The following is an 83,781-nucleotide window of genomic DNA, read 5'->3' as shown; positions in this document are numbered from 1 at the left end:
CTGTCCGGCCTAAAGCACCAGGTCAGGAAGTGTCGACCCCGCACCCGCGGGGATGGCCCGAGCAGCACCGGCCGGAGGGACACAAGGGCCGCAGTCGACCCCGCACCCGCGGGGATGGCCCGCTGCACGTCGAACGGCATTTCAGACCCTCGATGTCGACCCCGCACCCGCGGGGATGGCCCCTCTCGTCGACGACTTCTACGACACGCGCAATGGTCGACCCCGCACCCGCGGGGATGGCCCCGGCCCGGTGCCCCTGCTGCACCCGCGGATGCCGTCGGCCCCGCACCCGCGGGGATGGCCCGCCATCGCTACTCACATGACGGCCGTCACGGTCGTCGGCCCCGCACCCGCGGGGATGGCCCCCCTTGGACCAGGCCGTCTTCGGAAATGGCGCCGTCGGCCCCGCACCCGCGGGGATGGCCCGCGCGGGGCGAAGCGCCCCTTCAGCTTCCTCTCGTCGGCCCCGCACCCGCGGGGATGGCCCGAGCTGGCGGCGTACCAGGAGATGGCCCAGGACGTCGGCCCCGCACCCGCGGGGATGGCCCGCCGGGCACCCCCAACCGGGGGCCGCGCCGCCAGTCGGCCCCGCACCCGCGGGGATGGCCCCTCGGTGCCGCGGCGGCCGACCACACCCACACAGTCGGCCCCGCACCCGCGGGGATGGCCCGTCGGCCGCCTCGCCCGGCACATCGGCGACGAGGTCGGCCCCGCACCCGCGGGGATGGCCCGCTTGTGCTCGATGCGACCGACGGCCTGCGCCAGTCGGCCCCGCACCCGCGGGGATGGCCCTCTGCATCAGGGCCGGGTGCTCGCTCATGAAGCGTCGGCCCCGCACCCGCGGGGATGGCCCTGGCGTACACATGCGTGATAGCCAGGTCAGGGTGTTGGCGGCGTGAGGTCGGCGAAGGTCAGCTTGCCGTGGGCGTCGGTCTTGCCGGTACCTGCTTCCTGGCCCGTGGTGTCGAGCAGGAGGAATGTGGCTCTGTGCAGGACGTCCCCGGCCGGATCCTTCTTGGTGATGGCGACGCTGCCGACGTCGGGCGCGGGGCCCTTGGTGGGGGCGCTGGAGGCGGAGGGCGTCGGCTCGGCTGGCAGGGCGGACGCGGCTGGTGCCCAGGCGAGTGTGCCGGTCACTGCTGCGGCGATGGCGGTCGACCGGACGATGCGGGCGTGCACGAGGGAAGAGGCTCCTTGATCGATGGAGTGAGAGGGGTCAGCGGGTGCGGCTCGTAGCCCGAGCACGGCGGTGGCGCAGAGCTCAGATGTGAGCGGGGAGCAGGGCGCAGCGACAGGGCAAGGCGGATCAGCGTGATCGGCCGCCTCGGGGGCCCGGCGGAGACGGGACCTGGCGAGCAGTTCGGGCTGCTGTTCGCACCGGCGTGGACCGTGGCCAGTAGCCGGGGAACCAGACGGAGACATACTGGTCGATGGCATCGCGCAGCCCGTTGGTGTGCGCACCTTCCCACGGCACCCAGTCAGGGCGGTCGCCGAACTCCTGGAACGTGCCGTACCCCGCATGCAGGGGTGTGCGGCCCTGGGCCGCGTCGCGGTGGTCGAAGGTCTTGTGATCCTCGAACCGCAGGACGGCGGCGTCGAGTTCACCTCGGTCTTGGTAGGTGGCGACTCGCAGGCCGTCGTACTCATCGGCGCGGACGGTCCTGCAGAAATCGATCCGCAGCCGCAGCGGGCCACCAGGCGCGGGAGAGGCATAGTAGGTGGTGCCGACCACCGCGCAGTCGGCGAAAGGGAGACCCAGAGCGGCGAAGAACTCCCGAGCGTACATCGACATGTGGATCTCCTGGTACAGGTCAGCAGCGTGGGCCGGGCAGGACCGGGCGGCCGGTGGTACTCCAGCGCGGGACGCTGGCAGCGGGGAGCGCGGCCGGTCGCCGGGAAGCAGCCCGCTGGACGTCGAGCGGGGTCGAGGTCGGCAGACGTGGCGGGAGGATGGGGCTGAGCTGGGCCATGCCCTCGACGTAGCTCTGGGTGTCCTGGCGCCAGCGGGCAGCGGAGCTGGATCCGAGACACACTCGGTGACGGCCCTAAGTAGGGCGACGGGGGTGTTGGTGCTGGCGGTGGCGTACCAGGCGGGACGCTCGATGGAGGTACCGGCCCATAGCTGCCAGCGGGCGTCTCGGATGGCCAGCTCGGCTTCCGGGTCAAGGCGCCCTGGGGTGAAGTCCAGCCCGTCGAGCCCGTCGGGTGACTGGACGTCATCCCCGCGTGCGCGGGGAGCAGGTCCTGGCGGAAGACCCTGATGCGGGGATCACCGCGGGTCATCCCCGCATGCGCGGGGAGCAGCCCGTGGCGGCCGATCTCGACGCCACCGGCGCGGGGTCATCCCCGTGTGCGCGGGGAGCAGCTGAATGACCTGCGGGTTTACCCAGGGGGCCGCGGGTTTCGACCGGTTTCAAAGAATCCGACATAACTACCATACGGCAGATACCTTCTCTTGATTTCACCCTCCGGGCGCCGAGAGCATCTTATGAGTTGACGAACCGAAGGCTGCCGCCCGCCTCGCAAGGGAGAGAGTCGCCCTGGCCGGAGGTGCGCGCCGCCCGGGGGCGGGTCGACGGTGGGTGCGCGCCCGCCGCGAGCTGCGGAGTGCGGTGGTGGTCGGCGTCGCCGGGGCCTGGTCAGCGTAGGCCGCCGCCCTGGTGGGGACCTCCTTGCCGGTCCTGCCGCGCAAGGCTTCGTCCTGGTGGCCGAGCCTCTGCCCGGGTGGTGCGGGCCGCGCGGAAGCAGGGCGGGGCCGGGCGGGCCCTCCGTCGCTGCGGCTGGGGCGCCCGCTGACCCGCCGGACCGGCGAGTGCCGACCGGCAGGCCGGCAGGGCCCAGGGGGCGCCCCTGGGGCGGACGTTGGCCCTCGTCGGCGTGGGGTCGGAGGTCGGGGGCTTCCTCGGCCCACCGCTCGCCGCGGCGGACGCGGGGGTGGCGGTCGCTACGCGGGGGCCGTCCCGGGCTGCTGACGGCCGAGCAGGTCGGCGACCTTCCACTGGCGGTCCGCCGGGACGAGGCCGAGTAGCAGCGTCTCCCACATCTCGTCGACCCGGCGGTCCAGGTCCCGGCGGTCGGACAGCACCGAGGAGACCATCTGGATGCCGGCGAGGCCCGAGATCACCAGGTACGCCAGCGCCTGCGGGGAGACGGTCGGCACCAGGTCGCCGTCCTCGACGGCCTCGCGGACGAGCTCCTCGCACGCCTCGATCCACACCTGGTATGCCAAGGGCAGCTCGCCCGTGTAGGTCAGTTCCATCAGCAGCCGGGTGCCGGCGCGCACGACGGCGTCCTGGTCGATCTGTCGCGCCGTCGTCTTGGAGATCACCACCATCTGTTCGAGCGCGTCGGCGTCGCCGCGCCTGACGCGCTCCACGACGGCGGTCATCCGGGCGTTGTGCTCGTCGATGACCGCCGCGGCGAGGGCGTTCTTGGTCGGGAAGTGGAAGTGCAGCGCGCCTCTGGTCGTCCCGGCCCGTTCGATGATCCGTCCGAGGCTCGCGCCGCCGAACCCGTCGCGGTCGAACACGGCCGCGGCGCTGGCGACGATGTGCTGCCGGGTCGCGATCGCCCGTTCCTGCCGTACCTCTCTCATCCGGTGAGGCCTCCCCACCGGGCACCTGTTCTCGTCACCACTCAACCAATCCGGGCGCAACGAACCGACTCGGGACACGGGTGCGTCCCCGGTCTCCCCCGCCGGTGGGGGCCGCGCCCGCTGCCTGAACCGTACGTCGTCCGTCCCCGGCCGTTCTCCCGCGGGCCGCTGGGACGGACGACGACGCCCCGGGCCGTGCGCGGCGGTCGGCGCGGGGCCCGCCCGGTCAGCGCACCGCGGCCGGCTCGGTCAGCCGCCAGCCCCGGGCCCGGCGGCGTTCCCGCCAGGTGCGGGCGTACCGGCCGTCGCGGGCGAGCAGCTCGTCGTGCGTGCCCTCCTCCACGACGCGCCCCTCGTCGAGCACCACGATGTGGTCCGCCGCCAGCAGCGTGTGCGGCCGGTGCGCGATCACCAGGACGGTGCGGTCCCGCGCCAGGGCCGCCATCGCCTGCTGTGTGGCGTGCTCGTTCTCGGCGTCCAGCGCCGCGGTCGCCTCGTCGAAGAGCACGATCGGCGTGTTCTTCAGCAGGGCCCGCGCGATGGAGACGCGTTGTCGTTCGCCGCCGGAGAGACGGTTGCCGCCCTCCCCGACCGGCGCGTCCCAGCCGCCCGGCAGGCGGTCGGCGATGTCGTCGACCCGGGCCGCCCGGGCCGCCGCGCGGACCTCCTCGCCGGTGGCGTCGGGGCGACCGACACGCACGTTGTCCAGGATGGTGCCGTCGAAGAGGTAGACGTCCTGGAAGACCGCCGAGATGACCGACGTCAGATCCTCGGTCCGCAGGTCGCGGACGTCCACACCGCCGACCCGGACCGTGCCGGCGTCGGGGTCGAAGAAACGCGCGATCAGCTTCACCACGGTGGTCTTGCCGGCCCCGGACGGGCCGACCAGCGCGGTCATCCGGCCCTGCGGCACGCGCATCGAGAACCCGTCCAGCACGACGGACCCGTGGTAGCCGAAGCGCACGTCCTCGAGTTCGACGTCGGTGCCCTCCGCCCGTCGCGGCTCGTCCGGTTCGGGCAGCGTCTCGGTGGCGATCAGCTCGTTGACCTCGGTCAGCGCGTTCTCGGCGACCCGGATGGCGCCGCCGAGCTCGGAGGTGAGCATGACCGGATCGACGAAACGGGCCGCCAGCACCAGCAGCGCGATCAGTTCCGCCGGGGCCAGCGCTCCGTCGAGCGCACGGTACGTCCCCAGGGCCAGCAGCACGACGAACGACGCCTGCGCGATGAAGGCGAGCCACACCAGGCCGGGCAGGGCGGCCCGCAGCATCCGGCGACCGGACGCGTGCTGCGCGGTGAGCGCGTCGTCGAGCGCGGTGTGCCCCTGCGCCGTGCGGCCGAAGGCCCGCAGCACCGGCTGGGCGCGCGCGAACTCCACGATGCGCCCGGCGGCTTCGGCGTGGACCCGGTCCGCCTCCTTGTCGGCGGCCGCCATGCCACGGCCGGCCACGCGGTACACCAGCGCCACCGCGGCCGCGGCGACGGCCAGCGAGAGGGCCAGGCGCCAGTCGAAGAGGAACATGGCCAGCACCACGACGAGCGGCGTGACGAAGGTGTCGACCAACTGCCGCAGCAGGTGGGCCGGCACTCCCATGATGTCGACCACGCGCTGCGAGGCCAGGCGCCCGAGTCCGCCGACGCGATCGGGGGTGAACCAGGCCAGCGGAAGCTGCGCGACCTTGTCGCCGATCCGGTGGTGCAGGTCGCGGCTCATGGCCGCCCCGGTCCGGTAGCCGGCCAGCGTCGCCGGGTAGCTGACCGCCGCGTAGCCCAGCCACAGCGCCGCCAGCGCGCCCACCCACGGCCAGGCGCGGGCCGGTTCGTCACCGAGCAGCGCGCGCAGGGCGGGGACGAGCATGACGAACGCAGCGCCCTGCAACACCGCCGCGAGGGTGAACCAGCCGAGGAGCCCGCGCAGTGCGCGGTCGTGTTCGGGACCAAGCGCGGTGAACAGTCGGCGCATCATCGTGCCTCCCCCTTCGCCGCGCCGGCCGCGGCGTGGGCGTGGTGTCCGTCGGTGTCCCGGAGCCCGGCGTGCTCCTGCAGCTCCCACATCCGCGCGTACCTGCCACCGGTGGCGAGCAGTTCCTCGTGGGTGCCCTGCTCGACGATCCGTCCCCGGTCGAGCACCACGATGTCGTCGGCGCCGACCACCGAGGCCAGCCGGTGCGCGACGACGAGCACGGTCCGCCCGGCGGCCAGCTCCGACAGCGCCTCCTGGACCAGCGCCTCGGCCTCGGGGTCGGCGTGGGCCGTCGCCTCGTCGAGCACCACGACGGGGGTGTCCGCGAGGATCGCCCGGGCGATGGACACCCGCTGTGCCTCGCCGCCGGAGAAGCGCACGTCGGTGCCGACCATCGTGTCGTAGCCGTGGGGCAGCGCCTCGACGCGGGCGTCGATGGCCGCCGCCCGGGCCGCCCGGCGCACCGTTTCCTCGTCCGCGTCGGGGCGGGCGAGACGGATGTTGTCCCGCACGCTGGCATCCAGGAGCCGCACGTCCTGGAGGACGAACGACACCAGCCGGTAGAGCTGGTCCTGCGCGATGTCGCGCAGGTCGACGCCGCCGATCGTGACGGAGCCGGCGGTCGGGTCGAAGAAGCGCGGCAGCAGCTTCGCCAGTGTCGTCTTGCCCGATCCCGACGTGCCCACCAGGGCCGTCACGCTTCCCGGCTCCAGCGCCAGGTCGATGCCGCTCAGCACCGGCCGGTCCGCGTCGTAGGCGAACCCCACACCGGACAGCTCCACCCGCGCGCCGCCCGCGAGTTCCGGCCGCCGGGGTGCGGCGGGGACCGCCAGTTCCGGCGCCGCCAGCAGCGCGCCCACCCGCTTGGCCGCCGCGCCGGCCAGCTCCATGTCGTGGCCGTGGAAGTCCAGCGCCTGCAGGGGCGCGGCCACGCTCAGGCCGAGGATCGCGAACGGCAGCACGTCGAGTGGGTCCAGGGCGCCGGAGGAGACCAGTGCCGTGCCGCCGACGAGGACGGTGAGCAAAATGGTGGCCGGTCCGAGCACCAGCGCGGAGGCCGCGGTCGCCCGGTAGCCCCGGGAGATCCAGGCGATGAAGAACGTGGTGAAGTCGTCGGCGGCCTGCGCGTACTGCCGGTGGGCGCGCCGGGCCTGACCGAACATCTTGACGACGGCGATGCCCTCCACGAACTCCAGGACCCGGGCGACGATGCGCTCCTGGGCCTCTTCGTAGGCGGCGGTCTGCGCGTCCAGGCGCACCATCATCCAGACGAACAGGCCGACGCCGATCGCCAGCGGGACCATCAGGACCAGCGCCATCCGCCAGTCCACCACGAACAGGTAGACCAGCGTCGCCAGCGGGGTGACCACGCTCGCGGTGAGGTTCAGCAGCGAGTGCGCGACCAGGTGGTGCATGGTGTCGACGTCGTGCTGGACCGCCTTGCCGATCCCGCCCGCGCCCCGGTCGGTGAACCAGCCCAGCGGCACCCGGCCGAGCCGGTCGACCAGGCGGCGCCGCACCGACAACTGGAAGTCCAGGTCCGCCGCGTGGGCGAGCGCTCCCGCCAGCGTGCTGAGCGCCAGCCACAGCACGAGCGCCCCCGCCGCGACCCCCGCCACCGCCCACGCCCGGCCCTGGTCGGCCGGGCCGCTCGCCAGCAGCACCCCGGCCAGTTCGGCCACCGCGGCGAACGGCACCACGGCGACGACGGCCGCCACGGCCTGCAGGCCGATCGCCGCGCCCAGCCGCGTCCGGACGGGGCGCAGTAATCCGCCGAGGCCCACGGCTTCCCCCGGCCGTGCCTGTTCCGCTGTCATCGCGTCCCCGCCACCTTCCGTCACTCCCCCCTCGCCTCGGCCCCGCCGGAGCGGGGAGCACGAGACCTGGACCGGCGACCCTCATGTGCCGCCGGGGCGCCGCCAGCGTACCAGTAAACAGGTCAATTGACCCGTTAGCGCGTTTGAGCTGCACGTCTTTTCCTTCGGTCGGGTCTGGCCTCTGGGGCGGCCACGGCCGAGCGAGCGCGGTCCGGCGGCGCGGTGACGGCCGCCTCGCGTCCCCCGTCGGCGGAGCGGGCACGCCCGCGCTCGGCCTCGCCACCGTGACCACGGGTGCGACGGCGTCCGGGCGCGCCGGTGGACCGGGCGCACGGAGCGGAGCGCGGAGCGCCCGGGCGGCAGGGCCGCACGGAAGCGGGCCGGTGAAGGGTGGCGACGGTGCGGGAACGGGCCGATGAGGGGCGGCGGCGCACGGAACGGAGCCGCGCCGTGCGGCGGGAACTACGCGGTGGTCACCGCCTTGACGCGGGCGGGCGCCGGGGCGGGGGGTTGCAGGAGCGCGGGGGCGGGGCCTCCGGAGGGCCGGGGGACGCCCTGCAGCGAGGGCAGGGTCAGGTGCCACCAGTCGGTGAGGCGGTCGGTGATGGTGTGCGGGCCTTCGAGCGCCTCGGTCAGCGAGCACAGGCCGAAGAAGGCGCGGACGAGGGTGCGGGCCGTGACGGCGGGGCGGATGTGCGGGGCCAGGTGGCCGGTGGCCTGCGCTTGGGCGAGGAGCCGCGTGGTGGCGGCGGTCCACAGCCCGAAGGGGTCGGAGAGCGGGGCGTTGATGGTGTCGCGCTCGGCCCACAGGCGTGCGCCCGCCCGGGTGACGGGGTCCTCGGCGAGCGCGCGGGCGATGTCGTAGCTGAGGGCGACCAGGCGCTCCAGGGGCGGCACCATCTGGTCGGCATAGCGTGCGGTGAGGTCGGACCAGGTGGCGAAGCGGTCCTGGACCACCGCGAGGGCGAGGCCCTCCTTGCTGGCGTAGTGGAAGTAGACGGAACCGCTCGTCCGGCCGGACTTGGCGCTTATGTCGTTGACGCTGGTGCCCGCGTATCCCCGTTCGGCGAAGAGGCAGGCGGCCGCTTCCAGGAGTGATCTGCGCGTTGCCCTGGCCCGTTCCTGCAACGTTTCGTCCACCTTCGCTCAACTCTGCTGTGACAACGGAGAATGTAGTGCGCTCGCGCGCGCCAAAAGCAATCCGCAACCCTCTCGCGCGCGGTGATTGCGCATTTCTTTCGAGGATGAACGCGGGCGAGTGGAAAGTGGCCTGTCCGGCACCGTTCCGCGCCCGGGACCGACGCCCGCCGCCCCCGGCGCCGGCCGCGCGGAGCGCCGGGCTCTGTCGCCGCAACTGGGCCTCGGCGCCCCGGGGTTGACGATGCGCGCGGGCGGAGAGGACTCCGGGTGCCGCGGGGCCCCATACACCCGCCCCCCGCCACAGTCGATCACTCCATGTAGTTATTGCGTGACGCTCCAGCGCGAAAATAACGTAGCCGCTGCGATGTTTTCCGTTTGCCGGGAGATGCCGGGAGTGTGCGCATTTCCCTGGGACGGGTCCCGCCGAGCGGGCTGACGGTCCCGGCACGTCCGGCACGGGGCGCCGCACCACCCGACCGCACGGCGGTCACGTCACCCACGCGACCGCCCACCCCTCCCAGGAGGCCACTGTGACCCCCACGGCCCATCCCCTGCTCACCTGGTCCCCCACGGCCGTCGTCTTCGACTGCGACGGCACCCTGGTGGACAGCGAACGCCACTGGCAGGACGCCCGCAACCGGGTCTTCCGGGACTTCGGGCTGCGGCCTCCCCCGGGCTTCGCCGAGCAGGCCAAAGGCGTCCACTACGCCGAGTGCGGGCGGCTGATGGCGGAGGCGGTGCGCAAGCCGGAGCTGACCGCCGACCTGACCGAAGCCCTCCTCGGCCACTTCCTGGCGCTCGTGGCCGACGACCCGGTGACGATGCCGGGCGCCGCCGAGCTGGTGCGCTCGCTCTCCGGCCGGCTGCCGCTCGCGGTGGCCAGCAACTGCCCGTTGCAGGTGGTGGAGGAGAGCCTGGGCCGGGCCGGGTTGCGCAAACACTTCCGGCACGTCGTCGTCCCGTCGGACCCGCCGCGGGCGCCCGGGGACGCCGCCGCCCCGGCGGACGGGGACGGCACCGGGGCGGTGCGGCCGAAGCCCTGGCCGGACGTGTACGCCACGGCGGCACGGCTGTGCGGGGCCCGTCCGGACCAGGCGCTGGCCGTGGAGGACTCCCTGACGGGCGTGGAGTCGGCGCGCCGGGCCGGGCTGCGGGTGCTCGGCGTCGGGCCCCGGCCGAGCGAGGAGGACGCGGGGCGGGCCGACCTGTGGCTGGAGAGCCTGCAGACCCCCGCGCTGTTGACGTGGGCCCGGGAACGGGTGGCGCCCGCGTCGCCCCCGGCGCCGGGGACGGACGGCGAGCCGGGTTAGGCGGGGCCCCCGCCGTCCAGGAACGGCGTCAGATCCCGCACGGGGCCCTCCGCGCAGGCGAAGAGCAGGGCGACGCCGACCGCGCCGGGGTCCGGGACGCCCTCCGCCCGTTCCCCGAGGTAGCTGGAACGGCCCATGCTGGCCCGCAGCCGGGCGGTCTCCCGCACCCCCCGCCAGGCGGCGTCGGCGGCGGCGGCCAGCGCCTGGGCCGGTGGAGTGACGGCGGGCGCCGAGCGCAGCGCGTCGGCGGCGGGCGTGAGGGCGTCGACGAGGGTCTTGTCGCCGGGGGCGGCTTCGCCCACCCGGCGGATGGCGGCGAGACCGTCGGCGACGCCCGCGGCCAGCGTGGCGGCGGTCGCCCCGGAGGACGGCACCGAGGCGGCCAGCGACTGGAGCAGCAGGCCGAAGAGGGGGCCGCTGGTGCCGCCCACGTCGTCGAGGAAGGCGGTGGCCGCGGCGTCCAGGGCGGCGGCGTCGTCGGGGGCGCTCACGGCGTCGAGGCGGGCGAGGGCGGCGTCGGTGCCCAGCGTGAGGTTGATGCCGAAGTCGCCGTCGCCGACCTGCTGGTCCAGGGCGGTGAGCTGGGGCTCGGTGGCGCGGGCGGAGTCGGCGAACCGTCGCATCCAGGCGGCGCCGGAGAAGGCGCCGGAAACCGGGGTGGTCATGGCGGGGCTCCCCAAGGTCGGTGGCCGGTGGTGCGCCGGTCCTGCGGGCGCGTCACCAGCGCAGGGCGGCGGTGTGGACGGGTGCGTCGTAGCGGGCCAGGTCCTCGGGCTCGGCGGCGAGCAGGGTGAGCGAGAAGCCGCGCATGTCCAGCGCGGTCACGTAGTCGCCGACGAGGGCGCGCGCCGGGGCCAGGCCGTGCTGCCCCAGGACGCGCACCAGCTCCCCGTGGACCGCGTACAGCTCCAGCGGGGTGACGGCGCCGAGGCCGTTGACCAGGGTGAGGAGGGGGCGGTCCGGCTCCGGGGCCAGGGCGGCGAGCAGCTCGCCGGTCATGCGTTCGACGAGCGGTCCCAGGCGGCCCTGGCGGGCGGTGGTGCGGGCCCGCTCGCCGTGGATGCCGACGCCGTACTCCAGCTCGTCGGGGCCGAGGCGGAAGGCGGGCTCGCCCAGGGTGGGGGCGGTGTGGGCGGCGGAGGCGACGGCCAGTGTGCGGCAGCGGGCGGCGAGGCGGTCACCGAGCCGCTGGAGCTCGTCCAGGCCCCACCCGGCGTCGGCCGCGGCGCCCAGGAGCTTCTCGATGAGGACGGTGCCGCCCGTGCCCCGGCGCCCGGCGGCGATCTCGTCCGAGTCGGAGGCGAGGTCGTCGTCGACCAGGACGCGGGCGCAGGGGATGTCGCGGCGGGCCAGGCGCTCGGCGGCGATGCCGAAGTTGATGCGGTCGCCGGTGTAGTTCTTGACGATGTGCAGCACGCCTTCGGGCCGGGCCGCGGCGCAGGACCCCTCGTAGACCTGGCGGTTGTGCGGGGAGGCGAACACCCGGCCCGGGCAGGCCGCGTCGAGCATGCCGCGCCCGACGTATCCGGCGTGCAGGGGCTCGTGGCCGGCCCCGCCGCCGGAGAGCAGGGCGACGCGCCGGGAGGGGGCGGTGTCGCGGGCCAGGAGGAAGCCGTGGTCGGGGTCGAGGGTGAGCAGGTCGGCGTGGGCCAGGGCGAAACCCCGCAGGGCGTCGGACACCAGGGTCTCGCCGCTGTTCTCGAAGTACCGCGCCATTCGGGTCCTCCGTCGTCGAGGGCCGCGAGCGGGTGAGCCGACCACGGCCGGCCGCACCCGCCGGAATGATGCTCATACTGCGATCCCCGCCGGGCCGTGGCAAGTCACACCTCACGGAAAAATCGGGACCCGTGCGCTGTCAACCCTCCCCGGGGCGGTCACTTCCCACGGACGTCCGGGGCGGCGGCCCGCCCCCGCCCGCGCGGGAGCGACGCCGGGTGACCGGGCGTCACGCTGCGTGCGGTGGCCCGCTCACACCCAGCGGAGCGACCCCCGCGCGCCGTGCGGACGTCGTCCGCGCGGCCCCGCCACGCCGGGCGGACCGGGCGCACGGGCGGCGGCGGACGGCGCACGACGCGGGCGACGCCGCCCGGGCCCGCGGTGTCGCGGGGCCGGGCGGCGCGGTGGGGGGTGGGAGAAGGCTTCAGCACTCGCCGCGCCACTCGACCCTCAGCGCGGCCGGCGAGCGGTAGGCGGTCCACTTGTACGTGCCCGGTCCGGGGTTGTAGTGGTAGCAGGTCGTCGCCGTCCCCTCGTACCAGTACGTGAAGTCGACGTGGTCGGCGCCGGGGTAGGCGCAGCCGTCGTTGAACACCGAACGGAACGCCACGCCGCCGCTCCAGTCGCCCGCCGTCTTCAGCACCAGGCCGCCCGTCTGGTCGGGGCCGCTCCACGCGCAGAAGTACCCCTTGGGGCAGCCGACCGGGCTCGGCTCGGCGGAGGCGGCGGGGGCCGTGGCGATGGCGCCGAACAGGGCGGCGGAGAGGGTGAGGCGGCGGCGGTCCTCGTTCGCATGGGACGGTACCTCTCGGTCGGGGCCGGCCGCGTCGGGCCGGAGGGCGCGCGTCGACGGCGAGCGCGCCGCGGACCGGCCCGCGCCGGACGGGGCTTCGGTGGCACCGGGGTGCGGCCGCGGCCCCAGCCTTCGCCCGCGAGTACGTACGGGGCAAGGGTTTTCGAACACGGTCGAAGGCGGCCCGGTGGGGCGCCGCCCGGCGCGTGGGCCCGAGCGGCGGCGCGTCAGCAGGAGCGGGGCCGGGGCCGGGGGCGCGGCAGGCGTTGACGGCGACGGCGGCGAGGACGCGGGCGGCAGACGCAAAGCGGCGGGCCGCAGCGGTGCGCCTCCACCAGCAGGCGCTCGGCGGCGCTCCGGAGCGGCGGCCCCGGAGCGGCGGCCCGCCGGGCGGCCGGACGCCGAGCGGCGGGCCGCGGCGGCGGGAGGTCCCCAGCGGCCGGCCGCGGCGGGAGACTCCGCGCGCCGGCGGCTCACCGCGGAGTCGGCTGGGCCGGGGACGGGCGGCGGATGGACCAGGCCAGGGCCGCCGCGAGCGCGCACAGGCCGGCGGAGAGGAGCCAGGCGGTGTCGTAGGAGCCCGCCGCGTCGCGGAGGAGGCCGGTGAAGAACGCCATGGCGCCGGCACCGACCTGGTGGAACGTCAGGGTCCAGCCGAAGACGAGGGCGCTGTCCCGCTCGCCGTAGGTCTCGCGCAGGGTGGCCAGCGCGATCGTCGGCGGCACGGTGGCCACGTCCAGCAGGCCGAAGAAGACGACGAAGACCACCAGCGGCCAGGTGGTCTGCGGCCCGAGCAGGCTGGGCAGGCAGGCCAGGGCCACCGCGCGCAGCAGGTAGTAGACGGTGAGCAGCAGCCGCGCGTCGAAGCGGTCGGTGAGCCAGCCGGAGAACACCGTGCCCGCCACGTTGAAGACGCCGATGAGCGACAGGAGCGAGGCGGCGGCGGTGGGCGGCATGCCGTGGTCGTGGGCGGCGGGGACGAAGTGGGTCCACATGATGCCGTTCGTCGAGGCCCCGCAGATCGCGAAGGTGGCCGCCAGCAGCCAGAACGTCCGGGTGCGCGCGGCGCGGCGCAGCACGCGCAGGGCGTGCCGGAAGGCGCCGGGCACGGGCGTGGGCCGGGGCACGAACGCGGTGGCGCCGTAGGGGCGCAGGCCGACGTCGGCCGGGTGGTCGCGCAGCAGCCACCACGCCAGCGGCGCGAGTGCCAGGGCGACGAGCGCGACGGTGATCGTGGTCGGACGCCACGCGTACCGTTCGACGCCCCAGGACAGGACGGGCAGGAAGACGAACTGGCCGAAGACGCCGGCGGCGGTCAGGACACCGGTGACCAGGCCGCGCCGGGCGCGGAACCACCGTCCCGCGACGACGGCGGCGAAGCCCATGGCGACGGCCCCGCACCCGATGCCCACCAGCAGGCCCCAGTAGAGGGTGAGTTGCCAGGGGCTCGTCATCACGGTGGTCAGCACCGCGCCGGTGCCGACGGCGGTGAGCGCGAGGGCGGCGACGCGGCGCAGTCCGAAGCGGTCCATGAGCGCGGTGGCGAACGGTGCGGCGAGCCCGCCCAGCGCCATGTTGACCCAGACGGCGAAGCCGATCGTGCCGTGCGACCAGGCGAACTCCCGGTGCAGCGGGTCGACGAGGAGCCCGGGGAGGGTGGCGAAGGCGCCCGCACCGGCGATCGCCAGGGCCGCGACGGCGGCGACCCACCAGGCGCGGTGCACCCGGCCGCGTCGAAGGACCGGTGGCGGGGCGGCGGGGCGGGCGGTGGAGCGGGTGGTCGGTGTCATGTCCCCATGCTCGGAAGCGGCGGCACCGCGCTCCAGTGGCCAGATAGACAGGATGTGCAAGAATCTGGCCATGACGCTGACGAGTGACGCCCCGCCCACCGGTCGGCACCGGGTCGCGGTGTTCGTGCGCCACGGCCTGATGCCGATGGAACTGGGGCTGGTGCACCAGTTGTTCGGCGCGGCCAGGTCCGCCGGCGGCGAGCGGCTGTACGAGGTGGTCACCTGCGCGCCGGAGCCGGGGCCGGTCCGCACCGACGCGGACTTCCCCGTGCACGTCGCGCACGGGTCCGAGGCGCTGGCCACGGCGGACACCGTCGTCGTCCCGGCCACGCACGAGGACGACGAGACCGTCACCGAGGGGCGGCTGCCGGAGCACCTGGCCGCCGCGTTCGCCCGCGTCCGGCCGGGCACCCGGATCGCCTCGGTGTGCACCGGCGCCTTCACGCTCGCGGCCGCCGGGCTGCTGGACGGGCGGCGGGCGACCACCCACTGGAAGTCGTGCGCGGACTTCCGGCGCCTCTACCCGGCCGTCCACCTCGATCCGGACGTGCTCTACACCGACGAGGGCGAGGTGCTCACCTCGGCCGGCGAGGCCGCCGGAATCGATCTGTGCCTGCACATGATCCGCACCGACCACGGCGCGGCGGTCGCCGCCGAGGTGGCGCGCACCACCGTCGTGCCGCCGCACCGGGACGGCGGGCAGGCGCAGTTCATCCGGCGCCCGGTGGTCGAACCCGCGCGCTCCTCCACCGCGCGGGCCCGCGCCTGGGCGCTGGACCGCCTGCACCGGCCGCTGACCCTGCGCGAGCTGGCGGCGCGCGAGTCGATGAGCGTGCGGACGTTCACCCGGCGCTTCCGGGAGGAGGCCGGCGTCACGGCGGTGCAGTGGCTCACCCGGCAACGCCTGGAGCGGGCACGGGAGTTGCTGGAGCAGACGGACCTGTCCATCGACCGCGTGGCCGCGGACACCGGCTTCGGCACGGCGGCCTCCCTGCGGCAGCACCTGCACGCCGCGCTCGGCGTCTCCCCCAGCGCCTACCGCACCACCTTCCGCGGGTTCGCACCCACCGCGCCCCGCACGCGGGACGACACCGCGCGCCCGAGCTGAGTGCGGCGGGCCGGGGCCCGGGGGCCGCCGTCGACGGGGTGGCGCGCCACCGTCGGCCCGGCAGCGTGACGCGGGTGCCGGGCCGACGTGGGCAGGGTCCACACCCCCCCGGTGGACCCTGGCATGATCCTGACGAACCCGGCCGACTATGTCAACTGCGCTTGCCTGGCATCGAAAATGGGCTTTCACACCGCGCGCTACGTCGGCCGTCCCGTCGGGTCGGTGAGGTGCCCCGGCCCCTCGGTGGGCTCCCCGGGCGGACCCGGCTCCCCGGCGGGAACCGCCGGGCGCCCCGGCGGGCCTGCGGGGGCGGGGTGCGCCGAATCCTCGGCGGAGGCGGCGGGGTCCGGTGGCGCGGGGCGGGGCGGCTCGGCGGGTGCCGGGGTGGTGGGGGCCGGGGTGGTGGGGGCCGGGACGGGAGGCGGGTCGGCGGCCGCCTCCAGCGCGTCCTGGCGCGCGCGTTCGGCCTCGAACAAGCGCAACAGCTCCTGGGCGTCGGGGTCGGGTTCGCGTACCGCGTGCTCCGCGGCACCCTCGCCGTCCTCGTCGTCCTCGTCCGCCAGCAGGCCCCGCTCGCGCAGTTGCCGGGTGTGGACGTTCACCGGCGGCTGCGGGTCGTGGTCGGAGGGCCGCGGACCCTCGGGGCCGTCGGCGCCGAGGCGCACGAGCCGCTCCACCCGGACCAGGCGCAGGTGACGGCCGCCCACGTCCAGCACCACGTCCTGGTCCGCGTCCCACCGGTCCGCCGCCCTGGCGTACTCCGCGCGCTCGGCGGCGTCCAGTCTGCGCATCACCGGGGCCATCACCCGCAGGTCCATCGACAGGCTTTCCCGGGCCTCCTGCGGCGTCGCGCGGGCGCTGGACTCCGCCGCCCAGCGCCCGTCGATCCGCTCGGCGATCATGAACGCCGGGGGCAGCAGGACGCCGCCGGGGTGGGTCTGGGCGGCGGACAGCGAGTCCCCGCGGACGTCGGGCGGGACGGTGCCGGGACCGTGCACCAGGGAGAGCAGCTCCATCTTCAGCAGGCCCTCGGACATGCCGGTGACGGTGTCGGCGTCGATGACGAACCAGTCCACCGGGTCGGGGGTGCGCCGCGCCCGGCGCCGGGACGGCGGCCGCGGGTCCGGGGCGGGGTCGGAACGGCGCGGCGGCTCCGGGCCGTCGGGCCCCATGCGGATGAACTGCTCGGCGCGCGCGACGCGGTAGCGGGTGCCGTGGACGGTCAACGCGTCCAGGGGCTCCCAGTCCAGCCGCTCGGCGGCCGCCAGGTACGCCGCGCGCGCGGCCGCCTCCCCCGCCTCCGCCAGCTCCTGGGCGGTCGTGCGGAAGTGCACGGCCATGCTGTCGCGCGCGTCCTGCGGGGTGTGCGAGCCGAAGTACGGCAGGACCTCCCAGCCACCCTGCTCGCGTTCGCGGACCACCCCGAAGATCGGGCCGCCGGCGCCGAGGATCTCCGGATACGCCTCTCTGGCCCGCCACGCCTCCTTGTCGGCCAGCGCGGCCTCGGGACCGGCGGGCACGGTGACGCGCACCTTGCGGTACCCCGGCACGTTCTCTCCGTGTTCAGGCATGCACACAGAATGACGCCCGCGCCGGGCCGGGCGCAGGCGAACCGGAGATTCCGGCCGCCACCGCCCCGCCGCCCGGCCGCCACCCCGCGCACGCGCGGCGTACGGCACGCGCCCCGCCCCGCGCCGTGCGCCACGCCGCGCACCCCGCGACGCGCCCCGCGACGCCGACGCGACGTTGACTTGTTCATTTCAGGTTCCTCGGCGGCCGGATCGGCGTCACGTGGTGCGGGGAGGCTGGCCGCATGACCGACAACGGGTGGCAGGGGGCGGAGCGGGCGCTGCGGAACGGCGTCACCGGACCCGCCGCGACGCGGGCGCTGCGCGAACTGGCCCGCAGCACGCAGCCGCGCCGGGCCGTGCCGTGGTGCCGGCGGCTGCGCCAGGAGGCGGAGCGGCTCGGGGACCTGCGGTGGGCCGCGTCGATCTCGCTGGCGCACGCCGAGGCGCTGCTGCGCCTGGGCGACCTGGAGGGCGCCGAACGGCACGGGTGCGCCGCCCGGCACGGCGCGGCCGACGGACCGCTGGAACCCGCCGTGACGGCCGTGCTCGCCGAGGCGCGCACCGCCATGGGCCGGTACGGGGCCGCCGCCCACCTGCTGGAGCGGCCCGTCCGCCCGCACCTGCTGCTCGGCGCCGACGGGCTGACCTACCGCCGCGCGCGCGGCCGGCACGCGCTGGCCACCCGGCGCCCGCACGCCGCGCTGGCCGACTTCCTGGAGGCCGGCCGGCTCGCCCGCGAGCTGCGCGCGGACCATCCGGCCGCGCTGCCGTGGCGCTCGGACGCGGCGCTGGCGCTGGCGCGCATCGGCGAGCCCGGCCAGGCGGAGCGGCTGGCCGGGGCACAGCTCGCGGGGCCGGGCGGCGAGCTGCCCTGGGTCCGGGGACTGGCGCTGCGGGCCCGGGCCGCCGCCGCGCCCACCGCACGGGCCCGCACCGGCCTGCTGGAGCAGGCCGCCGAGGCCATGCGGCAGGCGGACGACCGCGTGGAGCAGGCGCACGCGCTGGCCGACCTCGGCCGCGCGCTGCGGGAACAGGGGCTGGCGGAACGGGCGCGGACGACGCTGCGGCGCGCCTGGAGCCTGGCGCACGCCTGCGGGGCCGAGGCCCTGTGCGAAGAGGTCCTCCCGGGGCTGGCGGTCCGGCGGCAGCCCTCCCCCGCGCCGCCGGACGCGGCCGGGGAGCCCGCGCGCGGCGCGGCGCGGCTCAGCGCGTCCGAGCAGCGGGTGGCGGCGCTGGCGGCCCACGGCTACACCAACCGGGAGATCGCGCGCCGCCTGTACGTCACCGTCAGCACCGTGGAGCAGCACCTGACCCGCGTCTACCGCAAGCTCGCCATCACCCGCCGCCAGGAGCTGCCCGTCGACTGGGCGCCGCAGCCGGCCGACGTGGCCTGAGCCGCCCGCGCCCCGGCCCGGGGCTCAGCCGTGCGGGCGCGGGAGGATCTGCCGGGGCACCGTCCTCGGGTGGCCCGGCCGCTTCCACTCGCGCGGGTAGCCCACGGAGACCTCTTCGAACGGCACGCCGTCGTAGACCGTGCTGCGCGGGATGTGCAGGTGGCCGTAGACCATCACCGCCGTGCGGTAGCGCACGTGCCAGTCGGCGGTCAGCTCGGTGCCGCACCACTGGGCGAACTGCGGGTAGTGCAGGATGCGCGTCGGCTCCCGCACGAGCGGGTAGTGGTTGGCGAGCACGAGCGGCACGTCCGGGTCGCAGGCGCGCAGCCGCTCCTCGGTGGCCGCCACCCGGGCGCGGCACCACGCCTCCCGCGTCGGGTAGGGGTCGGGGTGGAGCATGAACTCGTCGCTGCACACCACGCCGGTGTCGTAGGCGTGCCGCAGCGCGGCCTCCTGGCTGCGGTCCCCGTCGCGCCAACTGTAGTCGTACAGCAGGAACAGCGGTGCGACGCGGGCCGGGCCGCCGGCGCCCTCCCACACCGGGTAGGGGTCCTCCGGGGTGAGGACGCCGAGCGCGCGGCAGCGCTCGACCAGGCGCGCGTAGCGGGCGGCTCCGCGCGACTGGTCCGGGTCGTCCTTCGGCGTCCACAGCTCGTGGTTGCCCGGGACCCAGATCACTTTGGCGTAGCGGCTCGCGAGCAGGCCGAGCGCCCACGCGACGTCCTCCGACATCTCGCCCACGTCCCCCGCGACGATGAGCCAGTCGTCGTCCGACGCCGGGTGCAGGCCCTCGACGATCTTCCGGTTCTCCTCGTAGGCGACGTGCAGGTCGCTGATGGCCCACAGCTTTGCTTCCGGCATGGCACCGAACCTACGTGCTGGGGGCCGCTTCCGTCACGTGCGGGCCCGGGGCGAACCTCACACGCCCAGCACGGCCTTGGCGGTGAGGAAGTAGATGACGAGCCCGGTGGCGTCCACGAGCGTGGTGACCATCGGGGCGGAGACCACCGCCGGGTCGATGCGCAACCGCTTGGCGAGCAGCGGCATGGTGCCGCCGATCGTCGCCGCCCAGGCGCAGATGACCACGAGCGTGATGCCGACGACGACGGCGATCCTGCCGCCCACGAAGGCGGCGGCGACCCCGACGCCGAGCACCGCCAGCAGGGCGCCGAGCACCACGCCGACGCGGCACTCGCGCCCTATCACCTTCAGCAGATCCGACCCGCGCACCTCGCCGACGGCCAGCGCGCGCACGCAGGCCGTCGCCGCCTGGGCGCCCGCGTTGCCGCCCGCGCCGATGAGCATGGGGATGAACATCGCCAGGGCCGCGACCTCCTCCAGCGTGCCCTCGAACGCGCGGGTCACGCTGACCGTCAGCGTCGCGGCCACCAGCAGCAGCGACAGCCACAGCGCGCGGTAGCGGGCGAGCTGCCAGACGCCGGCGGCCATGTAGTGGCCGCTCCAGGGCGCGGCGCCGGACTGCCGGGCCATGTCCTCGGTGTCGGCGGCCTCGATCACCTCGTCGGCGTCGTCGAAGGTCAGCAGGCCGACGAGGCGGTCCTCGCTGTCCACGACCGGCAGGTTGAGGTCGTTGGTCTCGCGCATGAGCCGGGCCGCCTGCTCGGCGGAGTCCGCGGCGCGCGCGAAGGTGGGCTCGGTGACGACGAGTTCGGAGACCATCCGGTCCGTCGGGCTGAGCACCAGCTCGCGCAGCTCCACGATCCCGGTGAGCCGCCGGCTGCCGTCGACGACGGGGAGGGTGTAGACCGTCTCGGCGTGGGCGCCCTTCTCGCGCACCGTGCGCAGCGCCTGGGAGACGGTGAGGTCCTGGGAGAGCGCGACGACCTCGGGGGTCATGTACCGACCCACCGAGCCCTCCGGGTACCCGAGCAGCGCCGCCGTCATGCGCCGCTCGTGCACGCTGAGCCCGGCCAGGACCCGCTTGGCCACCTTCGCCGGGGCCTCGCGCAGCATGCGCGCGCGGTCGTCCGGGTCCATGCCCTCGACGAGCTCGCGGAAGGTGTGGTCGCGCAGGCCCTCCAGGATCTCCTGCTGGTCGACCGGCTCCAGCTCCTCGAAGACCGTCAGCGCGCGGTCCTTGTCCAGCAGGCGGAAGGCGACCCCGGCCGTGACGTTGTCCATGCGGGCCAGCTCGTCCGCGATCACGTGCGGCGGGTGCGTCTCCAGCCACTCCAGCGCCGCGTGCAGGTGCTTGTCCCGCACTATGTCCTCAAGCGACTCGGGCAGTTCGGGGTGGAGCTCGTCGGCGACGGGGCTCTGCGGCATGGGTCGTCCTCAGCACGGCGGCGTGGTCTTCGGGCACCGGGGCTTACCGCGGGCACCGCCACTGTCGCACCGTTCACCGGGCGGGGGGACGACGCCGCGCGGTGACCGACTGGGAGGTTCGCCGCACTTCCGCATGGCCACGGCGTCCACCTCCTCCACCCGGGTTCCGCACGCCCCAGCAGAATACAACGGTGCCCGCACGCCCCGGCTCGGCGCCCGCGCGCGGACAGCGTCACGTCCCGCGCCGGCCGGGCACCCCGCGCCAGCCCGCGAGCCGGCGCCCGGCAGACACGGCGCGGGGCCGCGGACGGGTCGGCTTCAGGGGCGAAAGTTTCCGGGGTGGTGAGGCGTCGCCACAGCTCACGCCCGCGGCCAGTGGTCTAGACCGCAGGCCACGCGCGTAGACCCTTTACGCCTTCCGTACCGCGTGCGTTACTCATGACGTGTCCATGCCGTAAGGCACGCGTGAGACGTTCTCCGCGCGAAGACCGGTCCACCCCACACCCGTGTCCCGGAGGAAGCCATGCCCGCGTACAGACCGCCCGCCCGTCGTCTCCGCCGCAGAGCCGCCGTCCTGAGCGGCGTCCTCGGCTCCGTCGTCGCCCTCCTGCTCACCACGGCAGCCCCGGCCGCCGCCGCATCGGCCGGCGCACCACCGCGCCCGGGCGAACCGGTGCGGCCCGGCGAGGCCTGGATGGGCTCGGGAACCCGCGTCGAGCAGCCCGTCGGCACCAGGGAGGACGGGCTGGTCGGCCCCCTGGACACCAGCGGCGTCCAGGGCATCGACGTCTCCCACTGGCAGGGGGCGATCAACTGGAGCGCGGTGAAGAGCGCCGGAATCGACTTCGCCTACATCAAGGCCACCGAGGGCACCAGCTTCACCGACCCGCGCTTCGACACCAACTACCCGGCCGCCCACCGCGCGGGGCTGGTGCGCGGCGCCTACCACTTCGCCCGGCCCAACTACTCCGGCGGCGCGGCGCAGGCGCACTTCTTCGCCAGCAACGGCGGCGCCTGGTCGCGGGACAACCAGACGCTGCCCGGCGTGCTGGACATCGAGCACAACCCCTCCGGGGCCATGTGCTACGGCCTGTCCACCACCCAGATGCGCACCTGGGTCCACGACTTCTACACCGCCTACAAGGCCCGCACGGGCCGCGACATGGTCATCTACACGACCGCGAGCTGGTGGAACACCTGCACCGGCAACTGGACGGGCATGCGCGACAAGGCACCGCTGTGGGTCGCCCACTGGCACGTCGCCGCGCCCCGCATCCCCAGCGGCTTCCCGACGTGGACGTTCTGGCAGTACACCGCGAGCGGCCGGGTCGCCGGCATCGCGGGCGACGTGGACCGGAACAAGTTCAACGGGTCGATGTCGCGACTGCTCGCGCTGGCCAACAACACGGCGTAGTCCGCGCGGCACGTCGGCGAACGGCGTTCGCGCCGGGTGCGGCGTCCGGTGCCCCGCGACCGGGCCGCACCCGGCACACCCCGGCACACCCCGGCACACCGAAGGAGTCGACCATGGGGAGCGCGAAGCCGAGCAGGCGCGGCCTGCTCCTGGCCGGGGCGGGCGGTCTCGCCGTCGCCGCCACGGCACCGTACCGGGCCACCGCGGCCACCGCGGCCACCGCGCGAGCGGCGCGCGCGGCCGGGCCCGTCGAGCCGGACATCGACGGCACCGGCGTGTGGCGGGCCCGCCCGCCGCGCCGACCGGTCAGCGTCCTGGACCGGCGCCCGGACCGCATCGTCGTGCACCACACCGTGAGCGCCAACAGCCCCGACACCTCCCGCGCCCAGGCGCACCGGCACGCGCACTGGGTGCAGGACCTGCACATGGACGACAACGGGTGGCTGGACACCGGCTACCACTTCCTCAACAGCCGGGGCGGCTGGATCACCGAGGGGCGCCACCGCAGCCTGGAGACCCTGCGCCGGGGGAACGGCCTCGTGCTGGGCAGCCACACGCGCGGCCAGAACGAGCGGGCCGTCGGCATCGCCAACGAGGGCGCGTACCACGCGGGGGCGTGGCCCCCGCGGGCGCAGTGGGAGGTGCTGGTGGTGCTGTGCGCCTACGTCTGCCACCAGTACGGCGTCGCGCCGCAGCAGATCTACGGGCACAAGGACTTCGGCGACACCCTCTGCCCCGGCGTGCTGCACGACCTGCTCCCCCGGCTGCGCACCGAGGTGGCGGCGCGGCTGCGCTGAGCACCCGCCGGGGACGCGCCCCGCTCCCCCTTCCCGGCGCACCGGACCGCCCCCGCGCACCGCGCGCACCGGCCCGCCGCCGCACGCGAGCGGGGTGCCGCCCGCCCCGGGCGGCCCGTCCGGCCCGGTCGGCGCCGCGTGCCGGGTGGGCCGGTTCACCCGCCGGCGCCCGCCCCGGCCCCGCCGCCCGCCGCGCGGCCGCCGTAGCGGGCCTTGAGCTCGGCCCAGCGGCGCTCCTGCCCCGGCGTCAGCCGGCCGCGCAGCTCGGCGAGCTTGAGCAGGTTCGCCTCGGCGCCCGTGGTGAGCGTCTGCGCCTCGGCCTGGTAGTGGTCGTCGAGCAGGGCTTCGAGTTCGGCGTCGTTCATCACCGGCACGATGCGCTCGACGAGCTGGTTGGTGTTGCGGTAAGAGCCCTGGAGGCGGAACGGCGGCTCCGTGCGGGTGGCGTCGTCCTGCCCGGCGGAGGCGATGTAGGCGGCGTTGACGGCCAGCACCGTGCGCCGCACGTGCAGCAGCCTGCGCAGGACGGCGGTGATCTGCTCGACCTCGGTGGGCGGGTAGGGGTGGGCCAGCCGGTCCGGGGTGGCGATGGCGTCCCCGGCGGCGAGGCGCACCAGCAACTCCACGTCGCCGCGGTCGCGCGCGGCGAGCGGGGCGAGCACCGGGTGGGAGGTGAGCGCGTTCTCCACGTGGCTGAGCGCGAAGAGGTCCTCGCGGCCGCTGAGCACGTCGCCCAGGTTCCACACGTCGGCGCGGTTGGCCAGCATGTCGGGCACCGTGAAGCGGGCGCCGGACTCGGTGAAGGGGTTGCCGGACATGACGACGGCGAACCGCTTGCCGCGCAGGTCGTGGCTGCGCGGGCGGCCGTCGGCCGTCGAGACGCCCTCGATGCGGCGCTGGGCGTCGCACAGCGGGATGAACTTCTGCAGCAGCTCGGCCGACAGGTGCTGGATGTCGTCCAGGTACAGGCAGACGTTGCCGCCCATCTCCAGCGCGAAGTTGACCTTCTCCACCTCGCGGCGGGCGGCGGCGTCCGGCGCCGCGGCCGGGTCCAGCGAGGTGGTGTGGTGGCCCAGCGCCGGACCGTTCACGGTGACCAGGACCAGACCGAGCCGGGCGGCGACGTACTCCACCAGCGTCGTCTTGCCGTAGCCGGGCGGGGAGAGCAGGAGCAGCAGGCCCTGGCTGTCGGTGCGGCGCTCCTCGCCCGCGGTGCCGAGCTGCTTGGCCAGGTTGTCGCCGACCAGGGGCAGGTACACCTCGTCGATGAGGCGGTTGCGGACGAAGGCGGACATCACCCGCGGGCGGAAGTCGTCCAGCCGGAGCCGCTCGCGCTCGGCGGCGAGCAGGGCGTTGCGGCGCCGGGTGTAGGCGCGGTGCGCGGGCACGCGGTGGGTGCGGAAGCCGGCGGTACGGGCGAGGAACTCGTCCAGGCGCAGCGGAAGGGCGCCGCCGCGCAGCCGCGGGTGGGTGCCCAGCAGGCCGGGCACGGTGGCGGTGAGCGGCGCCGCGACCTCGCGCCGGTCCAGCGCGTCCCCGCACAGCTCGACGGCGACGGCCTCGGGCAGATCCCGCGGCTCGGGCGGCTCGGCCGACGCGGACGAGGCGGACGAGGCGGACGAGGCGGACGGCCCCGACGCCCCGGAGGCCCCCACCGGCCCCGGCGGCGCCGGCTTCCCGGCCGGCTCGGGCGCCCCGGCCGTCCCAGGTGACGCAGAGGTCCCGGCGGTCCCGGCGGCCCCGGCGGCCCCGCCCGGCGGGGGCGGCTCGGCCGTCCCGCCGGGGCCGGGTTCCCCGGCGCGCTCCCGCCGCGCGGTGACGTAGGCGTGCAGCCAGGCGTGGGTGAGCTGGTGGCGGGCGGCCAGGTCGTCGCCGAGGGCGTGGAGGTCCTCCGCGAACTCCTTCGCCGCCGCGGAGTGCGGCCCGCCCAGCGCCCGCCGGAACCCGTCGAGCAGCGCGCGGGCACCGGCTCCGGTGGCGAACCGGGGCCCGCCCAGCGCCAGTTCTTCGGCCAGGTAGGTGCCGGTGGCCTCGTCCACGAACAGCGGCAGCGCGGTGTCGGCGACGAACCTCCGCGCCGCGTCGGTGAGTTCGGTGGCCAGCTCGGCGAGCGTGGCCGTCGTGCCGAAGGCCGCGCGGGCGCGGGCCAGGGACTGGGCCCGCACGGTCCAGGCGGCACGGGCCGGACCGTCCGTGCCGTGGGCCCACAGGAGTTGGGCGGCCGCGCGGGCGGCGGGCGGGAAGCGCAGCAGACCGGCGTCCGCGCGGAGGCGGAGGACGGCGGCCAGGACGGCGGCGGCGTCCTGGTCGTGCACGCCGCGGTCGTACCCCTCGTCGTACGCCGACTCGGCGGCGGCCCGGACGAGCGCGAGCAGCCCGCCGTCGGTCCGCTCCGCCCGCCGCAGCGCGGTCGGCGCGGTCTCCGCGAGGACCCGCGCGGCCAGGTGCTCGGCGCGGTAGACCTCCGGGGACTCCGAGGGCAGCGGCTGGTCCCAGAAAACACGGGTGCGGGCGAACTCGGCGTCGTGCACGGGCGCCCGGTAGTCGGTGCCGGTGACGGCGTAGACGAGCGCGCCGTCCTGGGGCACCAGGGTGAGGTCGACGGGCTGGGTGGTGACGGCGAACCGGTGCCGCCCGAGCCGGACGGTGCCCTCGCCGTCGTAGAGGTCGGCGCGGTCGCGCAGCGCGCGGGCGGCCTCCTGCCGGGCGGCCGTGAGCCGGCCCTCCAGGGTGTCGGCGCGGACGGTGTCCTCCAGCGCGCGCAGCTCCGCGGCGCTCGCGCGGACCCGGGCGACCAGCGGGTCGGTGGTGAAGAAGGCGCCGACGTCCTCGGGCGAGCCGAGGGTGCCGGCCCGCCGGACGACGGTGTCCAGGACGCGGGCGGCGGACTCGGCCAGCCGCTCCGCGTGCCGGGCCCGCTCGTCGAGCTGGGCCTGCTTGCGGGCGGAGAACGTCTCGTAGATCTCCTCGCGCCGCTCGGCGAGCTGGGCCAGGGCGTCGTCGAACAGGGCGAAGCGCGCTTCGAGGTTCTCCAGGCGCAGCAGCAGCGCGGCCAGTTGCCCGTCGCACTGCGCGGGGGTGCCCGCGGCGGCCAGGGCGCCGGCGACGGCCTGGCCGAGCAGGGCGAACTCGGCGGTGAACTCGGCGCGTCCCTCGTGTTCGCGCAGTTCCCGGCGGCGCCCGTCGAGCACGGCACGGGCCCGGTTGACGGCGGCCATGACCTCACCGACGCGCTCCAGCAGCCCGGTGCGGACGGTGACGTCCGGGATCTCCAGGCCCGCGGCCACGTCCGAGACCGTCTGGAGGCGCTCGCCCTCCTCGGCGACGCGCTCCTCCAGCGGCGCGGCCTCGGCGGCGGTGCCGATCGAGGCGGCCCGCTCGGTGAGGTCGGCGAGGGCGGCGGCGGTGGCGTCGAAGGCGTGCGGCCGGGCGAGGAAGTCCACCGCGCGGCGCCCGGTGGCCTCCAGCGTGTCGGTCAGCTCGGCGGCCAGCTCGGTGACGCGGGCGGTGTCGGCGTGGCGCAGGTCGTGCAGGAGGGCCACGGCGCCCTGGGCCCGGCGCAGGTCGGTCAGCAGCGTCACCCAGTCGGCCGGGTCCCGCGGGGCCTCGCCGCGGGCGCGGCGGACCAGCGCCGTGACGTCCTCGGCGGCGCGGGCGACCCGGGCGGCGGCGTGGGCGCGCAGCTCCTCCACGCGCTCGAACTCCTCGATGACCCGCGCGGCGGTCGCGCCCAGCTCGGCGAGGGGCTCGTGCAGGTCCTCCAGCCCCTCCTCGACCAGCCAGGGGTGGCTGTCGGACAGGCGGGCGCAGGCGGCGGCGATGTCGGTGAACACCGCGCTGCCCGGGGCCATCTCGTCGGCCATCCGGGCGATGGACAGGGCGTCGGAGACCGCGCGCACCAGTTCCTGGTTCCCCACGCGGCCGAGCGGCCCCTCCACCGGCGGCCGGGCGGCGTCGTGCGCCTCGGAGGCGAAGGGCGTGCGCCAGCGCTGCACCGGGTGGAGGCGGGCGGGCTCGCCGTCGCGCGGGCGCAGCACGGCCAGGGTGCCGTCGTCCAGCAGGGCGTGGCCGCGCGCGGTGATCGGCGCGGCGACCTCCTTGCGGATCAGGTTGTAGGGCAGCAGCAGCGTGCGGCCCTCGGCGCGGGCGTGGAAGACGTAGAGCACGTCCTCGCCGCCCGGCGCGGGCACGGCGGCCTCGAAGGCGAGCCCGCCGGTGTCGGTGTCGAAGGTGCGCACGGCGGCCCCGGCCGGTGCGGTGGCCAGGTAGCAGCCGCCGGGGAAGATGACGCCCTCGTCCTCGGGGAGCCGGCGGCAGGACAGCCCGATGCCGTCCAGCCGGACGATCTCGCCGGTGCGCTCGTTGAAGACCAGGTAGCGGTCGGTGCTCTCCTTGTAGGGGCGCACCCGCAGCAGCACCAGCGGGCCCACGCGGGCGTGGGCCACGTCGGCGTCGGCCAGGGACTGCAGGGGCTCGGCCACCGGCTCGGAGTGGATGCCCTCGGGCGTCTCGGTGTCGTCGGTGAGCTTGACGGTGAGCCGGCCGCCGACGGTGGAGACGAACAGGGTGCCGTCCGCGACGGACAGGTGCGGGTGGCGGCCGCGCACGTGGTCCTGCCGGGTGGCGGGCACCCAGGTGACGTCGTGGGGCGGCGGCGGGGTGTGGTCGCGCTCGCCCTGGTCGTCGAGGTAGTGCGGGGTGTCGTCGGGCGCGTCCAGGCGCCAGCGCAGGACCCGCAGGTCGTCCGCGCGCTCGCCGGTCTGGAAGACGGCCAGCAGCAGGGTGCCGGTGCGGCGGAGCTGGAGCAGCCGGGCCTGGCGGTAGTAGCGGTGCAGCTCGGCGAAGTCGCGCTGGAACGCCGGGTCGTCCAGGAGGCCGGGGACGGCGTCGGGCGCGGCGGGGCGGGTGTCGGGCCGGTGCAGCCGGAAGACCCGGGAGACCCGGGAGACCCGGGAGACATCGTCCGGCGCCGTGGGCCCGGCGCCGGCGGCCGGAGCGGCCTGGTACCCGGCGAGCAGGTGCCCGGCGACGTGGACGAGGGCGCGCGCGGTGGCGGGTCGCTCGGTGCGCAGGGCGGCGTTGTCCAGCAGGTGCAGCCCGGTGCCGCCGAAGGCGTCCAGACGGCGGTCGTTGAGCCGCTGGGCCCGGGCGGCCAGGGTGTGGGCGGCGCCGGTGAGGCGCGTGTGCAGGACGTCGTACGTGGCGCCGTCCAGTGCGGGGGCGTCGGCGCTGGGCGTGGCTGCGTCCGTGGTCACGTGCGACTCCTCGGTGATGTGCGGTGCTCGGGGCCCGGCCCCGCCCCCGGTGCCGCGACGCCGCGGCACCGGGGGGCGGGAGGGTGCGGGCCGGTTACTGCTTCGCCAGCTTGGTCATCAGGTTGGTGGCCGCCAGGTCGCGCAGGCCACCCGTGCCGAGGGCGGACAGCGCCGCGGTGGCGTCGTCGGTGAAGGTGGAGTCCTCCTTGTCGAGCCACTTGGCCGCCATGCTGCGCACGGCCTCGCTGCTGCCGACGAAGGCGTCCACCCCCTTGCCCGTGGAGATCGCGCCCACCAGGCGGTCGAAGAAGACCGAGTCGCCGCCGACGATGTCGATGTTGGCCTTCTCCAGCCCGGCGCCGACCAGGGTGGCCTGGGCCTCGGCGATGTGGCGGTGGACGGTGATGTCCGCGAGGCGGATCTCCTTCTCCGCCTCCAGGCGCAGGCGGTACTCCTCGTGCTCGCGTCCGGCCTCGTCCAGCGCGGCCATGGCCGCCGCCTTCTCGGTCAGGCCCTCGGCCTCGGCGCGCAGCTTCTCGCGCAGCGCCTCCGCCTCGGCCAGTCCGCTGGCGGCCTCGTCGGCGCGCTTGCCCTCGGCCCGGCGCTGCGCGGCCTCGGCGTCCAGGTCGGCGGCCTTGCGGCGGGCTTCGGCGAGGGTGACCTCCTCGGCGGCCCGGTGCCGGGCGGCCTGCTCGGCGGCCTCGGCGGCCTTGATGTCCTTCACCAGCCGCTCCTGGGCCTGGGCCTCGGCGACGATGATGAGCGCCTGCCGCTCGCGCTCGGCCTCCTCGACCGTGCGCAGCTTCTTGATCTCCTCCTCCTGCTGCGCGACGGTCTTCTCCACCGCGATCCGCTCGCGGACGACGTCGGCGATGTCGCGGCGCTCGGCCTCGACCTCCTTCTCGGCGGCGATGCGGTGCAGTTCGGTCTCCCGGTCGCGGGCGATGACCTCCAGGAGCCGGTCCTTCTCGATGCGCTCCCGCTCGATGGCCTCCACCCGCTCGCGGTTGAGCTTGGCGACGGCGACCTCGCGCTCGCGGTTCTCGTTCTGGACGCCGAGCGCCTCCTCGGTCTTCAGGTGCGCGGTGTGCGCGCGCAGCCGCTCCTCGGCCTGCACGCGGGCGGTCTCCGCCTCCTCCCTGGCGCGGACGGTGTCGATCTCGCGCTGCTGGCGGATCTCGGCGTCGGCCTGGCGGCGCTGGAGCTCCAGCACGGCCTCGCGGGCGTCGACGTTCTGCCGGGTGATCTCCTTCTCCTCGGTGCGCTTGAACTCGTTGGTGCGCACGTTCTCGGTGGTGGTCAGCTCGGTGATGCGGCGGATGCCCTGGGCGTCGAGGATGTTGTCGCTGTCCAGCGCGGACAGCGGGGTCTGCTCCAGGTGGTCGATGGCCGCGTCCTCCAGGCTGTAACCGTAGAGGTCGGTGCCGATGAGGGCGATGACGCGGTCGCGGAACTCGTCGCGCATGGTGTAGAGGTCGGCGAAGTCCAACTGCTTGCCGACGGTCTTGAGCGCCTCGGAGAACTTGGCGATGAACAGGGCCTGGAGGGTGGCGCGGTCGCTGGCCCGCTCGGTGCCGATGGACTGGGCGACCTTGATGACGTCCTCGCGGGTCTTGTTGACCCGCACGAAGAACGACACCCGGATGTCGGCGCGGATGTTGTCCTTGCAGATCAGTCCCTCGTTGCCGGTGCGGCCGATCTCGATCGTCTTCACCGAGATGTCCATCACCTCGGCCTTGTGCAGCACCGGCAGCACCACCGTGCCGGTGAAGGTGACGTCGACCTTGCGCATCTTGGAGACGATGAGCGCCTTGCCCTGCGGCACCTTGCGGAACAGCCGGCCGACGAGCAGGAGCAGGCCGAGGCCCATGAGCAGGACCACGGCGAGCAGCACGCCGAGGCCGGTGGAGATGGCATCCATGGCGGAAGTCCCTTACGTGTGACGTGCGGGTGGAGCGGAAGCGGGGGCGGGGCGGCGCGGGCGCGCCGGGCCCACCGGCGACCGGTGCGCCCGCCGGGGCGGGCCGTCCGGGGCCGGGTCGTGCGGGCCGGGTCGGGTCGTGCGGGCCGGGTCGTGCGGACCCGGGTCGTCAGGGGCCCGCGTCGGGGGCGGCGAGGCGGAAGGGCGCGACGCGGAAGAACTCGCCCTCGGCGTCGTAGTCGTAGAGCAGCCCGGTGCTGCCCGACCTCAGCCGGGCGGCGTCGGTGCCCTCGGCCCGCACCTGGACGACGGCGGTGGAGCCGTCGTCGGCGGCCACCTCGGCCTGCCCGAAGCCGGTGTCGACGCGGCCGGTGCGGATGGTGCACACCCGGCCCACGAAGTCGGCGCGCGAGATGCCCGGTTCGCCGGGCGCGAGGCGGCGCAGCGGGGCGACGAGCAGGCGGGTGCCGAGCCAGGCGGCCACCAGCGCGGCGGGCAGCGTGAGGACGCGGAGCCACAGCGCGTCGAAGAGCGCGGCGCCACTCAGTGACGTGAACCAGGCAATCGCCACCAGGAGCGAGCCGGTGACGGTGACCGGCACGCCACCGAGTCCGAGCGCCGCCAGGCCCCCCCTGAGCCCGGCGGCGCCCCCCGTTTCCCCCGTGCCCCCCGTGCCGCCGGACTCACCGGAGCCGACGCCCTCCCCGCCGTGCGGGGCGTCGGTCCCGGGGAGCCCGACGCCCCCCAGCAGCACCGCGAGCCAGTATCCGGCCACGACGACGAGCGCGAAGCCGAACAGGACGGCGGGGAACGCCGTAGCGGCCTCCCAGAACCCGGTGAATCCGGCCATCGCCCTGTCCCCCTCTACCGGTTGCGGTGTGCGTCCATCGTGACGCGTGACGTGACCGCGCCGCATTGCCCGAACCCGGCAATGTTTACGCGCCACTTATGCCACGAGCTGGTGCAACCGCGCACGTCCGGCGGCCCCGGCTCCGCGTCGGTTCGTGCACGGGCCCCACCGCGCCGGTCCCGCCACCCCGGCGGCCGCCTCGGTCACCGCACGAGGGCGGACGCGCGGGGACGACCGCACGGGGTCGCTGCCCGGGATGGCCGCCCGGCGTCGCGCACGGTCGCCGGGGCACTCGGGCCGCCCGCGGGCCGCCGTCGCGCGGAGGTCACGGGCGCGCGGAAGACCGCCGCCGCACGGCAGGGCGGCGCCCGGAAGCGGGCGCCGGAGGGACTACAGCTCGTGCTCGGGCCAGCCGAGCAGGCGGGCGCCCATCGCGGCCGTCTCCAGGGTGTAGCGCTGGAGCGGGTCGCCGGGGTCGTAGCCGGTCAGGTCGCGGATGCGGGCCAGCCGGTAGGTGAGGGTGCGCACCCCGACGCCGAGGCGGCGGGCGGCCTCGGCGTTGACGTGGTTGGCCTGGGCGCAGGCCATCAGCGTGCGCACCAGCGGTTCCGCCCCGCCCCGGGCCTCGGCGAGCGGGCCGAGCACGATGCGCACCAGGTCGGCCATCGCACTGCGGTCCCGCAGGAGCACGGGGAAGACGAGCAGTTCGGCGGCGGCGAGCTGGACGGGGACGAGGCCGAGCCGGTCGGCGACGTGCAGGGCGTCCACCGCCTCCTCGTAGGAGAGCACCACGCCACCCGGCCCGGGGTGGTCGCGGCCGAGCATGACCCGGCGGGCGGCGACGTAGCCGGGGCCCGGCCGGGCGGCCAGGCGGGCGAAGGCGTTGAGCACGGCGCGGTCCTCGCCGCTGTTGGCCACGCACACCAGGCGGCCGTCCTTGGTCGTCAGCAGCGCGTCGCGCTCGCCGAACCGGGCCAGCAGCTCCCGCTCGATGCGCCGCACGGTGGGGTGGACGTCGTCGTAGGCCTCGCCGGCCGGGCCCTCGGCGACGGCGACGGCGAGCGTGGCGGCCAGCCGCAGGCCGAAGCGCTGGGCCCGCTCGGCCAGGCGGCCCAGGTCGCTGCGGCCGTGCAGCAGGTCGTCGACGAACTCCCGGCGTTCGGCCTCCTCCTGCCGTACGGCGAGCCGCCGCGCGGTCTCGTGGCCGTCGCCCAGGGCGCCGACCGCGGCCTCCAGCGCGGCCAGGATGGCGTCTCCGGTGCGGGCCCGCTCGGGCGCGGCGGCCGCGCGCATGACGCCGGGCAGCGTGCCCCACAGGGCGCGGGTCTCGCCGAGGTAGAGACCGACCACTTCGCGCAGGTTGTGCCCGGCCTCGGCGGCCCGCTCCCCCAGCTCCCGGAAGGACTCCAGTTCGGCGCGGCGGGGCAGCCGCCCGGTGTCGGAGACCTCCGCGAGCAGCCGCGGGTAGTCCCCGAGGAAGCTGGTCGGTATCCCGGAACGTCGCACGCCTTCTCCTCACCGCAGACGACGCGGCACGACCCGGCCCCGCGCCCGGCCGCCGGCCCAGGGTAGAGCAGCCCAGGGGCGGTGCCCGGGGCACCGCGGAGCCCGGCCCCCGCCACCCGCTTCGGGGTCACGCCGGGACTCGGCGACCTGGCCGGGCGGCTTCCTGCGTCCCGGCGCGAAGGCCGGGACGGCCGCTGCGGCTCGCGGGGCCGTGGGCTTCCGGCCACCGACGCGGGGCCCGGCACGAACCGGCCGGAGCGTCGCGGTCCTCGCTCGCGTCCGACCGGACACCCGTGGACGCCGTGCCGGCACGGCCGGGCGGCCCGGGGGCCCGACGGCGCGGTGGCGCGGTGGCCGGGAACCGGTGCCACCCGACCCGGGAACCGGTCCCACCCGACCCGGGGAACGGTCCGCACGCCCGGCGGAGCGGGCTGCCGGGGGCGGGGAAGGCGGGGTGGAGGGTTGCGCGTGTACCGGTCGGTAGAGCGGCATAGCTCACAGTGACCCTTGCGGTAAAGCCGTGACGTGCGGGTACGGTGATATGGAACGCGTCAACGCGATCATGGTGTGCCGGGAAGTCTGGTCGGCAGCACGAGACTCGTGCTTTTACGGTTCGTATGTCCGTCCCGCTTGCCCCCAGGAGGCCGCCCCATGACGTCCACACCACCCCCGCCGACCCAGGGTAACCGGGTGTTCGCCCGGCCCGGCCTGAAGGAACGGCGGCTGCTGGCGGACGCCCTGCGCACCGAGACGGTCGGTGGCCTCCTCCTGCTCGGCGCGGCGATCGTGGCGCTGGTCCTGGCGAACACGCCGCTGTCCGACCTGTACGAGAAGGTCAGCGACCTCCACTTCGGGCTGCCCGCGTTCGGCCTCGACCTGTCCGTCGCCCACTGGGCCTCGGACGGGCTGCTGACGATCTTCTTCTTCGTCGCCGGCATCGAGCTCAAGCGGGAGCTGGTCGTCGGCGAGCTGCGCCGCCCGGCCGCCGCCGCGCTGCCCGTGGTGGCGGCGGTGTGCGGCATGGTGGTGCCCGCGCTGTTCTACGTGGCCGTCAACGCGGGCGGCGGCGGCAGCTACAGCGGCTGGGCCATCCCGATGGCCACCGACATCGCCTTCGCGCTCGGTGTGCTGGCGGTGATCGGCACCAACCTGCCCTCCGGCATCCGGGCCTTCCTGCTGACCCTCGCCATCGTGGACGACCTCGGCGCGATCATGGTGATCGCCCTGTTCTACAGCTCCAAGCTGGACCTGTGGGCGCTGGCGGGCGCGGTCGCGGGGCTCGCGGTGTTCTGGCTGCTGCACCACAAGCTGAACGTGCGCGGCTGGTACCTCTACGTGCCGCTGGCCCTGGTGATCTGGGCGCTGATGTACAACAGCGGCATCCACGCGACGATCGCCGGTGTGGCCATGGGCATGCTGCTGCGCGTCAAGGAGCGCCCGGGCGAGGCACAGTCCCCGGCCGAGCACATCGAGCACCAGGTGCGGCCGCTGTCGGCCGGGCTCGCGGTGCCGGTGTTCGCCCTGTTCGCGGCGGGCGTGGGCGTCTCCGGCGCGGCGCTCGCCGAGGCGGCGGGCGAGCCGGAGGCGATCGGCGTCGCGCTCGGCCTCGTCATCGGCAAGATCGTCGGTGTGCTGGGCGGCACGTGGCTCGCCGCCCGCTTCACCAAGGCCGAGCTGAGCGACGACCTGTCCTGGTCGGACGTGGCGGGCGTGTCCATGCTCGCCGGTATCGGCTTCACCGTCTCGCTCCTGGTCACCGAGCTGGCCTTCGACGACGCCGAGACGGTCGAGCACGTCAAGGCCGCCGTGCTGATCGCCTCCTTCCTCTCCGCGCTGGTCGCCGCGGTCCTGCTGAAGTCCCGGGACCGGCACTACCGCCGGATCTGGGAGGAGGAGACGCGGGACGACGACCACGACGGCATCCCCGACCTCGACCAGCGCGAGGAGGCGGAGCTGGCCGCCCAGGCCGCCGCGCGGTCGGCCGCCCAGGCCGCGGCCCGCGAGTCCGCCGCGAGGCGCGCCGCCGAGCTGCGCGCCGAGGACGGCGACGCCGACGGGCTCAGCGGCCCTTCGCGCTGAGGTCCAGCCGGACGAACCGGGGCCGGTAGAGCTCCACGTCGCGCTGCACGGCGGCGGTGGACCCGACCACGTTCACGTCGTAGCCGAGCACGAGCCCGCCCCCGCCCGGGGCGGGCTCCGTGCCGTGCTCCCGCCCGGGGCCGAGCGCGGGGTGGAGCTGCGGGTTGTAGGCGACGGCCCCGGCCTGCTCGCCGCCCTCGGGCAGCGGAGGCTCGAGCACGTCGGACGGGCCGTGCCAGGGCCCCTGCGGTGCGCACGCCCAGTAGGAGGTGACGGTCGTCAGGCCGCGCCCGTCCGGACCACCGGCGTCGGTGGTGAGCAGCAGCCAGGTTCCCCCGTGCCGGGCGACGGTGTAGGTGTTGGACGCCCCGCGGCGCGGCTCGTGGGCGGGTCGCGCGCCCACCGGCAGCGGGGCGGCCCGGGCGGGGTCGGCCTGCCAGGCGTGGCCGTCCCAGTAGCGCCAGGCCGCGCGGTCGGCGAGCCGGCCGAGGGGGACGCGGGCCACGTGGGCGCGGGCGGCCCGCCCGTGCGCGGTGCGTTCGTCGGCGCCGAAGACGTAGGTCCACGCCCCCGCGCGCACGGCCGAGGTGCCGTACAGCACCCGCTCGGCCGGGTCCGCGGACGGCGGCACGTCGATCGACCGGATCGACTCCACGGTGAGTTCCGGCAGGCGGAGGGTGGCCACCTCCGTGGCGCGCGGGACGCCGAAGACCCACGGGCCGGTGCCGGTCCCGCGCTGCCACAGCAGCACGCGGACGACGCGCTCGGCCGCGCCGGGCTCGCGCGGTTCGACCACGCCCTGCACCGGCCAGCGCCACACCTCGCCGCCGTCGGGGTCGGCCAGCCCCGGGAACAGGGCGCCGGGCCCGGGCCCCAGCAGGGTGCGCTCCAGCGTGCCGTCGGGCGACATCACCAGCCCCGCGTTGCGCACCCACACCGGGGAGGGGTCCCGGGAGGGTCCGCCGAACGCGGCCTCGGGGTGCACCCGGTCCAGGAAGGTGTCCGCCGACAGCCACAGGGTGCGCCCGTCCGGCAGCGGCACCGACCGGCTGCCGTCCCCGCCGGTCCAGTCGTCCAGCCGTGTGTTGTCGTCGCCGTACCGGGCGAACTCCGCGGTCAGCTCCGGCGCCGGGCGCCAGCCGGTGACGCTCAGCGGCTCGCAGGCGGCCCGGGCCGGCGGCGCGTCCGGCCCGTCGTCACCGGGCACGGTGAGCACCAGGAGCACCGCGCACACCAGCACCACGACGCCGCCCAGCAGCAGCGGGGTCCTGGTGGCCGAGCGCCGGCGGAGTGCGTCCATGGCCCGCCCCACCCTAGGCGGCCCCCCGCCGCCCCGGCTACGCGCCCGGACGCCCCGCCCCGTCCCGCCGACGCCCACCGCGGCGACCGGCGCGCACCGGCCGGGGACCGCGGGCCGGGCCACGGCGGCCGGGGCCGCGCGGTCACGCCCGCGGGTTCCGGCCCGCCGTGCCGGTGCGGGGGTCGGCCGGGGGGCCGGCGACCGCGTCGGCCAGCTCCTCCAGCGCGTCCGCGACCAGCTCCGCCGCGCGCAGGGCGACGCCGTCCGGGTGGGCGGCGTGGCGCTGCCAGTCCACGAGCGCCTCGCGCACCGGCGCCCAGTCCGGCCGGGCCCCTCGCCGCACGGCGTCGTCGGCCCGCCCCAGCGCGTCCCGCAGGGCGTCGGCGAACGCGGCGGCCCCCGCGTCGCCGGGGGCGCGCGCGGCGGGCAGGTGGGCCTCGGCGAGCATGGCGGAGCGTCCGACCGTGGTGAGCGCGGCCTGGGCGTCGCCCGCCCGGCGCCGGGGCAGGCCGCGGTGGCGTACCGGCTCCGCGCCCGCCCGCGCGGTGGCCTGGTCCCACTCCCACAGCGCGGCGCGGTTGTCGAGCAGCGCCTCGCGCACCGCCCGGTGCGTGCCGTCCCCGGGGCGGCCGAAGCCCTCCAGCACGGCCACGGCGTAGCCGCCCGCCGCCGTGAGCCAGTCGGCCAGCCGCTCGCGGAGCCGGGGCGTCTCCCAGGCGGGGAACAGCGCGTAGGAGGCGAGGGCCAGCGCGCCGCCCAGCAGGGTCAGCACGATGCGCTCGGGCACGGTCTGCGCCCAGTCGGCGCCCGCGATGCCGAGCAGGAAGACGACGTAGGCGCCGGTGCACGCGGAGATCACCATGAACCCGGTGCGCATCAGCGCGTACAGGAGGAGGACGCTGCCGACGGCGAGGGCGGCGGCCGGGTACGGGCCGGGGTGGGCCAGCGCGAGGACGACGCCGCCGAGCGCGACACCGGCGACCGTGCCCACCAGCCGGGCCGCGCCCCGCTCCACGGTGGCGGAGAAATCCGGGCGCAGCACCATCACGACCGTCAGCCCGATCCAGTAGCCGTGCCCGGTGGGCAGGGCCTGGCCCAGCAGGTACCCGGTGCTCACCACGGCCGCCAGGCGCAGCGCGTGCCGGAACACCGGGGACGGGGCGCGCAGCTCCCGGCGCAGCGTGCGCAGGACGACCGGTACCTGACCGGGCCCGGTGGGCCTGCGCAGGTGCGCGCGGCGGCCCGGCGAGGTCACCTCCACCGGCTCCTGGGCGGCCTCCACCGTCTCCTCGGTCAGCGCGATCAGCCGCAGCGCCGCCTTGCGCGCGGGCACCGGGGGCAGGGCGGGGCCGTCCGCCGGGACCCGCAGCACGGCCAGCGCCTCGTCGGGCAGCCGGACGCGCTCCCCGCGCCGGACGGCGCGCGCGGTGGCGTCCAGCACGGTGGCGGCGGCGGACAGCAGCGCGCGCACCCGCTCCCGGGGCGCCCCGCCGTCGTCGGGCACGCCGCCGACGACGGGGTCGGCGAGCGAGGCGAGCACGGGCCGGTAGCGCTCGGCCAGTTGCCGGTAGCCGTGCAGTTGGCGCGGGCGGCGCCGGGCCTGCCTCGGGGTGACGGCCGCGGCGCTGCGGGCCTCCATCAGCGGCTCGGGGTCGAACGGCGCGCTGGGGTGCTCGCGCAGGCGGCGGGCGTAGTCGGCCACGCCCGCCAGCGCGTCGGCCAGCGCCTCCCGGCGGGTCGCCCAGCGGCGGATGGGGAAGACGGCGATGAGCAGCGCCTGCACGACCCCGCCGACGGCGATGATGCCCGCGTGGAGCGCCGCGTTCCACACGGACGAGGGCAGCGTGACCACGACGAGCATCATGGCGACGGTGAACGCGGACACCACACCGGGGACGGGCCCGGCCGCCCAGGCCATGCCCGCCCCGAACGCCCACAGCAGCAGCATCGCGGTGAAGGCCCACGGGTGGCCGGCCAGCACGTAGCCGAGGAAGGCGCTGACGGACAGCCCGGCGGCCGCGGCCAGCGCGAGCACCGCGCGCGGCCGGTAGCTGCGCTGGAAGGTGGCGATCCCGGACGCGAAGGCGCCGAACGCCGAGGAGACCGCGAGCGTGGGCGACCCCAGCCACAGCGTGAACCCGATGACGACCGCCACCCCGCAGGTGCCGCGCAGCGCGAGCAGCGGCGTCAGCGCGCCCCGCTCGACCCGCACCCCGGCCCGGGCCGCGTCCCTGAGGGCCGAGGCCCACCTCGCTGTCGTCCCGGACATGATCACGAGGATAGGACGCCGCCGGGCCGGGCACCCGGTGGGCGTGCCCGCACCGAAGAGCTACCGCGTGGCCGCCTCCGGCCAGTGGTTCGACGAAGAGGACAACGTCCGCCTGCCCGCCGGCGAGGCGCACGCCTGGGAGCCGGGGCTGAACCAGACCGTGTGCGGTCTGGCCCTCAGCCGCTCCCAGCTCGTGCGCTTCCCGCACGTGGCGTGGGCGGACGCGCTGCCGGAGTCGGGCGGCGCCGCCGACCGGGTGCGGCGGCTGTGCCCGCGCTGTGCCTCCGCCGCGGGCCGCGGCGGCGACGCGCGCCCCCGGTGGCGCAGGACGAACCCCCGGCCCTGACGCCCCACCCGGGCGGCCTGGCCCGGACGGCTCACGCGTCCGGCAGGCTCTCCCGGCAGAAGTCGGCGTAGCCGGCCGGCGTCAGCAGCCCGTCGAGCTGCGCGGGCTTGTCCACGGTCAGCTCCAGGAGCCAGCCGTCGCCGTACGGGTCGGCGTCCAGCGTGCCCGGGGCGCCGTCGAGCGCCGGGTTGACCTCGGCCACCGTGCCGCTCATCGGCGCGCGGACCTCGGTGACTGCCTCCGCCGAGACCACCGTGGCGCACACGTCGGACGCCTCGAAGCGCTCGCCCGGCCGCGGCAGCTCCAGGGAGACCGCGGGGCCGAGCCGACGCCGCGCGACGTCGGTGAGCCCGGTGCGCACCCGGCCGGCCGCGGCGATCCGCACCCACGCGTGGTCGCGGGTGTACTTCCGGTCCTCCGGCGTGTTCGCCATGCGCTCCTCCAGTGCTCCGCGCCGGCCCCGGCACCCGGTCGGCGCTCACGCCCCATCCTGCTCGGCCGGGCGGTCGGCAAACCCGCGCCGGCGGCTCCGGCGGGTTCCGCGCCGGCCGACGCGCGGGCGGGAGGTCGTGGTCCGGTAACAGGTGTCACCGTTTCGCGTGTTCGCCGTCACGGCTGGGCCACGGACGACGGGTGCCGTCACGTTCCGTCGTCGCGCTGGGCACAGGCTGAAGTCGCATCACTCCGACAGCGAAGTGGAGGTGCCGCTACATGGCCGACCGCCGTCTGTGGTCCTACAAGGAGATCGCCGCACACATCCGGGTGCAGCCGGACACGGTGCGCTCGTACCGCAAGCACGGGCTGCTGCCCGCGCCGGACGTGGTGGAGGGCGGCCGGCCCTTCTGGTACGCCGACACCATCCGCGAGTGGGTCACGCGCCGCCCCGGCCACGGCAGACGCGGCCGGTAGGCGGCCCCGGGCGTCCCGCCCCACTCCACCCCCGCCCCCGGCCCCGGCCCCGGGCGCGCGCAGCCACCGCAGCGGCCCGCCCGGCCGCACGTCCGGCATACACCCCGCGGGTATAGGGTTTCGCGGGAGCACAGCACCACGCGTTCCCGGAGGTACCCATGGCCGACGTCACCACCGCCTACCAGGTCAGCGGCATGAGCTGCGGGCACTGCGAGAAGGCCGTCGGCCAGGAGGTCGGCGGGCTCGCGGGCGTCACGGAGGTCACGGTCGACGCGGGCAGCGGCCGGGTGGTCGTCAGCTCGGCCGGCCCCCTCGACGACGAGGCCGTGCGCGCCGCGGTGGACGAGGCGGGCTACGAGCTCGTCGGCCGCGCGTAGCACCCGCCCCGCGCGACCCGCGCTCCCGCCCCACGGCGCCGCACCGCACCACAGAGGTCCGGCGCGCGCGTACCGGCCCGGCCGGCCCGGACCCGACCGGGTGGACGCACGGCCCGCACGCAGGAAAACGCCCCCTCGCGAGTCCCCCCACGGGCTCGCGATCGGGGCGTTTCCCATTTCCCGGCTCCTGATTCCCCCCACGGGATCACGGCCGGGTGCTCGGCTGGGCTGGGCGTGCGCGGTGGCCGCTCAAGCGCCCGCGGACGTCAGCCCGTGACGGCGGCTCCGCCGGGTGTCGCCGTCACCAGGTTCGACCCGGGAGGGGTGGAAAGGGTTGCACCCCCGCCGATGTGAACTGGATCACAGCGACGGGGGCGCGGAGGAGCGGGGTCAGCGCTGCTCGACCGGGACGTAGTCGCGCTCGACGACGCCGGTGTAGATCTGGCGCGGGCGCCCGATGCGGGAGCCCGGCTCCTTGATCATCTCGTGCCACTGGGCGATCCAGCCGGGCAGCCGGCCCAGCGCGAACAGCACGGTGAACATGCTGGTCGGGAAGCCCATCGCGCGGTAGATCAGGCCGGTGTAGAAGTCGACGTTCGGGTAGAGGTTGCGCGAGACGAAGTAGTCGTCGCTGAGCGCGTGCTCCTCCAGCTTGAGCGCGATGTCCAGCAGCTCGTCGGACTTGCCGAGCGCGGAGAGCACGTCGTGCGCGGCGGCCTTGATGATCTTCGCGCGCGGGTCGAAGCTCTTGTAGACCCGGTGGCCGAAGCCCATCAGGCGGACGCCGTCCTCCTTGTTCTTCACCTTGCGGATGAAGGAGTCGACGTCGCCGCCCTCGCGCTGGATGCGCTCCAGCATCTCCAGCACCGACTGGTTGGCGCCGCCGTGCAGCGGGCCCCACAGGGCGCTGATGCCCGCCGAGATGGAGGCGAACATGTTGGCCTGCGAGGAGCCGACCAGGCGCACGGTGGAGGTGGAGCAGTTCTGCTCGTGGTCGGCGTGCAGGATGAGCAGCTTGTCCAGCGCGCTGACCACGACCGGGTCGAGGTCGTACTCCTCGGCCGGCACGGAGAACGTCATACGCAGGAAGTTCTCGACGTAGCCGAGGTCGTTGCGCGGGTAGACCACCGGGTGGCCCACGGCCTTCTTGTAGGCGTAGGCGGCGATCGTGGGGAGCTTGGCGAGCAGCCGGATGGTGGAGATGTGGCGCTGCTGCTCGTCGAAGGGGTTGTGGCTGTCCTGGTAGAAGGTGGACAGCGCGCTGACGACCGACGACAGCATCGCCATCGGGTGGGCGTCGCGCGGGAAGCCGTCGTAGAACCGTTTGACGTCCTCGTGCAGCAGCGTGTGCTGGGTGATCTCGCCGCGGAAGGCGGCCAGTTCGTCCACCGTGGGCAGCTCGCCGTGGATGAGCAGGTAGGCCGTCTCCAGGAACGTGCCGCGCTCGGCGAGCTGCTCGATGGGATAGCCGCGGTAGCGCAGGATGCCCTGCTCGCCGTCGAGGAAGGTGACCGCCGACTTGACCCCCGCGGTGTTGCCGTAGCCGGAGTCCAGGGTCACCAGACCCGTCTGGGCGCGCAGCTTGCCGATGTCGAAGCCGTTGTCCCCGGCCGTGCTCTCCACCAGCGGGTAGCTGTACTCGCCGTCTCCGTGCCGCAGGACTACTGCCTTGCCGCTGTTGTCGCTCGTGCGACCCGTTTCGCTCACGTCATCCCTCACCGACGTCGTGCCTCTTCTTCGAGGTGCAGAAGTTGAATCGAGCTGCCCTGACCCGTGTCCTTTTTCCCACTCTCCCCCACTTGCGCCCGGATGGTGCACTCGGGGTCGGCCAATGGGCGCCCGCCTGGCACGGAGTGCCGCAGAAAAGTTACGCTTCGGCGCCCACGGCGCGCAATCGATGATCGAGCATCGTGTGCCTGCGCCCCGCCGAGACCGTCCGGACCGCCTGGGCCAGCGCCCGGCGGGAGCCGACCAGCACGACGAGCCGTTTCGCCCGGGTGACGGCGGTGTAGAGCAGGTTGCGCTGGAGCATCATCCACGCCCCGGTGGTGACGGGGATCACCACCGCCGGGTACTCGCTGCCCTGCGAACGGTGGATGGTGACGGCGTAGGCGTGCGCCAGTTCGTCCAGCTCGTCGAAGTCGTACTCCACCTCCTCGTCCTCGTCGGTGCGCACGGTGAGCGTCTGCTCCTCCGGGCTCAGGGCCGTCACCACCCCGACCGTGCCGTTGAAGACGCCGTTCGCCCCCTTGTCGTAGTTGTTGCGGATCTGCGTCACCTTGTCCCCCACCCGGAAGACCCGGCCGCCGAAGCGCTTCTCCGGCACCGACGGACGCCCGGGGGTGATCTCCTGCTGGAGCAGGCCGTTGAGCGCGCCCGCGCCCGCCGGGCCGCGGTGCATCGGCGCGAGGACCTGCACGTCCCGGCGCGCGTCGAGGCCGAACTTCGCCGGGACCCGGCGGGCCGCGACGTCGACGGTCAGGCGGCCCGCCGCCTCGGTGTCCTCCTCGGGGAAGAGGAAGAAGTCGGGCAGGCCCTGGGTGAGTGGTGGCCGGCCGGCGTTGATGCGGTGCGCGTTGGTCACCACGCCGGACTCCTGGGCCTGGCGGAAGATCCGCGTCAGCCGCACCGCCGGGACGGGCCCGCCCTCGGCCAGCAGGTCGCGCAGCACCTCGCCGGCGCCGACGGACGGGAGCTGGTCCACGTCCCCCACCAGCAGCAGGTGGGCGCCGGGCGGCACCGCCTTGACCAGCTTGTTGGCCAGCAGCAGGTCGAGCATGGACGCCTCGTCGACGACGAGCAGGTCCGCGTCCAGCGGGCGGTCGCGGTCGTAGGCGGCGTCCCCGCCGGGCCGCAGCTCCAGGAGCCGGTGCACCGTGGCGGCCGGCGCGCCGGTCAGCTCGGCCAGCCGCTTGGCCGCGCGTCCGGTGGGCGCCGCCAGCAGCACCTTCGCGCCCTTGGCCCGCGCCAGCTCCACCACCGAGCGCACGGTGAAGGACTTGCCGCAGCCGGGGCCCCCGGTCAGCACCGCCACCTTGCGGGTGAGGGCCAGCCGGACGGCGTCGCGCTGCTCGGCGGCGAGGTCCGCGCCGGTGCGCCGCGCCAGCCAGCCCAGCGCCCGCTCCCAGTCGACGTCGGCGAAGGCCGCCAGCCGGTCCTCGCGGGCGTGCAGCAGCCTGCGCACCTGGGCCGCCAGCGCCGTCTCCGCGCGGTGGAAGGGCGGCAGGTAGACGGCCGTCACCGGCTCCTCGGGGCGCTCCGGGTCCGGCGCCCGCTCGCGCACGACGCCCTCCTCGTCCGCCGCGAGCGCGTCCAGGCACTCGATGACCAGCCCGGTGTCGACCTGGAGCAGCTTGACGGCGTCGGCGATGAGCCGCTCTTCGGGCAGGAAGCAGTGGCCCTGGTCGGCCGACTGGGACAGCGCGTACCGCAGCCCGGCCGCCACCCGCTCCGGGCTGTCGTGCGGGATGCCGACGGACTGCGCGATGCGGTCGGCGGTCAGGAAGCCGATGCCCCACACGTCCGCCGCCAGCCGGTAGGGGTGCTCGCGCACCACCGGGACCGACTCGTCCCCGTACTTCTTGTAGATGCGCACCGCGATGGAGGTGGAGACGCCGACGCCCTGGAGGAAGACCATCACCTCCTTGATGGCCTTCTGCTCCTCCCAGGCCGCGGCGATCTTCGCGGTGCGCTTGGGCCCGAGCCCGGGCACCTCGACCAGCCGCCCGGCGTCCTGCTCGATGACGTCGAGCGTGTCCAGACCGAAGTGCGCCACGATGCGCTCGGCAATGCGCGGCCCGATGCCCTTGATCAGCCCGGAGCCCAGGTAGCGGCGGATGCCCTGGATGGTGGCGGGCAGCACCGTCGTGTAGTTCTCCACCGTGAACTGGCGCCCGTACTGCGGGTGCGAGCCCCACCGCCCCTCCATGCGCAGGCTCTCGCCGGGCTGCGCCCCCAGCAGCGCGCCGACGACGGTGAGGAGGTCACCGTCGTGACCGGCGTCCTTGCGGCGCAGCGGGGCGACGCGGGCGACCGTGTAACCGGTCTCCTCGTTGGCGTACGTGACGCGCTCGAGCACCCCTTCGAGCACGGCCGGCTGGAACGACATGCGACCGACCGTAAGCCCCGGCACGGACAGCGCGACAGGCGCCCCGGTGACGGAACGGCCCGCACCGGGCCCGGCACCTCCGGCCCGCCGGGCGCAGAACCGATTCAGCGCGAGCCGGCGGCACTGCCCACGAAGCCCGAGCGGTAGGCCAGCACCACCGCCTGGACCCGGTCGCGTAAGTGCAGCTTGTGCAGCAGGTGCGAGACGTGGGACTTCACCGTGCCGGAGCTGACGGCGAGCGAGTCGGCGATGTCCTCGGTGGTCATGCCCTGCGCCAGCAGCCGCAGGACGCGGTGCTCCTGGAGGGTGAGGGCGGAGAACCGGTGCAGCAGCTCGGGTGCGGGCCCGGCGCCGGACTCCTCGCGCTCCAGCGTGGCCGCCACGATCGTCTCCGCGACGCAGGGGGCGAAGTACATGCCCCCGGAGGCCACCGCGTGCACGGCCGCGAGGATCGCCGCCCGGCTCCCGGACTTCACCGCCAGGCCGCGCACGCCCAGTTGCAGCGCCAGCGTCGCCGTCGCCGGGTCCCAGCCCCCGGCGAAGGCGACGACGGGGGTGCCCGCGCAGTCGGCCATCACGTGCTCCAGCCGTTCCCCGATCCCGTTCTCCTCGGCCACCAGCACCAGGTCGGGACGGGTGCGCGCCAGGTCCCGCGCGGTGTCCGGCGGTCGCTCGCCGGTGGCGTGCACCTCGATGTCCGGCTCCGCGGCCAGCAGCGCGACGAACCCGGCCCTGCTGAGCTCGTTGCGGTCGACCACCATGACGCGCTGCACCGCGTTCCCGGAATGTTTCGAGGCATGACGAAGACTTCGATGTGCCATAGCGCGGCTCCCCAGACGCCGGAACGAAGAAATCGAAGAACGGAACGCGGTGCTCTTCCGGGGCCCGGCGCCCACGAGGTCGCGAGGGCGCTCGACGACGGGCCCGCCGCACGGCAGTGATCGTCTGTGGCTCCCCCCGTTGCACGCCGGCCTGATGGCGCCCAGAAAACGCGGGCCTCGTTCCGCACCCGCCGACCGCACGCCGGGAGGCGGCGCGCCAGGGGCGAAACGCCCCGATCACCCGCGAACGTCACATCCCGGACTGCGGCGACAGTGCTGTCGGTCCGGTACAAACGGTAGCAATGATGCGCTGGCAGGTGATTGCTTTCTTCTTGTCACATCCCGCACCGCGCAGCAGAATCCTGCGCCATGGACGCAGTGGATCGCAGCATATTGCGGGAGCTCCAGCGAAACGCGCGGATGACCAACGCGGAACTGGCCCAGAGAGTGGGCCTGACGGCCTCCCCCTGCCTGCGCAGGGTGCGCCAGTTGGAGAAGGACGGGCTGATCCGCGGCTACCGGGCCGTCCTGGACCACGACGCCCTGGAACTGGGCTTCCGCACCTACGTCACGATCGTCATGCACCGCGAGGACCGGGTCACCGTCGAGCGCTTCGAACGCGAGGTGGCGGACCTGAGCGCGGTGATCGCCGCGTACCGCCTCTTCGGCGACCCCGACTACCTGCTCCTGGTGGCCGTCCAGGACGTCGCCGGCTACGAGCGCCTCTACCGCGAGGTGCTCTGCAACCTCCCCGGGGTGGGCCGGGTGACCTCCCACCTGGTGATGAAGGAGGTCAAGCCGGACCAGGGCGCCCCGCTGGGCGGCGAGCGGCACCCCTGAGTGACGCGCGGCGGTCCGGGCCGGGCCCCGGCCGACCGCCCGGGGAGCCGTGCGGCCGTGCGGTCGCCGCGGGGAGCCGCGGGGTTGCGGCGGCGCGGTCGTCAGTCCTTCGTCGCGGTGGTCCGGGGCCCCGCGTCCGCACCGGCGTCCGGCCCGCCCCCGGCGTCCGGCGCGGCCGCGCGGCCGGAGCGCCAGCGGCGGTAGCCGAGCGCGACGACGGCGATGGCGGCCGGGACGAAGACCACCGCGCCGCTGAACGGCAGCAGCACCAGGCACAGCGCGGTGCCGATCACCGCCAGCACCCGCCGGGTGCCGTGCAGCAGCCGGACACCGGCCGCCATGGCCGCCAGGAAGGTGAGGATCACCAGCGAGTTGGGGATGACGAGCAGCGTCTCCGGCCCCCACCCGGCGAAGTAGCCGACGATCACGCCCAGCGTGGCGTAGCCGCCCACGGCCACGACCGCCACGCCCGGCACGCCCCGGCGGCTCACCCGGGCCAGCGGCGCGGGGAAGGCGCGGTCGCGGGCGAGCGCGTAGCCCAGCCGGGAGGTGGCCGCCACGAAGGCGTTCGTGGTGCCCAGGGCGATCAGCACCGCGACGCCCGCGGCGATGGTGCCCACCGGGCCGCCGAGCCCGTCGGCCAGCAACCGGGCGATGACGGTGCGGTTGACGTCGTCACTGCCGTAGGTGGCGGTGCCGATCGTGGCGACGACGACGCCCACGTACAGCAGCGTGATCAGGCCCACGCTGATCAGCGTGGAGCGCGGCACGTCCCGCTCCGGGTCGCGGAACTCCTCGGACAGATGGGTGATGGCCTCCCAGCCGAAGAAGGCGAAGAAGATCACCACCGCGACGCTGCCCACCTCGCCCCAGCCGTGCGGGGCGAACGGCGTCCAGTTGGCGGACTCGAAGTGCGGCACCGAGACGAGCAGCGCCAGCAGCAGCATGGTGGCGACGGTGGCGGCGAAGGCGAGTTGCAGGCGCGCGCTGGCCCTGATGCCGCGCAGGTTGGCCAGGGTGGCGAAGACCAGGATCGCCCCGGCCAGCAAGAACGCCGCCCCCCGGGGCAGGCCGAGATAGCTGGCGCCGTAGTAGGCGCCGGTCAGGGCGACGAGCGTCTGTGCGGTGGCCGCGGCGATGAAGTAGAACCAGCCGGTCACCATGCCCGCGGCCGGGCCGAACGCCTTGGTGACGAAGGTGGCCACGCCGCCGGCGTTGGGGTAGCGGCTGGCCAGCGCCGCGAGCGTGAGGGCGAGCGGGATGCCCAGTGCCGCGTCGAACAGCCAGGCCACGATCGCGGCCGGACCCGCCTCGGTGGCGCTGAGCGCCGGCAGCAGCAGCACGCCGGCCCCGACGATGGCCCCCGTGTACAGGGCCACCCCCTGGCTGACCGTGATCGTGCGGCGCAGCGGCTCGGCCATCACCCCTCCCTCCGGCTCGCGTCCTGCGAACCTACGCTGCCACCCCTGCGGGGTCAACACTTACAATGGCGGGTAACTAGTGTCGCGCGTCGCGCGTCGCGTGACGGGCGCACGGCGCCGGGCGTCGACGCGCCGTGGAGTGGAAAGGCCCCTTCATGGAAGCTGACGACCCCACACCCCAGGCCGCTCCCCCGTCCCCGGACGCTCCCCCGTCCCCGGACGCTCCCCCGTCCCCGGCCGCGCCCCGGCCTCCGGACGCGCCACCGCCGCTGCCGCCCGAGGCCGCGCTGGTGCACGCGTTCCTCAACACCCTGGACCGGCGCTCCTTCGTCCGGCGGGGCGCGCCGCACCGGGGCGGCGACCGCATCGCCACGCGCGGGCAGTTGGCCGACTGGCTCGCCGGGCACGGCCTGCTGCCCCCGGGCACCGCGGTGGACGGCCCGACGCTCGACCGGGTCCACCTGCTGCGCGCGCGGCTGCGCGCGGCCGTCGGCGGCTCCACCGCTCCCCCGCCGGACGCGGGGGACCCGCTGCGCCTGACGTTCGCGCTCAACGCCCCGGCCGACCGGGCCCCGGCCCTCGCCCCGGCGGGCCGGGCGGGCGAGCGGGCGCTGGGCGAACTCGTGCTGCACACCCTGCGGGCGGTGACGTCCGGGAGCTGGGAGCGGCTGAAGATGTGCCAGGCCCCGGACTGCCACTGGGTGTTCTACGACCGCTCCCGGCCCAACCGGGCCCGCTGGTGCGCGCCCGAGCTGTGCGGCAACCGGATGAAGACCCGCGCCTACCGGCGGCGCGCCCGCGGCTGACCCGGGCGCACCGCACGGAGCCCAGCGCCTGGACCCGGCGCCCGGAGGCCCGGGGCCGAACCCGACGCCCGGACGCCCGGGTCGAACCCGGCGCCCGGAGGCCCGGGGCCGAACCCGGCGCCCGGAGGCCCGGACGCGCCCCGGGAAGGCCCGGGCCCCGCGAGCACCGTCGCGGCCTCAGCTCGTCGGCCGGCTCTCCGGGGGCGCGAAGACGACGACGACGCGCAGGTCCTCGGTGATGTCGCTGAAGCGGTGCGGCATCTCGGCGGGCACGTAGACGACCGAGCCGGGGCCGACCGGGCGCGTGTCCCCGCCGACGTGCACGGTCGCGCGGCCCTCCACGACGACGTACAACTCGTCCTCGGCGTGCGGCTGCTGGGGGTCCTCGTCCCCGGCGGCGAGCGCGTAGAGTCCGGCGCTCATGGCGGGGCGGCGCAGGAACTCCAGGTACCGCCGGCCGCTCGCCTCGCCCTCCTCCACCAGTCGCGCGAACTCCGCGTGGTCCGGCTCGTTCGGCACGGGCGTCTCCTCACGTGTGCAGGGTCAACTCACTGTAGTAACCGGTGAACCGCTCGGTGCGGTCGGCGCCGTCGGTGACCGGGAAGAAGCCCTCGAAGAAGTCGACGTAGTCGCTGCACAGGGCGCGCAGGACGGGCGCGACCTCCCGGCCGAGCTCCCCGGCCGCCTCGCGGACGCCGACGGCGGTCATCATCGTCGTCTCCGCGTCCGAGGCGAGGGTCGCCAGGGTCGCGGCCAGCCTGCTGTGCCGCAGCGCCGCCACCACCTCCTCGGTGACCGTCCCCGGGTCGGCGCCCCGGTGGGACTGCCACAGGATGACACGGACCGACTGGCAGCCCACGACCCGCCGGGGCGGCACCAAGGCGAGCGGCGCGGCCGGGTCGAGCCGCCGCTGCGCGCCGTCCCACGGCACCGTCCAGCGGGCCGGGTCGGCGTCCGCCGCCGGGCCGACCAGCGGCGGGTCCCCGCTCAGGTCCCAGGACCAGCTCAGCACGTGCAGCGGCGTGTCCGGGTCGCAGACCCGGCGCAGCAGGACGCCGCTGTCCGGGGCGAGCCGCAGCCCGGTGAGGGTGACGCCCCGGGGCCGCCCGGCCCGGGCGAACCTCAGCGGCACCGGTTGCAGCGCCCGGGTGACTTCCCGCAGGACGGTGAAGGGCTGGCGGCCGGTCAGGCCGTAGTCGTCGGCGGCCGGACCGGCGGCCGTGGCCTCGAAGTGGTCGAACGCGCTTCGGGAGATCAGGGGCACGGGCGGACCTCCGGGGGTGGGGGGGGAGTCGGACGGGGTCGGGGAGGGGCGCCGGGCGGCACCGGCGCCGGGCGGGGCACGGGCGCGGGCGCGGGCGCGATGGTGCGCGCGGCGGGGCTCACGGCCGGGGCGCGAACAGCCGGGGGTAGGCGGCGGCGACCCGCGTGCCGCCTGGCACCAGGGCCCCGCCCCCCGGCCAGTCGACGCCGTCGAAGCCGGCCGGCACCCCGACCTGCCGGGCCGCGTGCGCGGACCAGGTGGGCATCAGCGGGCCGCTGACGGCGGCGACGACGCCGAGCAGCTCGGCGTGGGCGGCCAGCGCGGCGGCGGTGTCCCGGGGAGGCGCCGCGGGCACCGACCGGAGCTGCTCCGCGGCCTGCTCCACCGCGCCGGTCAGCCGGGCCGCGGCGGCCCGCGGGGAGAAGCCGTCCGGCTCCAGGTGCCGGGCCAGGTCGCCGGGCAGCGTCTCGACCAGCTCCCGCAGACCGGCCGGCCAGTCGGCGCGCCGGACGTCGGGGACGAGCGAGCCGTGCCCCTCGGCCAGCCGGCGCAGGACCGCGGACGCCCAGCCCTCCACCCCGTCCACCAGCACCGTGCCGACCGTGCGGGCGAAGTCGTCCAGCCGGAAGTCGGACTTGGCGCGCTCCGGGGCGGTCAGGCACAGGTGCAGCCGCACCGCGTCCGGGTGCGCGTCGCGCAGGAACTCCGAGCCCCAGATGGCGTGGCCCCGGCTGGTGGAGAACTTCTCCCCCTCCAGCGTGTAGAACTCGTTGCTGATCACGTGCGCGGGGGTGACGTAGCCGCCCAGCCCCATGAGCAGCGACGGCCACAGCACGGCGTGCGAGAAGCCGCAGTCGAAGCCGATGAAGTGGACGAGCTCGGTGTCCGGGTCGCGCCACAGGGTGCGCCACTCCTCGGGCGCGCCGAGCGCCGCACCGTGCGCGGCCGTGGCGGCCATGTACCCGAAGACGCCGCTGAACCAGGTGTCCAGCACGTGGCCTTCCCAGCCGTCGAGCGGCACGGGGACGCCGTAGTCGTCCCGGCGGCTGATCGGCACGTCGGGCAGGCCGCGCTCGACCATCCGCAGGCAGTAGTCGCGCACCCGGGGCCGCCAGGTGGCGTCCGCGTACAGGGCGGCCAGGCGGTCGGCGAACGGGGCGAGCCGCACCACCAGCCGGGTCTGCCACCGCGTCTCGGGGGCGCCCCCGCAGGTGACGCAGCGGCCGTCGAGCACCCCGCCGGGGTCCTGCGGCAGCCCGCACTCCTCGCAGTAGGTGCCGTCGCTGGGCGCCGCGCAGAAGCGGCAGGCGCCGCGCACGTACGCCTCGTACACGTGGCGTTCGCAGGTGGTGCAGTAGGGCGTGGGCACGTCCCGCTCGGTGACGACCCCCTGGTCCCGCAGCGCGAGGAAGTGCTCGCGGACCAGGGCGTCGTGCAGCGGCTCCCGGTGCGGGTGCGCGTAGTAGTCGGGCAGCATCCCGGCCAGCGTCAGGCTCTCCTCGATGCGCCGGGTGTAGCGGAACGCCGTCGTGCGGGCGTCCCAGCCCAGTTCCGCGCCGCGCCGGGGGACGTAGCAGGAGTGGTCGTCGGTGTAGGAGACGTAGCGCACGGGGACGCCGCGCGCCCGCAGGTAGCGGCGCAGCACGTCGGCGCCCATGAACGGGCCCGAGAGGTGGCCCAGGTGCAGGTCGCCGTTGGGGTTCGGTGGGGCGCAGGTGATGAGGACGTTCCTGGCCATGCCGTTGCGGTCCTTTCCACGGGAGGGACGGCGGGCGGGGAGGACGGCGGGCGGGGACGGCGGGCGGGGGCGCGGGGCGGACGGGGCCGCGTCACTCCGCCTCGCGCCGGTACCCGGCGCCCGGGCCGCCGGGGCGCTGGTCGCCGGAGCCCGGCTCGCCGGAGCGGAAGGGGAGCACGGCGCCGTTCGCCGGTCCGCGGTGCTCGCCGCCCCGGTCCTGGCCGTGCGGGAGGACGAGCCCGGCGCGCACCCGGCTGCGGTCGGGCAGCGAGGTCATCACCACCGACTTCGCGCCGATGACGCTGCCCGGGCCGATCTCCACGGGTCCGAGCACGCAGGCGCCGGTGCCCACCACCACGCCGTCGCCCAGGGTCGGGTGGCGCTGTGCGCCGGGGGCGCGGGTGGCGTCGTGCCACCAGCCGACGGAGCCGAGCGTGACGAGGTGGTAGAGCATGACGTCGTCGCCGATGCGGGCGGTCTCCCCGATGACGACGCCGCAGCCGTGGTCGACGAAGAAGCGGCGGCCGATGCGCGCGCCGGGGTGGATGTCGATGCCCCCGGAGACCTTGCGGCCGAACAGGGCGACGGCCCGGGCGACGACGCGGTGGTCGCGGACGTACAGCGCGTGGGCCAGGCGGTGCAGCCACAGCGCGTGCAGGTGCGGGTAGAGCAGCACCTCCCACGGGCTGCACACCGCCGGGTCCTTGGCGCAGACGACGTGCACGTCCTCGCGGGCGCGGCGCAGCGCGGAGCCCACCCGGCCGCCGCCCCACGGGCCGCGCGCCGCCCCGGGCCCGCCCGCGCCGGTCTCGCCCGCCGGGGGGTCCGCCGGGGGGCCCGCCGCCCGGGCGGAGTCCGCGGCGGCCCCGGGGCGCGGAGGGCGCGCCGGGGGCGGCCCGGCGCGGCGGCCGGTGCGGTGTGTGGTCGGTGCTGCCGCGCGCCGGACGCGGGCACGCAGTCGGGACAGTGGATTCATCTCTGATCGCCTACAGGTGCCGGTAGCGCGGGCTGACGGGTCGGGGTGAGCCGGTGACGAACCGCTCGGGGCGGTAGGGGGCGAGCTCGGCGCGTTCCGCGCCGGACAGCAGCTCGGCGGCGACGGCCCGCCCCACCGCCGGGGCGGTCTTGAACCCGCCGCCGCTGAAGCCGGTGGCCAGGTACAGCCCCGGCAGGCCCGGGGCGGGGCCGATGAGCGGGCGTCCGTCCGCCGAGCAGGACTCCCACCCGGCGGTGGCGGCCGTGACCGGGGCGGCGGCCAGGTCCGGCAGCCGGCGCGCGGCCAGCTCCCGGCCCGCGGCCACCTCGGGGGCGGTCACGGCCGTCCCCGGGTCGTGCGCGGGCGGCGCCGCGGCGGTCGCGGACGGCAGCGGCACCCGGAACAGCACCCGGCCGCCGCTGTGCGGGCGGAAGTAGGTGCCCGCGACGCCGTCGATGACCATGCACAGCGCGTCCGCGGCCGGGGTGTCCGCCAGGGCCCAGCCGTAGCGCCGCGCCCGCAGCGCCGCGGCGAGGGCGGCGGCGCCCCGGTCGGCGCCGCCGCCGGGCGCGCCCTCCCGCCCCGTCCCCCGGAGGCCGGCCAGGACGGCGCCCGACCAGGCCCCCGCCGCGAGGACCACGTGGCCCGCCGACACCTCGGCGGAGCCGGCCACCACGCGGACGCCCCGCTCGCCGCGGCGCACCAGCGCGGCCCCGCCCGCGGCGGTGACCAGCCGCGCCCCCCGGTCCCGGGCGCGGCGCAGGTAGCCGTCCCGCGCCAGCGCCGGATCGGCGTACCCGCCGTGCGGTTCCACGGCGACGGCGGCGACGCCCCGCAGGTCCAGCGCGGGCTGCCCGGCGGCGAACTCCGCCGGGTCCAGCACCGCCGTCTCCACGCCGAGACCGGTCAGCTCGGCCACCGAGCGGTGCAGCGCGGGCACCTCGTCGGGGCCGCACAGGAACGCGAAGCCGGTGCGCCGGAAGCCGCAGTCCCCGCCGACGGCCCGCGGCCACTCCCGCCAGGTGGGCAGGCTGAGCGCGGCCAGCCGGGCGGCGTCGGGGTCGCCGTGGTGCACGCGCACCTGAGCGGCCGTCCGGCGGGTGGCGCTGTGCGGGTGGGCGCGCCCGGGCGCGACGAGGGTGACCCGGGCGCCACGGGCCGCGAGGTGGTGGGTGACGGCCGCGCCCACCACGCCGTCCCCGAGCACGGCCACGTCCGCGGTGTGCGCCGTGGTCGCCGCCATCAGGCGGTGGTGCGGGGGCCGGGGGTGAACTCCAGCGGCAGCCGCCGCAGTCCGCGGAAGGAGAGGTTGGGCTGCCACTCGAGCTCGCCGTCGCCCAGCCGCAGGTCGCGCATCCGGGTGAGGATCGTGCCGAAGGAGAGCTCGCCCATGATGCGGGAGATCTCCGCGCCCGGGCAGTAGTGGATGCCGTGGCTGAAGGACAGGTGCCGGGTCTCCTGGCGGGTGATGTCGAGCCGGTGCGGGTCGGTGTAGGCGGCCCCGTCGCGGTTGGCGGCGCCGAGCATCACCAGCACCTTGTCCCCCCGGGCGATGGTGCGTCCGCGCAGGGTGACGTCCTCGGTGGCCATGCGCCCCACCAGGTGCAGCGGGCCGTCGTAGCGCAGGAACTCCTCCACCGCCGAGGGCATCAGCTCCGGCCGGGCGATGAGCAGGTCAAGCTGGTCGGGGTTGCGGAGCAGGGCCAGCAGGCCGTTGCCGACGAGGTTGAGCGCGGTCTCCAGCCCGGCGAACATCACCACGATGCAGGTGGCGACCAGGTCGTCGCCCTCCAGCGGGTCCTGGTCGCGGGAGACGAGCGAGGACAGCAGGTCCTCCTGCGGCTCGGCACGTTTGCGGGCGCCCAGGTCGGTGAAGTACTCGCGCATGGCCAGGATCGCGTTCTGGCCGCGCTCCAGCTCGGTGACCGGCACGTTGGCCCCGCCGGCGTTGATGGCCGCGACGAAGTCGGCCGTCCACCCCTTGACCTTCTGGCGGTCCGGCTCCGGGATGCCGATCAGCTCGGAGTTGAGGATCACCGGCAGGTGGTAGCCGAGGTCCTGGATGCCGTCGCACGCGCCGCGCTCGATGACGTCGTCCACCAGCTCGTCCACCACGCGCTGGATCTTGGGCCGCATCTGCTGGGCCAGCCGGACGCTCATCCCGCGCTGGACGGGGCGGCGCAGCCGGGTGTGCCGGGGCGGGTCGTTGTAGAGCATCATGCGCCGCCGCATGTCGGCCCACTCCCGGAAGCGCTCCTCCTCGCTCTCGTCCAGGTGCCCGAGGAAGGCGGTGGTGCGGTCGGAGGAGAACAGCTCGGGGCGGCCCAGCGCGTCCAGCACGTCGTCGTGCCGCAGCAGCAGCCAGGCGTCCAGGTGCGGGTTCCACCAGACGGGCTCCGCCTCGCGGACGGTGTCGTACACCGGGTAGGGGTCGCGCAGGATGTCCGGGCGCAGCAGGTCGTCGTAGGGGCGGGAGTCCGCGGTGCTCACGGGGGAGGTCATGTCGGGTCTCCGGGTCGGGTCGGGGGTGCGCGGGGGTCAGGCGGTGTGCCGTGGCTTCCCGCCCCACCACAGGGAGAGGAAGACGACGGGCTCCTCGCCGTCGTTGACGAGCAGGTGGGAGTCGCCGGGCGGGATGAACACCGAGTCGCCGAACTTCACCCGCCGCCGCTCCCCGGCCACCTCCAGCTCCCCGCTGCCGGAGACGATGTAGAACAGCTCCGACTCCCCGTCGGGGTTGACGTGCTCGGTCATCGTGGTGTGCGGCGCCACCACCACCCAGGCGCCGCCCTCGTACGGCTCGTCGGCGCCCTCGAAGCGGGGCAGCCGCTGGGCCCGCACGTTGTAGTCGGGCTCGAAGCCGAGGTCGTCGCTTGCCCAACCGTGTATCTGCACGCGGTCACTCCTTCGGTTCGCGACGCCTCCCGGCGCGCGGGAGGCGGGGGTTCAGGGGACGAGCACCTTGCTGACGCTGTCGGCGATCGCCGCGGCGCGCAGCGAGACGAGGCTGAAGGAGCCGGCGTCGCCCAGGCCGTGGGAGGTCTCGCACAGGCCGTTGAGGTAGATCGGCGGCAGCTCCGCGCCGGCGGCGGGCAGCAGCCGGTAGTCGCGGCCGACCCGGGCGTAGCGCGTGGGCGTGCGGCCCACGGAGCCGGCGACCCCGTCCAGCAGCGGGGGCAGGAACTGGGGCCCGTCCTCGTCGGTGAGGTCCAGCAGCCCGGTGGCGAGGACGACGAAGTCGGCGTCCAGCCGGGTCGTCTCCCCCACGTGCCGCTCGGTCAGCTCCAGGGCGATGCCGTCCTCGCGCGCGGTGACGCCGGTGACGTCGGTGTTGCGGCGGAGCTGGATCTGGTGGTCGCCGTCGAGCCGCTGCTCGTAGAGCCGGGTGTGGTAGGCGGTCAGGACGTCCATGTCGGCCGCCGAGTAGTTGGTGTAGCGCAGTTGCCGGTCCAGGTCGCGCTTGGACTCCGGCGAGGCGTCGTAGTAGTAGTCGACGAACTCCGGGAAGAACACCTCGCCGTTGAAGGGGCTGAGGTCCTTCTGCCGGTAGCCGAAGCCGCGCAGCACGTTGGTGACGCGGCTTCGGGGGAAGCGCTGCGCGGCGTCCAGGCTGACCTCGGCGGCGCCCTGGCTGCCGCCGATGACCGCGATGTGCGCCCCGGGGCGCTTTGCGATGCGCTCGACGTGCTCCAGGTACCGGACGTAGTGGAACACCCGGTCGTCGGCCAGCGCCTGGAACGCCGGGGGCACCAGCGGCGGCCGGCCGGGGGCCAGGACGACGGAGCGTGCGCGCAGCTCCCGCCCGTCCGCCAGGTGCACCGTGGCGCCGCGCTCGCCGTCCGGCGCGCTCACGCCCGCCACCGGGCACGCGTAGCGCACCTGGTCGTCGAAGTGCCGGGCGGCCCAGGTGACGTAGCGCGCGTAGTCCTTGCGCAGCGGGAAGGGGATGTTGAGGTTGAGGAAGTCGAAGAGCCGCCCCTCCACGTGCAGGAAGTTCAGGAAGCTGTAGCGGCTCTGCGGGTTGCGCGGTGAGACCAGGTCCCGCACCGGGTGGTGCTGGATGTCGGAGCCGCTCAGCAGCATGCCGCTCTGCCACCCGGGGGCGGCCCGGCTCTCCAGGAACACCGCCCGCACGTCGGGGTAGAGCTCCTCCAGCGCGACCGCGAGCGCGATGTTGGAGGGGCCGAAGCCGATCCCGATGACGTCGGCGTCAAAGTCTCCCATGGGTTCTCCCGTTCCTCGCAGGGCACTTGAGGAGTGCTCGACGGCGCGTCCAGCGGTCCGCACGCTACGGCGGCGCCCCCGCCCCGTCTTCACTCCCGCGTGGAGGGTGGCGCTCCATTTCCATGGCGGGGCGCCGCCCCGGCGCTCAACCGGAATGCCGACACCGCCCCGCCACTCCGCCACCCCGGTGGAGACGGGAACCACCCGGCCCCCGCGCACCCGGCCGCCGCCGTCCGCACCACCGCGACTCCGCCCCGCCCCCGCCGGGCGGCGTGGGCCACCCGGCGACCGACGCCCCGCGCCGCCCAGCGACCGGCCTTCGGCGACCAGGGCCTGCCGCCCGCACCCCACACCTCGCAGCCCGTGCACCGCGACGGCCCGGGGAACGGTGCCCACAGCCCACACCTCGCGGGCCAGGAGTCGAGGGCCGGTGCCTGCCGCCCCGGCCTCCCGTCCCCCGGCAGCCCCCGGCGCGACCGCCCGAGGCTCACCGCCGACCACCCACCGCCGACCACCCACCGTCCACCATCCACCGCGGCCGTCCGTCGACCGGTGGCACCCACATGCCCGCGTGGCCGCAAGTTGCCAGGTGGACAAGGGGACTTGCCCCGACGGATCGGCATGGGTTTCAATCCGCGTGTAATCGTTTCCACGACCCTGCGGAGGCCGGTCGGTGGCGGGCATCAAGGACGTCGCGGCGCGAGCGCGCGTCTCCGTGGCGACCGTGTCCCGGGTGCTGAACGGGCACCCGGCGGTGCGGCCCGGCACGCGCGAGCGGGTGCGCGCCGCGATCGACGAGCTGGGCTACCGCCCCAACGGCGTCGCCCGCTCGCTGCGCACCGACCACACCAGCACGCTCGGCCTCGTCGTCAGCGACGTGCTCAACCCGTTCTTCACCGCCCTCGCCCGGGCCGTGGAGGACGAGGCCCGGGCGCACGGGTACAGCGTGGTGTTCGGCAACGCCGACGAGCAGTCCGCGCTCCAGGACCACCACGTGCGCACGCTGCTGGAGCGCCGGATCGACGGGTTGCTGGTGAGCCCGACGGCCGACAGCGCCAGCCTGGTCACCGAGGTGGCGGGGTCGGGCGTGCCGATGGTGTTCGTCGACCGCTGGATCGCGGGCTGCCCCCGGGTGCCGGTGGTGCGCACGGACGGGCGGGCGGCCATCGCCGCCCTGGTGGACCACCTCCACCGGCTCGGGCACCGCCGACTGGCCGTCATCACCGGCCCGGCGACGACCACGACCGGCAACGAGCGCGCCGAGGCGTTCCTCGGCGCGCTGGCGGCCCACGGGCTGCCCGCCCCCGCCCACTACCGCGAGGAGGGCGACTTCCAGGCCGGGAGCGGACGCCGGGCCACCGCGCGCTTCCTGGACCTGCCCGAGCCGCCCGAGGCGATCTTCGCCACGGACAACCTGATGGCGCTCGGCGCGATGGACGAGATCCGCGCGCGCGGCCTGCGGGTGCCCGACGACGTGGCGCTGGCCGCCTTCGACGACATCCCGTGGTTTCTGCACACCGACCCGCCGGTGACCGCGATCGCGCAGCCCACCGAGGCGCTCGGGCACGGCGCGGTGCGCGCGCTGGTCGACCTGATCGAAGGCCGCCCGGCCACCTCCCTCACCCTGACCGCCGACCTCGTCCCCCGCCGCTCGTGCGGCGAGTAGCGACACGAGCGCCGCGCCCGGCACACGCACGCACCCACGCACGAAAGGGAACCCCGTTGACGCCCTCGGACCGCCGCAGCTCCGCCCCGATCGTGCGCGCCGAGGGCGTCACCAAGGCGTTCCCCGGCGTCGTCGCGCTGGACGGCGTGGACTTCGAGGTGCGCGCGGGTGAGGTGCACGTGCTGCTGGGCGAGAACGGCGCCGGGAAGAGCACCCTGATCCGGCTGCTGGCCGGCGCCCACCGGCCGGACCGCGGGCGGATCGTGGTGGACGGCCGACCGGTGCGCGTGCACGGGGCCCAGGACGCGGAGCGGCTCGGCATCGCCACCATCCACCAGGAGTTCCACCTCGTGCCGGACCTGACGGTGGCCGAGAACCTCTTCCTGGGCCGCCCGCCGCGCCGCTTCGGCCTGGTGGACCGGGCCCGGATGGAGGCCGACGCCGCCGACCTGCTGGCGCGCGTGGGCGTCAACGTCTCGCCGCGCGCCCGGCTGCGCGAACTGGGCGTGGCCCACCGGCAGATGGTGGAAATCGCCAAGGCGCTGAGCGTGCGCGCCCGGGTCCTGGTCATGGACGAGCCCACCGCCGTGCTGACCGGCGGCGAGGTGGAGCGGCTGTTCGCCATCGTGCGGCGGCTGCGCGCGGACGGCGTCGGCGTCGTCTTCATCACGCACAAGCTGGAGGAGGTCGCACAGCTCGGCGACCGGGTGACGGTGCTGCGCGACGGGCGCAGCGTCGCGCGGGTGCCGGCCGGCACCGACCGCGACGAGCTGGTGCGGCTCATGGTCGGCCGCAGCATCGAGGCCCAGTACCCCCGGGAGCGCGGCCCGGTCGACGCCGACGGGCCGCCGCTGCTGCGGGTGCGCGGGCTGCGGCGGGCCGGGGCCTTCGACGGGGTCGGCTTCGACGTGCGCGGCGGCGAGGTCGTGGGCCTGGCCGGGCTGGTGGGCGCGGGCCGCACGGAGGTGGTGCGCGCGGTCTTCGGCGCCGACGCCTACGACCACGGCAGCGTGCAGGTGCGCGGCGCCCCGCTCCCCGGGCACGACGTGGCCGCCTCGCTGGCGGCCGGGGTCGGCTTCGTCCCCGAGGACCGCAAGGGGCAGGGCCTGGTGCTGGGCGCCTCGGTGGGCGAGAACCTCGGCCTGGTGACGCTGCGCCGGGCCAGCCGGGGCGGCCTGGTGGACCGGGCGGGCCAGCGCCGGGCGGCGGCGGCGATGGCAGCCCGGCTCGGGGTGCGCATGGCGGGTCTCGACCAGCCCGCCCGCACCCTGTCCGGCGGCAACCAGCAGAAGGTGGCGATCGGCAAGTGGCTGCTGGCCGGCAGCCGTCTGCTGATCCTGGACGAGCCGACGCGCGGCGTCGACGTGGGCGCGAAGGTGGAGATCTACCGCCTGGTCAACGAGCTGACGGCGGCCGGGCACGGGGTGCTGATGGTCTCCAGCGACCTGCCGGAAGTGCTGGGGATGAGCGACCGGGTGCTGGTGATGTGCCGGGGCCGGCTGGCGGGCGAGCTGGCCGGGGACGCGGCCACGCAGGACGCCGTGATGGCGCTGGCCGTGGGCTCCGCGCGCCCGGCCGACCTGGCGCGCTGACACCGCGGCCCCGCGGCCCTCGGCGCCGGGACCTCCGGCGCCGGACCGACCGGGCGACCGGGCGACCGGGCGCCGGCGAACACGGCGAGCACGGCGCCGACGAGTACGAGACCACGGAACGACGAGACGACTGGGAGAGCACGTGGCCACCGATACCAAGGGCAGCAGCACGGCGGAGCCCGGGCCGGGCCGCCGGCTGCCGGGCGGGGTGCCGCCGGTGGTGCGGCGGGTGTTCCGGGACAACGGGGCGCTGGGCGCGCTGCTGGCACTCGTCGCGGTGCTGGCCCTGCTGTCACCGGACTTCCTGACCACCCGCAACCTGATGAACGTCGGCGCGCAGGCGGCGGTCGTGGCGGTGCTGGCGTTCGGCGTCACCTTCGTCATCGTCTCGGCCGGCATCGACCTGTCGGTCGGCTCGGTGGCCGCGCTGTCGGCGATGGTGCTGGCGTGGACGGCGACGTCGCAGGGGCTGCCGGTGTGGCTGGCGGTGCTGTGCGCGCTGGTCACGGGGCTGGCGTGCGGGCTGGTCAACGGGGTGCTGGTCGCCCACGGCCGGCTGCCGTCGTTCATCGCCACGCTGGCGATGCTGTCGGTCGCGCGCGGTCTGGGGCTGGTCATCTCCCAGGGCAGCCCGATCGCCTTCCCCGACCCGCTGGCGTTCCTCGGCCGCAACCTGGGTGACTGGCTGCCGGTGCCGGTGCTGGTGATGCTGGCGATGGCCGCCGTCGCCGCCGTCGTGCTGAACCTGACCTACAGCGGGCGGGCGATGTACGCGATCGGGGGCAACGAGGAGGCGGCGCGGCTGTCGGGCATCCGGGTCTCCCGGCAGAAGCTGGTCGTCTACGGCCTCTCCGGGGTCTTCGCGGCCGTCGCGGGCATCGTGCTCGCCTCGCGGCTGGTGTCCGCGCAGCCGCAGGCCGCCTTCGGCTACGAGCTGGACGCGATCGCCGCCTGCGTCATCGGCGGCGCCAGCCTCTCGGGCGGCGTGGGCCGCGCCTCGGGCACGCTGATCGGCGCGCTGATCCTGGCCGTGCTGCGCAACGGACTCAACCTGCTGAACGTGTCGGCCTTTTGGCAGCAGGTGGCGATCGGGGCGGTTATCGCGCTCGCGGCGCTTCTCGATACACTCCGTCGCCGTACATGATCGATCCGTACGGTCCACCGATCGTCTTCCGACACCGCACGTCCCTCTTTACCCCGCCGTCGACTGCGAGGAATGCAGCAATGCGCACGAAGAGAACGTCCCTCACCCTCACCGCCACCCTGCTCGCCCTGACGGTCGCCGCCACCGGCTGCGGCACCGAATCGGGGGCGGCCGCCGGTGACGACCGGATCGAGATAGGCATGTCCGTCTCGACCCTGAACAACCCCTTCTTCGTCGAGCTGAAGAAGGGCGCGGAGCAGGAGGCGGAGGCGAGCGAGATCGACCTGACGGTCACCGACGCGCAGAACGACGCCAACACCCAGGCCAACCAGCTCCAGAACTTCACCAGCCAGAACATGGACACGGTGATCATCAACCCGGTGGACTCCGACGCCGCCGGGCCCTCGGTGGAGGCGGCCGGCAACGCGGGCATCCCCGTCGTCGCGGCCGACCGCGCGGTCAACGGCGCCGAGGTGGTCACCACCGTCGCCTCCGACAACGTGCAGGGCGGCGAGCTGGCGGCCGAGAAGCTGGCCGAGGAGATGGGCGAGCGGGGCACCGTGGTCGTGCTGCGCGGCATCGCCGGCACCTCCGCCTCCCGGGAGCGCGGCGAGGGCTTCGAGAAGGGCATCGCGCAGTACCCGGACATCGAGGTCGTCGCCAGCCAGCCGGCGGACTTCGACCGCACCGAGGGCCTCGACGTCATGACCAATCTGCTCCAGGCGCACCCGGACGTCACCGGCGTCTTCGCGGAGAACGACGAGATGGCGCTCGGCGCCGTCCAGGCGCTGGGCGACCGGGCGGGCGACACCGTGACCGTCGTCGGCTTCGACGGCACTCCCGACGGGCTGAAGGCCGTGCAGGAGGGCACGCTGGCCGCCACCGTCGCCCAGCAGCCCGACGAGCTCGGCCGGATGTCCGTGCGCAACGCCGTCCGGATCGCCCGCGACGAGGACGTGGACGCGGAGATCAAGGTGCCGGTGAAGGTCGTGACGGAGGAGAACGCGAAGGCGTTCCTGTAACGATGACCACTCATCCGGCCCCTCCGGCTCACCCCGCTCGCCCGCACCCCGAGGTCCTGGTCGTCGGCTCGGCCAACGCCGACCTGGTGACCGGCGTCGAGCGCCACCCCGCGCCCGGCGAGACCGTGCTCGGCTCCGACCTCGCCGTCCACCCCGGCGGCAAGGGCGCCAACCAGGCCGTCGCCGCCGCCCGGCTGGGCGCGGCGACGGGCCTGCTCGCCCGGGTGGGCGACGACGCGCACGGGCGGCTGCTCACCGCGTCGCTGCGGGAGGCGGGCGTGGCCACCGGGTGGCTGCTGACCAGCCGCACGGCGCCCACCGGCGTCGCGCTCATCGCGGTGGACGCGGGGGGCGCCAACACCATCGTCGTCTCCCCCGGGGCGAACGCGCGGCTGACCCCGGCCGACGTGGCGGCGGCCGGGGAGGCGCTGGCCGCCGCGTCCGTGGTCTCGCTCCAGCTCGAAGTGGCGCTGGAGACGGTGTCCGCCGCCGCGGCCGCCGCCGCGGCCGCCGGGACGCGGGTGGTGCTCAACGCCTCGCCGCCCGCCGCGCTGCCGCCCGAGGTGCTGGCGGCCTGCGACCCGCTGGTCGTCAACGAACACGAGGCCCGGCTGCTGCTCGCCGGCGAGAGCGGCGCGGGCGGCGAGCGCGGCGGGGACCCGGCCGGGTGGGCCGACGGCCTGCGCCGCCTGGGCCCGCGCAGCGTCGTCGTCACCCTCGGCGCGGGCGGTGCGCTGGCCGCGTCCGCCGAGGGCACCGCGCACGTGCCGGCGCCCGCCGTGGTGGCCGTGGACTCCACCGGCGCGGGGGACGCGTTCACCGGTGCGCTCGCCTGGCGGCTGGCGCGCGGCGACACCCTCGCGGACGCCGTGCGCCTGGCCGTGCGCGTCGGCGCGCTGACCGTCACCCGGGCCGGCGCGCAGCCCAGCTTCCCCACCGCCGCCGATTTGGACTGAGCCGGGGCGGGCGGCCCCGGCGCCGCGCGGTGCGCGCGCCGGGGCCGCCCGCCCCGGTGCCTACGCGGGGCTCCCGGTGCCTACGCGGGGCTCAGGGCAGCAGCCCGGGCGTCCGCGTGACCATCGGCTGGTCGAGGGCCGCGTCGTAGGGGGCGAGGGCGCCCGGCAGCGCGGTGTCCGCCCCGGCCGCCCGCGCGGTGGCGGCGCGCTCACCGGCGACACCGGCCCAGCGGAGCACGGCGGCGGTGGCGTCCGCCCGCTCGTCCGGCGTCAACTGGGCGATGTTCGCCCCGTGGTTGGCGCCCGGTGCGACGAGGACGTGCGTGTCGCGGGTGTGCCGGCCCACTCGGAACGGCTCCGCGCCCCAGGGGTCGTTCTCGCCGTTGACGAAGAGCATCTCGGAGGAGCGGGTGCGCACCCAGCGGTCGATGTCCCGCATCGCGTGCCGGTCGAAGCGCGGCAGGTCGATCTCGTCGGGCACGGCGTGCCGGGGGTGCTGGACGCCGGGGTGGCGCAGCAGTCCCCGCAGGTGCGGGGTGGCCACGGACGGGAAGCCCAGCTCGGTGGCGGCCTGGTAGTAGTACGGGGTGTACCCGGAGATGCCCTGGTCGGTGTAGAAGGCCAGGCCGGAGATCCGGTCCAGGTAGGCGTACAGCTCGTCGGCGGAGGCGCCGGGGCCGGGCGCCTGGTCGCACGCCGCCTCGTCCTGGTACTGGAAGAACGCCCACGCCACGTCGAGCACGGCCACCTCGAACGCGCGGTCGGCGGAGCCGTACAGGTCGAAGGTGTAGCCCTCCGCGCGCGCCAGCCGCTCGTAGCGGTCGACGAGTTCGCCGCGCCGCTGGAGTGCCTGCCGCTGCACGCCTTCCAGCCGCGTGCGGCACGCCTCGGTGGAGACGGTGGCGAAGAACCGGTCGTAGGCCCGGTCGTCGCGGATGTCGGTGTTGTTGGGCGCGACGTAGGCGACGGTGCCGTCCATGTCGTGCGGGTAGAACCGGCGGTAGTAGGTGGCCGTCATGCCGCCCTTGCTGCCGCCGGTGGCCAGCCAGTTGCGGTCGTAGATGCCGCGCAGCGCGGTGAACAGGCGGTGCTGGTCGCTGGCGGCCTGCCAGATGTCCAGCTTCGACCAGTCGGCCGGCTCGGGCCGGGACGGGGTGAAGAACCGGTACTCCATGGACACCTGGTTGGCGTCCGCGATCCGCGTCGGCTCGCTGCGGGCGGGGTTGGTGTTGAGCCCGTAGCCGGAGGTGTAGAACACCGTGGGCCGGTCGTCGGACTTGTGCAGCACCGAGACGCGCTGCTCGAACGTCCCCCGCCAGGGCCGCCGGTGGTCGACGGGCTGCTCGTAGCTGAGGACGAAGAAGCGGTAGCCGTCCACCGGCTTCTCCGCCACCAGCTCCATTCCGTCGATGGCCAGCAGCCGGTCCTCGATGTCGGCCTCGGCCGCGGTGGCGGCCCCTCCCGACGCCGTGCCGACCGCGACCGTGCCGATCAGCACGGTCAGGGCCAGCACCCATCTGAGCACTGCGCGCATGTGCGAACTCCCCAGAACTGTCCGATAAGAAGGTCGCCGCAACCTACCGACTCCCGCCCCGCCACCGCCATCCCCCCTCGCCCGCCCGGCCACACGGCGAGCGCGGGCCACGGCGCCGGGCCGCCCGCGCGCGTAGGCTGCGGGCATGGACGAGGCGCTGGTGACCGGGCCGCTGGACATGGCGCTGCTGGCCTTCGAGCGCGCCGCGCCGGGCACGGCGGAGGACGCCGAGGGAGCCGCAGGGGCCGCGGGAGCCGAAGGAGCGGAGGGGGCAGCGTACGTCCTGGTGGTGCTGCGCCACCGGGGCCGCCTGCTGCTGGTGCGCGTACGCCGCCGCGGCTGCTGGGAGTTGCCGGGCGGCAAGATCGAACCCGGCGAGAGTCCGCGCGAGGCGGCCGTGCGGGAGCTGCGGGAGGAGACGGGGCAGTGCCTGCCGGCGCGGGCGCTCGTGCTCGCCGGGTACGCGACGACGTCGATCGGCCCGGGGCGGCGGGTGTTGCGCGGGGCGGTGTTCACCGGCACCACCGGGCGTCCGGAGGCGTTCACGCCCACCGAGGAGATCGCCGCGACGTGCTGGTGGGACGGCGTCGCGCACCTGCCGGACGGGGCCGTGCAGACGGTGGACACTTACCTGGCCGAGCTGGTCGCCGGCCCCGTGCGCCCGGAGCCGTGAACGCCGGGCGTCCCCCGCTCCGGTGGCTGGAGCGGGGGACGCGGGTCGGGCGTCGGTCCGGATCAGAGGGTGGACTTGTACAGCAGGCGGTTCGGCGTGCCGGCCGGGTTGCTGATCACGTTGGTCGTGGCGTTGCTGATCAGCCAGTTGTTGATGGTCGAGGACGAGGCGTCACCGCGGCTGCCCTTGTAGAGAGCGGCGACCCCGGCCACGTGCGGGGAGGCCATGGAGGTGCCGCTGAGCTGGGTGGTGCCGCCGCCCATGCGGGTGGAGGTGATGGACACGCCCGGCGCGTACAGGTCCGTGCAGCGGCCGTAGTTGCTGAAGGAGGCCTTGCGGTCGGAGCTGTCGGAGGCGGCGATGCTGATGACGCCGCGGGCGCTGGCGGGCGAGTAGTTGCAGGCGTCGGCGTTGCTGTTGCCGGCCGCGACGGCGAGGAAGACGCCGGAGTTGTTCAGCGCGGAGGCGGCGTTGTTGACAGCCGAGGAGTAGCCGCCGCCCAGGGAGGCGTTCGCGACGGCGGGCTTGACCGCGTTCTCGCGCACCCAGTCGAAGCCGGCGATGATCCCGGAGTAGGAGCCGCTGCCCTGGCAGTTCAGGACGCGCACGCCGCGCAGCTCGACGTTCTTGGCGACGCCGTAGGTCTTGCCGCCCACGGTGCCCGCCACGTGCGTGCCGTGGCCGTTGCAGTCGCGGCCGTTGCCGCCGAAGGCGTCGAAGACGTTGCGGGCCCGGTTGCCGAAGTCCGGGTGGCTGGTGTCGATGCCGGTGTCGATGATGTAGGCGGTGACGCGGGAGCCGTCGTTGTTGTAGGTGTAGGTGCCGTCCAGCGGGCGGTTGCGCTGGTCGATGCGGTCCAGGCCCCAGGTGGCGTTGTGCTGGGTGGCCGAGGCCGTGATCTTCTGGTCCTCCTCGATGGCCTGGACGGCCGGGTGGCTGCGCAGCTTCGCGAGCTGGCCGTCCGACAGTTCGGCGGAGAACCCGTTGAGCACGTCCTCGTAGACGTGGCCGGTGTCGATGCCGGCCTTCTCCGCCAGGCCCTTGGCGGACGCGCCGGGCTTGAGGGTGACGATGTAGGAGCCGTCGATGGCCCGGTGGTCGGGGGCCTGCTCGACGGACACCAGGCGGGGCGGGGCGGCCTGGTCGGCGGCGAGGGCGGTGCCGGCGGCCGGTACCAGTGCGGTGGGCACGGCCAGCAGCAGGGCAAGGAGGTGAGAGCGCTTCATGGCGCGGCGATCCTTCCGATCGGACGTGGGGGGTCCGTCCCGCGCCCGGCGCACAGGCCGGACGGGGAACGCGCGCCCGCGGCCGTCGGGCGTGGTCGGTGCCCGGAGCCGCGGTGGCAGACGCAAGCTTCCACCCGCCGCCCGCGGCAGAACAATCCGTAATGCACTAGGTAGGGCTACGCGTTCACCCGGCCCGCCCCCGGGCGTCCGCGCCCGCGTCTCCGGCTCCGCCGCCCCCGCGCCCGCGTGCGCCCGCCCCCGTGCGCGTGCCCGCCTGCGCACGCGTCCTCGCGCACGCCCCCGCGCCCCCGCGCCCCCGCGCACGCCGGACGGCGGCCCCGGTCCGGTGCCGGGGCCGCCGCCGGGCCGCGCGGAACGCCCCCGGGTCAGCGCTCGCCGGTGAGGTGGGTGCCCTCGGCGGGGTCGAAGAGCAGCACCCGGTCCGGGTCGCACCACACCGTCAGCTCGGCGCCCTCGCGGGCCCGGGTGTCGGCCGAGAGCCGGGTGACGAGGGCGGCGCCGGGGCCCCCGGCGGGCACGTCGGCGGAGCCGGTGACGGCGGCGAGGTCCGCGAGCTGCCGGGAGCTGGCGCGCTCGCCCTCCAGCGGGAAGTGGGCGTACTTCTCCGAGCCGAGCGACTCCAGGACGTCGACGACGGCGGTGTAGCACAGGCCCTCGGCGCGGCGGTGCTCGTCGACGAGCGCCGCGTCCTCGAAGTGTTCCGGGCGCACCCCGGCGATGAGCTGGCGCGGCGCGTCGGCGTCCGCCAGCAGCCGCCGCACCCGGTCGGTGAGCGGGAGGTCGCCGATCGGGGTGGCCAGCGCGCCGTCCTGGACGGTGGCGGGCAGGAAGTTCATCGACGGCGAGCCGATGAAGCCGGCCACGAAGAGGTTCGCGGGCCGCTCGTACAGGTGCTGGGGCGGGCCGATCTGCTGCACGTGCCCGGCCTGGAGGACGACGATGCGGTCGCCGAGCGTCATGGCCTCGGTCTGGTCGTGGGTGACGTAGACGGTGGTGGTGCCCAGCCGCTTCTGCAACCGGGACAGGGCGGTGCGCATCTGGCCGCGCAGCTTGGCGTCGAGGTTGGACAGCGGCTCGTCCATCAGGAACGCCTTGGGGCTGCGCACGATGGCCCGGCCCATCGCGACGCGCTGGCGCTGGCCGCCGGAGAGGTGGGCGGGCCTGCGGTCCAGGTGCTCGGTCAGGTCCAGGACGCGGGCGGTGTCCTCGACCTTGGCCCGCACCGTGGCCTCCGGGGCCTTCGCCAGCCGCAGCGGGAAGGCCATGTTCTCGCGCACCGACATGTGCGGGTAGAGCGCGTAGGACTGGAACACCATGGCGATGTCGCGGTCCTTGGGCGCGCGCTCGTTCATCCGCTCGCCGTCGATGCGCAGCTCGCCGTCCGTGATGTCCTCCAGCCCCGCGACCATGTTGAGCGTGGTGGACTTCCCGCACCCCGAGGGGCCGACGAGGATGACGAACTCGCCGTCGGCGACGGTGAGGTGCACCTCGGAGACGGCCTGCGCGCCGTCGGGGAAGCGCTTGGACACCCCGTCGAGGATGATCTCGGCCATACCAGTTCCTCCGCTAACCCTTGACGGCGCCGGACGTCAGCCCCGCGACGATGCGGCGCTGGAAGAGGAGCACGAACACCACGATCGGGACGGTGATGACCACGGCCGCGGCGGAGATCGTGCCGGTCGGGTCCTCGAACTGGGAGGACCCGGTGAAGAACGACAGCGCCGCGGGGACGGTGCGCGACGCCTCCGAGGACGTCAGCGAGATCGCGAACAGGAAGTCGTTCCAGCAGAAGATGAACACCAGGATCGCGGTGGTGAACACCCCGGGGGCGGCCAGCGGCGCGATCACCTTGCGGAACGCCTGCGCCGGGGTGGCGCCGTCCATCTTCGCGGCCTTCTCCAGCTCCCAGGGGATCTCCCGGAAGAAGGCGGACAGGGTGTAGATCGCCAGCGGCAGCGCGAAGGTGATGTAGGGCAGGATCAGGCCGGGCCAGGTGTCGAACAGGCCGAGCGCCCGCTCGATGGTGAACAGCGGGGTGACGAGCGAGATCTGCGGGAACATCGCGATGAGCAGCGACACCCCGATCAGCGCCCGCTTGCCGGGGAAGTCCAGCCGGGCGACGGCGTAGGCGGCCATCGTGGCCAGCACGACCGCGATGAACGTCGCGATGAGCGCGATGCCGATGGAGTTGACCAGGGCGCGCAGGAAGGCGTCGGTGCGGAAGATGTCCGCGTAGTGGGCGAGCGTCCACTCGCGCGGGACGAAGTGGCCGTCGGTCATCGTCTCCCGCGTCTTGAACGACAGCGAGGCGATCCACAGCACCGGCGTCAGGGCGTAGACGACGACCACGGTGTTGACGAACGCCCACGCCGCCTTGCGCCGCCCCACCGGGACGTTGGACAGGGACATCAGCGCCCACCTCCGCGCGCGTCGCCGCCGGGTGCGGCCGTGCCGAACAGCTTGACGAAGACGAACGCGATGGCGGCGACCGCGAGGAAGATGAGCACCGACATGGTCGAGCCGATGCCCAGGTTCAGCCCTCTGATGAGGTTGCTGTAGGTGATCATCGAGACGGACGAGGTGTCGTTGGCGCCCGCGGTGAGGATGAAGATGTTGTCGAACACCCGGAACGCGTCCAGGGTGCGGAACAGCAGCGCGACCAGGATGGCCGGTTTCATCACCGGCAGCGTCACCTTCACGAAGCGCTGCCAGGCCCCGGCGCCGTCCACGGCGGCGGCGCGCAGCAGGTCGTCGGGGACGAGGGCCAGGCCCGCCATGAGGAGCAGCGCCATGAACGGGGTCGTCTTCCACACTTCGGCGAGGATGATGATGGCCAGCGAGCCGGCCCGCTCGGTCAGCGGGGCCGAGCCCGGTGCGACCGTCTCCGCGAGGTAGCCGGTGCCCGGCGTCCAGGCGTAGAACCAGGAGAAGGCGGCGACGACGGTGACGATGCCGTACGGGACCAGCGTCACCGTGCGCACCAGGCCGCGGGCGAGCAGCGTGCGGTGCATGGTGACGGCCAGCGCCATGCCCAGCACCAGTTCGATGGCGACGGAGACGACGGTGATGAGCACCGTGACGCCGAACGCCGTCCACCAGTAGGAGTTGGTGAGCACCACGGCGTAGTTGGCCAGCCCGACGAACTCCTGCTCGGCCGGGAAGCGCAGGTCGTAGCGGTGCAGGGAGAGCCATACGGAGTACAGGATCGGGTAGCCGGTGACGGCCACCATCACCAGGGCGGCCGGGGCGCACAGCAGCCAGCCGAGCCGGCGTTCGGCCTTGCGGCCCTCGCTGCGGGGCGCCCGGGGCCGTGCCGCGGGACGGGGCTCCGCGGGGGCCGCGGTCACGGCAGCACCCCTTGCGACTTCAGGGCCGCGTCGAGCTCGCGGCGCAGCGTGTCGGCCGTCCGCTGCGGGTCGATGGCCGACGGGGGCGAGAGGATCTCGGCCGTGACGGCGGACAGGTTCTGGTACACCGGGGTCAGCGGTCGCACGGCGGCGTCCTCCAGGGCGGCGCGGATGGTGTCCTTGGGCGGGTACTGGCTGCCCATCGTCGGGTTGGTCTCCGGATCGGCGGGCCGGTCCGGGTCCAACGGGGTGTCGTCCTCGTAGACGGACGCGATGCTCGGCGGCAGCCCGGAGCGCAGCGCCTGGAACTTCTGGCTCTGCGCGCTGCGCAGGCACAGCGTGGCGTCGAACGCCTCGTCCTGGTGGCGCGAGTAGGTGCTCACGGCCAGGTTGTAGCCGCCGACGGTCACCCGGGACTCCTCGCCCGCCCGGAAGGAGGGGTAGCGGGCCCACCGCAGGTGCTCCACCTCCTCCGGCTTCTCCTGCGCGTAGGAGGCGTAGACGAAGGGCCAGTTGAACTGGAACGCGCCCCGGCCGCTCTGGAAGGCGAGGCGCACCTGGTCCTCCTGCATGTTGGTCAGCGAGGGGCTGGTGACGCCCGAGGTGGCGATCTCCTTGAGCAGCCGCAGGGCCTCCACGACGCCCTCGTCGACGACGGCCTCGGTGCCCTCCTCGTTCAGCAGGCGGCCGCCCGCGGACGCGACCAGGCTGTTGAAGAAGACGACCAGGCCCTCGTACTGGGCGCCGGTGAACAGCAGGTCGTGCGGCTTGCCCGCCGCGCGCAGCCGTTCGGCCGCGGCGATGGCCTCCGCCCAGGTGCGCGGCGGCTCGGGGGTGAGCCGCTCGTCGTACCACAGGAGCTGCACGTTGGTGTTCTTCGGCGCCGCGTAGACCTTCTCCCGCCACACGGCCGTCCGCAGCGGCCCGGGCAGCACGTCGCGGGTGGCGGCCTCGCGGCGCTCGCCCGTCCACTCCCGGACCCACCCGGCCTCGGCGAACTCCGGCACCCAGGTGACGTCCAGGCCGAGGACGTCCATGCCCGCGTCCTCGGCCGCCAGCCGGCGCACCATCTGCTCGCGCTGCCCGTCCGCGTCGCGCGGGAGCTGGTGGTAGACGATGCGGTAGCGGCCGCCGGCCTCGCGGTTGCACCGGTCCACGACCGCCTGGAGGTTCTCCTCCGGCGCGGTGAAGAGGTTCACGGTGACCTCGCCGTCCCCGCTCGCCCCGCCCCCGCCGCACGCGGCGAGCAGCAGCGCCAGCGCGCAGCTCCCGGCGGCGGCGCTCCGGCCGCGTCTCGGCCGGCCGCGTCGCCACCGGTGCCGCCGCGGCGGCTCGCGGTCCGGCGGCCGGTCGGTCCCGGTCGCGTCCCACGCTGTGACCATCCACGCCCTCCTCAGCCGCACGTCTGGCCGACGATCCGGCCGAAAGGGATCATCCGGTCATTTCGGCCACCGCCGATGCCAGCACACTGATCCCCTTTCTGCCACGCGTCAAGCGCGCTACACCTGTGCCTCCGGACGGGTGGTGTGGAGCACGACGGGCGCGGGAAGCGGCGCGCGGGCGGCACCCCCGCCGCCGGGGGTGCCGCCCGCGTGCCGTGCCGTGGCTTGCCGCGCGCCGGGCGCCGGGCCAGGTGCCGTGCCGGGCGTCTCAGGCGCCGCCGGTCGGGACGGCCGGGCGCTCGGCCGGGGCGGCCCCCGGGGCGCCGCCGCCGGTGAAGGTGTGCCACAGCGCGGCGTAGCGCCCGCCCGCGGCCAGCAGCTCGGCGTGCGTGCCGTCCTCCACGACCCGGCCGTGGTCCAAGACGATCACCCGGTCGGCCCGCGCCGCCGTGGTCAGCCGGTGGGCGACCACCAACGTGGTGCGCCGCCCGGCCAGCGCGTCGGTCGCCTGGTTGACCAGCGACTCCGTCGCCAGGTCCAGCGCCGCCGTCGCCTCGTCCAGCAGCAGCACCGCCGGGTTCACCAGCTCCGCCCGGGCCAGGGCGATGAGCTGGCGCTGGCCCGCCGACAGGTTGCGCCCGCGCTCGCCGACCGGGTGCAGGTAGCCGCCGGGCAGCGAGGCGACCATGTCGTGCGCGCCCACCGCGCGGGCGGCGGCCTCCACCTCGGCGTCGCTCGCCCCGGCGCGCCCGTAGGCGATGGCGTCCCGCACGGTGCCGGGGAACAGGTACGGCTCCTGCGGGACGACGCCCAGGTGGCTGCGGTACTCGGCCAGGTCGAACTCCCGCACGTCGACGCCGTCCAGCTCCACCGCGCCCGAGGCCGGGTCGTAGAACCGGGCGACGAGCTTGACCAGCGTGGACTTGCCCGCGCCGGTCTCGCCGACGAACGCGACCGTCTGCCCGGCGGGCACGGTCAGGTTCACGTCCTCCAGCGCCGCCTCGGCCAGCGGCGTGCCGTCGGCCGCGCGGTAGTGGAAGCGCACGTCGCGGAAGGCGACCTCTCCGCGCGGCCGCTCCAGCGGACGCGGCGCGGCGGGCGGCGGGGTGGTGGTGCGCTCCCGCAGCAGCTCCTGGATGCGGCCGAGCGAGACGACGGCCTGCTGGTAGCCGTCGAAGACCTGGGAGAGCTGCTGCACGGGGGCGAAGAACAGCTCGATGTAGAGCAGGTAGGCCACCAGCGCGCCGGCCGTCAGCGTCCCGGCGGCCACCCGCTCGGCCCCGACCACCAGCACCCCGGCGGTGGCCAGCGCGGCCAGCAGTTGCACGAACGGGAAGTAGACCGACACCAGCCACTGGCCGCGCACCCGGGCCCTGCGGTAGCCGTCGCTGCGCCGGGCGAAGCGGCGGGCGCCGCGCTCCTCGTGCCGGAAGGCCTGCACCATGCGCAGCCCGGCCACCGACTCCTGGAGGTCGGCGTTGACGACGCTCACCCGCTCGCGGGCCAGCTCGTAGGCCTTGACGCTCTGCCGCCGGAAGAAGACCGTGCCGAGCACCAGCAGCGGCAGCGCGGCGAAGACGACCAGCGCGAGCTGGAGGTCGATGACCAGGAGCACCACCAGGATGCCGACGAAGGTCAGCAGCGAGACCACGGCGGTGACCAGGCCCGTCTGCAGGAACGTCGACAGCGCGTCCACGTCCGTGGTCATCCGCGTCATGACCGCGCCGGCGAGGTGCCGCTCGTAGTAGTCGAGCCCCAGCCGCTGGAGCTGGGCGAAGATCTTCACCCGCAGCGCGTACAGGACGCGCTCGCCGGTGCGCCCGGTCAGGCGCATGGCGGTGATCTGCGCGGCCCACTGGGCCAGCACGACGACCAGGGCCAGGGCGGAGGCGGCCCACACCGCGCCCGTCGCCTGCCGTCCGACGCCCTCGTCCACCCCGTGCCGGATGAGCATCGGCAGCGCGAGCATCGCCAGGGCGTCGACGGCGAGGAAGGCCAGGGCGACGCCCAGCGGGCGCCCGAAGCCGCGCAGCAGGCGGCGCAGCCGGTACGAACGCTCCGTCTGGTGCCCCGGTTCGTGCCGCTCGGCGTCCTCCTCGTCCACGTCGGGCACGTCCGTGGCCGGCGGCAGCGCGGCGACCCGCTTCCGCAGCTCCGGCGTGCCCGGCCCCGCGGCCAGCTCCGCGCCCCAGCTCCCCGGCCGGCCGCTCTGCGCCGCCGTCGTCGCCTCGCCGCCCGCGGTGCCGTCCTCGCCTTCCGCGCGGCCGGTGCGCACCCACAGCTTGGGGGTGACGCCGCCGCGCGCCCGGTGCCGGTCGTGCCCGGCCTGCCCCGCCGGGTCCCGTTCGACGTCGCCCAGCTCGTCGGGGTCGGTGAGCAGGCGCCGGTAGAGCGGGCAGCGCTCGGTGAGCTCCCGGTGCGTGCCGAGGTCGACCAGGCGCCCGCCGTCGAGCACGGCGATCCGGTCCGCGAGGGCGAGCGTGGACTGCCGGTGGGCGATGAGCAGGGTGGTGCGGCCGCGCATGACGCCGCGCAGCGCGTCGTGGATCTCGGCCTCCACCCGCGCGTCCACCGCCGAGGTGGCGTCGTCCAGGATGAGCAGCCGCGGGTCGGCCAGGATGGCGCGGGCCAGGGCGATGCGCTGCCGCTGCCCGCCGGAGAGCGTGAGGCCCTGCTCCCCGACGACCGTGTCGTAGCCGTCGGCCAGCTCGGTGATGAAGCCGTCGGCCTGCGCGGCGCGGGCGGCGGCGCGGACCTGCTCGTCGTCGGCGTCGGGCGCGCCGAAGGCGATGTTGTCCCGGACGGAGGAGGAGAACAGGAAGCTGTTCTCCGGCACCAGGCCGATCGCGGAGCGCAGCGAGGCCAGCGTCAGGTCCCGCACGTCGTGCCCGCCCACCCGCACGGCGCCGCCGGTCACGTCGTAGTAGCGCGGCAGCAGCATCGAGACGGTGGACTTGCCGCTGCCGCTGGTGCCGACGACCGCGAGCGTCTCGCCGGGGGCGACGGCGAGGCTGACCCGGTCGAGCACCGGGTGCTCGGGGTCGTAGCCGAAGGTGACCTCGTCGAACTCCACCGAGGCGGGGGCGTCGGCCGGCAGCTCGTGCGCGTCGGGCCGCTCGGCCATCTGCGGCTCGGCGTCCACCAGCTCGTAGACGCGTTCGACGCCCGCCCTGGCCTGCTGCCCGACGGTGAGCATCGCGGCCAGCATGCGCACCGGGCCGACGAGCTGGGCGAGGTAGGTGGAGAAGGCCACGAAGGTGCCCAGCGTGATGCTCCCGTTGACCGCCATCCACCCGCCCAGCGCCAGCATCGCGACCTGCCCGAAGGACGGGATCGCCTGGAGCGCGGGGGTGTAGCGGGCGTTGAGCCGCACGGTGCGCAGCCGGGCCGCGAACAGGGTGCGGCCGGCCTCCCGCAGCTTGCCCTGCTCCTGCCGCTCCTGCCCGAACCCCTTGACGACCCGGACGCCGGTGATCGCGCCGTCCACCACGGAGGCCACGGCGCCCGCCTGCTGCTGGGCGTACCAGGTGGCGGGGAACAGGCGGGTGCGGCTGAGGTCGGCGATCCACCACAGGAGGGGGAAGACCGCCAGCGAGACGAGCGTCAGCAGCGGGGAGAGCACCACCATCACCGCGAGCGCCATGACGAACAGCAGCACGTTGCCGATCATCATCGGCACCATGAACAGCAGGCTCTGCACGAGCTGGAGGTCGCTGGTGCCGCGCCCGACGACCTGGCCGGTGGACAGCTCGTCCTGGCTGCGTCCGTCGAGCCGCACCAGCGCGGCGTACATGTCGGTGCGCAGGTCGTGCTGGACGTCCAGGGCGAGCCGCCCGCCGTAGTAGCGGCGCACGTAGGTCAGCCCGTAGACGGCGACGGCGGCGGCCAGGAGCAGCCCGATCCAGCCGGGCAGGGCGGAGGTGTCCCCGGCCGCGATGTCGTCGATCACGGCCTTGGTGATCAGCGGCACCAGTGCCATGACGGCCATGCCGCCCAGCGAGGCGCCGAGCGCCAGCAGGACGTTGCGCCGGTAGCGCCAGCAGTGCGCCGTCAGCCGTCTGGCCCAGCCGGACCGCCGGCCTCCGGCTCCGCCCGCGTCCTCGCCCTCGGTCCCGCTCCCCGTCCGCACCCTGGCCCGCCTTTCCGGTCGTCTTGTCGCCAGAGAAGACCAACACCGGCCGGTCCGCATTTCATTCCGCTCCGCGTGCGGCGGTGGACGCGTCGGAGCCGGGGGCGGGGCACGTCAGAGCTGGGCGCGGCCGTCGGTGGGCCGCAGGCCGACGCCGTCGAGCCAGGGCGGTCGGGAGCCGCCGAGGATCTCCACCAGGAGCAGCAGCCGGGTCAGCGCGTCCCACTCGACGTCGTCCTGCGCGTCGGCCGCGCAGGCGCCCTCGGCGGGCGGCACGAACCCGGCGGCCTCGTCGCGGTCGGCGGCCTCGGCGGTGGTGAAGCGGGCCCAGACCGCCTTCCCGTTCGGCCCGGGCGTCGTCCAGCCCCAGGCGTCGGCGAGGCAGTCGACGATCTGCAGGCCGCGCCCGCCCTCGGCGAGCTCGTCGGCGGTGCGCACGGCCGGGGCGCTGTCACCGGGGTCGATCACCGCGCAGAGCACCGTGGGCCCCTGCCGGAGCATGCTCAGCATGACCGACTGGACGCCGGGCGGCTCCCAGGGCTCCACGCTGTGGCACAGCGCGTTGGTGACCATCTCCGACACCGACACGGAGACGTCGTCGGTCAGCTCCTCCAGGCCCCAGCCGCGCAGCGCGGCGCGCGCGTAGCCACGGGCCGTGCCGGGCGAGCGGGGGCCGCCCCCGAGCGTCCACGCGGCGAAGGCCGTGCCGCCGGCCGGTTCCATGACGGTGAAGGGGGCCGGGGCCGGGGACGGCGAGGGGCCGAGGGTGAGACCGGAGGGGTCGCGGGCAGCAGAACTCGCCCACCTCGCCGGATGAGTCATCGTCGAACCCCGCAGCCGTTCATTGGGTGGCGGTCACGTCGCTGGGAACACCCTTGCGCAACCCATCCTGTGGCATCTGTACTTACGGCTGCAAGTGCGGATGCAAGTACAGGTGCAAGTACGGGGGCCGGTGAGGCAGTATTTCGCCAGAGATCACACCGCGACTGACGTGACAGAAGAGGCAGAAATGGCAGGTAAGGCAGGCTCGGTGGCTGCGACACCCTCTCCGGACGGTGGCCGGTTCACCCCCTACGACGGCCCGGGCGGCGGCTACGGGAACGGCGTTCCGGCCACCGCGCTGAGCGGTGCGCGGTGGCGCAAGAGCCGCCGCAGCAACCCCAGCGGCAACTGCGTCGAACTCGCCGAGCTGCCCGGGGGCGACGTCGCGGTGCGCAACTCGCGCTTCCCCGCCGGACCGGCCCTGATCTACACCGACGCCGAGATCGCGGCGTTCATCCAGGGCGCCAAGGACGGCGACTTCGACGACCTGCTGACCGGAGCGTGACGCTCCGATCACCTGTACAGCCGACGCCCGGTAATGGGACACTGAGCCGCTGTCCCTTACCGAGCGCATATGCGGGCCGCATAGGACACCCGAAGCGCGCCCGGTCCGCCCACCGTCCGAGCCCCAGGAGCAGGCCCCGATGTCAGCCCAGCCCGAGCACGACTCACCGGTTCGGCGCCTCCTCGCCCAGCCCCGCGGCGGTCCCACGGTGCTGCGCATCGTCCTGGGCACCCACCTGCGACGGCTGCGCGAGGCCAGCGGCATCACCCGCGAGGCGGCGGGCGACGCCATCCGCGGCTCCCACGCCAAGATCAGCCGCCTGGAGCTGGGGCGCGTGGGCTACAAGGAGCGGGACGTCGCCGACCTGCTCACCCTCTACGGGGTGCACGACCCCCTCCAGCGCGAGGAGTTCCTCACCCTCGCCCAGCACGCCAACAACCCCGGCTGGTGGCACCAGTACAGCGACGTGCTGCCGACCTGGTTCGAGACGCTGCTCGGACTGGAGGAGGCGGCGTCCGTCATCCGCACCTACGAGGTGCAGTTCGTCCCCGGGCTGCTCCAGACGGCCGACTACGCGCGGGCCGTCACCAAGCTCGGGCACGCCCGCGCCTCCCAGGACGAGATCGAGCGGCGGGTGCGGCTGCGCATGCGCCGCCAGGAGCTGCTGACCCGCCCGCACGGGCCGCGGCTGTGGGCCGTCATCGACGAGGCGGCCCTGCGCCGGCCGCTGGGCGGCCCCGAGGTGATGCGCGCGCAGATCGCCCACCTGCTGGACATCGCCGACCGCCCCAACGTCACCCTCCAGGTGGCCCCCTTCCGCATCGGCGGCCTCGCGGCGGCCGGCGGCCCGGTCACCCTGCTGCGGTTCCACGAGTCCGACCTGCCCGACATCGTCTACCTCGAGCAGCTCACCTCCGCGCTCTACCTGGACAAGCGGCCCGAGGTGGAGACGTACATGGTGGTGATGGACCGCCTGTGCGCCGCCGCCGAGACGCACGCCGACTCCGTCGCCTTCCTGCGGCGGCTCCACGCCGAGCCGTAGCCCCTCCCGCCCGGCCACTTCCGGGCGGCTCACCGCCCCACCCCCGGGCGGCCCCACGCCGCGCTCCGCCCCGCGCGGCGTGCTCCGGCGCCCTTCCACCGGCCCGGGCCCGTACGGCCCGGCCGGCACCGGCCCGGGGCCGCCGTCGCGCGACTCGGCGCGGGGCGGCCGGACCGGGGCGCCGTCGGCGGGCGTCAGATCAGGCCCTGGGCCAGCATCGCGTCGGCCACGCGCTCGAAGCCCGCGACGTTCGCCCCGAGCACGTAGTCGCCCGGCGCGCCGTACCGCTCGGCGGTCTCGTGGCAGGTGGCGTGGATGTCCCGCATGATGGCCGTAAGGCGCTCCTCGACCCGCTCGTGCGACCACCGCGCGCGCCCGGCGTTCTGGCTCATCTCCAGCGCGCTGGTGGCCACCCCGCCCGCGTTCGCCGCCTTGCCGGGGCCGAAGGCCACCCCCGCCTCGGTGAACACCCGCACGCCCTCCGGCGTCGTGGGCATGTTGGCGCCCTCGGAGACGGCCTTCACCCCGTTGCGCACCAGGAGCCGGGCGGCGTCCTCGTCCAGCTCGTTCTGCGTCGCGCAGGGCAGGGCCACGTCGGCGGGCACGTCCCAGACGTTCCCGTCGGCGACGTAGCGGGCCGAGGAGCCGCGCCGCTCCGCGTAGTCCGCGACCCGGCCGCGCTCGACCTCCTTGACCTGCCGCAGCAGCGCCACGTCGAGGCCCTTCTCGTCCACCACGTAGCCGCCGGAGTCGGAGCAGGTGAGCACGTGCGCCCCGAGGGCCTGGGCCTTCTCGGCCGCGTAGATGGCGACGTTGCCGGAGCCGGAGACGGTGACCTGCTGCCCGTCCAGGTCCTCGCCGCGCACCCCCAGCATCTCCGCGGCGAACAGCACGGTGCCGTAGCCGGTGGCCTCCTTGCGGGCCTGCGAGCCGCCCCACTCGGGCCCCTTGCCGGTGAGCACCCCGGCCTCCCACCGGTTGGTGATGCGCCGGTACTGGCCGAACAGGTAGCCGATCTCCCGCTCGCCGACGCCGATGTCCCCCGCGGGCACGTCGGTGTGCTCGCCGAGGTGGCGGTGGAGCTCGGTCATGAACGACTGGCAGAAGCGCATCACCTCGGCGTCCGAGCGCCCGTGCGGGTCGAAGTCGCTGCCGCCCTTGCCACCGCCTATGCCCAGGCCGGTCAGGGCGTTCTTGAAGATCTGCTCGAACCCCAGGAACTTCACGATCCCGAGGTTGACGGACGGGTGGAAGCGCAGCCCGCCCTTGTAGGGGCCCAGCGCGCTGTTGTACTCGATCCGGAAGCCGCGGTTGACCCGCACCCGCCCGGCGTCGTCCTGCCAGGGCACCCGGAAGATCACCTGGCGCTCGGGCTCGCAGATCCGCTCCACGATCCGGGCCTCGGCCAGCTCCGGGCGGGCCGCCAGGACCGGGCCGAGCGTGTCCAGAACCTCCTTGACGGCCTGATGGAACTCGGGTTCGCCGGGGTTGCGCCGCAGGATCGCGTCGTACAGCGGCTCGTCACGCATCACGTGGTTCCTCTCCCTGCCTGTTCTTGCGCCGACCGTAGGGGGCCGGGCGCCCGCGGGTACGCAAGTGTCGCGCACCCCACAGCGGCCGGGCCGCCGCAGGGGTGTGCACGGTGCACTGCGAAGCCGTTGTTTCGGCTCTGTAAGCGACGGTTTTCGGCCGTGTTCTGGACGGCTCGGAAGACCCCGTTGACACGCCCCGTTGGGCAACGTGCCCAACATCCGTCGCAACGCCCCTGGTGGGACGCGTGCAACCCGCAGGTTACTGAAGCGTAGCTGTATTACTTCCTGCCACTCATTTAACACGCAACGTTACTGATTCTGTTCGGTCGATGTGCAAACCATGGAGATTATCGACAGACTCACCAACGCAATCCCGCGGGACGGGGTGTCGGAAGACGCTAGGCGGCGGTGCTGGCCCTGTGGGGGGTGCTGGCTCGCTTGTGCCACCAGCGCGACGCCCCGCGCGAACGGCCCTGGAGAGAGGCCTGACTCTCCGGGGCCGTTCCTCTTTCCCCCCACGCTACCGACGGACCCCCGACGGACCCCGGACGCCCCTCAACGGACCCCCGACGGCCTCCACAGGCCCCACGCGGGGGTCGCACAGACCCCACACCGCGCATCCACCCGGCGCCCCGGACGACCCCCGGTGGCGCGACGGGCCCCGCCGCCCCACCGCACGCCCTCGCAGCGGCACCCGCGCCCCGGCACTCCGGCGCGCACGCCAGCCGCCCCCGGCGAGCACCGTGGGCGACACCCACCGGCCGCCCGCCCCGCACACGCACCCGACGCCCCCGTCGGCAGGGCAAGCCGCGGCACGACCAGGCCGGACCGACCGCCCCCACGCCCACCCACGGCATCCCACACCCCGCCACAGCCGCCGCACCACACTGGGCCAGCCACCCCGGCGAGCCCGAAACCGCACACCCCCGCGCCCGGCGCACCGCGCCCGACGCCCCCGGCGGCGGGCCGGGGCGTCCGCCGGGCGGCGCGCCCGGGTACGACCGCCGGGCGGGCCCCGTGCGGGGGCGGCCCGCCCGGCGGGGCCGGCTCACCGGGCCGGTGCGGAGTCCGCGATCTGGCGGGACATGATCGTCGTCAGCTCGTACGCCGTGTGGGACGCGGCCACGGAGGTGATCTCCGCGTGGTCGTAGGCCGGCGCGACTTCCACCAGGTCGGCGGAGACCAGGTGGCAGCCGGACAGGCCGCGCAGGATCTCCAGCAGCTCGCGGGAGGTGAGGCCCCCGGCCTCGGGCGTGCCGGTGCCGGGCGCGTGCGCGGGGTCGAGCACGTCGATGTCGATGGAGACGTACAGCGGACGGTCGCCGATGCGCTGCCGGAGCTGGTCGGTGACCTCGTCGACGCCGCGCCGCATGACGTCGGCCGAGGTGACGATGCCGAAGCCCATCTTCTCGTCGTCGTCGAGGTCCTTCTTGCCGTAGAGCGGACCGCGGGTGCCGACGTGGGACAGCGCCGAGGTGTCGAGGATGCCCTCCTCCACCGCGCGGCGGAACGGCGTGCCGTGGGTGTACTCGGCGCCGAAGTAGGTGTCCCAGGTGTCCAGGTGCGCGTCGAAGTGGAGCAGGGCGACGGGGCCGTGCTTGCGGGCGACCGAGCGCAGCAGCGGCAGCGCGATGGTGTGGTCGCCGCCGAGCGTCATCATGCGGGCGCCGGTGTCCAGGATCTCGTCGGCCGCGGCCTGCACGGTCTCCACGGCCTCGTCGATGTCGAACGGGTTCACCGCGATGTCGCCGGCGTCGGCGACCTGCGCGAGCGCGAACGGCGAGGCGTCCTGCGCCGGGTTGTAGGGACGCAGCAGCCGGGAGGCCTCGCGGATGGCGTTGCCGCCGAACCGGGCGCCGGGCCGGTAGGAGACGCCGGAGTCGAAGGGCACGCCGACGACCGCGACGTCGGCGGCCTCGACCTGGTCCAGACGCGGCAGGCGGGCGAAGGTGGCCGGTCCCGCGTACCGGGGTACCCGGGAGGAGTCGACGGGACCGACGGGACGGGCGGTGGGGTGGGGGCTCGTCTCACTCATACGCCGGAGGCTAGGTGGCCGCGGGCCGACCGTGACATGGACGTTTCTGAGCGGGTGGGTGCCGTCTTTTGGACACTTGGTCCAGGGAGTCGACCACACGCGCGACAATGGCGGCATGCCCGCACCCATGGAGCCTCCGCCCTTCCCCCCGGCACCGCGGCCCGCCGCCGTCCCCACGCGCGCCGAGCTGGTCGAACACCTGCGGCACACCCGGATCGCCGGTGACGTGGCGACTCCGCGCGAGAACAACCTGGCGCACTACCGGTCGCTGGCCAACGGGGACCGGTACTACTGGTTCGGCCTGGAGCTGGGCGACCGGTGGACCGACGAGCAGGACGTGCTCGCGGTGATGGCCGAACGCGCCGGCGTGGTGGACGACCCGGGGCACCGCACGGGCCAGGACACCATCGACCCGGACCTGACGATCGACGCCCTGGAGCGGGCCGCCGTGCGGCTGCGCAAGGCGGCGGACACCGGCGAGCGGGTGCTGCTGGCCACCGGTCACCCCGGCGGCCTGCTGGACGTGCACCGGGCGGTGGCCGCCGCGCTGCGGGCGGCGGGGTGCCACATCGTGCGCGTCCCGCTGGGCCTGGTGGCCGACGAGGGCGTCGTCGTCCAGCTCGCCGACGTCGCGATGCACGAGCGCGGCGCGACGCTGTGGCACACCCACTCCCCCGAGCCGATGCGGGCGATCCTGGACGCCCTGCCCCGGCACGGCGAGCCGCTGCCGGACCTGGTGTTCGCCGACCACGGCTGGGCCGGGTGCGCCGGGCAGCGCGGCCTGGACACGGTCGGCTTCGCGGACTCCAACGACCCGGCGCTCTTCGTCGCCGAGGCCGAGGGCACCCTGGCGGTGACCGTGCCGCTGGACGACCACGTGGTCAACCCGCGCTTCTACGAGCCGATGACGGCCTACCTGCTGGCCACCGCCGGCCTCGCCACCTGAGCCCCGGCCCGGACCGGCGCGGCCCTCACCGGTGTTTCCGCACCCGGCCCGTCCCCGTCAGCGCGAGCGCGGCACGCGCACGGCGCCCTCCTGGATGACGGAGGCGACCAGCCGCCCGTCCGCCGTGAAGATGCGGCCGTGCCCCAGGCCCCGCCCGCCCTGCGCGGTGGGGCTCCGCTGGTCGTAGAGCAGCCACTCGTCGGCGCGGAACGGGCGGTGGAACCACATGGCGTGGTCCAGGCTCGCCCCGACCACGTCCCCCACGACCCACCCGCCGCGCCCGTGCGCGAGCAGCACCGAGTCCAGCAGCGTCATGTCGGAGACGTAGGTGACCAGGCAGGTGTGCAGCAGCGGCTGGTCCCGCGCGCCGTCGAGCGTGCCGTTGGTGCGGAACCACACCTGCGAGCGCGGCTCCCGCTTCCCGCCGGCGGCGGCCGCGTACGGCGGCTCGTTGACGTAGCGCAGGTCCACCGCGGCCCGGGCCTCGGCCAGCCGCCGGGCGACGGACGGGTCGCTGAAGAGGTGGGCGTGGCGCGGCAGCAGCTCCTCGGAGGTCGGCAGCGACCGCGGGTCCGGCGCCGACGGCATGGGCTCCTGGTGCTCCAGCCCCTCCTCCGCCGTTTGGAAGGACGCCGAGAGGTGGAAGATCGGCTGCCCGTGCTGCACGGCGACGACCCGCCGGGTGGTGAAGGAGCGCCCGTCGCGGATGCGGTCCACGGTGTAGAGGATGGGCGCGCCGGGGTCGCCGGGGCGCAGGAAGTAGGCGTGCAGCGAGTGGGCGGGGCGGTCGTCCGGGACCGTCCGCCCCGCCGCCACCAGCGCCTGGGCTGCCACCTGCCCGCCGAAGACGCGCGGGACGACGGCGCAGCGGCTGGCGCCGCGGAAGACGTCTCGCTCGACGCGCTCCAGGTCCAGCAGGTCCAGCAGCTCCGCCAACGGGGTACGGGACTCGCTCACGGCCGGCTACAGCCCCATCGACTTGGCGACGATGGAGCGCATCACCTCGCTGGTGCCACCGTAGATGCGGGTGACGCGGGTGTCGGCGTACAGCCGCGCGATCGGGTACTCGCGCATGTAGCCGTAGCCGCCGTGCAGTTGCAGGCAGCGGTCGATGACCTTGGCGGCCAGCTCGGTGGTGAACAGCTTGGCGGACGCGGCGTCGGCGGCGGTGAGCTCGCCCGCCTCGTGCGCGTCCAGCGCCCGGTCGACGACGGCCTGCATGGCGTCGACGTCGGCCTTGCAGTCGGCCAGGACGAACTTGGTGTTCTGGAAGGAGGCGACCGACGTGCCGAAGACGGTGCGGTCGGTGACGTAGTCCTGGGCGAAGCGGACGGCGGCCGCCGCCTGCGCGTAGGCGCCGACCGCGATGCCCAGGCGCTCCTGGGGCAAGTTGTGGGCCAGGTAGGCGAAGCCCTCGCCCTCCTCGCCGAGCAGGTCCGCCACGGGCACCTTGACGTCGGTGAAGGACAGCTCCGCGGTGTCGGAGGTCTTCAGCCCCAGCTTGTCCAGGGTGCGGCCCACCGCGTATCCGGGGCTGTGCGCGTCCACCACCAGGATGGAGATGCCCGAACGCCGGTCCTCCGGGGTGGGCGGCGCGGTGCGGGCGCACACCAGCACGCGGTCGGCCTGGACGCCGCCGGTGATGAACGTCTTCGCGCCGTTGAGCACGTAGTGCGTGCCGTCCTCGGAGAGCCGGGCGGTGGTCTTCATCCCGGCCAGGTCCGAGCCGGTGCCGGGCTCGGTCATCGCGATCGCCGTCATCATCTCGCCGGAGACGAAGGCGGGCATCCAGCGCTGGAGCTGCTCACGGCTGCCGTACTTCAGCAGGTAGGGCAGGCACAGCGCGGTGTGCACGCTGGAGCCGCCGAAGCTGACGCCCGCCCGGGCGCACTCCTCGCTGATCACGGCGGTGTACTTGAAGCTCGTCTCCCCCGCGCCGCCGTACTCCTCGGGCACCTCGATGCCGAAGACGCCGAGCTCGCCGAGCTTGCGGTAGAAGGAGCGCGGCACCCGGCCCGCCGCCTCCCACTCCTCGTAGTGCGGCACCACCTCGCCGGCGATGAAATCGCGGATCGTCCGGCGGAACGCCTCATGGTCCTTGTCGAACACCGTGCGACGCATGGAGCGCCCTCCTGACTCTCGCTTTCTAAGCGCTTGCTCAGCCGAAGCTACCGAGGGCCGGGGCGCGTGTCCAGAGCGGGGGCCGCGCGACGGGTGAGCCGGAGGCGCACCGGCCCCGGCACGAAGGCGACCCGCTGCCCGTGCCCACCTGCCACGGGGCACGATCACCCCTGCCGACTGGCTGCCCACCCTGCCCCACGCGCACGCCACCCCCCTCGCCCACCTCGCGCGCGAGCGCGGAGGGTGGCCCTGCGGCGGCTGTTTCACGCTTCCGGGAACCGTGCGCCGACCGTCTGCCCTGCTCACGCACCTCTGTCCGGGTCCTTGTCATCTGCGGTGCGTCGGGTGTGGCAGGTGCAGTCGCAGCGTCCGGTCACCGCGG

The 83,781-nt window shown here is 75.2% G+C and carries 62 protein-coding genes, 2 pseudogenes and 1 CRISPR repeat array; of the genes and pseudogenes, 19 read left to right on the top strand and 45 right to left on the bottom strand.

Annotated features, from left to right (window positions below):
* Nucleotides 1–31 precede the first annotated feature (31 nt).
* Nucleotides 32–853: a CRISPR direct-repeat array (repeat unit 28 nt; unit sequence GTCGGCCCCGCACCCGCGGGGATGGCCC).
* Nucleotides 854–879: 26 nt separating this feature from the next.
* The 7 genes and pseudogenes from OSB71_RS19345 to OSB71_RS19315 all read right to left on the bottom strand — a co-directional run bounded on the left by OSB71_RS19345 (nt 880) and on the right by OSB71_RS19315 (nt 8,515).
* The gene (locus OSB71_RS19345) at nt 880–1,137 is read right to left on the bottom strand and encodes a SpaA isopeptide-forming pilin-related protein (protein WP_323055316.1); all 258 of its coding nucleotides are present in this window, start codon (nt 1,135–1,137) and stop codon (nt 880–882) included.
* A 169-nt stretch (nt 1,138–1,306) separates the two neighbouring features.
* A complete protein-coding gene (locus tag OSB71_RS19340) occupies nt 1,307–1,792 on the bottom strand; it encodes a hypothetical protein (RefSeq protein WP_265949693.1) in 486 nt (161 codons plus the stop codon).
* A gap of 19 nt (nt 1,793–1,811) precedes the next feature.
* Nucleotides 1,812–2,215: pseudogene (locus OSB71_RS19335) on the bottom strand (SPDY domain-containing protein); the annotation flags it as partial.
* A 729-nt stretch (nt 2,216–2,944) separates the two neighbouring features.
* Nucleotides 2,945–3,595 carry a ScbR family autoregulator-binding transcription factor gene (locus OSB71_RS19330; RefSeq protein WP_265949691.1) on the bottom strand — a complete coding sequence of 217 codons (651 nt, stop codon included), beginning with the start codon at nt 3,593–3,595 and terminating at the stop codon, nt 2,945–2,947.
* 226 nt (nt 3,596–3,821) lie between these two features.
* The gene (locus tag OSB71_RS19325; protein WP_265949690.1) at nt 3,822–5,561 is read right to left on the bottom strand and encodes an ABC transporter ATP-binding protein; all 1,740 of its coding nucleotides are present in this window, start codon (nt 5,559–5,561) and stop codon (nt 3,822–3,824) included.
* Nucleotides 5,558–7,375, bottom strand: a complete 1,818-nt coding sequence (locus tag OSB71_RS19320) for an ABC transporter ATP-binding protein (protein ID WP_265949688.1) — start codon at nt 7,373–7,375, stop codon at nt 5,558–5,560. The genes OSB71_RS19325 and OSB71_RS19320 overlap by 4 nt, the downstream gene beginning before the upstream one ends.
* A gap of 462 nt (nt 7,376–7,837) precedes the next feature.
* Nucleotides 7,838–8,515 (bottom strand): ScbR family autoregulator-binding transcription factor, encoded by a 678-nt coding sequence (locus OSB71_RS19315; RefSeq protein WP_265949686.1) that lies wholly within the window; start codon nt 8,513–8,515, stop codon nt 7,838–7,840.
* A gap of 530 nt (nt 8,516–9,045) precedes the next feature.
* On the opposite strand from OSB71_RS19315, the gene OSB71_RS19310 reads away from it, so the two are divergent.
* Nucleotides 9,046–9,825: an HAD family hydrolase gene (locus OSB71_RS19310; protein ID WP_265949684.1), complete on the top strand. Its 780-nt coding sequence runs from the start codon at nt 9,046–9,048 to the stop codon at nt 9,823–9,825.
* Here OSB71_RS19310 and dhaL read toward each other — a convergent pair.
* The 4 genes from dhaL to OSB71_RS19290 all read right to left on the bottom strand — a co-directional run bounded on the left by dhaL (nt 9,822) and on the right by OSB71_RS19290 (nt 14,124).
* The gene (gene dhaL, locus OSB71_RS19305) at nt 9,822–10,490 is read right to left on the bottom strand and encodes a dihydroxyacetone kinase subunit DhaL (RefSeq protein ID WP_265949682.1); all 669 of its coding nucleotides are present in this window, start codon (nt 10,488–10,490) and stop codon (nt 9,822–9,824) included. The genes OSB71_RS19310 and dhaL overlap by 4 nt on opposite strands.
* Before the next feature lie 52 nt (nt 10,491–10,542).
* Nucleotides 10,543–11,541 (bottom strand): dihydroxyacetone kinase subunit DhaK, encoded by a 999-nt coding sequence (locus OSB71_RS19300; protein ID WP_265949680.1) that lies wholly within the window; start codon nt 11,539–11,541, stop codon nt 10,543–10,545.
* 424 nt (nt 11,542–11,965) lie between these two features.
* The gene (locus tag OSB71_RS19295; RefSeq protein ID WP_265949678.1) at nt 11,966–12,505 is read right to left on the bottom strand and encodes a peptidase inhibitor family I36 protein; all 540 of its coding nucleotides are present in this window, start codon (nt 12,503–12,505) and stop codon (nt 11,966–11,968) included.
* Nucleotides 12,506–12,807: 302 nt separating this feature from the next.
* Nucleotides 12,808–14,124, bottom strand: a complete 1,317-nt coding sequence (locus OSB71_RS19290) for an MFS transporter (protein WP_265949676.1) — start codon at nt 14,122–14,124, stop codon at nt 12,808–12,810.
* Nucleotides 14,125–14,194: 70 nt separating this feature from the next.
* Between OSB71_RS19290 and OSB71_RS19285 the strand changes: the two genes are divergently transcribed.
* On the top strand, nt 14,195–15,232 hold the full coding sequence (locus tag OSB71_RS19285) for a GlxA family transcriptional regulator (RefSeq protein ID WP_265949674.1): 1,038 nt from the start codon (nt 14,195–14,197) through the stop codon (nt 15,230–15,232).
* 197 nt (nt 15,233–15,429) lie between these two features.
* Here OSB71_RS19285 and OSB71_RS19280 read toward each other — a convergent pair whose 3' ends face one another.
* A complete protein-coding gene (locus tag OSB71_RS19280) occupies nt 15,430–16,803 on the bottom strand; it encodes a DUF5954 family protein (protein ID WP_265949673.1) in 1,374 nt (457 codons plus the stop codon).
* A 242-nt stretch (nt 16,804–17,045) separates the two neighbouring features.
* Here OSB71_RS19280 and OSB71_RS19275 point away from each other — a divergent pair, with 242 nt between their 5' ends.
* Entirely contained in the window at nt 17,046–18,197 is a 1,152-nt protein-coding gene (locus OSB71_RS19275; protein ID WP_265949671.1) for a LuxR family transcriptional regulator, read from the top strand.
* A gap of 24 nt (nt 18,198–18,221) precedes the next feature.
* On the opposite strand, the gene OSB71_RS19270 is transcribed toward OSB71_RS19275, so the two are convergent.
* Both OSB71_RS19270 and mgtE read right to left on the bottom strand, forming a co-directional pair.
* Nucleotides 18,222–19,058: a metallophosphoesterase family protein gene (locus tag OSB71_RS19270; protein ID WP_265949669.1), complete on the bottom strand. Its 837-nt coding sequence runs from the start codon at nt 19,056–19,058 to the stop codon at nt 18,222–18,224.
* Between the two features lie 57 nt (nt 19,059–19,115).
* Complete coding sequence (gene mgtE, locus OSB71_RS19265; RefSeq protein ID WP_265949668.1) at nt 19,116–20,483, bottom strand: magnesium transporter; 1,368 nt, start codon at nt 20,481–20,483, stop codon at nt 19,116–19,118.
* A 523-nt stretch (nt 20,484–21,006) separates the two neighbouring features.
* Here mgtE and OSB71_RS19260 point away from each other — a divergent pair.
* Together OSB71_RS19260 and OSB71_RS19255 are read left to right on the top strand one after the other, a co-directional pair.
* On the top strand, nt 21,007–21,897 hold the full coding sequence (locus tag OSB71_RS19260) for a lysozyme (protein ID WP_265949666.1): 891 nt from the start codon (nt 21,007–21,009) through the stop codon (nt 21,895–21,897).
* Between the two features lie 113 nt (nt 21,898–22,010).
* The gene (locus OSB71_RS19255; RefSeq protein ID WP_265949665.1) at nt 22,011–22,694 is read left to right on the top strand and encodes a peptidoglycan recognition protein family protein; all 684 of its coding nucleotides are present in this window, start codon (nt 22,011–22,013) and stop codon (nt 22,692–22,694) included.
* Between the two features lie 155 nt (nt 22,695–22,849).
* Here the strand turns inward: OSB71_RS19255 and OSB71_RS19250 are convergent, their stop codons facing one another.
* The 4 genes from OSB71_RS19250 to OSB71_RS19235 form a co-directional block, all read right to left on the bottom strand.
* Nucleotides 22,850–27,949, bottom strand: a complete 5,100-nt coding sequence (locus tag OSB71_RS19250; RefSeq protein ID WP_265949663.1) for a DNA repair ATPase — start codon at nt 27,947–27,949, stop codon at nt 22,850–22,852.
* Between the two features lie 94 nt (nt 27,950–28,043).
* Complete coding sequence (locus tag OSB71_RS19245; protein WP_265949661.1) at nt 28,044–29,870, bottom strand: flotillin family protein; 1,827 nt, start codon at nt 29,868–29,870, stop codon at nt 28,044–28,046.
* Between the two features lie 169 nt (nt 29,871–30,039).
* Nucleotides 30,040–30,720, bottom strand: coding sequence for a hypothetical protein (locus OSB71_RS19240; RefSeq protein WP_265949659.1), 681 nt, complete (start codon nt 30,718–30,720; stop codon nt 30,040–30,042).
* Nucleotides 30,721–31,110: 390 nt separating this feature from the next.
* Nucleotides 31,111–32,226, bottom strand: coding sequence for a PucR family transcriptional regulator (locus OSB71_RS19235; RefSeq protein WP_265949657.1), 1,116 nt, complete (start codon nt 32,224–32,226; stop codon nt 31,111–31,113).
* A gap of 651 nt (nt 32,227–32,877) precedes the next feature.
* Between OSB71_RS19235 and nhaA the strand changes: the two genes are divergently transcribed.
* Nucleotides 32,878–34,305: a Na+/H+ antiporter NhaA gene (gene nhaA / locus OSB71_RS19230; RefSeq protein ID WP_265949655.1), complete on the top strand. Its 1,428-nt coding sequence runs from the start codon at nt 32,878–32,880 to the stop codon at nt 34,303–34,305.
* Here the strand turns inward: nhaA and OSB71_RS19225 are convergent.
* Together OSB71_RS19225 and OSB71_RS19220 are read right to left on the bottom strand one after the other, a co-directional pair.
* Nucleotides 34,286–35,605 carry a DUF5005 domain-containing protein gene (locus OSB71_RS19225; RefSeq protein WP_265949654.1) on the bottom strand — a complete coding sequence of 440 codons (1,320 nt, stop codon included), beginning with the start codon at nt 35,603–35,605 and terminating at the stop codon, nt 34,286–34,288. The two genes, nhaA and OSB71_RS19225, sit on opposite strands and share 20 nt — an antisense overlap.
* A 142-nt stretch (nt 35,606–35,747) precedes the next feature.
* Nucleotides 35,748–37,874, bottom strand: a complete 2,127-nt coding sequence (locus OSB71_RS19220) for an FUSC family protein (RefSeq protein WP_265949652.1) — start codon at nt 37,872–37,874, stop codon at nt 35,748–35,750.
* A gap of 43 nt (nt 37,875–37,917) precedes the next feature.
* Between OSB71_RS19220 and OSB71_RS19215 the strand changes: the two genes are divergently transcribed.
* Entirely contained in the window at nt 37,918–38,220 is a 303-nt protein-coding gene (locus tag OSB71_RS19215) for a hypothetical protein (RefSeq protein ID WP_265949702.1), read from the top strand.
* 31 nt (nt 38,221–38,251) lie between these two features.
* Here OSB71_RS19215 and OSB71_RS19210 read toward each other — a convergent pair whose 3' ends face one another.
* Nucleotides 38,252–38,653: a glycine cleavage system protein H gene (locus OSB71_RS19210; protein WP_265949650.1), complete on the bottom strand. Its 402-nt coding sequence runs from the start codon at nt 38,651–38,653 to the stop codon at nt 38,252–38,254.
* A 278-nt stretch (nt 38,654–38,931) separates the two neighbouring features.
* Here OSB71_RS19210 and OSB71_RS19205 point away from each other — a divergent pair, with 278 nt between their 5' ends.
* Nucleotides 38,932–39,129, top strand: a complete 198-nt coding sequence (locus OSB71_RS19205) for a helix-turn-helix transcriptional regulator (RefSeq protein WP_265949649.1) — start codon at nt 38,932–38,934, stop codon at nt 39,127–39,129.
* 158 nt (nt 39,130–39,287) lie between these two features.
* Nucleotides 39,288–39,506 (top strand): heavy-metal-associated domain-containing protein, encoded by a 219-nt coding sequence (locus OSB71_RS19200; RefSeq protein ID WP_265949647.1) that lies wholly within the window; start codon nt 39,288–39,290, stop codon nt 39,504–39,506.
* 390 nt (nt 39,507–39,896) lie between these two features.
* On the opposite strand, the gene OSB71_RS19195 is transcribed toward OSB71_RS19200, so the two are convergent.
* The 3 genes from OSB71_RS19195 to OSB71_RS19185 all read right to left on the bottom strand — a co-directional run bounded on the left by OSB71_RS19195 (nt 39,897) and on the right by OSB71_RS19185 (nt 44,387).
* On the bottom strand, nt 39,897–41,213 hold the full coding sequence (locus OSB71_RS19195) for a citrate synthase (protein ID WP_265949645.1): 1,317 nt from the start codon (nt 41,211–41,213) through the stop codon (nt 39,897–39,899).
* Nucleotides 41,214–41,373: 160 nt separating this feature from the next.
* Entirely contained in the window at nt 41,374–43,614 is a 2,241-nt protein-coding gene (gene recD2, locus OSB71_RS19190; RefSeq protein WP_265949644.1) for an SF1B family DNA helicase RecD2, read from the bottom strand.
* A 104-nt stretch (nt 43,615–43,718) separates the two neighbouring features.
* A complete protein-coding gene (locus tag OSB71_RS19185; protein ID WP_265949642.1) occupies nt 43,719–44,387 on the bottom strand; it encodes a LuxR C-terminal-related transcriptional regulator in 669 nt (222 codons plus the stop codon).
* A gap of 417 nt (nt 44,388–44,804) precedes the next feature.
* On the opposite strand from OSB71_RS19185, the gene OSB71_RS19180 reads away from it, so the two are divergent.
* Nucleotides 44,805–45,275, top strand: a complete 471-nt coding sequence (locus tag OSB71_RS19180) for an Lrp/AsnC family transcriptional regulator (protein WP_265949640.1) — start codon at nt 44,805–44,807, stop codon at nt 45,273–45,275.
* Between the two features lie 101 nt (nt 45,276–45,376).
* Here the strand turns inward: OSB71_RS19180 and OSB71_RS19175 are convergent, their stop codons facing one another.
* Complete coding sequence (locus OSB71_RS19175) at nt 45,377–46,696, bottom strand: APC family permease (RefSeq protein ID WP_265949639.1); 1,320 nt, start codon at nt 46,694–46,696, stop codon at nt 45,377–45,379.
* 155 nt (nt 46,697–46,851) lie between these two features.
* Here OSB71_RS19175 and OSB71_RS19170 point away from each other — a divergent pair, with 155 nt between their 5' ends.
* Nucleotides 46,852–47,502, top strand: coding sequence for a CGNR zinc finger domain-containing protein (locus tag OSB71_RS19170; protein ID WP_265949637.1), 651 nt, complete (start codon nt 46,852–46,854; stop codon nt 47,500–47,502).
* Between the two features lie 177 nt (nt 47,503–47,679).
* Here OSB71_RS19170 and OSB71_RS19165 read toward each other — a convergent pair whose 3' ends face one another.
* From OSB71_RS19165 to OSB71_RS19130, 8 genes are all read right to left on the bottom strand, one after another.
* Entirely contained in the window at nt 47,680–48,021 is a 342-nt protein-coding gene (locus OSB71_RS19165) for a cupin domain-containing protein (RefSeq protein WP_416237296.1), read from the bottom strand.
* A gap of 10 nt (nt 48,022–48,031) precedes the next feature.
* Nucleotides 48,032–48,766, bottom strand: a complete 735-nt coding sequence (locus tag OSB71_RS19160) for a hypothetical protein (RefSeq protein ID WP_265949635.1) — start codon at nt 48,764–48,766, stop codon at nt 48,032–48,034.
* 118 nt (nt 48,767–48,884) lie between these two features.
* Nucleotides 48,885–50,504 (bottom strand): class I tRNA ligase family protein, encoded by a 1,620-nt coding sequence (locus tag OSB71_RS19155; RefSeq protein ID WP_265949633.1) that lies wholly within the window; start codon nt 50,502–50,504, stop codon nt 48,885–48,887.
* 91 nt (nt 50,505–50,595) lie between these two features.
* Nucleotides 50,596–51,261 (bottom strand): serine O-acetyltransferase EpsC, encoded by a 666-nt coding sequence (epsC, locus tag OSB71_RS19150; RefSeq protein ID WP_265949632.1) that lies wholly within the window; start codon nt 51,259–51,261, stop codon nt 50,596–50,598.
* Nucleotides 51,262–51,490: 229 nt separating this feature from the next.
* Nucleotides 51,491–52,723 (bottom strand): NAD(P)/FAD-dependent oxidoreductase, encoded by a 1,233-nt coding sequence (locus tag OSB71_RS19145; RefSeq protein ID WP_265949630.1) that lies wholly within the window; start codon nt 52,721–52,723, stop codon nt 51,491–51,493.
* Nucleotides 52,723–53,982, bottom strand: a complete 1,260-nt coding sequence (locus tag OSB71_RS19140; protein ID WP_265949628.1) for a cytochrome P450 — start codon at nt 53,980–53,982, stop codon at nt 52,723–52,725. The genes OSB71_RS19145 and OSB71_RS19140 overlap by 1 nt, the downstream gene beginning before the upstream one ends.
* 36 nt (nt 53,983–54,018) lie before the next feature.
* Entirely contained in the window at nt 54,019–54,375 is a 357-nt protein-coding gene (locus OSB71_RS19135) for a cupin domain-containing protein (protein ID WP_265949626.1), read from the bottom strand.
* A 51-nt stretch (nt 54,376–54,426) separates the two neighbouring features.
* Nucleotides 54,427–55,704 (bottom strand): SidA/IucD/PvdA family monooxygenase, encoded by a 1,278-nt coding sequence (locus OSB71_RS19130; protein ID WP_265949625.1) that lies wholly within the window; start codon nt 55,702–55,704, stop codon nt 54,427–54,429.
* 673 nt (nt 55,705–56,377) lie between these two features.
* Between OSB71_RS19130 and OSB71_RS19125 the strand changes: the two genes are divergently transcribed.
* From OSB71_RS19125 to OSB71_RS19110, 4 genes and pseudogenes are all read left to right on the top strand, one after another.
* Nucleotides 56,378–57,370, top strand: coding sequence for a LacI family DNA-binding transcriptional regulator (locus OSB71_RS19125; RefSeq protein ID WP_265949624.1), 993 nt, complete (start codon nt 56,378–56,380; stop codon nt 57,368–57,370).
* Nucleotides 57,371–57,426: 56 nt separating this feature from the next.
* Complete coding sequence (locus OSB71_RS19120; protein ID WP_265949622.1) at nt 57,427–58,962, top strand: sugar ABC transporter ATP-binding protein; 1,536 nt, start codon at nt 57,427–57,429, stop codon at nt 58,960–58,962.
* 142 nt (nt 58,963–59,104) lie between these two features.
* Nucleotides 59,105–61,128: pseudogene (locus OSB71_RS19115) on the top strand (ABC transporter permease/substrate-binding protein).
* 2 nt (nt 61,129–61,130) lie between these two features.
* Nucleotides 61,131–62,084, top strand: a complete 954-nt coding sequence (locus tag OSB71_RS19110; protein WP_265949621.1) for a ribokinase — start codon at nt 61,131–61,133, stop codon at nt 62,082–62,084.
* Between the two features lie 91 nt (nt 62,085–62,175).
* Here OSB71_RS19110 and OSB71_RS19105 read toward each other — a convergent pair whose 3' ends face one another.
* Entirely contained in the window at nt 62,176–63,618 is a 1,443-nt protein-coding gene (locus OSB71_RS19105; RefSeq protein WP_265949620.1) for a S28 family serine protease, read from the bottom strand.
* A 145-nt stretch (nt 63,619–63,763) separates the two neighbouring features.
* On the opposite strand from OSB71_RS19105, the gene OSB71_RS19100 reads away from it, so the two are divergent.
* Complete coding sequence (locus tag OSB71_RS19100; RefSeq protein ID WP_323055315.1) at nt 63,764–64,291, top strand: NUDIX hydrolase; 528 nt, start codon at nt 63,764–63,766, stop codon at nt 64,289–64,291.
* A gap of 62 nt (nt 64,292–64,353) precedes the next feature.
* Here OSB71_RS19100 and OSB71_RS19095 read toward each other — a convergent pair whose 3' ends face one another.
* The 7 genes from OSB71_RS19095 to OSB71_RS19065 all read right to left on the bottom strand — a co-directional run bounded on the left by OSB71_RS19095 (nt 64,354) and on the right by OSB71_RS19065 (nt 75,218).
* Nucleotides 64,354–65,517 carry a S8 family peptidase gene (locus OSB71_RS19095; RefSeq protein WP_265949618.1) on the bottom strand — a complete coding sequence of 388 codons (1,164 nt, stop codon included), beginning with the start codon at nt 65,515–65,517 and terminating at the stop codon, nt 64,354–64,356.
* 386 nt (nt 65,518–65,903) lie between these two features.
* Entirely contained in the window at nt 65,904–67,091 is a 1,188-nt protein-coding gene (locus tag OSB71_RS19090; RefSeq protein ID WP_265949616.1) for an ABC transporter ATP-binding protein, read from the bottom strand.
* A 13-nt stretch (nt 67,092–67,104) separates the two neighbouring features.
* Nucleotides 67,105–67,947, bottom strand: coding sequence for a carbohydrate ABC transporter permease (locus tag OSB71_RS19085; protein WP_323055314.1), 843 nt, complete (start codon nt 67,945–67,947; stop codon nt 67,105–67,107).
* Complete coding sequence (locus tag OSB71_RS19080; RefSeq protein WP_265949615.1) at nt 67,947–68,885, bottom strand: carbohydrate ABC transporter permease; 939 nt, start codon at nt 68,883–68,885, stop codon at nt 67,947–67,949. Before OSB71_RS19080 ends, OSB71_RS19085 begins: the two co-directional genes overlap by 1 nt.
* Complete coding sequence (locus tag OSB71_RS19075; RefSeq protein WP_265949613.1) at nt 68,882–70,267, bottom strand: ABC transporter substrate-binding protein; 1,386 nt, start codon at nt 70,265–70,267, stop codon at nt 68,882–68,884. Before OSB71_RS19075 ends, OSB71_RS19080 begins: the two co-directional genes overlap by 4 nt.
* Before the next feature lie 268 nt (nt 70,268–70,535).
* The gene (locus OSB71_RS19070; RefSeq protein ID WP_416237295.1) at nt 70,536–74,456 is read right to left on the bottom strand and encodes an ABC transporter ATP-binding protein; all 3,921 of its coding nucleotides are present in this window, start codon (nt 74,454–74,456) and stop codon (nt 70,536–70,538) included.
* A 54-nt stretch (nt 74,457–74,510) separates the two neighbouring features.
* Complete coding sequence (locus tag OSB71_RS19065; RefSeq protein ID WP_265949610.1) at nt 74,511–75,218, bottom strand: ATP-binding protein; 708 nt, start codon at nt 75,216–75,218, stop codon at nt 74,511–74,513.
* A 298-nt stretch (nt 75,219–75,516) separates the two neighbouring features.
* Here OSB71_RS19065 and OSB71_RS19060 point away from each other — a divergent pair, with 298 nt between their 5' ends.
* Together OSB71_RS19060 and OSB71_RS19055 are read left to right on the top strand one after the other, a co-directional pair.
* A complete protein-coding gene (locus OSB71_RS19060; RefSeq protein ID WP_265949694.1) occupies nt 75,517–75,723 on the top strand; it encodes a DUF397 domain-containing protein in 207 nt (68 codons plus the stop codon).
* A gap of 139 nt (nt 75,724–75,862) precedes the next feature.
* Nucleotides 75,863–76,765 (top strand): Sco1979 family transcriptional regulator, encoded by a 903-nt coding sequence (locus OSB71_RS19055; protein WP_265949609.1) that lies wholly within the window; start codon nt 75,863–75,865, stop codon nt 76,763–76,765.
* Nucleotides 76,766–76,959: 194 nt separating this feature from the next.
* On the opposite strand, the gene gdhA is transcribed toward OSB71_RS19055, so the two are convergent.
* Nucleotides 76,960–78,294: an NADP-specific glutamate dehydrogenase gene (gdhA, locus tag OSB71_RS19050; protein ID WP_265949607.1), complete on the bottom strand. Its 1,335-nt coding sequence runs from the start codon at nt 78,292–78,294 to the stop codon at nt 76,960–76,962.
* Between the two features lie 1,051 nt (nt 78,295–79,345).
* The gene (speB, locus tag OSB71_RS19045; protein ID WP_265949605.1) at nt 79,346–80,332 is read right to left on the bottom strand and encodes an agmatinase; all 987 of its coding nucleotides are present in this window, start codon (nt 80,330–80,332) and stop codon (nt 79,346–79,348) included.
* Nucleotides 80,333–80,447: 115 nt separating this feature from the next.
* On the opposite strand from speB, the gene OSB71_RS19040 reads away from it, so the two are divergent.
* Complete coding sequence (locus OSB71_RS19040; protein WP_265949604.1) at nt 80,448–81,278, top strand: phosphatase; 831 nt, start codon at nt 80,448–80,450, stop codon at nt 81,276–81,278.
* A 57-nt stretch (nt 81,279–81,335) separates the two neighbouring features.
* On the opposite strand, the gene OSB71_RS19035 is transcribed toward OSB71_RS19040, so the two are convergent.
* Entirely contained in the window at nt 81,336–82,235 is a 900-nt protein-coding gene (locus tag OSB71_RS19035; RefSeq protein WP_265949602.1) for an acyl-CoA thioesterase, read from the bottom strand.
* Nucleotides 82,236–82,241: 6 nt separating this feature from the next.
* Complete coding sequence (locus OSB71_RS19030; protein ID WP_265949601.1) at nt 82,242–83,399, bottom strand: acyl-CoA dehydrogenase family protein; 1,158 nt, start codon at nt 83,397–83,399, stop codon at nt 82,242–82,244.
* Between the last annotated feature and the right edge of the window lie 382 nt (nt 83,400–83,781).

Source organism: Streptomyces marinisediminis, from assembly GCF_026262575.1.
In the GTDB taxonomy this organism is placed as follows: domain Bacteria; phylum Actinomycetota; class Actinomycetes; order Streptomycetales; family Streptomycetaceae; genus Streptomyces; species Streptomyces marinisediminis.
Note: the sequence above shows the minus strand (reverse complement) of the source record. Positions and strands in the feature narration are given on the sequence as shown.

Bases quoted from the DNA above. Each gene is read 5' to 3' on its own strand.
- OSB71_RS19340 (WP_265949693.1), bottom strand. From the start codon at position 1,792: ATGTCGATGTACGCTCGGGAGTTCTTCGCCGCTCTGGGTCTCCCTTTC.
- OSB71_RS19330 (WP_265949691.1), bottom strand. From the start codon at position 3,595: ATGAGAGAGGTACGGCAGGAACGGGCGATCGCGACCCGGCAGCACATC.
- OSB71_RS19325 (WP_265949690.1), bottom strand. From the start codon at position 5,561: ATGATGCGCCGACTGTTCACCGCGCTTGGTCCCGAACACGACCGCGCA.
- OSB71_RS19320 (WP_265949688.1), bottom strand. From the start codon at position 7,375: ATGACAGCGGAACAGGCACGGCCGGGGGAAGCCGTGGGCCTCGGCGGA.
- dhaL (WP_265949682.1), bottom strand. From the start codon at position 10,490: ATGACCACCCCGGTTTCCGGCGCCTTCTCCGGCGCCGCCTGGATGCGA.
- OSB71_RS19300 (WP_265949680.1), bottom strand. From the start codon at position 11,541: ATGGCGCGGTACTTCGAGAACAGCGGCGAGACCCTGGTGTCCGACGCC.
- OSB71_RS19290 (WP_265949676.1), bottom strand. From the start codon at position 14,124: ATGACACCGACCACCCGCTCCACCGCCCGCCCCGCCGCCCCGCCACCG.
- OSB71_RS19285 (WP_265949674.1), top strand. From the start codon at position 14,195: ATGACGCTGACGAGTGACGCCCCGCCCACCGGTCGGCACCGGGTCGCG.
- OSB71_RS19280 (WP_265949673.1), bottom strand. From the start codon at position 16,803: ATGCCTGAACACGGAGAGAACGTGCCGGGGTACCGCAAGGTGCGCGTC.
- OSB71_RS19275 (WP_265949671.1), top strand. From the start codon at position 17,046: ATGACCGACAACGGGTGGCAGGGGGCGGAGCGGGCGCTGCGGAACGGC.
- OSB71_RS19270 (WP_265949669.1), bottom strand. From the start codon at position 19,058: ATGCCGGAAGCAAAGCTGTGGGCCATCAGCGACCTGCACGTCGCCTAC.
- mgtE (WP_265949668.1), bottom strand. From the start codon at position 20,483: ATGCCGCAGAGCCCCGTCGCCGACGAGCTCCACCCCGAACTGCCCGAG.
- OSB71_RS19260 (WP_265949666.1), top strand. From the start codon at position 21,007: ATGCCCGCGTACAGACCGCCCGCCCGTCGTCTCCGCCGCAGAGCCGCC.
- OSB71_RS19255 (WP_265949665.1), top strand. From the start codon at position 22,011: ATGGGGAGCGCGAAGCCGAGCAGGCGCGGCCTGCTCCTGGCCGGGGCG.
- OSB71_RS19245 (WP_265949661.1), bottom strand. From the start codon at position 29,870: ATGGATGCCATCTCCACCGGCCTCGGCGTGCTGCTCGCCGTGGTCCTG.
- OSB71_RS19240 (WP_265949659.1), bottom strand. From the start codon at position 30,720: ATGGCCGGATTCACCGGGTTCTGGGAGGCCGCTACGGCGTTCCCCGCC.
- nhaA (WP_265949655.1), top strand. From the start codon at position 32,878: ATGACGTCCACACCACCCCCGCCGACCCAGGGTAACCGGGTGTTCGCC.
- OSB71_RS19225 (WP_265949654.1), bottom strand. From the start codon at position 35,605: ATGGACGCACTCCGCCGGCGCTCGGCCACCAGGACCCCGCTGCTGCTG.
- OSB71_RS19220 (WP_265949652.1), bottom strand. From the start codon at position 37,874: ATGTCCGGGACGACAGCGAGGTGGGCCTCGGCCCTCAGGGACGCGGCC.
- OSB71_RS19210 (WP_265949650.1), bottom strand. From the start codon at position 38,653: ATGGCGAACACGCCGGAGGACCGGAAGTACACCCGCGACCACGCGTGG.
- OSB71_RS19205 (WP_265949649.1), top strand. From the start codon at position 38,932: ATGGCCGACCGCCGTCTGTGGTCCTACAAGGAGATCGCCGCACACATC.
- OSB71_RS19200 (WP_265949647.1), top strand. From the start codon at position 39,288: ATGGCCGACGTCACCACCGCCTACCAGGTCAGCGGCATGAGCTGCGGG.
- recD2 (WP_265949644.1), bottom strand. From the start codon at position 43,614: ATGTCGTTCCAGCCGGCCGTGCTCGAAGGGGTGCTCGAGCGCGTCACG.
- OSB71_RS19180 (WP_265949640.1), top strand. From the start codon at position 44,805: ATGGACGCAGTGGATCGCAGCATATTGCGGGAGCTCCAGCGAAACGCG.
- OSB71_RS19175 (WP_265949639.1), bottom strand. From the start codon at position 46,696: ATGGCCGAGCCGCTGCGCCGCACGATCACGGTCAGCCAGGGGGTGGCC.
- OSB71_RS19170 (WP_265949637.1), top strand. From the start codon at position 46,852: ATGGAAGCTGACGACCCCACACCCCAGGCCGCTCCCCCGTCCCCGGAC.
- OSB71_RS19155 (WP_265949633.1), bottom strand. From the start codon at position 50,504: ATGGCCAGGAACGTCCTCATCACCTGCGCCCCACCGAACCCCAACGGC.
- OSB71_RS19145 (WP_265949630.1), bottom strand. From the start codon at position 52,723: ATGGCGGCGACCACGGCGCACACCGCGGACGTGGCCGTGCTCGGGGAC.
- OSB71_RS19140 (WP_265949628.1), bottom strand. From the start codon at position 53,982: ATGACCTCCCCCGTGAGCACCGCGGACTCCCGCCCCTACGACGACCTG.
- OSB71_RS19130 (WP_265949625.1), bottom strand. From the start codon at position 55,704: ATGGGAGACTTTGACGCCGACGTCATCGGGATCGGCTTCGGCCCCTCC.
- OSB71_RS19110 (WP_265949621.1), top strand. From the start codon at position 61,131: ATGACCACTCATCCGGCCCCTCCGGCTCACCCCGCTCGCCCGCACCCC.
- OSB71_RS19105 (WP_265949620.1), bottom strand. From the start codon at position 63,618: ATGCGCGCAGTGCTCAGATGGGTGCTGGCCCTGACCGTGCTGATCGGC.
- OSB71_RS19100 (WP_323055315.1), top strand. From the start codon at position 63,764: ATGGACGAGGCGCTGGTGACCGGGCCGCTGGACATGGCGCTGCTGGCC.
- OSB71_RS19095 (WP_265949618.1), bottom strand. From the start codon at position 65,517: ATGAAGCGCTCTCACCTCCTTGCCCTGCTGCTGGCCGTGCCCACCGCA.
- OSB71_RS19090 (WP_265949616.1), bottom strand. From the start codon at position 67,091: ATGGCCGAGATCATCCTCGACGGGGTGTCCAAGCGCTTCCCCGACGGC.
- OSB71_RS19085 (WP_323055314.1), bottom strand. From the start codon at position 67,947: ATGTCCCTGTCCAACGTCCCGGTGGGGCGGCGCAAGGCGGCGTGGGCG.
- OSB71_RS19075 (WP_265949613.1), bottom strand. From the start codon at position 70,267: ATGGTCACAGCGTGGGACGCGACCGGGACCGACCGGCCGCCGGACCGC.
- OSB71_RS19070 (WP_416237295.1), bottom strand. From the start codon at position 74,456: ATGCGGACCGGCCGGTGTTGGTCTTCTCTGGCGACAAGACGACCGGAA.
- OSB71_RS19065 (WP_265949610.1), bottom strand. From the start codon at position 75,218: ATGACTCATCCGGCGAGGTGGGCGAGTTCTGCTGCCCGCGACCCCTCC.
- OSB71_RS19055 (WP_265949609.1), top strand. From the start codon at position 75,863: ATGTCAGCCCAGCCCGAGCACGACTCACCGGTTCGGCGCCTCCTCGCC.
- gdhA (WP_265949607.1), bottom strand. From the start codon at position 78,294: ATGCGTGACGAGCCGCTGTACGACGCGATCCTGCGGCGCAACCCCGGC.
- speB (WP_265949605.1), bottom strand. From the start codon at position 80,332: ATGAGTGAGACGAGCCCCCACCCCACCGCCCGTCCCGTCGGTCCCGTC.
- OSB71_RS19040 (WP_265949604.1), top strand. From the start codon at position 80,448: ATGCCCGCACCCATGGAGCCTCCGCCCTTCCCCCCGGCACCGCGGCCC.
- OSB71_RS19030 (WP_265949601.1), bottom strand. From the start codon at position 83,399: ATGCGTCGCACGGTGTTCGACAAGGACCATGAGGCGTTCCGCCGGACG.